The organism is Bacillus canaveralius (genome assembly GCF_002860125.1).
Lineage (GTDB): Bacteria > Bacillota > Bacilli > Bacillales > Cytobacillaceae > Bacillus_BJ > Bacillus_BJ canaveralius.
Genome location: NZ_PGVA01000008.1, coordinates 1 through 115,343 on the forward strand (window position 1 = coordinate 1; position 115,343 = coordinate 115,343).

Here is a 115,343-nt window from a genome sequence, read left to right on the forward strand (position 1 = left end):
GATTTTTATTCCATTTTTTCACCCTTGACTTTTTCATAGATTTTTTGTGCAACGCTAGTGAAATAAAATATATTATTACTAATATAAGAAGTTCTAAACGGTTTTGGCTTGCCAATTTTAAATGTTTCATCCAATCTTTAACAAACTGTTATAAACATAGTTTATCAGTTTTCTTTATTATATTATAAGATAACTCAATCTTCTCGCAGAAAAGTGAATACCAAAGCCTTACAAGTTAATAGATATTCTTTTGAACTAAACTGCCCTTCGTTATGTTGTTGCTATAACGTCATGAACTCTGGAGACGTAGCTCGTCATAGCGACATTTTTGTCAATATCTCAAAATTAGTGTGAATGTTCCAGACTCCAATTTTAATAGAAGAAGGAAAACTTAAATGGTTCCTGCTTCTGTTTTAAAATCATCTGCGAGACACACTCTACGACTTGCATAGTGATCACAGATAGTAATGATGTAATAGTGTTAACTGAACAGTTATTCTAAAAGGAATTTTACTATAAATTAACATTCATGAAAATGTCCACTTATTTCTTGTTCCTCAATCGCGCCCGTTTGCTGAATAGTATTAGTTCCTAAAAAAAATATATATGCACAAAAAAAGCCCGGTTAATTTAACTCGAGCAGGCATATTATGATAGATCTAAGGTAAGTGTTCTGCATCAAATTTATTTCTTAGTCAGCCAAGCACAGCACTCCACATGTGTGGAATGTATGTAGACATACAAGAGATGTTGGTGGGTTTTAATTATTTCAAGGTTCATCTCTTTTTTCGTATATTTGCTTAAACGTTATACAATAAACATTGCAATTACCGTCTAGCGACGCCACGCAAACATAGAATGATTCATTACTCGATAGACAGCACCCTTCGCTATAACAGTTCCCTTCATTGAAGTTAAGAGAGTAAACCAGCTTTTATGACGGAAAACCAAAAAAGTTAAACTGTATTCTGTTTTTTTGATGGAAAAGAAATCATCTTTTCCTATTTGATATGCAACGGGAAGATAGTGTTGCCACATTCCTCATATATGGATAATTAGAGTTGGCTACAAATGATCGCCGGTATCACAAGGAACTATTTTCCAGTCCATTAACCGTTTATTATTTCAGTATTCAACCGATATAATAAATGAATTCTATTAATTACAGGTAATGTTGACTTGTTATCTAATGCGACATTGCCCTTAAAGGAGTGATGATAAAAACAGAATGCATCATAACTTACTGATATCCCCGCAAAGTTATTTTTTTATTAGTACAATAGTAAAAAATTCTTAATCTTTCATTTGTTTTTATGCTAGACTAACAGTGTGTTAAATACAGGAACTTGAGATTTTATTTAAGAGTAAATTTTTATTATAGGGAGTTCATGATGCAAAGAAAAACTTTATTACTTCTTGGTATGCTACTGATGGGGTTTGTGTTTCTCTCGAAAGTAAGTATTGCCTATGCAGTCACAGGAAATTACAACGTAGATTCCAGTTATTATTTCATTCAATTTAATGGTGCACAGCAAGAGATTATCGTAAATGATAATATAGCATTGACATTAACCGGATGGACAGATGAATCGAAAACAACTGTTAATGGTACCATTCATACTGTTTCGACCAATATAACGGAAGATGTCACATTTGATGTGAACAATGAACTGAATGAATTAACTGTCACTACAAATGAAAGTATACATTATCGCATAGCGGTTTCTGACTCATTTAAAGCTGAAATAGTAGAGCCTCTTGAGTTAAATGACCGAATTACAGTAGTTGCAGAAAACGCAAATGGGACTTCCATTGAAAAAGTGGGAGCGATTGATGAATATGATACTGTGGTTGAAAATAAAGGATTAACTTACTATAAAACTGATGCAAATAATCAAAAAGTAGTGATTACTCAGGAAGAATACAATGCTTTAAATTCTGCTGTTTCCGGGGAAACGTCTTTTAGTGCACAGGCGGTAGCTCCTTCTGTTCGTTATGCTAGTCATGTAGAATACATAGGTTGGCAAAACGCTGTTTCTGATGGGGCAATGTCAGGTACACAAGGACAAGCAAAACAGTTGGAGGCAATGCAGATTTCCATTGAAAATGCTCCTTATTCCGGAGGAATTTCTTACAAGACCCATGTCCAAGATTATGGGTGGTTGACCAGTGCTTCTGATGGAGAAACGAGTGGGACTACTGGGCAAGCGAAGCAAGTGGAAGCGATTCAAGTGAACTTAACAGGAGAAATGGCAAACCATTACGATGTTTATTATCGCGTTCACTCGGCGTTTTATGGCTGGTTAGGCTGGGCAAAGAATGGTGCATCTGCGGGTACAGAGGGACTGGCTAAACAATCGGAAGCAATTGAGATTGTTTTAGTCGAAAAAGGCGGTGCAGCTCCTGGTTCAACAGATAAACCAATTATTACGGCCCCCTCTTTAGCTTATTCCACGCATGTTGAAACGTACGGTTGGCTGGATTTTGTAGCAAATGGAGCAACGGGTGGAACCGTAGGGCAAGCAAAACGTTTGGAAGCCATGAAGATTGATCTTCAAGATGCTCCTTATAGTGGAGATGTTATATATACAACGCATGTTCAAGAATATGGCTGGTTGACCAGTGTTTCTGATGGGGTAACAAGTGGTACAACTGGGGAAGGCAAGCAAGTCGAAGCGATTCAAGTGAACTTGACTGGAGAAATGGCGAACCATTACGATGTTTATTATCGCGTTCACTCGGAGCTTTATGGCTGGTTAGGCTGGGCAAAAAATGGTGCATCTGCAGGAACACAGGGACTGGCTAAACAATTGGAAGCAATTGAGATTGTTTTGGTCAAAAAAGGTCGAACAGCGCCTGGTTCAACAGACAAACCATTTATCACAGGTCCGTCTTTAGCTTATTCGACGCATGTTGAAACTTATGGTTGGCTGAATTTCGTAGCAAATGGAGCAACGGGCGGAACCGTAGGGCAAGGGAAACGTTTAGAAGCAATTAAGATTGATCTGCAAGATGCTCCTTACAGTGGAAATATTACGTATTCAACGCATGTTCAAGAATATGGCTGGATGGCTAGTGTTTCTGAAGGAGAAATGAGTGGTACAACTTGGCAAGGCAAGCGAGTTGAAGCGATTCAAGTGAACTTAACAGGAGAAATGGCAAACCACTACGATGTTTATTATCGTGTGCACTCACAAGATTTTGGTTGGTTAGGCTGGGCCAAAAATGGGATGAAAGCTGGTTCACAAGGGCTTGAAAAACAAGCAGAGGCTATTGAAATCAAGTTAGTTCGTAAAGGTCAAGGTGAACCAGTCAATGCAAACGTTGCATTCAAGCTACCATTGAAAGTATTTTTAGACCCGGGACATGGCGGTTCTGATCCTGGTGCAGTTGCTGGTGGTTATCGTGAATCGGACTTCAATTTGGCTGTTGCAAAAAAAGTTCAATCATTATTGGTACAACGTGGCTATACAGTTTATATGTCTCGTAATAACGATACTACCGTATCATTACTGGACCGTCCTCAAATGGCGAATAATTTAAATGCAGATATTTTCGTTAGTATTCATACTAACTCATCAGGAACAACGACTGTTAATGGTATTGAGTCTTACTACTATGAATATAATCCTAGTTACCCATCAAAAATCAATCAAGATATGCATAATAATCCAGAAAGAATTGCAAAGAGTGTGACACTTGCAAATATCATTAATGACAAAATGGTTGGCTATACAGGGGCCAATAATCGTGGAACTGATGGAGATACATTTGCAGTAATACGTGAAGCAGCCATGCCTGCAACTCTACTGGAGATGGGTTTTATTAGCAATTCGAGTGAACGTCAAAAATTAGCATCAGATTCATATCAAAATACATTAGCAAGAGCAATTGCTGACGGAATTGATCAGTATTTTCAAATTTATTAATCAGTCTGCTTGATAAAAAATGAACGAAGTTCATAAGTGACAAAGAATCAAATTTAGGACTAGAAATCAAAAGGAGATTTCTAGTCCTTTTTTTCATATTAATGACTCAAACTTCGTAGTGCAAAATGACAAACAAAGCCTTGATGCATTGGAAAGGCCGTCTATTCACCAAGGGTATGTTTGTTCAAAACCATAATATGAAGCGTGAATTGTTGGTAATTCTCAGCACTGATTGTACGTTTTCTGAACAAGAAGTTGTACGAATCTACGGTATACGTTGGGATATTAAGGTCTTCTTTAAGACGACTAAATCTCTATTACGCCTACAAAAAGAATTCCAAGGCATGTCATACGATTTGGTTATCAGCCAGACACCATTGTTTTTTCAAGATACATTGTCTTATCGGGGCAGCACCGATACAACACAGGCTCAACGTACATTATTAGGTATGACTCTTCCTTCAATTCCGTTAGCTTCTTAATGCAAAAATTAAAACATGGAACAATCTTTCCAATGAAAATCATAACGAGCAAATACAAATTATTCAAAGTAACTTTCTAAAATTTCAATAACTTGACGCTCTTACACCTGATTGATTACATCGCCTTTATAGAAAAAATTCAAATAAAAGCAGATGGTACAGCTAGAATCTTTTTATAAATTCTCGTTACCACCTGCTACTATTTAACGTGATTTTAGCAACACGCAGCATTCAACATGGCTTGAGTGTTGATTGCAGAACAAACTGTAGCATTGTTTACCGTTCTACTTTTTTCAATCCTCAAAGTCATCTTATTAAATCGTCTTGCTCTGTGGGGTAAATTCTAAAATAACCCTGCTTTTTTTAACAATGAAGTACCCCTCTATTAGTCTTCGAAAATACGATTCAAGAACTCCTTATTTTCTTCATATTCTTCTTTATTTAATAAGTTGTATTTTCTAACTTCTAAGTCAATGATATTGTCAAATTCAACATCTTGAAAATCATCCTTGTTAAATCCTAGCGTAGATACGATAAGCTGAGTATCCTGGTTGTTATTCTTAAAAATATAATTAAAGAGTGCCTTCTGTTTATCCTCATTAATTCCACATTATTCGGACTATCTAATACTAGCGGAAAACGAATCGCGTCTGGATTCAGTTCGAATTTTACCTTCAACAGATTAAAGTACCAAATAATGGTCGAAACAGGAATGTTGCTTCCCCTGGCAGAGAATGAACCGTTTATTTTTTTGACTTTGTCTAATGATAATTCTTTTAACGCAAATCGGTTCACAGATTCAATCATTATCACTTCACCGCATGTGGGGTCAGGCCCCAAAAAAGTTATTGACGAAATTGTTCATCAATTTTAAAATAGATTATGAAAATAGTTTTCATGGAAAGGGTGATAATTGATGAGTGTTTTCTTTGAGAAGGCGCAGCGGTTTGGTAAATCATTTATGCTGCCAATTGCTGTTTTGCCTGCTGCCGGTCTTTTACTTGGAATTGGCGGTGCGTTATCAAATCCGAACACTTTGAAAGCGTATCCATTTTTGGATGTTGGCTGGCTTCAGGCTATCTTTCAAATTATGAGTGCCGCCGGTTCGATTGTTTTTGCCAATCTGGCCATCTTGTTCGCAGTCGGTATTGCGGTTGGACTGGCAAAGTCTGATAAAGGTACCGCAGGGTTAGCGGCTGTATTGGGGTATCTGGTTATGAATGCTTCCACTGGCGCAATGCTTGTTATAACTGGTAAGCTTGTGACTGAAAATCCAGCTGCTGTCGGACAGGGAACTATTCTAGGTATTCAAACCCTTGAGACCGGGGTATTTGGTGGAGCTGTTGTCGGGATTTTAACTGCATTTCTTCATACCCGTTATAACAAGGCACAGCTTCCACAATTCCTTGGGTTTTTCGCTGGTTCCCGCTTTATTCCGATTATTACGTCATTCGCAGCTATCTTTCTTGGTGTATTGATGTTTATTATCTGGCCCCCTATTCAATCCGGAATTTTCAACATCGGCGGATTGGTTGAGCAAACGGGCTATATCGGAACGCTGATTTACGGATTTATTTTACGACTGCTCGGTCCATTCGGTCTTCATCATATCTTTTATATGCCGTTCTGGACAACAGGCCTTGGCGGTTCCTTAGTCGTGGATGGAACACTGGTAGAGGGCACGCAAAAAATCTTCTTTGCCCAACTCGGTGATCCGAATACAGAGCAATTTTTCATCGGAACTTCACGGTTTATGTCCGGCCGGTTTATTACGATGATGTTTGGCCTCATTGGGGCAGCACTAGCAATCTATCATACTGCAAAACCCGAAAATAAGAAAAAAGTCTTTGGATTAATGCTTTCAGCTGCGTTGACTTCTTTCTTAACCGGGATCACTGAACCGATCGAATTCTCGTTCTTGTTTATCGCGCCGATCCTGTATGTCATTCATGCCTTTTTTGATGGTCTCGCTTTTATGATGGCCCATATATTCGAAATCACAATCGGCCAAACATTTTCAGGCGGTTTTATCGATTTTATTTTATTCGGGATCTTACAGGGTAATGAAAAGACAAACTGGATTTACGTGCCTATGATTGGAGCTGTCTGGTTTGCACTTTATTATTTCACCTTCCGATTTGCGATCTTGAAGTTTAAGCTGCAAACCCCAGGCCGCGAGCAAGAAAACGATTCAAACCTGGGTTTAATTGATTCAAGCGAAAGAGCAGCAATGATCACCAGTGCCCTTGGTGGAAAAGAAAATATCAGTGATCTTGATTGTTGTGCGACAAGACTTCGTGTCACCGTCTTAGATCCTGCACTCGTTTCCGAGGAGACTTTGAAGCAAACAGGTGCGAGGGGAGTCATTGTGAAAGGAAACGGAGTTCAAGTGATTTACGGCCCCCATGTGACGATCATTAAAAATGAAATAGAGGAATTGATAGGAGCCTAACTCAATGCAGACAACTATATTACAACAAGTGAAAAACAACTTAATTGTGTCATGCCAGGCACTCCAAGACGAACCCCTGCACAGTTCGATGATTATGGGGAGAATGGCTTTAGCCGCACAACAAGGCGGTGCAGCAGGAATACGCTCCAATACAAAAGCTGACATCGAGGAAATTAAGAAAACGGTCAACTTACCGGTTATCGGGATCGTAAAACGGAACTATCCTGATAGTGAGGTTTTCATTACACCAACAATGCCGGAAATTGATGAGGTGGCTGCTTCCGGGAGCGAAATGGCTGCCCTCGATGCAACTAATAGATGGCGGCCAAATGGTGTAAAGCTTTCTGACTTAATAAAAGAGGTTAGGGAAAAGTATCCTCACCTTCTATTAATGGCGGATATTTCAACTGTAGATGAGGCGGTAACAGCAGAAGAATTTGGGTTCGACTGTGTGTCAACCACGTTAATCGGCTATACAAATGAAACAGAAGGCCAGAAAGTGTATGAGAACGATTTTGAAATATTGAAAAACATCGTGAAATCTGTGAAAATACCGGTTATCGCCGAAGGAAGCATTCTAACTCCTGAAATGGCAAAACGCTGCCTTGAAGTTGGCGCGCACTCAGTTGTTGTAGGCGGGGCAATTACAAGACCACAGCAAATCACCCGGAGATTTACCGAGTATATGAAAAAGAATTGACGAAGAAAACTCCCGGATTTTTTCGGGAGTTTTCTTATTGCCCTTCTTCTCGCATGGCATGAATAACGTTCAGCGTTTTGTCCCGTTTCGCGCGCAGATCTTCATCCTCAAGAAGCAGCAAAGAAATCACATCCAGCACATAAAGAATCGAAAGCTGGCTATTAATAAATTGATCATCATTTAAGATTTTTGTACTTGAAGTGAAAAGGACTTCTTCTGACAAATTCGTTAACGGGGTGTGATCATGATTTGTGATGCTGACAATTTTGCCCCCGTTCTGTCTGGCGATTCCGGCAGCTTTAATAATTTCTTCTGTATTTCCAGAGTTGGAGATGCAAATAACAAGATCTTTCTCACCTGCAAGGGAACTGCCCATCAACATCATATGAGGATCAATGACGGCGTCTACAATAAGACCCATCCTCATGAGACGGTATTTCAGTTCAAGCGCCGTCAATCCCGAACTTCCGATTCCAAAAACGAGGATTTTTTCGGCTTCTTTGATCATTTGTACAACAGTCGTGACTTGGTCTCTATCAATCAGAGATACAGTTGAATCGACTACCTGCTGATAAAAACTCTCAACCTTTCCAAAACTGTTCTTATGATCCTTAGCCCCTTCCAGCTCCCTGTTCAGCATCACTTTAAATTCCATAAAGCTGCTGCATTCAATCTTTTTACAAAAACGGGTAACCGTCGAAGTAGAGGAATTTGTCTTCACGGCTAAATCCTTAATATTAATATTTAAGATCGAACCTTTATTCTCCAAAACAAAATTTGCAATTTCCTTTTCTCTCACCGAAAATTGTGGGTAATTAATCTGGATTTGATCCAGCACATTGTATTTTCTCATTATTTGCCCCTCAGAATTTGGTTTCTACCGCTATTATCTCAAAACATTCGTTAAAGTTGAAATACTAGCTTCGCTGTAAACGGACACATTGAAAACTTAAATGATGAATATTGGCCAGCGTGTCAGTAAAGTTACTCAAGGCTCACTTCATTAAGGGGCAGATTCAAAAAAAAGAGGGCAATTTCCCCAATGAGAAATTGTCCCCTTTTTAACAGTCTAAATTATTTAAAACAATATTGTTTGAACCTGATTAGATTTTGCCTCAATTTCTACTAGATTCTCTCTTAAAATTAACGACTCCAAAGGCTTTTCATTTAAGTTTGCTTTGTAGGCCTGTTCCACGCTAGAGCCAAGTTCAAATGAAGCCAGCTTAGTGTTATCGGTTGGATTGTAAAAGCGGAGAACTAAGCGGTCATCCTTTTCTGCTTTTTTCAGAGTACTTAATACAACCTGCGGATTGGTTTCTTTCAGCAGGCTGAAACTTACTGGTGTTTTCACGATTGCTTGATTTAGTTTCATCGCATTGTATGGAATCTTATTATAAAGATGGATCGGTGTTAAATACTCTTTTGCCAATCGTCCCACGTTAACCTCTGAGTCCGCCCCTTTCTGGATGCTAATCGCAAAATCTAAAGTTAATTTGCCAAGCATTTGCGAATCAGGAGTAGGCAGCTTGATCCCAGAAGGACGACCAGGTCTGCGTAGCAATTCTTCTTTTCCGAGAACTCCGATACTTCTAAAAAGGGTTATGGCGATAGTATCATATTCTTCCCCTACAATTTCATATTCTCTCGTGCTGTTTGTTAAGATGTATACTCCATGCTGTTGATTTCTAAGGCCAGTAAAGCTGAGCATTGGATATATCGAATCCGGGCGCTCATCCCAATTCTCTTCTTCCCACACTTCCATCGCTTCATCATATACTTTACGTTTAATTATGCCGAATTGATTATCAGCAACAGAAAACGCTGAGGCTATTCCAGTCGGGATAAGCGCTCTTAAGCGGTGATCCCTGGCATGGTTGACAACTTCAAACTTTACTTCGATTATCGGCTTATGTTTAGGAACAGTTAATACAATGTGGACATCCACTGAACTATTTACTACTTTTTGCTTTCTGTGCTCTAAACTTTCAGGTACGGCCAAAGTATATTGGATATCTATGAATGAAGTGTATCGGTTCTCAGTTATCTCAATCGCGGCCTTTACGTGATCGTTATAGAGCAGCTGTTCATCTGCCAATGGAGAATAATCATATTCATCACCGTCATCTCCACCGTTCTCAAGCAAAAGTACTTGTTCAAACGTTTGATTAATTTTTTTATCATAGATATTAATCGAACCGTTCGAGTTAACAGTAATGTCAAAGAAATCCGTGCAAACACTGTCTGCTGAGCACAGTGTGGGTTCCTTCTTCCGGGTATCCTCGACAACAAAATATGTTTTATAACCTAAAGACGGGATGCTGTCCCTTAATTGCACCGTATATTTAATAAACGGATCGTAGTTTCCGTAGTGAACAATTTGCCGGTCAATTAAACCCGGATCGATGATTTCACTTTTTAAAACTTCAAACTCAATTTCCTCTTCTTCTTCGTTAAGTAGCTTGAATGAATGAAACTTTGAAATCACCGTTGCTGTCATCACTTCATCTCTAACGTAAGGAAGAAAGTTAAATGCTGTAAGGCGGTCGTAATTCCATTCTGTTCCTATTGAGTCTACAATTTTCCGTTTATAAAATTCTATTAATTGATCAACCTTTTCTTCAGCAAGGGTGAATCGGTTAAAAATTTCTTGATGGACCTTGTCAGAACAACAACAGCCAATACTGTCATGAGCGTGGTTTTTCATAATCTCTTTCCAGATGAGCTCAATTAAGCCATGGTGATATTCGAAACCGAGACTATAAGCTACGGATGCAAGCGGCTCTAAAATATTGGCCAATTTGTTTTCGATTCTTGCATTCGCAGCTTTAATATCCATTCTTGTAGAATAAATACTCCGATGAACACGCATGTATTTCCCGTCCAGAAACTCACCTTTCAAGGTAGGTAGATCACTACTTTTTTCAATTTCAGCAAAGACGTTCTCATACCTGCTTAAGAAAAACTCGCGATCAGGATATAACTTGCTAAGTTTTTCTATAATAGTAGAAATATTTTTTTGAATCGGCATTTGATCATGACCGTTCGGCAAGATAATATTTTCTGTTGTAGCACCTTGGTCCAAAATAGTAAAGTATTTGTCAATACGTTCCTGAAGCTTTTCTTCATCCTCAGGCAAGTATTTACCAATGGCATAGCCTAATGGAAATAACTGAACAAGCACCTTCGAACCATCATCAGCTTCCCAATAAAATTCTGTTTTATCTGTGCCGTGACGTTCTGAAGTACCCCGCCAAAATATAGAGTACTTGATATCAAAGCCTTTTAATATTTGTGGCATTTGAGAAGATTGTCCAAATGAATCCGGGAGATAGCCAATCTTCATATAACTTCCAAACTGTTCACTATCTTTAATACCATACAACAAATTACGAACAATCGACTCCCCGCCTACGATCATTTCATCTGTTTGCGTATACCAGGGGCCAATGATAAGTTTGCCCTCCTGCACAAGCTTTTTTACTCGTTCCTTGTTCTCAGGCTTAACTGCGAAGTAATCTTCTAAAATAGCTGTTTGTCCATCAAGAACATAGTAAGGGTAATCCGAATCGTTCTCCAATGTTTCCAAAATTTCTTCCATATTATTAACTAAAAGGATTCTTGATTCCTCAGTTGTAAAGTACCATTCTCTATCCCAGTGCATATGCGGGACAATATGAACCTTTTTCATGATGTCCTCCAATCTTTTAGGCGGCTGAGTGCTTCAAAATCCCACAAGCTGCTTATGCTGCAGCTTGTGTGGAATTTCTCTTGCCATTTTCTTTCTTCAGTTTGTTTTTTCGGGTGACAATTAGTAAAAACATTGATATCAATGCACCAAGAAGCGCTGCACCTAACCATATACCCGCTCCAATAATCACTGGTTTTCCTTGCAGCAATGCCAATGAGAATATTCCAGCACCGGGTACATTTAAGCCGATTTGAAAATATGACACAATCGCTCCGGTGATGGCTGAGCCGACGATTAATGAGAATATGACGCGAAGCGGATCTCTCATCGCAAATGGAATCGCTCCCTCAGTAATGCCTGCTAGAACCAATAGCCAAGTTTGCTTACCGACCTCAATTTCTTCTTTATCATAATATTTTCTTGCAACAATCGTTGCCCCTGTGATTGCAAATCCAGAAACCATCTTGACGGATGCAAAAGCTGCATATGGAACAAAGTTGCCGCTTGCCATTGCTCCAATACAGAATGTATAGGCCGCTTTGTTGACTGGCCCGCCAAGATCAAATGATACCATTGCGCCGAGAACCGCACCTAACAAAATCGCGTTTGTACCAGACATTCCCTCTAACCAGCTGAGCAAGCCCTGATTTAAAGATGCCAACGGTTTTCCCACCACAAACAGCATTATAGAGCCGACAACAAGCGTACCAACAACCGGATATAGCCAGAAGCTGATGAAACCAGCAAAAGTTCCTTTTGGCCTTATTCTCTGTTTCAAATATTTTAGAAAATAACCTGCTAGAATACCTCCAAGCATACCGCCCAAGAAGCCACTGCCGATTAAGTTAGCCGCAACCCCTGCTGCAAACCCGGGTCCTAAAGCAGGCTTATCGGCAATGGAATACGCCATATAGGCTGCAAGAATAGGCACCATTAACGTACCCAATAAGGTTCCACCCAGTTGTCTCAATAACCAGAGCCACGATCCTTCCGTATTGTAAACTTCCTGGAGACCAAAAGCCTGGGCAATCAATACAGCTGCAGCCAGAGTCATTCCACCGGCTACAATAACCGGAATGATGTAAGAAATACCTGTTAAAATAGAATCCTTAATTTCTGTTTTAAAGCTTTTTTTGTCATTGTCTTCAAACCCGGCATCTGTACCGGAATAATCTTTTTTAGGTACTCTCTCAGATTTCTCAATAGCCTGAGCCACTATTGCTTTTGCATTCTTAAGCGGGGTGGCAACTGATGTCTTAATTTTCGGAAGATGGCTATACCTCTCCTCATTTTTGACAGCAACATCAGTGGCAAAAATAACAACATCCGCTGTGCTCAACATACGCTGTGTATGACGATCCTCTATACCGTTTGCTCCCTGCTTTTCTACATAAATGTCGACGCCCAGCTCTTTTCCTGCCTTAACCAGCGCTTCAGCTGCCATGTAAGTATGCGCAATACCAGCCGGGCAAGCGGTGATAGCCAAAATGGTTTTGTTGATTTTCTTTACTGCCTCAGCTTTTTCTTCTATTCTTTGAACATCCAGATTTTCATATAGCTCAATATTTGTTGTTGAATTCAGCAACTGATTTTTATATTCCTCATCTGATAACCTTTTAACCAACTCTGATAATAACGATAAATGCGTTGAACCGCTTTCATTTTCTGGAATAGCCAACAAGATAATTAACTTTACTTGATTGTTGGGATCGATGCTTTCCCAAAGTCTTACAGGATCTTGAAGTGTTGCAACCGCAAAGGCAGGTTCTTTCACCGTTGTGGATTTACCATGGGGGATTGCCAGTCCGCCTTCAAAGCCGGTAGGAGACAACTGTTCCCTTTCCATGACAGAATGATAGAAATCTTCTTCCGAGTGTAATTTGCCTGCTTCATAAAGTTTTTTGACTAGGAACTTTATGGCTTCATCTTTTGACACGAATGATTGATGAATGCTAATTAATTCTGGTGATGTTAAACTTGCTAACTGCATCTGCTAAACCCCCTTATTTATTGATTTGTAAGATTAAATTTATCGTAGCATTAAAAAAAATAAGAAGAGATTTCTTCTTATTTTTACACGAGTTATATCCAGAAAAGCGCTTTCATGTGTATTTATACACACTACCCAGCTTCATTCCATATATATTCCGATAAAACTCTCAGCACAATCACCAGCGAAGTTTTGTCTGTCACATTATATCCATTTAAAACTTTTTTAGGTGCATGACAATATAAATTGATATCCGCCAACTTTTGCAGGGCATTTGCATTAAAATGTGTGAGCGATATAATCGTGATCAATCTGTCTTTCCCCAGCTCTGCCATCTTTAACACCTGATCAGTTTCACCGGACAAACTGATCAGAAAGAGAACATCCTTACTTTTAAGTTCTTCGATTCCATGCCTAATTTCGTGAGGATGAATGTAAAACTCAGTTTGCTTTCCAGTAACCTTTAAATTCTTCACTAACATTTCACAAAAAGGGACAGTATCACCTACCCCGTAAACAAGAATCTTTTTTGCGTCACGAAGTACTTTTGAAACCATTTCTATTTTATCCATATCGATTAACTGCAACGTCTTTTGTACGGTTGCATGAAGGTCCCCTTCAAGCTCACCATGTCCTTCAAGTTCTGTCTCCAGTTCATCTTTAAGGCTGTTTTTCAGTTGCGAGAAACCGTCATACCCCAGCTTTTTTGATAATCTCGTAATCGTATTGGGAACTGTATACAAAGATGCAGCAAGTGATTGTATGGATAAGCTAACGACAAGCCTTTTATTGCTCATAATATATTCAATGATTTGGTCATCTGTATCGTTCAGCTTATATTCATATTTGCGTGCCCGTTCTTCTAAAAACATTAACAAACACCCCTGCTTTTCTTTGCGTAACTTAAATTTATCTTATTATATCAATTCGTTTTCGGGAACCAAAACTACTAATAAGAAAAATCCTAACTCAATATTCATCCCTGGTCGGTACTCCTGAATCCTAAACTCAGATAAAGGTTGATGGCCCGATTGTTCGTTGTTTGGGTTTTTAAGTAAGCCTCTTTGTGGAATTTAGATAGCCGTTGCAGTATGACAGATAGCAATGGTTTGGCCAGTTTTTTCCCCTGGTATCCAGGGAGAATTGCAACCCAGTGAATCCGGCCCATTGCTATGTTATCTTTATCAAACCATGCTGATGCTGTTCCTATTACTTGGCCCTGTTCATTTTCGATGAAAAGTACCCGCTTTTTCACTTCCTCTAAATAAGGTTGATACTCCCAATTAAAGCGCTCGAGTGCTTTTTCTACACTTTCAAATTCATTTGCAGCAGTTAATATTTTTGCCCACTGCTCTAGGTCTACTAGTTCAAAGTTCCTAATGCTATAATTTATAGGGAGCGTGTAGGATGGAATAAAATTTAAATCATGCTTCATGATTAGGGATTTTCTTTCCATGTCATTACCTCTTTTTTTTATTACTATTGTACCATCCTATCCATTCGTCCTGATATTACACTTTTATATTAAAGCATGGATTCATAAAGGAATAAGAGGGATCACGATGAATAAAAGACAAGCCGAAATTTTAATCATTCTCTTGGAACATGAAAGAGAAGAATTTTCTGTACAAATGCTCGCGGATAAAGTCGAGTGTTCAGAAAAGACGATCCGCAATGATTTTAAAATAATTGACGATTGGTTGAAAAAAGAATCTAAAGTGATTTTAGTGAGAAAGCCCAATATTGGAGTCTATTTGGAAGGAAGCGAAGAAGATAAAAACGAGCTCCTTCAGAAGGTTAAGCTTGAAAAAGGCGAGGGGATTTCCGATAGTGTCCGGAAACTTACTATTGCTAAAATGCTTTTATTAAAAAATGATATTTTAACGATGCAAGAGTTGGCCAATGAATTTTTCATTAGTAAAACCGTTATACGAAGTGACCTGGAAGAAATCGATGAATGGCTCCGGAAGTACCATCTCCAGTTATTAATAAAGCCGAAGCATGGAATCAGAATTGTTGGCAATGAACGGGATCGCAGGATTGCCTTTGCACAAATCACGCAATTGTTAATGCATTCTACAGACGAAGAGAGAAAAGTCATCGAAAGTATTTTTTCACCTACTGATATTGGTATCGTCAAAAATGAACTAAAAAAGATCGAACGGCAATTGGGCTACTCATTTACCGATGAAGCGTTAGATAACTTAATTACACATATTCTCATTTCAATTAAACGAGTTAAACTTGGCAATAAAATTAACATCGGAGCAGAGGATGTATATAAAGTAAAGGACAAACCTGAATATGCAGCGGTTCAAAGATTATTAGGGGAACTGGAGAAAGTTATGGCTGTTAAACTGCCTCAAGAAGAAGTTGCCTATATGACATTAAGACTGTTAGGAACAAAAATATATTATAACTTTAAAATGGATACAGCTAAGCAAAATGAAGAACTTGCAAAATTCGACCCTGCCGTTGTTTCTTTTGCAAAGAAATTGATTCATACGGTTTCAGATGTTTCAGGGGAAGGCTTTGATTCAGATGAATATTTGCTCTTAGGTCTGGCCTCACATTTACAAACCGCTTTCTACCGTCTAAAGCATTCTTTTCCGGTCGCAAACCCAATGTTGAATGAGATTAAGAGAATGTATTTCAGCTTATTCGAGATCATTTATTATGTTTTGCCGACAATGGAAGAGGAATTAGAAATTTTTATTCCAGAGGATGAAGTTGCTTATATTGTCTTACACTTTCAGGCATCTTTAGAAAGAATGAAGAAAAGGAATGCTGAAAACCTAAAAGTTCTCCTTGTTTGTTCAATGGGGATTGGGATGTCACAGCTATTGCAAACAAAGCTCGAGCGTAAATTCCATTCCCTTGATATTGTCGGGGCAACCTCTGTTAATGAAGCGAAAAATGAGATTCAAACGAAAAATCCCGATTTTATTATCAGTACAGTTCCCTTTGAAGCGGCAGGTATTCCAACCATTAAAGTATCGCCTTTATTAATGCTTGAAGAAGAAAGAAAAATCGACGAATTTATTCATTCATATTCAAACGACAAAGATAAACTAAATTACCCTGCCATCCGACTTCGTTTGGATGAAGAGCTTATTTTTGTCAATCTCCCACCGAAAAGCCGTGCAGAAGTCATTGAACAATTGGCTGATTCCATGAAAGAGAAAGGCTTTACAGATGGCCAGTATAAAGAAAGTGTTTTGCTGCGCGAACAGCAATCGTCAACGGTAATTAATGGAGAAATGGCCATTCCCCATGGAAGCCCTGATTTTGTCCATGAAGCAAGGATTGCCGTCGCTGTATTTAACGAACCTATTCAATGGGGGAATAATCCCGTCTCAATCGTTTTTCTGTTAGCGATAAGCCATAAAGATAAAGGTTTATTAAAGGAATTATTCAAGGACATCTCCCGTTTAGCGGACGATCAACATGCGCTAACGAAGTTAAAACAACTTAAGACCATACCAGAAATTCTCGATTTCTTTTAATCCATATGAAACCCTTTTCATATAATTTTCTTTTGCCGGAAGTTACGGTAAAAGAAAAACTATATTTCGACAATTTTCGCATACAATCGAAAGTGTAACGAGATAAAGAAATATTTTTGGGGGGATTAAAAGATGAAACTATTAGCGATTACCTCTTGTCCTAATGGGATCGCCCATACGTATATGGCAGCAGAAAACATTCAGAATGCTGCTAAAAATTTGGGCGTCGAAATGAAGGTTGAGACACAAGGATCAATTGGAGTAGAAAATGAGCTTACTGCTGAAGAAATTGAAAAAGCGGATGGAATTATCATTGCTGCTGACAAAACAGTTGATAAAAGCCGCTTCGTAGGGAAAAAATTAATTGAAACGGGTGTACAGGAAGGCATTCATAATCCTGAAGCCCTTATTAAGCAATTTGAGACTGGCAATGTAGCAGTATATAAAGGTAATTTAAAGTCAGTCAGCGAAGTGAAAGAAGAACGAAAACAGAAGCAAAATCCTGTGTATCGCCACTTGATGAACGGTGTTTCCTATATGATTCCGTTTGTCGTCGTCGGCGGTTTACTCATTGCTCTGGCGTTAGCGATTGGCGGCCAGCCAACTGACACCGGCCTGCAAATTCCGGAAGACTCTATCTGGAACCAGATCTTAAATGTCGGCGCGGCAGGTTTTACGTTTATGGTTCCGATTTTAGCCGGTTTTATTGCAATGAGTATCGCTGACCGTCCTGGTCTTGCTCCTGGTATGATCGGCGGGTACATTGCAGCAAACGGCAGCTTTTATGATAGTGAAGCCGGGGCCGGTTTCCTTGGCGGTATTTTAGCCGGTTTCGCCGCAGGTTATATTGCTAAATGGATTAAAACGTGGAAAGTTCCAAAGGTGATCCAACCGATTATGCCAATCCTGGTCATTCCATTATTGGCTTCCCTGCTGGTCGCTTCGCTATTTATCTTTATTGTCGGTGCTCCAATTGCCGGTTTGATGGATGGACTAACTTCGTTCTTAAACGGAATGCAAGGTGCAAGCAGTATTGTGTTGGCATTAATTTTAGGAGCAATGATTGCTTTCGATATGGGTGGTCCTGTTAACAAAGTTGCCTTTCTATTCGGCGCCAGCATGATCGGTGCTGGAAATATTGAAATCATGGGTGCGATTGCGGCAGCGATCTGTATTCCTCCACTTGGAATGGGCCTTGCTACAATTTTAAATAAGAAGAAATATGAAAAAGCAGAACAAGAAGCTGGTAAAGCAGCTCTTGCGATGGGACTTGTCGGGATAACCGAAGGGGCGATTCCATTTGCAGCTAAAGATCCATTACGCGTTATTCCAAGTATCATGGTTGGATCAATGGTAGCCGCTGTGATTGCGATGATCGGGAATGTTGGAAACAATGTCCCGCATGGTGGACCAGTTGTCGCAGTACTTGGAGCCATTTCAAACCCGGTCATGTACTTTTTAGGAATTATCGTTGGTGTGATTGTGACAGCGTTAATGGTCAATATGCTTAAGAAAAATGTTTAACAGCTGGAAAGGATGAAAAAAATTGAAATTAACTGATCTAATGAATAAGGAACTTATAGATATTAGCTTAAGCGGAATCACACAGGATGACATTATCGATGAGTTAATTGATAAATTAGATCAAGCAAACGCCCTTCACTCTAAGAGTGACTTTAAACAAGCTATATTAACTCGTGAACAACAAGGCAGCACTGGAATCGGCTTCGAAATCGCAATTCCACACGGAAAGTCTAATGCGGTTAAAACTCCGCAGGTTACTTTTGGCATCAAACAGAACGGAGTCAACTGGAATAGTGCGGACGGCAAGGATGCGAAGCTGATCTTCATGATTGCCGTTCCTGAAGAAAGTGCCGGCAATGAGCATTTAAAAATATTGCAAATGCTAGCGAGAAAACTAATGAACGAACAGTTCAGAACTTCGCTAATTAATGCAAAATCTGTTGATGAAGCTTATGATTTGTTGGCGGAAATTCAATAGTGAAGGGGAGCTTTTGCTCTCCTTTTCTGTTTATCGTAGTATAATAATCTATGAGAAAGAAGTCTTGGGGAAAAGATTAATTAAGGAGTGAGACTTGCGTTGAGAGAGCCATTATTTTTTAAGCCAGTTTTTAAAGAAAGAATTTGGGGTGGAGAACAACTCACCTCTTTTGATTATGAAATTCCATCGAGTCAGACTGGTGAATGCTGGGCGTTCGCTGCCCATCCGCATGGACAAAGCATTGTTAAAAACGGTCCATTTAAAGGGTTAACATTAGGGGAGCTATGGGATAACCATCAAGAGCTTTTCGGAAATGTTGGCGGAGACCGCTTCCCGTTACTAACGAAGATATTGGATGCAAATGACGATCTTTCCGTTCAAGTCCACCCTAATGATGAATTTGCTCATAAGCACGAAAACGGCGAGCTCGGTAAAACAGAGTGCTGGTACATCATTGATTGTGAAGAAGGAGCCGAAATCATCTTTGGCCACCACGCGCAAACCAGACAAGAATTTGTCGAAATGATCGAGGAAAGAAAATGGGATAAGCTATTACGAAGAGTTCCCATTAAACCAGGTGAATTTTATTTTGTACCAAGCGGAACAATTCACGCAATCGGCAAAGGAACTCTCATACTGGAAACCCAGCAAAATTCGGATACAACCTACCGTGTCTATGACTATGACCGAAGAGATAACGATGGAAACTTAAGAGAACTTCATATCGAAAAATCGAATGAAGTAACCACCATTCCTTCCCATCAGCCCGACATCAAGCCGGTGAAAGCAACGGTTGATGATTTAAAAATAACTACCTTTATTGAAGGAGAATATTTTACAGTACATAAGTGGGCTTTGAACGGACATGCTTCACTTAAGCAAACGAAACCATTTCAGCTTGTTAGTGTTCTTTGCGGTGAGGGGACTTTAGAAGTGAATAACCAGCATGTTTCATTTAAGAAAGGTGACCATTTCATGCTGCCTTTTGATTTCGGGACTTTTACTTTAGTAGGAGAAGCGGAGTTTATTGCATCGCATCTATGATCCGCTCCCTAAAAACACTACCCCCACCAAACATGGAAGACTCTGTTTGATGGGGGTTTAGAAATTGGCGCAGTTTTAAAATATCGTGTTATACTTGCCCATCTTATGTATGTTTATTTTACTGACATTGATTCAACTATACTGTTTTCTCATAATAGTTCCTATACTCACCTTTAATAATTTGTTCCCACCATGAATTACTGTCAAGACACCGTTGAATGGTCTAAGCGATTCCAGTTTCAAAGGTATAAGGTATGCAGTTCGTTTCCAGCCTAACAATAACCATACGGTGTTTATTTATTGGACGACACCCATCATGTATAACTGTTGGCCAGGAAAATGGTCTGGTGTTTTTAGCGACCTAATATTTCCGAAAGTTGACGGTATTGCCTGTGTCCGGATATTGACGAGTATAGTATCCACGTAAATATCCGTGTATGACTCTATTTAAAAAATTATGGGAATGACTTTATTATCATTCCCATAGTTTTTCTTATTTTTCGGTAAAAATTTATGATTTTCCCCAAACAACCCTATTCACGTAATTTGTGTAAGACAATATAATTCTAAGTACTTTATCCGATACATTAGGCATACTATAATCTCCTACAGTTCTTAATGAATCCTTTTCTTGGGCCGCTAAAACCTCTAATCCTTGTAGTATTCTGTCTTTTTTGAGCCCAACCAGCATAACGGATGCCTCTTCCATTGCTTCTGGTCTTTCATGGGCTTGTCTTATATTTAGTGCTTTGAAACCAAGAATAGAAGATTCCTCACTAATCGTACCACTATCGCTAAGTACTGCTTGAGCTTTAACTTGAAGTTTTACATAATCATTAAACCCTAATGGTTTTAACGTTTTTACTAATTGATGAAATGTTATACTTTTAGCATCAAGCATTTTTCTAGTTCTTGGGTGTGTACTTACAATGACAGGCATATTATATTTTTCAGCTATTTCATTTAAGCTTTTAACTAAGTCCATAAAATTGGTTTCTGAATTAATATTTTCTTCCCTGTGAGCTGATACTACAAAGTACTTTCCTTCTTCAAGGTTTAATCTCTCTAATACATCTGATTTCTCAATATCATCTTTTCTTGTATTGAGCACTTCACACATAGGGCTTCCTGTTTTAATGATCCTATCTGCTGGGACTCCCTCTCTTAGGAGATATTCCCTTGCAATATCACTATATGTTAAATTAATATCAGCTGTATGATCGACAATTTTTCTATTCGTTTCTTCCGGTACTCTTTGATCAAAGCATCTATTACCTGCTTCCATATGAAAAATTGGAATATGTCTTCTTTTTGCAGCAATAGCAGTTAAGCAGCTATTCGTATCTCCCAAAACTAAAAACGCATCTGGTTTCACTTCAGCCAGAATAGGGTCGATTTTAACCAAGATATTCCCAATAGTTTCTACTGCTGTTCCAGTAGCTGCATCAAGAAAATAATCCGGTTTTTTTAAATTAAAGTCCTTAAAAAATACTTCATTTAGTTCATAATCATAATTTTGTCCCGTATGCACAAGTATATGCTCTATTGCTTTTGATTCTTCTAATTTATTAATAACAGCGGACAATCTTATTATTTCCGGTCTTGTACCTACGACAGTCATGACTTTTAATTTCTTCATTTTTATACCTCCACGAAGTAAGTGTCCGGCTTATCTAGATTAAAAGGTTCATTTGCCCACATTACTGTTACAAGATCACTTTCGCCCACATTTACTATTGAGTGTGTGTATCCAGTAGGGATATCTACAACCTGTAATTTTTCTCCACTTACTCTATATTCAATAATTACATCAGAATCTAACTTTCTAAACCGAATTAAACCTTCTCCACTCACAACTAAGAATTTTTCATTTTTAGTATGGTGCCAATGATTACCTTTTGTTATCCCTGGTTTTGATACATTTACAGAAACTTGTCCTCTTTCGGGTGTCCTGATAAATTCAGTAAACGATCCTCTGTGATCACAATTCATTTTAAGATCATAAGAAAACTTATCTTTAGGTAAAAAGCTTAAATACGTACTATAAAGCTTTTTAGTTAATGCATCTTCCATATTAGGAATGCTTAAATTGGTTCGGCTTTCTTTGAAACTTTGAATAAGATTAGCTAAATCTCCAAGCTTAATCGAATGAGTTACTGGTACAACGCAGTAGTTACCTTGAATTGTTGGTTCACCATGTAACGCTCTTAAAAACTCCTCCAAAACATCATCTATATAGCAAAGGTTAAGCTCCGCATCGGGGTTGTTTACTTGGATGTCTAAGCCTCTTGAAATGTTGTGACAAAATGTTGCCACCACCGAATTATAGTTAGGTTTGCTCCACTTACCAAATACGTTTGGAAGTCTATATACATAAACTTTTACGTCAGTTTCTTTGTAGTAACTAAAAAATAGATCTTCCCCTGCTTTTTTACTTTTCCCATAAGGATTATCCCCTTCTGCTTGAATAGAGGAGGTAATAAGGATGGGAGCTTTATTTTCATGTTTCTTTAGAAGTGCTAGCAATAGAGAAGTAAATCCATAGTTACCTTCCATAAATTCAGCTTCATTTTTTGGCCTGTTAACCCCAGCTAAATGAAATACAAAATCACATTCTTTTGTATATTTTTCAAGTACAGACTTGTTACTATCTCGCGTATATTCGAATATCTCTTTATATCCTTTATTATTTAGCTCTGCAATTAGATTTTTCCCAAGAAATCCTCTTGCACCTGTAACAAGTATTTTCATAAAAAACACCTCTTTAAATTCTTTCTCTTAACCAATTTATATTCTTTTTAATGATTTTTGCAGGGTTTCCAGCTAACACTACTCCCTCTTCATTAAAATGTTTTGTGACTATAGCACCTGTGCCTACAATAGAATTATCACAGACATAGGCTCCTTTTGTAATTATTACTTTATTACCAATCCACACGTGATTTCCTATTATTATATCCTTTGACTCATTAACCCTAATACCATTCCTTGTGATAATAGAATGGCTATCACCCGTTCTGAATACTATATCAGATGAGAACATACAATCATTTCCTATTATAATTCTCTTACCCTCAATACATGCTAAATGAGTATTTCCAAATATTGTTGTTTTATCACCTATTATTACTTCATTATTATCATCTTCAATATAAATTTCTGTATTTAGTAATGCTACTCTATTACCTACAATGACTTTATTATTATTTCCATTAATATATACTTTTACATTATTTAAAAAACACTTGTCACCTAGTCTTACAGTATTATTATCTCCAAAGATGTCAGTTGTTGTTTTCTTTAAGAAACTTGATTTAAAATATACTATATTATTTTCACCTTTTAACCTTGTTTTATTAAATCCTATAATATTATAAATTAAGGAACCTAACCTAATTAAACAGGGATATTTACCAACTAGTTTTTTACCAATTGCGAATATTTTCATAATGTTTTTTATCACTTCCAAGTAATATCATTCAAATGTACTTTTACCCTTTCACTTTATTAAAATGTAGCAATGGCAAAGTATACAAAATCAATAATTTTGATGCTAATTCTTAATTATTAATATATACGTTTTGTTTTTTCCAATTTGCAAGCGCGGTTTGTACATATTCTAATACTAATAATCTTTCCTTGATTTGTTCAATATTCAGAATTTGTGTGTTGTCCGAATTATATTCTTTTACATTAGTAAGCTTTTGGTCTCCTTCTGCGAAATACTTATCATAGTTAAGATCTCTTTGGTCAGCAGGAACTCTAAAGAAACCACCTAAGTCTTCAGCTACTACATATTCCTCTTTTGTAAGAAGGGTTTCGTACCGTTTTTCTCCGTGACGAGTACCAATCACTTTAATTCCATTATTAGCATTAAAAAGCTCCTTTACAGCTTGAGCAAGGTCACCAATAGTACTAGCCGGAGACTTTTGAACCATAATATCCCCTGCCTCAGCATTTTGGAACGCAAATATGACTAACTCAACAGCCTCTTCTAAACTCATAAGAAATCTAGTCATATTTGGGTCTGTTACTGTTAAAGGCTGCCCACTTTTAATCTGTTCAATAAACAATGGAATAACTGAACCACGAGAGGCCATTACATTACCATATCTTGTACCACAAATAAGAGTTCTATCTGGCGATACTGTTTTGGATTTTGCAACAAAAACCTTTTCCATCATAGCTTTCGAAATTCCCATCGCATTAATTGGATATGCAGCTTTATCGGTTGAAAGACATATTACTTTTTTTACGCAATATTCTATCGCCGCAGTTAGTACATTCTCTGTTCCAATTACATTTGTTTTTACAGCTTCCAGAGGAAAAAACTCACAAGATGGCACTTGCTTCAATGCTGCTGCATGGAAAATATAATCAACACCGTGCATGGCATTCTTAACACTAGACAAATCTCTTACATCACCAAGATAAAATTTAAGCTTATCGTTTTTAAATTGTTTTCTCATATCATCCTGTTTTTTTTCATCACGTGAAAAAATACGAATTTCTTTGATATCAGTACCCAAGAAACGTTCCATAACAGCATTACCAAACGAACCTGTACCGCCTGTAATCAATAATACTCTATCTTTAAACATTTTTAGATAACCCCTCTTCATATTTATTATTTGAACAAATTTTACGTACCGTATAATACACAGGGAATATTACAATTATTGCATAGCATAATGAACCTATATACGGAATTGACTCTATTCCTAAACAATAGCCAAATATAAATTTTAGTGTAGTAGAAAAAAGACTGTATATTAAAAAAACATAGATTTGTATCTTGACTTTTCCTGCTCCATTTAAGACCATAAAATATGGCGATATAAATGCAAGCAAAATTTGCATTAATAATAATCCAGCTAATAGTCTAAATGAGATATTAATATCATAACCCAACCAAATTTCAAATAATGTTGGACCAGATATTAACATTATAATTGAACTCATCATTGTTATACCCATACTTATTAACGACATTTTTCTTGTGGTTTTTGCAACCCAAAAATAATCTCCCCTTGCTAATGCTTCCCCATTAGCAGCCCATAGTGGACTACTAATGATGGTGCATGCAACATTGATTAATTGTGTAGCCCTAGACGCAATCGAGAATGTTGTCACACTCTCCAAATTAGCTATTCTAGCAACAATATAATTATCAATATTTAATCCAATAGTATTAAGAATAGATATTATAAAGAAACCTATACTTAACCTAAACATATAGACTGACTTTTGAAAGTCAAAGTGTTTTATTTTAGGTGTCAATTCAGGATGTCGTTTCAAATAATACTGAAATGTATTGAATATGGTTACTATGAGTGGAATAATGGACGAAACTAGAATCAATGTAATAACACCCATATCCAAAATAACCACAATATAAATTGAGATCACACTTAAAATATTTGCTATTATTTGCCAAACATAACTGATAAAGCCTTCTTGTAGGGCAGCTTGATTTCTTCTAATTAAACTTATTGGTATTCCAATTATTTTAGGTATAAAAATTGCTAATACAACCTGTCTAGAGAGCTCAGCAGTATTTTTTGATTGGGCATTAACCACTTCGCCCCAATTAACCATAGGAAAAGCAATAAAAAAAATTGCTAGAATCACCATAGCAATCGATAATAACATAACATATGAACTAGATACTAATACTCTAGCATTACTCAAAAAGTTCTTTTTTCCCATCAACCTGCTCAATTCAGTTTGTAAGCCATTCCCTAAACCTAAATCAGCAAAAGTGAATAATGCGAAAAAGGTAGTAACCGCCATCCATAATCCGTATATCTCACTTCCCATATAGTTTAGAGATACTCGAACAGTTATTAACGGAACAGCCATAGATAAAACTTGAGAAACTGCAGCAGCTAAAGAAGTCAATATAATCCGTTTTTCTCTTTCACTTGCTCTGCCTTGTTGGGTAGTTAAATCATTCCCCTTTTGAAAAATAGCTTTTACTTTTCTGTAGTAATTCTTCAATTTCATACCCGCTCCAGTAAAATTATCACCTAACCCAATGATATTTTTTATAATTTAAAACTGTGGTATCTTCAACATATCAATAATTTTTTTCGTTTGAACTATATTATTTTTATCCTTTAGCACAAAGTTTCTTGCTGATACCCCTTTTTGTTTAAGTTCATCATCAGGTTTGGTTAGAACTTCATAAACACTACTAATTATGTCTTCTACATCAAAGCCCTTCATGAGATATACATATTTCTTATATTCATCTGGCATCCCTGGCAACTCCGTGGTAATAACTGGCGTACCCGAAACCATATACTCCATGTTTTTTGAAGGAAATGAGTATTTTGTATATTCTTCATTAGTAGGTCTAGGATTAATTAAAATTGACGCTTCCAACTGTTTTTGTACCACAATAGTATTTTCTACATTTCCAAAGTATTTGATATTTCTGTGTTTTTTTATAACCTGTTTTAACTCTGATACATAATCACCAGTTCCATATAAATGTAACTCATACTTTTTCAACTTCGTACTAGTAAAAGCTTCTACTAAATTAGCTATGCCATATTTTTTGTGTAGAGCACCAGAATACAAACATATTTTACGTGTATCATTTTGGATAACTTCATTCTTTTTTTTCATGTTGTAGTCAACAAGTCCTTCAATAATACAATGTGGTTTCTTGTCTTTATTTAACCTATTGTTCATTTGTTCTGTTAAGAAAATATAATGAGTAGAATATTCAATTACTTTATTATAATTCTTTAGTTTAATCTTATTTTTTATTTTATTTATATCGCCTACGTCATTAAGTAAAAATTCTGGTAAATCAGTTACAATAGTTAAAATCTTATTACCTCTTCCATATTTTGATATAAGCCATGAAAATGGTTTTAAGAAATCAATAATTATGATACCTTCTGGGTAATCCCGTTTCCATCTAGTTAAAAATTTTTTGAGTGCAAAATGCATATAAATAAAGTTCAGATATTTTATTTTTAATGATGGTAAAAAAAAATATTTTATACCATTCTCATTAATAAATTCTTTCTTTACAAATAGCTTTTCTTTATCCCAACTAATATGGTTAAATGTTGATAACACAGAAATGTTGACACCATTCTGTTTAAAACCATCCACAAAAAGTTTGTTGAATTTTTGGGCTGGCTGAGAACTCAGTGTCTTACTTTCATTAATCAATCGTTTGAAATATGAACTGGGGTAACATGATATATATAAAATTTCCATAACTAAACCCACTCTCATTTTAAACTATCTATACCAGTTATTATCAAGAATATACGCTTTACTACATGGACCGTCTTTAATCCCATAATAATCCTTATTTACCAAGAGTTGTTGTGCCAATATTATTAATCTCTCTGCTGCTACTTTTGCATTCCATTGATCGTTTATTGTTTTATAAGCAGAGTTACCTAATTCTTCGATTTTGGTCGGATTATCAAATAAATATTTAACTTTTTTGTAAAGACTATTAATATCTCTATTTCGGAATATTAGACCATTTTCACCATCCTTCACCAAAAATGGTACAGAACCAATTCCGTGACTCGCGATAACCGCACACCCACTATTCATTGATTCATTTAGAACAGCTCCCCAACCTTCGTTGAAATCAGATGTGACTAAAAATATGTTGCTATTTTCCATATGTTCACGTACTTCCTTTGGGCTCATTGCACCTAACAACGTGATACAATCGTCCAAATTATACTGCTTAATTAGCTTCTTAATTAGGTATTCCTCTTCACCCGTTCCAATAATATCTAAATTAAAATTATATCCGTCTTTCTTTAATCGTACTGCTGTCTTAACAGCCATTTCAGGATGTTTCCATTTTAACATTCTACCAGCCCAGAGTATTTTAATTCGATCTTTCTTTTTTTTCTGCATCAACTCCTCAGTGTTATAACTGATGTGCTCGGTAAAGTACCCCCACTTATATACCTTATTTTTATAAGAACATATTTTGCTTAAATCTGAAGCAGTAAATGCACTGGAACACAACATATATGTCATACTCTTTTTACTTGGTAAGTAATATAATTTTAAAAAATTCCCCTTTAACATAATACTTAAAAAAGATTTAAAATTTTTAAACAATCGTTCTGAATATGCGAAGGTCAATTTATTATTTTTAAGACGTTTTTTGATTAGCTTATAGGGCGCAGACCCAATAATTACCAAATCGCTATCATCGATAAGTTTCTCAATATACTCATAGTTTTTATTATTATAGGAAATCAGAAATGGATAATCTTCTGACTTATATACTGTGTATCCCAGAGTGACTCTGTCATCGGGCATTATAGAAGTTGCAACAAAATAATAATCCACGTTTGGCATGTTATACATTTCTTCAGAAAAAGGTATCTGATGATGCGTTAAATAGTTTGATAAAAATATAACCTTCATATTTTTCTCCTTTCAAGAGCAGTATATTTTTTGCTCTATAAAACGTTAACGTGAATTAGAAGGAATCTAAATGATGTTCATAAAACACTATATTATAAAATTCCCACTACTTTTTTATCTGAATTTTTTTATTACGCATAATCCAAAGAAACAAGGTAACCATAAACATCATTGTTGTGGATCTTGCTGTAAATAATTGATTATTAGCCACCATATATAACCATTGTATATTTAGAATTGTGAATAATAAGACAGATTGCCATTTCCCCTCAAAAACAATTTCTCTCCAAGTTTTCCCATAAATATAAGCAGATACGGAAAGGATTAACACTGCGCCTATAAAGGTGTAATCAGATGCTAGCCATGGAAATGCCGTGTGCCATATAGACCATGCTGAGTAACCAGTAGCTGATTCCACCCGTTCGGGGTAGGTTAATCCATCAATTACGCTACTTTCTCCAATGATTCTTGTTACTACCACTGCTAAATTCGGAATACTAGCTAAACCGTATGTCCATACAAATGGTTGCTGTAAGGTTAAAGAAAGTCCATAAAACCCATGAGAAAAATAAAAAATTGCGAGTGATATCGCTAATCCAATGTCGAATGGAAGCCAATTGATCATCCAATGATCAAAATTAAGATGATAATGACTAGTAATATACAAGTTTCTAGAAAAGTTCATCATCGCAGCCCGTCCTAATAGTACGTTAACAAAAAAGGCAAGTATTATTATTCCTGCTATTATGAATGTAGTTTTTTTCGTAAAAGCGAATTTTTTATTTTCTCTAATAAATTTTATATACTTAACAGACAGTAATATTATAAATAAGTCCGCAATGTTTTTCTGTGTACCATTATAGAAAATATAATATAAGGATAAATTAAGATATAACCATATAATAAGGACTTTATTAATCATGTTTAATTTATTAAAATAAAGTGTCCCTAGAATTAATGCTGTATATATAAAAAATGAAAAATTCCCATATAATTGAAGAGCAAATACATTTTCAATATTAACATTACTTCTTCCTGCAGAGTACGCTTGTGCCATACTAGAAGCAATACTACTACTGTTTGGGAGTCCATATTTATTAAAACCGTATACCAACACATACAATGATATGGCCCATCCTACATAAATAGAGGTAATAATTAGTTTTGTTGGTATTGAGGGTTGTTCAGTAAATTTTTTTATTTTCTTCTGTTTCTTTTGAATTCCGACTCTATATGCAAAAGTACTACATAGAATAAATATCAAAATATACAAGATCATCCATGCATCATCACGATTACGATATTCCCATGGTCCTATTAGATATAATATTAAAGAACTAATAAAAAAAGATAAGAACATTTTCCATGGTCCAAATAGTTTACTATTGACTTTATTGACACTTTTCATTTTTTGTCTCCCAAATCACTCGGTTGATTCATTTTTACTTATCCTTTGTTTTTTACTAATTCAGTATAGATATTTAAATACTCACTGAGATTTTTTTCTTTGTTAAATAGTTTATTCACCCTCGAAATAGCATTTCTACTAAAATGTAACTTTCCGTGTGTCTTGACTAATTTAACTTTAGAGTATAAATCCTGAACGTCGAACGGTTTGGCAATATATCCGCTTGTTTCATCAATTCCAACTACTTCTGGGCAAGCTGTTGTATCATATACTATAGCTGGAGTACCACATGACAAAGCTTCAGCCGTTGTTAATCCAAAAGTTTCTTCTCTTGAAGGATTAATAAAAACATCTGCCGATTTATAAATCAATGCTAACTCACTTGCATTCTTTGTAGGGGGGATACTAATAATATTCTTGGGTAAATTTTTTACAGGCTTTTCTCCAAACAATTTATTCTCAAGCGTACTACCAACTAATACAATAATTTCATCCTCAGAAATAATCTTGGCGAGTTCAAGAAAATCAGAAATACCCTTTCTAGTTGTCCAAGCAGGTGCAACACCTAAGATCACAAATTTATTTTCTATATTATGCTTTATTTTAAATGTTTCATCTGTCTTATCTTCATTAAATACAGATCTATTAATCCAGTTGTAAATTACATTAGATGATATACCTTGTAAGAAAGATTCTTTTACTAACTCATTTAACCAATTTGATACTGTAACTATCCTCATGTTTTTTATGCTTGAGAATAATTTCCTTTTAGCTTCATATGATTCTTTTGAACGGTCAAATATTATGCTTCTAGGCCCTTTAGTTTTTAGAGGGCATGAAAAACAACCGGTTTTCCATTTTTCACAACCAATAGAATGAAAATGATTACAATGACCCGTAAATGGCCAACAATCATGAAATGTCCAAACAACTGGTATATTTTTTTTATGTAAATACTTAAATAGTATTTCAATATTTATATAATATCCATGAATGTTGTGTAAATGAACAATATCCGGATTTATTTCATCAATTATTTCCACAGCTCTTTTTGTTTCATTTTTAGAATAGAAACCATTTCTACCCAATAAATGATATTTGTATTTATGAGCTAAAAACCCAGTTTTAGAATTTATTTTAATAACATTCTCATTTAACTGCTCCTCACCAATGGACCTCCCGTACATTACATATCCTTCAATACCACTTTCTTTCTGTTTTTTTAGCAATTGTTCTACCAGTCGTCCGGTACTGCCATGTTCATAATAAGTATTTATTTGTAATACTTTCATTAACTTAGTTTGACTCCTTCTGTCATTAATGACAATGATATGTAATTACTAAGTTTGCAAAAAAACATTCACTTATTTGCCAATTAACAGTTATACATTTTTACTGATATTTATAGTTTCTATGAAATATCTAAAGTCATTTATATATAAGTGATAGTCAAAAATGTCTCCAGTTATGTTCCCTTTTATTTCATATATCTCATTTTTGCTTTTACTTAAGATCCTTTGCAGTGTTTTTCTAACATCTCCTTCAATCCAAAATCCATTTTCACCTTCAACTAAATATTCTTCTAAATCACTATTTCTTGTCGTAATTATCGGGGTTCCACAACTCACGCTCTCAACAAATTTTGTAGGAAACCCCGCTTTGGTCAATCTATTATTTTCCCTGATAAACACACTAAAATCTGCAATACCAACATATTTCAAACTACCTATATGAGATAATCGCCCTAAGAAAACTACTTTATTGTGAAGATCTCTAATTAATTCATTATGTTCTTTATAATAACCCAAATATTGCTCTTTTGTTATTCCAATTACGTAAAACACATAATTGGAGAACTCTTTCAATTGATATAAGCTCTCAATTAAAACATTAATTCTATCTTTATTTACTCCAGGACTACCTGCATAAACAAAACGTATAACATCATCGTCATTTTTAGTAACTGATAACTTCCACTTATCTTCTGATAAATCAACCAGTGGGGGTACTCTAATTAGGCTCGAATTATTTTTATAATATTGTTTTAAAAATTGACTTATGACAATAAGCCCGTCTAACTGTTTTTGTATTACTCTCATTCGTAAAAATGAATCAATTCCTTTAATCACTGAAAAGGCAATGTTAGTCCCTTTTACACTATACCACTCAGAACAGTCTGCAATTATCTTAATATTGTTTTTATTGCAATATCTCTTTATCTTCATTAATGCTACCGCTTGATAGTTATAACAAATTATTGCTTTCACATCAGAATATAGTTCAACTATTCTTAAAAATGATTGTATATCAGATAAGTATTTCACCCACTGATAATTTGATTGAGGATAAGGAACAAACCAACTATCAAAACCTTGTATATCCCTTTTTGTGTTAACAATATTACTATGGAATGTTAATTCTCTATCAATACTTATATAAACAACGTTATAATCAAGCTCTCTTAAAATTTTACCAATATTTAGTACTCTATGTGCAGCAGCATTTTTATCAGGAAGCTCAAATCCCCCTATATATATAATTGTGCCCTTTGCCATAAGTCAAAGATTCTCCTTATACCAATTAATCGCTAGCTCCATCCCTTTAGAAAAGGCATAGTCTGGATTATACCCGAGGAGTTCTTTCGCTTTACTGATGTCAGCATTACTATGTTTTATATCGCCTTTCCGCTCAGGTCCAAAAAACGGAATAATATTCTTTTCTAATGATTTACACAACTCATCGTAAATATCAATCAAATACTCTCTACCACCATATGCGATATTATACGCTTGTCCAGCAGCTTCATGAGAAGCTTTACAAGCTTTCAAATTTGCTTCAATTACATTTTCAATGTAAGTAAAGTCACGGCTCTGTTTACCATCACCATTAATAGTTGGCTGTTCATTATTTAATAATTGTTTAATAAATTTTGGAATAACCGCTGCATATGCTCCATTTGGATTTTGTCTTCTACCAAAGACATTGAAATAGCGAAGGCCATACGTATCAAGACTATATAATTTTGTATAAAGTTTCCCATATTCCTCATTTACCTTTTTGGTAAGAGAGTAAGGTGACAAAACGTTCCCCTCTCTCCCTTCTATTTTTGGAAGATTCGGCTCGTCACCATAAACCGATGAACTTGAAGCATATACAAACTTCTTTACTCCATTTTGCCTGGCTGCTTCCATCATATTTAAAGTGCCTTTTATATTAATCTCCTCATATATCAAAGGCATCTCCATACTTCTAGGAACGCTCCCCCATGCCGCTTGATTCAAAACATAATCAATACCTTCACAAGCGTTAATACATATGTCAAGATCACGAATATCTCCCTCAATAAACTCAAAATTGGGATTGTCTATAAACTCTTCCACATTTTCTTTTTTACCAGTTGAAAAGTTGTCAAGTCCTCTAACTTTGTAGCCCAATTTAAGTATTGCTTCTACTAAATTAGAACCAATAAAACCAGCTGATCCAGTAACTAAAAACTTACTTCCCTCTGGAAACTTTATATTTTCATATCCCATATTATAGCCTCCAATATAAAAAGCCTGCACTCTCAGCTTCATTTCGATTAAACATTCCTTTGATGTCCATTAATACACAATCATGCATATCAACATTCATCTGGAACTCCGATGTTGCAGCTACTTCTTTCATAACGTCTAACTTATATCCTGTTGTTCCAAACATCCTTTTAAGATCTTTCAAATGAATAGTTTTAAACTCATTGTGTGGGACTGCAATGATTACTGCATCTATTTCTTTTATTTCTTCTATTTCACAAAGATTAATTTCATATTCACGCCATAAATCCTCTTTATCCGCTACAGGATCAATAACCTTAACATCTATCCCATATTCTTCTAACTCTTTAATCACATCTACTACTTTTGTATTGCGAACATCGGGACAGTTCTCTTTGAATGTAACACCAAATATAGCTACTTTTGAACCATTTATTTGTTTGTTTGCCTTTATCATTTTCTTTACCGTACATTCAGCTACATACTTACCCATATCGTCATTTATTTTTCTTCCTGAAAGAATAATTTGAGAGTAATAACCCATTTGCTCTGCTTTGTATGTTAAATAGTATGGGTCAACCCCTATACAGTGACCACCTACAAGTCCAGGATAGAATTTAAGAAAGTTCCATTTTGTTCCTGCCGCTTCAAGTACTGCCTTTGTATCAATTCCCATTTTATTAAATATTATGGACAGCTCATTCATAAAGGCAATATTAATATCACGCTGAGAATTTTCAATAACCTTTGCAGCTTCAGCCACTTTAATACTTTCAGCTTTATAAACTCCAACCTCTACTACTAACTCGTACACCTTTGCTACGATATCTAGTGTCTCTTTGTCCATACCCGAAACTACTTTTATAATGGTTTCTAATCTATGTTCTTGGTCTCCAGGATTAATTCTTTCTGGAGAATATCCTACTTTAAAATCTTCACCACATTTTAATCCTGATTCCTTTTCAAGGATTGGAATACATATATCTTCTGTTACGCCTGGGTAAACAGTAGATTCATATACAACTATTGAGTCTTTTGTTAAATTTCTACCAAGAGTTCTGCTTGCAGATTCTACAGGCTTTAAATCTGGTGTACGATCTTCTTTTACTGGCGTAGGTACGGCTACAATATGAAACTTTGCTTCTCTAAGCTTAGTTTCATCTGATGTAAATTCAACAGTTGTATCTTTAATTACTTGGTTTCCAACTTCTTTTGTTGGGTCAATACCCTTTTTATAAAGCTCAACTTTTTCTTTATTTACATCAAAGCCAATTACTTTTGCTTTTTTTGCAAAAGCGACAGCAATTGGCATGCCAACGTAGCCAAGTCCTATTAATGATATTTTCTCTTCTCTAGTAACAAGCCTTTCGTATAAGTTCATATCGATACCACCCGCATCTAATTTAGTGCCATTATTTTTAAAATGGTTTTATTAACACGCTTCACATCATACTTTTCCTTTGCTACCTCTACACCTTCAGCACCCATGATTCGACTTGCATCTTGGTTAAGAACTAAATACTCCATTTTATTTATCAGGTCTTGTACATCTTTTACTTTTACCAGGAATCCGTTTTTCCCATCAGTGACTGTCTCTCTACAACCAGGTGCATCGCTAGTTATGATAGCCCGTCCCATTGCCATCGCTTCTAGCACTGTTTTAGGTGTACCTTCATGGTAAGATGGTAATACAAATGTGCTACATTGAGCTATGAAATCTCTAACATCACTTTGCTCTCCATAATACTCAATAATTCCACTTTCTATATATGGATGCAATTCTTCTGACTTTAAGGCAGAGGGATTAGTATCATAAGGTCCTACTAACAAACACCGAGCTTCTGGATGTCTCCTTTTAACTTCTCTACAGGCATCTAAATATTCCATTATCCCTTTATCTTTTATAAGCCTCCCGATAAAAAGAAAAGCTGGTGCTTCTGGAAGTGGTGTTGGTTTGAATTTCTCAAGATCAACTCCAGAACCATTAATAATAACGGTCTTTTCATCTTCTATTAAACCGTTTTGAATAAACTCATTTTTATCATCGTGATTTTGAAAGAGCACTTTCTTGCTGCATTTACAAGCAACCCAGTATTCCATTTTCATAATTGTCTTTACTATATTATTTTTTAATCCTTTACCTCTGAATATTGAGCCAAGTCCAGCAATTAAAGAATAAACTTCAGAAATACCGTTAATCTTTGCAGCTATACTCCCATAAACAACAGTTTTAGCTTGATATGCAAATATTTTGTCAGGCCTTTCCTTTTTCATAAAATTATAAAGAGACTTTAAAGTTTTCAGATCTTTTAATGGATTTATACCATTTCGTTCCACATGTAGCTGCCTATAATCGATATTATGTGCTTCGAACTTTCTTTTCCAGTGCGCTTCAGGCTCAGAACCTAAAGCAATGACCGTATGGCCCTTTTTAACAAAGTCTTTCATCATATCCATACGGAACCAAAACAATGATGACGTATGGCTTGACAGTACAGCTATCTTCATATCATTGCCCCTACTTATTTAGACGTATTTCTATTACTCTTTATGTACTCTTTCACTTCTAATTGAATACCTTTTTCAAACGTCATTGGATTATAACCAAAATCACTTGTCGCCTTATCGTGGGAATAATGTCTGTTTTCTCCCATCCTCTGAACTTTCTCTATATAATCGATCTTCCCTATAGTGAGAGCTTTAAGGATCTTAGCGATAAATACACCTAAACCTAATGGTACACTGATAAAGATTGTTTTTTTGTTAAGTTCTGTACTTATTATCGTGAAGGCATCTATCATTTTAATTGGCTTTTCGCCTGAAAGGTTATAATACTTACCCGCAGTTTCATCTCTGGACATCAATACATTAAAAAATGCCTTCCCTAGATCTCTTGCATTTACTGGTTGAATTAAACTGTTCCCTCCGTTAATAATAGGCATAAATCTAAGTTTATCTACCATTTTAATAAACTTACTCATATTCCTGTCACAGAGATCTCCGTATATCATAGTTGGCCTAAGTATGGTTATATTTGTGGGACACTTTGGATTATCAGTTAATTCAATGATTTTTTTTTCAATATTTTTATAGCCATCAGAAGCCTTCTTATATTGCGAGAAAATTGAGGTAGTATGCACAAGGATTGCTCTTTTTACCTCATTTTTTATAGCAGCCTGCACTATTAAAGGGGAATGATGAATATTATAGATGTGCATAACAGTCTCAACACCAACCATTACCCCATTGATAAAGCTTGGATCGTTTAAATCTCCAATAACTTTTTCTATATTTAAGCCGCAGTCATCTAAAATAGAAGTATCAGTAGTTTCTCTAACAATACAACGAATAGGGCCATCATATTTATTATTAATTAGCTCACGTAATAAATATCTCCCAGTATGCCCCGTAATCCCTGTTACTAATAGCATTTCAACACCCCAATTAGACTATTTACTTTCATAAGGATTCCCCACCTTTGAATTTGGCATTTTCTCTCTTAGCTCCCTTTCCACCTTCAACAACCCCATCACTCTTCACTACACTCACGATGGTCCCCAAAAAACACTTAAAATCCATCCAAAAACTAATCTTCTCAACATACTCTCCGTCCAACTTTGCCTTAATCTCAATAGGTAACTCGTCTCTACCATTCATCTGTGCCCATCCAGTCAGTCCAGGTGGAACTTCATTGGCACCATATTTATCCCGTTCAGTAATCAAATCATACTGATTCCATAATGCCGGCCGAGGGCCAATAATACTCATATGTCCAACAAAGATATTCCAAATTTGAGGGAGCTCATCAAGCGAAGTCTTTCTCAAGAACTTACCCATTTTTGTAATATACTGTTGTGGGTTCTCTAATAAATGAGTTGGAGTATCCTTAGGCGTATCAATTCGCATTGTTCTAAACTTCAAGATATTAAAATGACTTTTATGAATTCCAACCCTTTTTTGTTTGAACAGAACCGGACCTTTTGAATCAAGTTTAATAGCAACAATAACAATTAAGAAAATAGGCGATAATACAATAAGTCCTATTAAAGAAAGAATGATATCTATCAATCTTTTTATCTTCAGATACATACCTGTAACACTCCTTATAATGTTATTTAGTAAATTAGTACTTAATTGGTATCTTTAAATCTCCCCTTCCAACCAACTAGTAACCCACTAAATTCTTTATGAATTTACTCAATTAATCTCAATCACTAAGCTTTTTCTCTTCACTGCTCACCCATAACCGTGTTATTTCCTATTATATATACCATTCAATCAATCCATAGTTTCCTCTAAAACGGCTCAAACCCTTAGCCGTCAAGGCTTCTAGCACCCTATCTATATCCAATAGTCACTTCCCTCCGACCATTCAAACACGACGGTTAAAATCACATTATATCCAATGTAAAATTAATCGAATGAATGTAAAAACCTATAACCTATACACACAACATATTGCATATTAAAAAGACCAAACCCTTTTTCAAGCACTATCTATCTTGTATTCTCTTTTCCCTATTAACATTCAACCAGAATGGTTGACGTACTATTTGCATTAGCATTAGAGGTTTACTAACCAACTAATTGCAATATCATCATCCTTTATGCTAATGATTTTTCCACACAAAAAATCGATTTCAAGTCTTGGGCTGGAATATTACTATAAGACCGGAACTCCTTCATCTTCATATGGATCAGTATAGCCATCTTTAATATTATCGTCTCTAGAACGCAAACTGCAGTGAACCTCCCCATCACTTTAGTGATTTTGAGTTAGTCAGGGATAAAAATTGTCTAACAAAGAAACAACTAACTATTATTCAATTTTGCACAAAAAAACAGCCCCCACCCATATGGATAACCATTTTAATAATCATACATATGAATAGGAGCCAATAATTTTTTATTTAGCCTTCACTTTTTCCATAACTTCATCAAGATAGCTGAGCAATTCAGACCTCAATTCATCATTTTCCAACGCAAACTCAATTGTAGTCTTCACAAACCCAATCTTCTCCCCAACATCATACCGCTTTCCTTCGAAATCATAAGCAAATACTCGTTGTATCTGGTTCAATTTTTGAATGGCATCGGTCAATTGCACTTCTCCACCTGCCCCGGTTTCCTGTCGGTCTAAAAACATAAAGATCTCTGGCGTAAGGATATATCTTCCCATTATCGCCAGATTGGATGGAGCAGTTCCAGGTTTAGGTTTTTCAACAAAGTTCTTAACTTGATATGTGCGGCCATCTTGCGAAGCTGGATCAATGATGCCGTATCTATGTGTTTCTTCATCAAGCACCATCTGAACCCCAATTACAGAAGAACGAGTTCCATCATATATATTCATCAGTTGCTTCAAACATGGTGTTTCACTTTGAACGATATCGTCCCCTAGGAGAACAGCAAATGGTTCATCTCCGATAAAATGGCGTGCGCACCAGACTGCATGCCCCAACCCTTTAGGTTCTTTTTGACGGATATAATGAATATCTGCGAGGTTAGTAGCATATCGGACTTTATCTAATAATTCCAATTTCCCTTTTTCCATTAAGTTTTGTTCCAATTCTGGTGCAAGATCAAAATGATCTTCAATCGCTCTCTTACCTTTTCCGGTTACGATGATGATTTCTTCAATTCCTGATGCAATTGCCTCTTCGACTATAAACTGGATCGTTGGCTTGTCCACAATCGGCAGCATTTCTTTTGGCATTGCTTTAGTGGCAGGCAGAAAACGTGTACCTAAACCGGCGGCCGGGATAATTGCTTTTCGAACCTTTTTCAATTAGATATCCCCCTATCACTACTTAGCTACTAGATGAATATTGTTCTCTCTTCGATTCGCTAAATTTAATAAGAAATCTTTTATTTCCAAAGATGTAAAGTTTTCAAAAGATTTTAATAGAAAGTCCACTTCTGCTTCCTGTTCCAATACTGCCTTGCCGATAAATATTTTCGGGAAAACCGGTTCAGGAAAGACCTCGTTCTCATTTAGTAGTTCCTCAAACATCTTCTCTCCGGGCCGTATTCCTGAGAATTGAATCCCTATATCTTCGAATTTATAGCCAGACAGTTTAATTAAGTTTTTAGCCAAATCAACGATTTTCACAGGTTCCCCCATATCAAGAACAAAAATTTCCCCGCCCTTTGCCAGTGATCCTGCCTGGATAACCAGGCGTGAAGCTTCCGGAATCGTCATAAAGTATCGGGTCATTTCCGGATGGGTGACGGTTACCGGGCCTCCAGCCCTGATTTGTTTTGTAAACAATGGAATTACGCTGCCCCGACTTCCGAGTACATTGCCAAAACGGACGGCGACAAATTTTGTTTTACTTTCTTTATCTAACTGTTGGATGACCATTTCAGCAATTCTTTTTGTTGATCCCATTACGTTAGTTGGGTTAACGGCTTTATCGGAGGATATCAACACGAATGTTTCTACGCCAAACATATCCGCTGCTTCCGCAACATTTTTCGTACCAAATACATTGTTTTTGACGGCTTCTCTTGGATTGTATTCCATCAGCGGAACATGCTTATGGGCCGCTGCATGGTAAACGACATTTGGCTGGTGCTCTTCCATGACTTCAAACATTCTTTCCCGGTCCTGGACATCACCGATGATCGGGACTATTTCGATATTTACCGCATAATGCTGACGGAGTTCCATATCAATTTCATAAATGCTGTTTTCACCATGTCCGAGCAAAATGATTTTTTGCGGAGCGAAATTACAAATCTGCCGGCAAATCTCTGAACCGATGGAACCGCCTGCTCCTGTTACCAGCACTGTTTTTCCGCTGACGTATTCTGAAATGCTGTTAATATCCAATTCAACCTGCTCACGCCCTAATAAGTCTTCCACCTTGACGTCTCTGAACTGGTTTACTGACACTTTTCCAAGCATAATATCTTCAATCATTGGCATTGTCTGCGTTTTAGCGTTCGTTTTTAAACATTCTTCAGAAATCCGTTTTAACTCAGGTTTGCTTAATGAAGGAATAGCGATAACGATATTATCAATTTTCAATGCTTCAACAGTATGTGCAATGGTGGTTGAGTTGCCAACTACCGGGATCCCGAGGATCTGCAGCCGATATTTCTTTGGGTCATCATCAATAAATGCGACAGGCTGCAATTCAATATCACGATTATGGACAAGTTGTCGAGCGACTAAGGAACCTGCTGCACCCGCTCCAATTATTAATGTTCTCTTTTTTTGTTGCAAAGTTGTTATGTACCGGTCCCGAACTATTCTCCACGAAAAGCGCGAGCCTCCAATTAACAGGACATGGAGCATCAAGGCAATCGCCAGCGCCCGGACATAAACGTCCTGGAAAATCAGCAACTGGATAATCCCTGTCGAGAAGATTGAGAGGAATACCGCTTTAACAATCGAAATCAATTCTCCAACGCTCGCGTATTCCCATGCTTTGTTATAAAGCTTGTACATCGAAGCATAGAAATGGTGGAATGTCAGTAACGTCAACGATGTTATTAATAAGGTGGGCAACTTAAAAATCCCTAAATATGGATGGAGGATTAGATAACTGATATAAATAGCTGAGAAAACGATCAAAGAATCAAGCAGTGCTAAAATGGCTAACCTCTTCCGGTACGTCAACGAACAATCCCCTTTCATTTTATATTTTCCCGGTCTTGTTTAAGGGCGTATAAAAAAATAAATATCTAATGATAATCCACGTTGTAGCACGCGCACTATCATTAGATATTTAAATGTAAGCGCCTCAATAATTTCGCTTAGTAAATCAAAATTTTTGGGGCATTTAACCCCTCCTCACACCACACCATTGACGACTGACGTCTAAGGCAAAAGTCGCTCTCTTGCCCACGGCATGATCGAGTGCCTCCATCGGTATCGGTTAGGAGACATTACCAAGAAGGTCTCAAAGACCCCTTAAATATTATTGGATTTTCTCAGAAAACACCTAAAAATTTCTTCTTTTTAATCTTTTCCGGCACTTCTTTGTACACTGTTTGCCCTTCGACAAGAAGCTCTGCATTTTCTGTAAAATAGTAAACCATGTCAACGCCATACCTTTTTTCAATTTCATCCAATGCTTCAACCATTTTAAACGATCGGGTTGAAACGTTGTGGGCATCGGATGAAACAAAATGGGCCAGATTTGCGTCTATTACTTGCAGGGAGAATTTTTTAATATTCTTTCCAAAGTGACCGGCTACGCTTGCGGCGGTTACCTGTGTTAACGCGCCCTTTTTGACAAGCTGATAGAGAAGTTCGGGATGTTCGATGATTTCCTGGTTTCGTTCCGGATGGACAATGATCGGTACTAACCCCTTTAACTGTATATCAAATAATAATCGCTCCGCATATCGGGGAACATGTGCAGAGGGGAATTCAACGAATAAATAACGATTTCCGTTATTTATCGTTAAAATTTCTTCTTGTTCGTAATCTTCCAACATCTCACCGTAGATTCTTGTTTCTTGTCCCGGCAGGATCTGAACCGGGACGACTGCCTCTTCAAGTGCCTTATTTAATTCAGTCACTTTGGCTAATATATCTTTTTTCACGTTACTGTATTTGCCGTTCTGATGATGAGGGGTGGCAATGATGGTTCTAATTCCTTCCTGATATGCGAGCTTTGCCATCGCAATACTGTCGTCGATCGTTCTCGCACCATCGTCAATACCCGGAAGGATGTGGCAGTGGATGTCAATCATCGGTGTCTTTCCCCCTCTTTGTTTTGTAAAAACATTACCAATCTATCATACTACCATTCGGAAAAAGTTGTAAATAGCGAACGATGTCGATTCTTGCTTATTTTGTTCCATAGTAATAATAATAGGCAGAATCCTTGGCTTTTTTGTTGTTCAGGACTACCCCCATTAGCTTTCCTTTTGCATTGATCAGCAATTCCTTTGATTTCTGTGCATGATCGATTTCTGTTTTCCCGCTTGACACAACCAACAATGTTCCGTCGCATTTGTTGGCGAGAATTTGCGCGTCCGTAACCGCTAAAACAGGCGGTGTATCAAATAGGACCATATCAAATTGCTCATAGGCTTTTTCAAGCATTTCATCCATTGCGTTTGATCCGATCAGTTCAGCCGGGTTCGGCGGTACAGGGCCGCTCGGAAGAATAAACAGGTTTTTCTCGCCGGACTCTGCCGCTGCTTCCATTAAGCCGGTTTGTTTTGTCAGGACCGTTGTCAGGCCAAATGTATTGGTTAAGTTAAACGTATAATGCACAGTCGGTTTTCTCATATCGGCATCGATAAGAAGCACCTTTTTCCCCTGCTGGGCGAACACAACAGCCAGGTTGGCAATCGTTGTCGATTTACCTTCTCCCGGACCGGATGATGTGACCATTAGAGAGCGGATGTCTTTGTCTACCGTTGAAAACTGGATATTGGTGCGGATTGTCCGGTATTGCTCGGAAATCGGTGATTTTGGATCCAGCTTTGCGATTAATTTACGTTTATGCTCAAACATTTTTGCTTTTGTGATTTTAAGAGCCAATTGTTTCACCTCTCAGCTTTGCTTTTCGATCTGCACGGGAGCGGATATCTTCTTGTTCGTCTATTTTCGTAATCACACCTAATACCGGCAGCTCCAACAGCTTTTCGATGTCCTGTTCCGTTTTAATCGTGTTATCGAGATATTCCAATAGAAAGGCGAGTCCGACTCCTGCCATTAGCCCGACAACCATGGCAATCGCGATATTCAACAATGGATTTGGTTTTACAGGAGCCTGATTATCTGTGATAGCCGCGTTTGCTAAAATGCTGACATTATCGACATTCATAATGCTGACGATTTCTTTTTGAAATACTTCAGCTACTTTATTGGCAATTTCGGCAGCCTGGGATGCATCCTCATCTTGAACCGTTACATTGACAACCTGCGAATTTTGTTCACTTTGCACGGTGATTTTTTCATTCAACTGGCCGACTGAAATATCCAAGTCCAGTTCTTTCTTGACCAATTCAAGAATGGCAGGACTTTTAATAATCACGTTGTATGTATTGATTAATTGCAGGTTTGTTTGAACTTCACTTACGTTATAAAGTGCCTGCTCATCTTTATTTTGATTGACTAACAGCTGGGTTGAAGCCTGATAGATTGGGGTTAAGATAAAGTAACTGATGACCGCACTGACGGTAACGGCAACAATCGTGATTATCACGATTAAATTCAGTCGTTTCCTAAGGGTTTGAAATAATTCTCTTAAGCTGATCGTCTCTTCCATTTGTTCCTCCAAAAATTCTTGATAAATAATAGTAGTATTATATCATAATATGTTGTAAAATTTTGTGTTTGTTGGCATAATCTTATTAGTTTAAAATCAAATTATGCAATATCTTCTATTAAATAATATTTCGAACCTTTTTAATAGTTATTTTTTGTGCATGGGAAATATTTCCGAAAAATAATGTTGACGTAGATTATAAATTTTTGGGGGTCACTCGTCTGATGAAGGCTATTTTTACTACTATACTGGCAATTTGCTGTGCCATTATTTTAATAATGGGACAAATTTATTGGAACGAAAAAACAACTGTTTCGGGGAATAATCAGGCGAGAGCTGTTCCGTCTCGGGTAGAAGAGACCGCTCCGCCTGTTACAAATAAAACGAAACGTTCTGACTCCGATTATTTAAACCTTGCCGGTAACTGGCCGGAATCAAGTCAGGAACGGTTTAAAACAACATTGGCTGAAAAGCAGCCTTTTAAAATCGTCTTCGCTGGTTCGGAAGCTCTGTCACTTGAAGATAATGGCTGGCCAATTTTGGTGAAGGAAAAAATCGAAGCTGCTTACGGGAAAACAGTTACTGTGTATTCGATTCAATACGGTTTGAACTCAATCGATTTTATCAATCAGGAAAGCCAGGCGGAAATCGTGGCTGAAAAGGCTGATATGGTTATTTTTGAACCATTCACTTTATTGGATAACGGTGTTGTTGAGCTCAGTCAATCGCTGCAGAATATCAGCACCATCATAGCTGACATTCAAGCTGCAAACGAACACACGGTGATTGTTTTACAGCCACCGCATCCTCTCTATGCAGCCCGTTATTATCCCGTCCAGGTCGAGGAACTGAAAAAGTATGCTGCACAAAACGGGATCACGTATCTGGACCATTGGACGGCCTGGCCTGACCAGCAAAACGAGGAGCTCAAAAGGTATTTGTCGGAGGACCAGAGCAGGCCTAATGAAAAGGGTCATGAGGTTTGGGCTGGATTTATTGAGGACTTTTTAATCAAAAACTAGTAGCGCAATAGTACTAATCATTGCCACTAGAACCATAATTTAATAAACTAACTTTAGGGAGGAGATAACTATGAGAACAAGAGCCCGAAAAAGGGAAACCTTACTTATTGATGATATTAAATACGCGCTAACAACTGTTTTGCTTCATGTTACCTTCTATTCCTTGATCATTTTTATCCTGATATTTTTTATGGAATGGCTCGGTTAAATACACAGCATGTGTACTCGTTCGGAGATAATAATACATAAAAAACTAAATCCCCTCACGTAGACGTATGGTCTGTTTTAAGGGGATTTTTCAATGCTGAAAATCACATACATTTTCTCGCTATATGACATCGTTCATATTACTTCATACAACTCCAACGGCAGGGCGTCCGGGTCGCGGAAAAAGGTAAATTTCTTTCCTGTTAGTTCATCCACTCGTATCGGTTCTGTATCAACTCCATGCTGTTTAAGATATTCAACATTTTCTTCAATGTTAGACACAGAAAAGGCAAGATGACGCAATCCGCATGCTTCGGGTCCAGTTGGACGTTTGACTGGGTTTGGAAAAGAAAATAATTCGATCTGCCCTGTTTCGCCAATGCGCAGATCCAGTTTATAGGAATCACGTTCTGCTCGATACGTCTCCTCGATCACTTTGCAGCCCAATATATTTATGTAGAAATGCTTTGATTTTTGATAGTCAGAACAAATAATTGCGATATGATGAATATGATTGATTTTCAAGTCCGAACACTCCTTTTATCCATTTTATTTATCAATATGCCCCTCGCTTGTATGGTTTGATTTTATCATTGCTATAACATGGATTAAATACTAAGTTCGATGATCGCTTACCGAAATCACTAAAAAAAGTTAACTCCCTTCCAAACTAAGTCAACTCGAAAGATATTAAAATTTTGTATAACATGTTCTCCCGTAAGCCATACTAAAGATTATGATTAATCAAGTAGGGAGGGATCTTCGGATATGAAGTGGATTGTTAGGAATGGATTGTTACTCTATATCATTCTGATCTTTTTAACAGGGCTGTTCCTGGCCATTTTCGAAGAGAAGATTAATCTATCTTCATCGATATGGACGATTCTTCTCTTGTCCTATTTTTTGCTGCTTAGCATTTATATTGGTGTTGGACAACGAAATGCGAAGCGTACGAACGATAAAGCTCATGAAACGGAAAAAACCCCTTTCGAGTGATGAAAGGGGCTTTTTCGTTAACACGACATTATTATTGCCTGCTGCTTTGGAAAACATTTTTCACGCGGCTGACTACTGGCTTTGATCCGCCTTTATTTTCCACGCCTTCTACCATCATGGCGATTAGTAAATTCGGATTTTCAACATTGTATGCGACAAACCAGCCGTTTTCCGTTCCTTTTTCGCCCTGTTTTTCTTTTAGTTCAGCTGTTCCGGTTTTTCCGGCAAGCGGATAACCGTCGATCCGGGCAGAGTGCGCTGTACCGCTCGGGTCTTCGACCACTTTTCTTAACGAATTATTGATTTGCGCTAGTACCGACTCATCAACCAGGTTTTCTTTCAAAGGCTGCGCTGTTTGCTCGTCTGCAAGCAAAATCGGTCTAATCATCGTCCCGTTATTCACAAAAGGTGTATACGAAGAGGCTAAATGGACGATGTTCATTTCGATATGTCCTTGTCCGTAGCCTGAGTCAGCGAGACGGACTTCGTTATCAAGCTCGCCGATTTTAGAGTTTTCCAATGGGAATGCATAGCCAAACTCCTCTTCAAAGCCAAAACTGTTTAATCCTGCTGTTAACTTTTCTGCTCCGAGCGCCAAGGCAGCCTGGGCAAAATAAATATTATCCGAGAGGAGCAAGGCGCGATCCAAGTTAACCGGACCGTTCGGGTCGGTTACTCTCGTAATCTTGTAGCTTCCCCATGAGTTGTCTTTTTGCCATTGCAGCCCATCGACTTCCATCTGCTGCTCAGGTGTAATCGCACCTTCTTTTAAGCCGATTGCGGCCGTGATCGGCTTGATGACAGATCCCGGTGCATATGTTTGCTTAAAACGGGTCGTCAATGGCTTCTGCGGGTTTTCTTCAATAGACTTCCAATATTGTCCCGTTGCGCCTAAAGAAATCGTGTTCGGATCAAATGCAGGGCTGCTGACAAGCGCCAATGTTTCTCCGGTTACCGGGTTCATTGCTGTACCGGTGCCTGCTTCGCCGGCGAGCTCATTGAACATCGTGCTTTGCAAACCGATATCGATCGTCAGCTTGACGTTTTCGCCATTGGCGACTTCTTTTTCGGCCAGCAGCACTTCAGAGCCGTCTTCTTTCTTAATATAGATTTTTGAACCGTTCTGTCCCTTCAATCTTTCCTCGAGAACCTGCTCCATTCCTCGTTTGCCGATCACATCATTGCTCGAATATCCTTTACTCGCTAATTCCTTGAGCTCCTCGGCAGTTACCGGCCCTACGTAACCGACCAACTGTGCAGCCGCGTCCTTGTAAGGATAGACACGGGCTGGAACATCTTTTTTGAGTACTGATGGAATTTCCATCAACTGTGCAAGCAATTCTTGATTCTCCACGGGTATTTTCTTGATAGGCACAAAGTAATCCGGCTGGACCCACTCGGCATTCAAAGCCTTGTCAATCTGGGCGGCTTCGATTCCAAGCAAGCCCGCCACTCTGGAAATAATATCTTCGCGGTTTCCTTCCATTTGCGCAGGCACGATACCGATTTCAAGGGCGGTCCCGTTGACCGCAAGCCCATTATCATTTCGGTCGACAATCTCGCCTCTTACCGACGGAACCGATGAGAGTCCAATTTTATCCCCCGCTCCAAGCTCAGGAAAAATAAACGTCGTATCCCAATCGACAAACCAGTTCTCTTTCTCATTCTGGGTCTCCTGTTTCAACGGAGCCTGGTGCTTAAAGGAAATAGGGCCTGCCAAACTGTTCATTTTTGCCGAGAATGAAAATTTAGTTTCTTCCCCTTCTGCTTTTTCTTCAGGAGGGTCAAATTTGATCTTTAAATCTGATATTTCGAGATCAGTATAGACTTTTTGATAGCGCTCGACATACTCTTTCTTTGTTACCGCTTCTTTCGCATCAGCGGTTAAATAATCGTACATGTCTTCAAATTTTTGCTCATTCCACAGTTCAACATACTTGCTGAACCGATCCTCCGGAGTCGGGTCGTTATTGCAGCCGGCCAGTAACGCCGCAAGGGCAATTACGAAAAAATAAATAGATTTCCTCAAGGTTCTCCCCCTCTGTCTGAAATTCCCATTCTATCTTTCTATTTTAAAAAACATTCGACAAAATCTCAAATCAAAAAGGCCGGCTGAAGTTTCAACCAACCCCTTAATTATATTCAAACATAAATTAAACATGAATAAAAGTCCGTAGAATGATCCCCAATTAAGCCCCTTTGTCATTTTTTCCGTAAAGATAGCGGGACCAAAAATAATTAACCGCTTCTTCAAGAACGACCATAAACAAAAAAACACCGATCGCCGAATATAGCCAAATCATCATGTTCATTTCTCCTCACTGGACTTTTTCCCTTCTCTTAATTAGACGGAAAAGCGAGATTTGGAGTTTCAAATATTTGTCAACCTTTTTCGACAAAAAAAGGGATTATCCACAAGCTGGTTGGCAGGATAATCCTTTTCTACTTTTGCACTGAGTAACGCGACTTAAGATAGTTTATAGAAGGTTCTTGATCCACAAAGCATTTTTGAACGCCGATCAATTCGAGAAACTGATAGATTTTTTCCATCGAAACCGTTTTATACTCTTCTGTAACCGACAGCCGATCAAGCCGTGCGACAGTTTCTTTTACTTGCTCGCTTTGATTTTTATCAACTTCATATCTTGTGCTGAATCCTTCTGTGGTTGTATAAATGACAGCCTCGCCAATTTTGTGGTGTTCTTGCTTAAAATGAAATGAGAAAATGATCGCACACTCGTCTTCTTTAAATGTGGGGAAGACATTCATTTCGATATCTTTCAATTTATACACCTCTTTTGGGAAAAGGATTTATTTTACTTTAACAGAAGTGAAAAAATCATGTTTTTCAGTTATATAGCGTTTTTTTCGCTGATTATCGGTGTTACCGGCTTCTATTCCACTGTTTTCAGCTATTTATATAATTATAAGCATATTTTTCCTATGTAAATGTTAGTAACCTATAAATTTGTATAAAAAGGCCGCCTTGTTTCCAAAGCGGCAAAAGGAGATTAAAAGGTATTGTTCGTAAAACAGATAAAACATACTGGGTGAATAAGATTAGAAAGCTGCAGCAGAAATTCTTAGTAAACTGTTGGAAGCTCGTGATACACTGTTGGAAGTTCGTTAGTTCCAACACTGGATCCAACAAAGCCAGCGCCAAATACGATGGTCATTACAGCTAAAAACACGATGAATCGTTTTTTCATGACAAGCCCTCCTTCAAAATCATTTGATTTTTTGCTAAGCTTGAGGTAGTAACAATTGCTTACAAGCCTATTAAAACATAATTAGAAATTTGATTGATTCTGGATTAGGAGCGTTTATAGCCGATTTTTTTGTAGTTTTCTGCTGTTTCCTTTCCTTTTTCTAAAATAATATAACTCTAGGCATATTTTCGGGATGTGGAATAATGGATTTTTTAGCGATTGGTGAAAAAATTAAAGAATTACGGAAGCTTATGGGGTTGTCACAAACAGAATTAGCAAAGGGTATTTGTACCCAGGCGCAAATCAGCAAAATCGAAAAAGGGGATGTATTCCCGTTCGCCTCGACCCTGTACTTAATCTCACAGCGGCTTGGCGTTGATGTAAACTACTTTTTCAATATCGGCACTACACCGAGGCTCGATTATGTTCAAGAGGTGACCCGCCTGTTAAACAAAGCTCGCCGCAATATCGACTATCAGGGAATCAAGGAGATTATTAATTCTGAAGAAAATAATCCGTTATTTTCGCAAAACCGGAAAAACCAGCAGCTGTTATTATGGCATAAAGGAATTTGTGAATATGAATTAAACAAAAACCTGACAAAAGCGTTTATTCTTCTTGATGAAGCGATTTTGCTGACCCATGAAAAGGTCTGGAAGGAACGGGAAATCGAAATCGAAATTTGCAAAGGCAATATCTACTTCGAAGAAAAAGAATTGGATGCTGCGTTGGACGTCTACCTTCCAGCAAAAGAACATTTAGAACTGCTTCCCCATGTACAGGACGAAACGATCAAAAGCAGGGTTCTATATAACACAGCGCGTACGTTCACAAGGCTGCAGCACTACAAAGCTTCAAACGATGCCTGCAAAGAAGCAATCGACTGGTGTTTGGAACGGGACAATCTGTACTTGCTCGGGGAATTCCATTACCATATTGGTTACAATTATGAGCTGCAAGGCGATTTTTCATTGGCAAAAACCTATATGGAAAAGGCATTGATTATCTTTGAACTGCAAAAGGTTGATAAGTACATCCATTTTATAAAGAGCAAAATAAAAAAATGGTGACTGAATCAGGTCACCATTTTTTTAGATTTTTCTAGAAAAAATGAGTTGCAAGTCCAATTCGAGTTCTTGAAGTATTTGATCAACCGTTATGTCCTTTTCGTTCAAACCTTTTTCGTACGCTTTTTTGATAATCTCAGAAAAGCAGTCTTGGTCCTGTTTGCTATCAATCATTAGTCTATCTTCCTTTGCATTTTTTTAAATCTTGCTGAAAAGTTTGTCAATTATTGCATTTATTAGACGAAACATGTGATAAAATAGTTGCAATAATAGAAAAAAAGGAGTGAATATCAAAGATTATGAAAAAGAAACTGGCTTCACTGGCTACTGTTGCTGTACTAACCACTGGCTTCTCGGCTACTGTTTCCGCCAATACATACACGGTTCAAAAAGGGGATACCCTTTCCGCGATTGCGAAAAAAAAGAATACAAGTGTCGCCGAACTTAAGCAGATTAATAGCTTGCAGTCAGATTTAATATTGATCAACCAACAGTTAAAAATTTCACAAACCGCCAACGTCCCCGGACAAAGTGTACAGCCCCCTGTTTTACAAACAGCACAAACGTATACGGTTGTGAAGGGCGACACATTGATTAAAATTGCGAACCAGCACGGCATCAGTCTGGCTGAGCTTTCCTCATGGAATAACCTTAAAGACCATCTCATCTACCCAGACCAAAAACTGCTTGTTTCCAGCCCATTGAACACAGGCCCGGCTGTCGTTTCGACGCCGCCACAGGTGTCTGCTCCTCCTGTACAAGCTGAGCCTGCAAACGTAATGGAATACGTTATAAAACCGGGTGATACTTTAGGACATATCGGCAGAAGCTTTGGCGTTTCGGTTCAGCAGCTAAAAACCTGGAATAATCTTTCCTCAGACCTTATTTATGTCGGCCAAAAGTTAAAGATAACTGCAACAGCTGCTGCTCCAGTGGTTGCTCCCAATCTGCCGCCGGTTGTCGTACAGCCTTCAAATCCCGTTAGTGAGGTTTCAGGCTTATTAAATACAGCTAAAAGCTTGCTCGGAACCCCGTATCAGTGGGCAGGTTCCGCACCGGGAGGATTTGATTGCAGCGGTTTTATTTTTTATGTTTTTAAGCAATCAGGCAAACAAATCTCCCGCTTATCGTCAGAAGGATATTACAACCGCTCTTATTATGTAAACGAACCGCAACCAGGTGATCTCGTATTCTTTGAAAATACATATAAAGCAGGAATCTCGCATATGGGAATTTATCTCGGAAACAACGAGTTCATCCATGCCAACTCATCGCAGGGCGTCTCAATCTCGAACCTTAATAATAGCTATTACCAAAGCCATTTTGATGGCTTTAAGAGATTCTATTAATTTTTTAGCTGCACCTGCCGACTAGTTGGCGGGTGTCTTTTTTACTACGGACTGCTTATTGCTAGATGTTGACCGCGAAGCTCGAATTTTACGGATGGATGCTACATAGTCAGTCTTTCTTCGATCATAAATATGGTTTTCACTCGTAAATTTCGTTTTTCGTTCGTAAATTTGGGTTTCCGCTCGTAAATCCGGTTTTTCGCACGTAAATTTGATTTTTCGCTCGTAAATCTGGTGTTCCGCTCGTAAATCCGATTTCGCGACTATAAATATTGAGTGCTCAACTATAATCTATCTGCCTTTGTTATCTGAAATTATATAATCGAATTTGCTGTTCTCTTAATACACACAATGAGGAACATTTTTTGCGCACTATCTTTATTACCACTCATTTCACAATCGTAAACCTGCTCTTACAAAAAAATCCCTCTCTGATAAAAGGGATCAAATCCTGCTCACATTTGCAAAAATCCTGTAATAACATATTTGATATAATCCTTTTTATTTAATTGTTTGAACGCTTTTTGGCTCCATTTTCCTGTTTCCACCGGGGTATAGAAAGGAGCTTTGTTACGCAGCTTGGAAGTTGATTCGAGCACGATGAATTCGCCCTGTTTCACTCCTTTGATAATTTCTTTCGTGCCGTTTACTTCCAATCCTGGCTGGACAGCTCGCCTGCTTAATTTGCCGTTCTCGGCCATTACATAGACACTGCCTTTTCTTTTGATGCTTGCCGCCGGGACGGTGAGCGCATCTTTTGCTTCCTTCGTTATTAAGGTGACATCAACATTGGAGCCATGCACCAGGCCTTTAAAGTTTTCTTCAAGATGAATTTGAAACGGATAGCTGCTGGCTTGGCCATTTTCGGGATTGTCTGAAGCAAAGCCGGCGATCTTCTCGACAGTGCCTTCACGTTTCCCACTCACAATCGGAGAGGTGACAGACGCCTTCATTCCTTCTGACAGCTTCAAAAACTTGTCTTCAGGCAACATACCCTCTACTTTTTGCTGGTTCGATATGATCGTTACAATTGGATTGCCCAAATCATGGCGCACACTCTTTACCCAGCCATCCAGCTCACTGTTGACGGTCATCTCTGTTAAGCCTTCCTCAAGCGCCGTTATGATTTCCTCATACTTGACGATTTCAGCTTCAAGCTCCGCAATTCTAAGCTCTTTATTGAGAATTTCTTGCTGGATTGAATAGTTTATCACTTCGTTCGAGCTGTTGCCGGACCCGTATGAATCGGCGGAATCAAAGTCATCGGATGTGTCATCGAACGAGTCGGTTGAGTCATCGAATGAACTGGATGAATCATAAGAGTCGTAGGAAGAAGTATCAGACTGGAGAGACTCCAGCTCCATGATATGGTCATCGAGGCGGGAGATCTCCTCTTCTGCACGGGTAATTTCCGCCTCGAGATTACTAATCTCATTCTCCGTATTACTCGAAGAATATTCGATTAACGGTGTGCCCGATTCGACTGCATCGCCTTCTTCTACTAAAATATCGCTCAAATCTCCGCGTTCTTTATTAAAATAAACATGAAATTCCTCAAACGGGGCGACCTTGCCGGTAGCTTTCATTGTTTCACTCAAGTTTTGTTGTTTCACGGTTGTCCACTTTTCGACGCGCGCCGCCCTGGTAATTTCACTTTCGCTTTTAAAAATTAAATAGAGATTGGCTGAAAGGAACAAGATTAAGCCGGCAATCAGTGAGGTTTTTTTCCAGTTTATTCTCCACTTCAAGATTCTCCCCTCCTTACAAAACCTTTTCAAATTCTATGTATGCAATAAGAGCTGAAAATAACCAGGCTGCGAGATTGATAGAGATGATCATTAATAGAAGGATTTTTGAATTTTTATCGGATAATAATTTAACAGCTTTATATTGAAGGGCCATGCTCCATATCTTGAAAACTGTTATCGAGGCCAGAAAATAAACAAAAAACGGATGGATCGAAAGATATTGCGCGATAACTCCCAATGAAAAAGGCGAGGAAAATTGATCGAGACCAAATGTAATTTGGAAAGGAATCAATATTAATTTTTCAACTAACAAAATAAGCAGGACGAACATTTGGACAACAATCAGCTTTTTATATTCGGTATCGGTGAGTGTCCAAAAAAACAAGGAAGGGACAAATAAAACCAAAGCTGCATAAAATAGGCCCCAAATGATCTGACCGACAGCAAAGAGTGCCTTATGCGCTTCGAATTCGCTAATCGGCAGCTGTGTTATTTCTTTCGATAAAATTTCCGTTCCTATGCCTGTATATGTACTGATCCCGAAAATCAACATGCTTGCCAGCACTAATAGAACTGCACGGTTCCACAATCCCGTGACCCGCTCCGCCTCAGTCAATTGGTAGAAAAATCGGGCTGGATCCCGCAAGCCTTTGGTAAGCTTATTTTGAAAAAACATGACAGGTCCTCCAAATAGGTATTCTGCTATCATTTTAACCTAAAAGCTAAATAATGGTAAATGTAAATGGTCTCATATCTCTCAATTAATTCCACTTAAAATGGAGAATTTAGGAGTGGATTATTTATTAATTCTTTTATAAATCAGCTTATATCATTGAAATTAGTTTTTCTCCTATATTAAAACTTTCAATTGAACGAATTTCATATAGCATTCTTTAAGTGAAAAACGAACAGTTACTTAAAATTAAGCGTTCGTTTCCTACGGCATACTCCTGATATCTAGACAACTTCATTCGTTTTTCGGTTTAGCTTGTTATATTGTGTAATTGACTTAATTGTTAGTTCTTTGTTTCGTTATTCGCTCTTCCGCTCCTAAACCCCTGCTTTTTTAGGTATAATAAAAGAATATGACTTTTTGGACTGCAACAACGGGAGGTTCTTTTCATGACTGTAGTTCCTGATTACTATATAGAGCTGCTCCAGTTTGGAGCGGCAAAAATGAACGATTTGCTGATCGCCGGGGATGAAAGAGACGACAAGCTCGTCCAAAAAGGGTTTATGCTTTACCGGCAAGGACTGGTTTCTAAACTGAAGATGGACCAGGAGATTGCTCATGCCTCTGTTCAGGATGTAACGCCGGCTCGGGTCAACCTCGACCTGAGCTTTCCGGAGCTGAGTGAATGCTCTTGCCCCGGTGAAGGGATTTGCCGCCATCAGCTCGCAGTTTTTTTCCAGGCCTATTCCCATGTCGGGAGTGTCGCCGAATGGATTGAAGAGTGGCGCCAGCCAGTGAAGGATAAGAAGGCTGCGGCAACTTGGGGCATGCAGCGGGCCAAGGATTTATTAAAATCAACCGGCAGCTTAAAACCTGATTATGATAAGTGGGTCAACGCTTTTACGGAAAGCTTTAATTCGATTATGACGGGAAACGGCGAACCGAAGCCTTATGTATTTAAAGAGCTTTTTGAAGTTTATGTGAGGCGGCTCAGAGCCGGTGCCCCGGTTGAAGCAGAATGGCGGACCCTTTATGAACTTGTTGGAGCCTTGCATGCTTTTAGCAATGTATCAAGGATTAGTAAAGATTTTGGCCATACAGAAGAAATGATTAACCGCTATTACAGACATGTCTCCCATTTCTTAATAGAAGAAATTGAGGATGCGGTCAATAAATTGTCGATTCATTCTTTGCCGTTTGCATTTGATGCTTTTGTGTCGAGGCTAAAAGACGACTCGATCCTGCTCCTCGAAGATGAAAATGAATCCGCCTTTTGGTATGAAGGGATTTATTTATATCGGTTCCTGTGGACAAATTTTTTCAAGCGCGGCGGTTGGCGCGACCAGGAAACGGCCAAGCTTGAGAAGCTTAGCAAAATAAACGGTTCGATTTCATTGAGTATCGGGCTTGCTCATCAATATGTGCTTACAAGTAAAGATGAAGCTGCTCTCGACATTTTGAATTCTCTTGGCATGGAAGCAGCCCCTTATTACCTTGTTTGGCTCGAAATGCTCACCGGCCAAAAAGCGTGGAAAAGGATGGTTCCTTATACCGAACTTTTTATCCAATACTTAAGGGAATATGTCCGATCGCTAAGGGAGTATCGTGTCAGCCGCGAATTTACTGAACTATCGCTTCGTGCAATTATGCGATTTTGCACAGAGAACGGGCGCACGGATCTTTATGAACGGGCCCTGTTGTATACTCTGCCATACAGTTATATGGAATATGAACAATTCTTATTTGAACACGGCCTTTATGAAAAATGGGGTGAGCTCATCTCTTATATCGGCTTCGACATCGGCTTGGTTTCAAATGAGCGTATAAAGCCGATCCAGAAGGAGAGCCCGTCGGTCCTCCTTCCCCTTTACCATCAATCGATTCAAAAGAATATTGATATGAAAAGCAGGGGCAATTACCAGGAGGCGGTCCGCTATTTGAAAAAACTGCGGACGATTTATAAAAAAATCGGCCTGGTCAGCGAGTGGGAAGAATTTATGGAAGAGTTGCTCTTCAGGACTAAACGGCTGCGCGCCTTTCATGAAGAATGTAAAAGGAGTAAACTGATCCATGCTTAAAACGAGGTATTTAAAAATAAATGTTCAGACTATCAATGACAACCGTTATTTAATAACTGCTGAGGATGAAGCGGAGGAGCTGCTCGACCCGGGCAAATGGAAGAGCCTCTTGTTCCACCGCCATGAAGAAAGCTATTTCGGAACCGTTCTTGATATAGAAAGGCATCAAGGCATTTTGGGTATTGCCGTGAACGGTTGGCAGCTGGCAACCTTGTTTGCAAAAGAACAATTCAACCGGTTAATCGAGTGGGACTGGAATGAAACGGCTGAACTTTGCATTGCGGCTGCCCCCGCCGTTCATGAGGCGATCGTCGAAAAGGACTGGATCCCCGATTTTGCTGCATGGGAACAGGAGAGCTTTCAGTGGGCGCTACCCGAGCGTGTTTACAAAGAATTTGATCCGTCCTTCTGGGAGCATTCAGAGCCGGTTCCTGTCCGCCCGTTCATTCATGAGTGGTTTGCCCGCTCCCTTGATGCGTATCTGAGCCGGAACCGGGGTATGAAAGAGCTTTTCGAAAAAAAATTGGAGATTTTGAAAAGCAACCAGATCGATGCCAGGCAGCTTGCCGAGTTTTTTGATGAAGATAGATGGGCGGAGTGGATCGGGATTAAAAAAGATACGGCGCCATTCACAATCGGACTGCGGCTGCAAGAGCCTGAGGAAGTGGATGATGAATGGAGTTTGGGTGCTTTTCTTCGCGATAAAAATAATCCGGACACGATTGTTGACGTCGATGACCGTTCAGCCTATCCGCACAAATGGAAGCTTCACGCAGAAAAAATTGATCGTGAACTCGAGCGGTTCGCCCTGCTTGTTCCGTCATTAAATAAACGTGATCGCTTCCGAAACACCTTAAGCGAAGAAGAAGCCTGGTTTTTCCTGACGGAAACAAGTGAGCTCCTGCTCGCTCTTAGCGTTGAAATTTTGCTTCCAGCCTGGTGGCACGCAATGCAGGCCGCCAATTTAAAAATAAAAGCTCGTTTAAAAGGGACAGGAAGCCATCGCCCTTCATTTGTCGGATTGTCTGCGATGCTTGACTATGACTGGCGCTTTTCGATGAATGGTGTTGACCTTTCCGAGGAGGAATTCAGCAAGCTTGTTGCCGAAAAGAGACGGCTTGTCTATATTCGCGGCCGCTGGATCAAGCTTGATCCGCAGTTCATCCGCCAGATCCAGGACTTAATGAAAAAGGCGGAAAAAGAAGGCCTTCACGTCCGTGACCTGTTGGAGCAGCAGCTTGCAACGGATGAGGATGAAGCAGGGACAGATCTTGAGAATCCAAAAGCGTTTGCCCGCATTCAAATTGAACTGAACCGGCAATGGAAACAAATGATCAAACAGCTTTCGGAAATAAAAGAGATTCCTGCTGAACCGGTCCCTGAGGCTTTCAACGGGGAACTGCGCCCTTACCAGGTGCTTGGGATGAGCTGGCTCCTCTTTTTGCGAAAATACGGATTTGGGGCGGTTCTCGCCGATGACATGGGGCTCGGAAAAACAGTCCAGCTGATTTCCTATTTGTTAACCGTAAAAGCTCAGGAAAACTCCGGGGCTGCATTGATCGTCTGTCCTACCTCCGTGCTCGGCAACTGGCAAAAAGAGCTTGAGAAGTTCTCGCCCGGCCTCAATGTGTACCTTCACTATGGTCCAAACCGTTTAAAGGGTGACGCATTCAAGGAAAAAGCAGCTGAGGCTGACGTCATGCTGACATCGTATGGGCTTATCAATCTCGATCTTGAGGATTTTGAATCGTTATCGTGGAGTTCGATTTCGATTGATGAAGCACAAAACATTAAAAACGCCCAGACGAAGCAATCGCGGGCCGTCCGCAAGCTAAAGGGGCTCCACCATATTGCGTTAACGGGGACACCGATGGAAAACCGCCTGTCCGAGCTGTGGTCGATCTTTGATTTTACAAACCATGGCTATCTCGGCAACCTTGGCCAATTCCAAAAGCGCTTTGTCATCCCGATCGAAAAGGACGACAAGCAGGAGAAGGTTAAAGAATTACAAAGGATGATCAGGCCATTTTTATTGCGGCGAACAAAAAAGGATGAAGAGGTTGCCCTTAATTTGCCGGATAAACTCGAGCAAAAGGAATATTGCCCGCTCACAGCGGAACAGGCATCTTTGTATGAGCAGCTCATCCGCGATACCTTTGCCGAGATCGAACAGCTATCGGGCCTTGCACGAAAAGGTTTAATCCTGCAAATGCTCAGCCGCTTAAAGCAGCTTTGCAATCACCCGGCCCTCTATTTAAAAGAACAGAAGCCGCAACTGCTGCTTGAACGCTCCGTGAAGCTAGAGAAACTGGCTGAGCTCGTCGAAGCTGTTCTTGAACAGAAGGAAAGCTGTTTAATTTTTACCCAATATATTGAGATGGGTGAAATAATCCGTACACTGTTGGAGAAAAAATATAACTTGAAGATTCCGTTTCTAAATGGGAGCGTTCCGAAGAACCAGCGGGACGACATGATCCAGCGTTTTCAAGAGCACGAATTCCCCGTCTTCCTGTTGTCCTTGAAGGCAGGAGGAACCGGCCTGAATTTGACGGCCGCCAACCACGTGATCCATTACGATCGCTGGTGGAATCCGGCCGTTGAAAACCAGGCAACCGACCGTGCCTACCGGATCGGACAAAAGCGTTTCGTCCACGTCCACAAACTGATCAGCACCGGAACGCTTGAAGAAAAAATCGATGCCATGCTCGAAAAAAAGCAGACGCTCAACGACCAGGTGATCCAAAGCGAAAGCTGGATTACCGAGATGTCCACTGATGACCTCCGCGAGCTCGTGCATCTGACGTAAAGATGGATTGCAATTAGACTAGTAGTGTCAGCGGGAACATAAAAAAGGGTTACTGAGGCTTCTAATTGAAGCAGAAATGGCTAAATTCGGCCTAAAAGTCGATTCCAAAACGATATTGCACATGTAGCGGTCCTATCTGCAGCAAAAATCTTTACTGCAGTTCTGTAGCCGAGAGATGATTTAAGCGAAAAATAGCGTCATTTAAGCGAAACCCGCTTCGATTCAAGCGAAAAGTCCGCTGATTCAAGCGTTAAAATCATGATTTAAGCGAAAACAAGGTTTATTTAAGCGAAACGGTAAAATGCAATACCTAACTGGTACAGGTGGTACATTGAAATGGACCATCGAAAAAGTTATAAATTCCTGCAACGCGACAAAAAACGGCTGCCAAGACGTGACCTGGCAGCCGTTTTTGTTATTTTTTATCGCTTACGCAGTCTTCGTTCCGGTGTTTTTTCCGTTTACCAACGCTTTGGAGCTCTTTCTCCTTTTTTCAGCTTATACAGTTCAACTTTTTTAACCGTTTTATTGCCGGCCAGATCGACTGCTTCAAATTCAAAAACGTTTTCACCTTCGACGAGCTCAAGCTCTATATTCCTGAACGTTTTTTCGAAGCTGCGCATCTCGTATGGTTCTTTAAACTCCTGGTAGAAAATTTCGCTTCCATTCAAGGAGAAGCGGATTTCATCAAAGTTATCCTTAACGGTTACATCGACTTTCGGATTTCTTTCATTATACTTAATAAACCTGTTTGACGGCACTCCTTTTACGGTAACGCCCGGTGCTGTCGCATCTACGAGGACAGAACGCTTAAAGACCGTTGTATTGTTGGCATTGTCAATTGCCTTCACTTCAAAGGTTTGGAAGCCATCCTTTAAATTAAGCGTAGTATTAAAATCGTATTGTTTTTTAGCTTCATTGTACGTTACTTCAACAGGCTGCCCGGCAATAGTGAATTCCTTTAAGCCTGACTGTTCAACAATGCGTCCCGTGAAGTTGATGTTGTTTGTATTATAGATGGCTAATGCAGCCGGATTCTCAAGGTATACCTCTGGATTGGTCTTGTCACTGCTTTCACCGGCAACCGTCACTGTTGCAGCATTTTGGTTACCGGCATTATCAACTGCAACGACCGTTAAGACTGTTCCTGGCTCTACAGTTTCAGGAATTGCAAACTTCGTTGTATCAGCGCTTAGCGGCTCTGTTAAAATTGATTTTTCACCGGCAAGGATATCCAAATACGAAACTCCTGCTCCGCCTTGATTGTCTGCCGCTTCGATCGCTACAGCTGTGTTGCCGTCAGTTAATTCGGCTTTCACGCTTGGCTTTGCCGTATCGATTTTGACAGGAATTTTCACACTTTGCCATTCTGCATTTGCAAAATCGACGACTGAGCGGATTTCATAGAAATACTGGCCGTCTTTCGCAAGGCGGTTATTAATTTTTCCGTCCCAGGCCCGGTTCGCATCAAGCGTATAATTGGCACCGCGGCCGCCATCATAGTAATGCTTGGTGATGCTTCGCTCAGTCCGCAATGTTCTTAGTGTCTTGCCTTTTTCATCGACGATTGCAAACTTAACTTCATTCGCGTTTCTTAGGAACGAAAGAACCGGAATGATTTGTTCCTGTGCATTATCACCGTTTGGTGAAATGGCAATCGTGTCAGAGCGGAATTTGTCTGTGACCGGATCATAACCAAGGTAGTTATAGTTTGTACCACTTTTAGTTACGGCCCCGCTCATTCCGTAGAATGACTTTTCATCATATTTCATGCCATCGAGAACAGGAGCTTTGTCCCAGTCTCCTTTAAAGCCTACATAAGGCACAGTTAGCTCTGCATTTGTGTCTGTCGGATCCGTTAATGTCACGTATCCTTCGACAAAGTATCCGTTCGGGAATACTTCATTTATCGCAACCGGTGTGTCCCAATTGCCGGTTTTTGATGGATCAACCACTTTTGCGTTGCTGACGTCGACTTGGACTTTGAAAGTCACTGATTTGTTTGCCGGCACAGTTATGACCGCATTGTCTGCCCCGTTTACTTTAACAGAGGCATCCAGTATCTTTTGTGCTTCAAGTGCATTCGGACTCCAGCCCAATTCACCGTAAGCGGCAAAGTCCGTTTGCAGATTGGCTGCCACATTATAATCGACAGCGCTGTCGTTGTAGTTTTGTGCTTTTAGCGTGAATTCGAATTGATCGCCCACCTCTTTTAGGGCAACCTTCGCTTCATTTGTCTTTGCCTCCGTTACAATAACAGGAGTTTGCAAGGCAGAATGGAGCTGCATAATTCCAGCACCTTGGCGGCGTGGGGAGTATGGAAGTTCCCAGCCGAACGCAGCGTTGACAGTTCCCTGATCGGTGACTTGCTGTGCTGTATTCATCATTAGATTTTTGGCGACATTGACGCGGTCAAATCCGGTTACGCCGAATTCATTGTCTACTCTTTCAAGAACTAACGCAGCACCCCCGGAAACATGTGGAGCAGCCATTGACGTTCCACTCATCATTCCGTACTGGTTGTTTTCCAAAGTAGAGTAAATTTGCCCACCTGGAGCCGTAATTTCCGGTTTGAAATCAAGGTTTGGCGTTAAGCCCCATGATGTGAAATCACTCATTTTTCCGGCAGCAGGATTGGTTGCTTTTGTTTTTTCGCCGGTAAAGGAAACCGTTACGGCTTCACCAGCGGCAATCGCAGCCTGGAGCTTATCGCCATCATTTTTCAGCATAAATAGCTGCGGAATTTTTATGGCAGCATCTGTGGCCATGCTGACATAGCCATCGGCATTATTGTAAATAATCACACCTAATGCTCCGCCATTTTGCGCGTTAATTGCTTTTTCCACAAATGTAATGCTGCCCCGCTTAATCAGCGCGTACTTTCCGGCAACATTGGCCGCAGCCACTTCTTCCGGTGTTCCAAGACCGGCATAGGCAAGTTCAAACGTCTTTTGTGGTACATCGTTTGGATGGACACTGCTTGCTGATAGGAAAGCAGCTTTTCCAGTCTCGTTTCCAAATGCATAAGTGGCTGCATCCAAATCCATAAATTGATTTTCTATCGATGCAACCTGTAAGGAATCATAGGAAACCCCTGGTGATCCGGATACACCGATATCAGGATTTTCGGTGAACGGATTTGCGAATCCATTTCCAAAGTGAGCGGAGTTTCCTGCTGAAATCGACATTAAGATTCCGTTGTCAACCGCGCGCTTAATCGCTTTCTGCTCCGCATCCTCAGGTCTGACAAAACCTGCTGTTGAACCAAGGCTCATGTTAAGAACGTCAGCGCCTAAAACGATCGCATCATCGATTGCTTTAACGTAAATGTCGCCCCAGGTGGATGGCATATTCGGGTCATTGCCGAATACCTTTAACGCGAGCAGCTGTGCTTCCGGCGCAACCCCTTTAATGCCGCCATTTTTCTCGTCACCGTTTGCACCAACCGTACCACCTACGTGCATACCGTGCATCGATGCACCAGGAGCAATATCCTGGATGACGTGGTTTTGATCCATATAGTTATAGCCGTATGGAACTTTTTCCGTATAATATCTTCCAATGAGGCCATTTTCATTTTTGAACTTATTGACTTCCTCACTTGTTAGATCCTGTTCAGTAGTGTCAGAAAGAACCATGTCTTTATGGGATGGATCAAGACCGGTATCAATGACGCCGACCACCATGCCTTCCCCTTTAAATCCGTAGTCTCTCCAAGCATCCTGAGCCTGGACAAGTTCTTTGCTGTAAAGCATTTCCGGCTTTTCTTGCGGGCGTGTATACTCATGAACGATATGTACTTCCGATACTTCCGGCATTTCTCTGACCGTTTCGATATCCCCGTACATGACATCCGCACTAAATCCATTTACAATCGTCGTAAAACTTTCATGCTCAACGAGTTTTACTTTCGATTGTTTGGCGCGGTCTTTCACTTTTTTATGTTCGGATAATTTTTCAGCTTTCAATTGCTTTTTTGTTGCTTGCGCAAGTTCTTTTACACGTTTCCCTTGCTTTTGTGCGTAGAGAACGGTCGGCTCGGTTTTCATTTCTACGATAACCCTGACGATGTCTGTGCTCTTGTACTGCTTTTCAAGTTCTTCACTCTTAATTTGCTGAACCGTTCTCTTGTTTTCCTCTCCTTTTGTGCTCTTTGCCTTCTCAGGAACAGCTGCCCCTGAAGCCGCACTAGAAAAAGCGAGAAGTAGAATCAAAAAGACCGGTAAAATCCGCTTGACCTTCATGCTTTACCCCCTTCACAATTTTCAGAATTTTAGAGATAAATAAAAGGTAACATATCCTTTTTTTTGAAGTTAGGTACAAAAGTAACGTTTATAGATTGCTAGATATAGGTAAAAACAACCATTTTGTGAGAATAGAAGATAGATTTGAGATGTGGGGAACTCTGAATCTTGGTTGGTGATTATATTTGTGGGTTGCGCTGACATTGTATATTCAGCGCAGATTGTTTGGATCGGTTCGTTTCGCGGATATATCGGGTGTTTCGCGGATATATTATGTTTTTCGCGGATATATCATGTGTTTTCGCGGATATATCATGTGTTTTCGCGGATATATCATGTGTTTTCGCGGATATATCATGTGTTTTCGCGGATATATCGGCTGTTTTCGCGGATATAATTTTTCTAGTGAATACACTATTTAATTTTCACAGATATCAAGGTTCCTGTGTGGATCATTTTGTTGTGTTTGTCGTGATTTAGGCTTGTACAAGAGATATTGCGGTCTCAGCACGAGTAGATAGTAACTGTTACCGCAAATTTCTATGACTTTTCAAGCAAAATCAGCTTCTTTTTTGCAAAAAAGAAATTTAATTTGATTAACTAGTGGTAGTAATGGTAGAAATTATATAATGTAATCTATACAAAGTTTTAAATGACAAAGGGGATTAATATGACAAACACACCGAATAGCAAACCTTGTTCTGAATCAAGGGTATTCCAGACAAACAGAGTGATGCCTCCAGATACGAATAACCATCAAACATTATTTGGCGGCAAGTTGATGGCTTCTATAGATGTAGTCGCGTCTATTTCGGCCGCTAAACATTGCAGATCAGAATGTGTAACAGCTTCGATGGATTCTGTTGATTTCTTGCATCCAATTCGGCCAACCGATGCGGTCCATTTGGAATCGTTCGTTACTTATACAGGCAGCAGTTCCATGGAAATTTTCGTGAAAGTAATCGCTGAACACTTGATCAACGGGGAATCAATTGTCGCAGCTACCAGCTTTCTCACATTTGTTTCTTTAGATGAAAAAGGGAAACCAAAACGAGTGCCACAGGTATATCCCGAGACCGAAGAAGAAAAATACTTGTTCAATTCCGCGGAAGACCGGATGAAACAGAGGAAAGCACGAAGGAAATTAAGCGTTTATCTTGCTGAGCAGATTGAGAAGTATTAAGTTTTAGTACAAGGTTGATTTGCAAAAACTAATAAGCCGGAACATTGCGATAGCTAATTGAAACAAATTTTATTTAAAAATTAGTTCTAAAGTTTCGTTTACTGTTTCCGAGTTTAAGTCTCTTATATCAAGGATTATCCTAGCTACCAATTTATGTATGATTTATTCTTATAATATACATTAATACATAGTGCAAGACACTATGCATTATTTTCTCTTTAAACTTATAATATACAAATAATTTTGAAATTTAAACAGAGCTTGTTATTTTTAAAAATATAAAGCAAGTCGTGAAGTTTTCATATCTAATCTTTAAAACAAAAAAATCCGGCAAAAAGCACCGGATCTAAAAAAGAGGCAGTATTTCGAAGAGTTGTATTGGTTCTTTATTTTGAAGGTTTTTGGAAAGGAAGTTAGGAGAAAAAAATTAGAAGAGATTTTTGTGGTTACTGAGATGTGGTTATTCTTTTTCGAGTCTTGCTATTTCGGGGTAACTTTACTTTTTCTGCTTTGAAAATAAAAGTGTAGACGCTGGGAATTCGGTTTGTTCTTTGCTGATTCCGTTACATACATTTCCAGTTGGTTTACGCGTTTCGCCAGATCATCGACTCGTCCGTTTGTTTTCCGAGCATTGTGATTAAGCTTTCAAGCAGCTTTTCCAGTCTGTCAGCAGATTCTCCTGAATTACACAAACGGCAAAGCCTCCTTTTCATCGTGGCTTATCGGGTCATCAGCGGGCTTTGCGCTCAGGAACCGGACATTTTCAGCAACCACTTCTGTGACATACACTTTTTTGCCTTCCTGATTTTCATAATTTCTCGTTTGGATTCTTCCTGTTATTCCGACAACAGATCCTCTGCGGCAATATTGGGCTGTATTTTCTGCAACCTTTTTCCAGAGCGTACAGGCAACAAAATCTGCACCAATTTCGCCCTGTTGATTGCGATAGTTGCGGTTTACAGCTAATATGACGTTGGTAACCGGGGTGCCCTCGGGTGTATACCGAAGCTCCGGGTCTTTCGTCAACCTGCCAACGAGGGTAACTTGATTAATCATGGCTCATCTCCTTCCTAAGTGGTAGTTCTATAGTAGCAGGTTGCTTTTGTTAAAGTAAAAAGGGGAAAATCCGATTTTTAATTAAAAAAAGATGCGAAAACTCGGTTTTCTATAGGGGAAAAGAAATTTTCCGCAGAAGGTTTTCCTTCGTTATGGAAAAACTGTGGTTTCGACAATTATTTTTCGACACGGGATGCAAATTCGCATTCAAACGATCGTATGTTATAATTTTGGCAAAAGATAACGGGAGGAAAAAATGAAAACTTTTAAATTAATCTCGTTGCAGATCGTTGATGGAACTGACTTAATCGATGTTGAATTGGATGACGGCTTGATTATTAATAAGGAAGATGAAAAAAATACATGGCTGCTCGAGGCTTATACAGATAAATCATACTACGAGTTCTTCCAAAAGCTTGCTGATGAAAATAAAGAACTGCTTGTCCAGGTCGTGATTACCAAAAAGGAAAATGAACCGGTTGCCTTTGAAACGACTGTCCATTCCGTCAGACAGCTAGAAACCAAGATGAGTGTCCTTCTCCAGGGAACATTAAAAAGAACAAAAAAAGACTATGCCGAATTGCTGCTTGGCACTCTTTTACAGAGTGGGCTCGCTGGTGATGAGCTATTGCACGAGTTTAAGGAAAAAATGCAGAACAGGCCAAAAATTCCTGCTTCCAAAAAGCTATAAGATGATGGTGATGCGGTAGCAGGTAGGACATTTTAGAAACTTTGTGCGCGAAACGGGCCATTAATTAAGCGAAACCCCGAAACTGCGTCAATCTAAAAAGGACAGGCCGGCGTGCCTGTCCGCGTTGCTATTCGTTTTCGTCGTCGTTCAGGCCGTCTTCTGTTAAGATGCCCTCATCTTCGACTTCGACGTCGCCATTGTTATCGTCCAATACACCGTTATCGCCATTGTCCCCACCGTTGTTATCGTCTATTAAACCGTTGTCATCTCCGTTATTGCCACCATTTCCATCGTTGTTGTTATCTTTGCCTCCGTTGTTGCCGTTGTTGCCGTTGTTGCCGTTGTTGCCGTTGTTGCCGTTGTTGCCGCCATTGTCATTATCACCGGCTGGATCCTCCACATTTACATCATCTTCTGGAGGCGGCTCTTGGTCATCTCCACATCCGGCAAGAAACATCGCGGATAACAGTGAACCCCCGATTAATAGTAAAAGCTTTTTCTTCATCAGTAAAAGCCCCTTTCCTATGGTAATTGTTCATTTTGACCGCGTATACTGGTCTCAACTTATATTGCCCAAAATGCGTAGATACTTGCATCGGAAAGGTGAAATTTTACCTTGAAACAGCTGTAATGTGGAAGCCTTTTAAAAAGCTTGCTTTGAAATCATCAGGCCATACTGTTCATATTGGCATTACATGATTTGAAAAAACATCGGTTTAAACATTAGTTGCTTTCGTTGTTATTCTGTTTTATCCCCGAGTGCAAACATTATTTCTGTTTCGCAAACGAGCTCGCCGTCGACCGTTGCTATTCCTTTTCCTTTGCCAATCGGGCCGCGCACGCGCGTCATTTCGACTTCTAAACGGAGCTGGTCACCGGGTTTGACTTGCCTTTTAAAGCGGCAGTTATCAATGCCTGTAAAAAAAGCGAGTCGGCCGCGGTTCTCCTCTTTTTTCAACATTGCAACCGCACCGACCTGGGCAAGTGCTTCAACAATTAACACGCCTGGCATTACTGGATAGTCTGGAAAATGTCCGTTAAAAAATTCTTCGTTAGCTGAAACATTTTTAATGCCGATCGCCTTCTGGCCTTCTTCAATTTCCAAAATTTTATCTACCAATAAAAATGGATAGCGATGTGGAATAATCTCTTTGATCTCGGTAATATTAAGCATAATTATGACCTCCTCATAATATTAGGTATTATTTCTTTATTGTACTAAAAAAGGGCATAAAAAGGGAAGGGTTTGATCCCTTCCACTTAATTTTATTCACCATTGATTAAATCGGCGATGTGGGTCCAAGTCGATTCTTTAAAGACATCGGTTGCTTTACCGTTGCCGATCACGCCATAGCCAATCATAGCGCCAGCCACTAGGCATACAAAGATAAGTAAGATTACAACTATAACCCGAAGCCAGATCGGAATAAGCCGGGTGCGAACGCGTTCGTTTGTGTTCCGTGCTTTTTCCTGCTGCTTTTTTTTATCCTTTTTTACTTGCTCGCGATTCTGAGCTGGTTCCTGGTTATTTTTATTTAAAGACATTTGAAAATTCCCCTTTAGCGAATTCCATTCACGAGTCCCATCATTTGATCTGCCATTGTAATCGCTCTGGAATGGAATTGGTAAGAACGCTGCACATTAATTAGATCAGTCATTTCTTTTGACATCTCAACATTCGATTGTTCAAGCGCTCCTTGCTTAATGCTGATCTCGTTGCGCAAAGGGCCGTTTAATTCGGTAAAGATTTCTTCTTCCGCCACACCAAGCTGACCCATGTTTTCAGGCAGTCCTAAAAGATTGCCGCCCTTTTGCTCAAGAAACTGTGGTTTGTTGGCAAGGATAACGCCAAGGTTAAAGGCTTGTGTCGTGCCATTCGCCATCGCTACGGTTAATTGGCCATTTTCGTTAATGGCAAAATTATTCGGCTCGCCGTTTATATAAATCGGGTTATTGTTTTCATCTAATACGGCATGGCCGTCACCGGTGACCAGCATTAATTCATTATCAGCGATCGGTGTTAAATGAAACGAACCATCCCTTGTAAAACGAACCGCTGCTCCATCTTCATTCTGGACAAGGACTCGAAAGAATTGCCCTTCTTTTGTAAAAGCTGCATCCAACGGTCTGTCTGTCGTTTTAATACTTCCCTGCCTAAGGATCATTTGCGTCTGCCCTAATTTGGCACCGACTCCCTGCCTAACCCCGTTAGGCGTCAGACGGCCGATTTCCAAGTTGCCATACGGCTGGTTTTGAAATTCCTGAAAAAGCAAGTCTGTAAAACTCGCCTCACGTCTTTTAAAGCCGGTTGTATCGACATTGGCCATGTTTTGGCTGATCATATCCATCTGCTTTTGCAGTTGACCTAAAGTGTTGGTTGCGGTAATCATCGTTCTGTTCATCTATTGGTCCCCCTCGGGCGGGCTTTACTGGTTTCTATAAAGTGTCGTTGCTGAATATGTTTTGCGGTTTTATCGTTTTCTAAGCTGCGATTAACCAACTCTGCCAACTTCATTGGCGGCTTTTTCCATGCTCTTGTCATATGCCTGCAAAACCTTTTGATTCGCTTCAAAAGCGCGGTACGCGGTCAGCATATCGGTCATCGTTCTCGACACATCAACGTTCGAGCCTTCTACAAAGCCCTGCTGGAGCGTGAATTGCACACCTGCCGCGCCAAAAGCAGCAGCTAGCGGGGCGCCATCTTCTGTCCGGTACAGTCCGTCCCCTTCTTTGATCAGACGCTGCGGGTTGTCAGCAAAAGCGATACCCAGTCGTGCTGTTTCGCCGTTCTCCCCGGTTAACTGCCCGTCTTCACTGATCGTAAAGCGGTCGCTTGAAAGCTGGATCGGATTGCCGGCATCATTTAAAATGTACATGCCGCTTGCTGAAGTCAAAAATCCCTGCCCGTCGACCGTGAAGTTGCCGTTACGTGAATAGCGAATGTCACCGCCAGGTTCGCGGACTGTGAAAAAGACTGTGCCCGGTAAGCCATTCTCTGCGCTTGCCGGAATATTTATGTCGACAAGTGCGACATCGGTATTTATGTTAGTTTCGCGCAAATCGCCTTGAATGAATTTTGGCATTGCCTCCTGCATATAAACACCGGTATTGATAGATCCCACCATCTGGTTAAAAGGCAGACGCAAATTGTTTTCTGTCGGGATCGACTGCTGCTCAAAGCGCTGCAGCAGCATTTCCGGAAAGGCCCTCATTGCCGACTGGTCGGCTTTAAAGCCTGGCGTATTGGCATTCGACATATTATTCGTTAACATTTCGGTTCGCCTTTGCTGGGACAGCATCCCGGAAGCAACCGTGTAAAATCCTCTAAACATTTATCCACCTCGCCATTATGTACAGCTTGCCATAGACACAACATATATAATAAAAACTTAAGCTCGCTTCAAGCGGGCTTGTCCAAATTTTTTGCACTTACTTTCTATTATAGAAAAATTTTTGCAAAGATACATTAAAAATTTGCAGAAAATAGTCAAAAGATGAAAAAAATATTCTTTTTTTAAGTTTAAAGTCGAGGCAAGGGGGTAAATAACAAAAAATCTGCCGTCCGAAAAGCAGGCAATTTCCTTTTTCCGGCTTGGCAGATTATTTGATTGCTTATCCTAGCCTACGTTTCGGAAGACGATCGATATTATCGAGCATAATGCCGGTTCCAACGGCGACGCAGTCCATCGGGTTTTCAGCAACAAGTACCGGCACCCTCAATTCTTCTGCGAGCAGAAGGTCGAATCCGTGCAGCATGGCGCCGCCACCTGTTAAAATGACACCGCGGTCAATAATATCTGCCGATAATTCCGGTGGTGTTTGCTCGAGAACTGTTTTGGCAGCCTGGACAATGACCGAAACGGATTCACGCAATGCCTGTTCAATTTCACTTGAACGCACGGTGATCGTCCTTGGCAGACCGGATACCATGTCACGGCCACGAATATCAAGCTCTTCATTGCGTGAACCAGGAAAAACGGTTCCGATTTTGATTTTTATATCTTCGGAAGTGCGTTCACCAATCAATAATTTATATTCTCTTTTGATATAGTTCAAAATTTCGGCATCAAATTTATCCCCGGCCATTTTAATCGAGGATGATGTAACGATGTCACCCATTGATAGGACAGCAATATCGGTTGTGCCGCCACCGATGTCGACGACCATATTACCGCTCGGCTGGAAAATATCCATGCCTGCACCGATTGCAGCCACCTTTGGCTCTTCTTCTAAATAGATTTTCTTGCCGCCGCTTTTTTCAGCCGCTTCCTTAATCGCTTTTTGCTCAACACTCGTGATGTTCGTCGGGCAGCAAATTAAAATTCGTGGCTTTGATAAAAAACCCTTTACGTTCAGCTTGTTTATGAAATGCTTTAGCATTGCTTCTGTTACATCGAAGTCAGCGATAACTCCATCCTTTAATGGACGGATCGCGACGATATTTCCTGGCGTACGGCCAACCATTCGTCTAGCTTCTTCTCCTACAGCAAGAACTCTATTTGTATTTTTATCAATTGCAACTACAGACGGTTCATTAAGTACAATCCCCCGCCCTTTCACATGTATCAGCACATTAGCCGTTCCTAAATCAATCCCAATATCCCTGGCAAACATTATCTTTTTTCCTCCTTGAACGATCGCCCGGCCATAAATGCATACCTTTGCCATAAACCGACTTTACGAATGCTTTTGTTCGCTTCTAAAATCGTTTATCCAGGTAACGCTATACAGCCGCCTCCGCTTATCTTTGTCCAGCATCGGCTCCCAAGGACTCGTGTGTGTTAAAACGGTTTCTTACAATTTTATCTTAGAAACCGGCTTTTTGATGAGCGCTGCTAAAACTTCATGCTCTTGATCAATATTACATCTTAGCAAGCGTCTTTTTGTCCTTTTCGCTTCCGCTTTCACGAAATCATATTCTATCCTAATTGTATATATTATCACAAAAAGGTAGAAATAAGTAACTTTTTGTCATAATTCGCGGAAAATATGCGGAAATAATTTTATGGAGGAAGGTTCTACGTTTGCTGGACGGGCTCCTCTTCTTTTTTGTATTTCATTTTTGTTGCTTCTCCGCCGCGTAAATGGCGAATCGATTTATGATAATCTAAAATTTCTTTCACTTCAGCTGCAAGTTCAGGGTTAATTTCAGGAAGCCTCTCTGTTAAATCTTTATGGACTGTACTTTTGGATACGCCAAACTCCTTCGCAATTACGCGAACCGTTTTTTTCGTCTCCACGATATACTTTCCAATCTTGATAGTTCTCTCTTTGATGTAATCGTGCACACCACTCGCCCTCCCTAGGTTGGATGTGAGAAGTGTGAAATGAGACTCGCTCTTCGCTTCGTGAGATAGTGCTGCTCCGCACAGGAATCTTATGTCCCTGGACAATGCTGCCGAAAGTCGCTGCTTTCTTTTTTGCTAAGTATAATCATATCTCCAAGTAAATTCCCGCTGCTTTCAAACGACTCCTCACCTCAAACACTCTCTTTTAAGGTTTGTAACATTTTATTAGCTTGGATAAGGGATTATGCACGAAAAAGTCAATAGGGACAAGGAGTGGAAGAAGTTTTTTGGAAATTGGACAACAGCAGTCTATGCAGACAGCTTTTTAGCAGCTAAATTTTCAGAAACGAAGATTTTATTCGTATTTATGCACATATGAGTAAAAAAAGTCCCTCGGAATTACAGTGAAGGTTAGATCATAAAAAGACGGGGAGAAAATTATTTCCCGAGAAATTTGTCGAAGCTATCGGGATCCATTTTTATATTTTCTATATAAAAGAACAGCCCCGTGTTGCATACAAAGCAACCGGGGCTTGTCTATGGGCTTTATCTTCTTAGTCGAGTGCCTCAATAATTAGTACGATTGATGTTAGCAGGTCTTGATCTGACCAGCTTGCGATGTTCTTCTTTGAATTTAAAGCAAGCTCGTGTGAAGCCGGCACGTGAATAAAGCCTGCTGGAATGTTCAGGCCTAAGCCATTTAGCTCGTGAAGGACCGAATACATCGTGTTATTGCATAGATACGTTCCAGCTGTATTTGAGATTTGTGCCGGATATCCTGCTTCGGTTAAAACGTTGACAAACTTTCTGATTGGGAGGGTACTGAAATAACCGTCCGCTCCACCTTCAACAACAGGGCTGTCTTGCAGTGAATTCCCTTTATTGTCTTGAGCGCCATCGCGGCAATTGATCGCGATCCGTTCCGGGGTAATCGCTGTTCTGCCTGCGGCCAACCCAAGGGAAATGACCGCATCCGGCTTCACAGTCTGCAGTGCATCGATAATTTTTGCTGATGTGGTCGCATAATCGACGGGCAGCAGTAAGCCTGTTATCTGGTATTGTCCAATCTGTTTTCCATCCAGTTCTTTGACGATTTTTTCGGTTGGGTTGATTGGAAATTCAAGAAATGGTTCAAATCCGGTTAGTAATAATGTTTTCATTTTTTTCTCTCCCTTTACCAGCTTGCAATCGAGCCGTCTGTACGTGGTTCTGTGCCTCCGGATAATACGCCTGTGTCCGGATCACGAAGAATGATCTGCCCCCGGCCAAAACCGCCGGAATCGTGGGCGACCTTGATGTCATGCCCTTTTCTCGCCAGCTGCTGGACAAGATAGTTCGGGAAGGTGTGTTCAACTTCAACCTTCTTCCCTTCAATCCATTGCCATCTTGGCGCGTCGAGTGCTGCCTGCGGGTTTAAACCAAAATCGATCAGATTCATCGCAACTTGGACATGTCCCTGCGGCTGCATATAGCCTCCCATTACGCCGAATGGTCCAACAGCCTGATTGTCTTTTGTGATGAAACCAGGAATAATCGTATGATATGTTTTCTTGCCCGGGGCAAGTGCATTCTCATGAGAAGGGTCAAGCGAAAAGTCATGGCCGCGGTTCTGCATCGAAATTCCGGTGTTTGGTATCACGATCCCCGATCCAAAGCCCATGTAGTTGCTTTGAATAAATGAGACCATATTCCCTTCTCCGTCCGCTGTTGCCAGATAAACGGTACCGCCCTTTGGCAGTGTCCCCGGCTCTGGCAGCTGGGCCGTCGGCTTTATCGCGTTGCGGCATTTTTCCCCATACTCCGCAGATAATAAATCCTCTATTTTCGCCTTCATCGTTTGTGGGTCAGTGATGTAGGCTTTTCCGTCCGTAAATGCTTGTTTCATCGCCTCCAGCTGCAAATGGACAGCTTCTGCATCTTCACGGCTAACAAACTCGAAGCCCTTTAAAATATTTAGGGCCATTAAGGCGACAAGGCCCTGTCCGTTCGGCGGAATTTCCCAAATATCAAAGCCGCGGTAGTTTACAGATACCGGTTCGACCCACTCAGCCTTAAAGGCTTGCAGGTCCTCCTTGGACAGGAATCCACCGGCGTTTTTTGATGCATCAGCAATTTTTTCGGCGAGACTGCCGCGATAAAAGCTTGCCGCTCTTGTTTCGGCTATTTCCGCCAATGTATCGGCATGGCCATCCGACTTCCACATTTCACCGATTTTTGGCGCCTGGCCTTGTGGTGCAAAAACGCGAAACCACTCGTCAAACTCTTTCCCTTTCAAACGGGTTTTATAGGCGGTAAAAGCTCTCTCCCAGTACTTGCCTAGAATCGGTGTGAGCGGGTAACCATTGCGGGCATAAACGATTGCCGGCTTTAATACTTCCGTAAGCGGCAGGCGTCCAAACCGTTCAGACAGCTCGGCCCAGGCAGATGGGGCACCGGGTACGGTAACCGGGGTCCAGCCGGTAATCGGCATCGATTCGTGTCCCAATCCCTTCACTTTTTCAATCGAAATGCTTTGCGGAGCCGGACCGCTCCCGTTCAACCCGAAAAGCTTATCCTTCACCCAAACGAGGGCAAATGCATCGCCGCCGATCCCGTTCGAAGTTGGTTCAACTACCGTTAAGCAGGCAGCCGTGGCAATCGCAGCATCGATGGCATTTCCGCCCTTTTTTAAAATATCCAGGCCTGCCTGTGCTGCAAGCGGCTGTGAAGTTGCCACCATGCCGTTACGGGAAATGGCAGCCATTCTTTGCGATGAATACGGATATGTAAGGTATGACAAAACTTTTCCCCCTTTACAATAAAACTTCGTCTATCGAAATATTATAGCAGACTCGTCAATGTTATGTCGAAAGATTTAGACAAATACATTATGGTCAAGCGACTATGCGTTTAAGAATCTACTCTTCCTGTTCCCAATGCGAGAATTGCTGCCTCCGTCAGGATTTCTGCTCCTTTTACCATCGCTTCCCTTCTGAATGTCATGTCGGGATGATGGAGTCCGGGCACCAGTCCGCAGCCTAAGCCAAGCATTGTTGCTTTCAGATGCGGGCGCTTGATCGTATAAAAATGAAAATCATCCCCACCTGTAGTGATAATTGGTGGCAAGCATCGCTCTTCTGATAAAGAATTTATAATCGCATTGTTCATAATGCTTACAGCTTCATCGTTTTTGATTGCTGCCGGGAGCGTCGCCGGGATTGAAAAAGAGACTTTGACATCATAAAAGCTTTCAACTGCTTTAAAGGCCTTCTCCAATTTGTTCTGGAGGTGGTCCATCGCCTCGTTCGTTTGCGCACGCAGGTCAAGGCTGAATTCTGCATTGCCGGGGATAATATTGGAACTTTCTCCTCCGGAGATAAATTTAGTCATTTTGATCGAGGCCGGGGTCAGCGGATTGACGTATATGTTTTTAAGCATGTGCACGAGCGCAGCACCTGCCTCAATTGCATTAGCTCCAAGATGCGGCCTCGCACCATGCATATCTTCGCCTGAAATGCTCGCGCTGATAAAACGGGCGGCCCCATGGATCAGGAACGGGGCGGCATATCCGTCACCCATTTCATTTTCCGGGCGCAAATGGACGCCAAACAAAAAATCGACATCATCAACGGCACCGAGCTCGACCATTTTTAATGCACCGGTGCCTTTTTCCTCAGCCGGTTGAAAAATGAAGCGAATTGTCCCTTCCCATTCAGCTGACCGCTCCTTTAAGATTTGGATTGCGCCAAGCACGATCGTCATATGCGCATCATGTCCGCACGAATGGTTAGGCTGGAAGTCTCCATTCACTTCCTGCGAAAGCGCATCAATATCTGCCCTGATCGCGACAATCGGCTTGCCGTTACCGATCTCGGCGATCAGTCCGGTGCTGTCGGGAAATGTGGTTACCCGGCATCCGAGCTTTTCCGTTTCTTGTTTCAGGAAACCCGTTGTCTTAACTTCTTCCCAGCTTATTTCAGGGTTACTGTGCAAATGTTCAAACGTTTTTAGCATATATGTCTGGATGGAAGTATTCGTCATCGTTCTCAACCCTTCTGCGTTTTGAATGTGTGAAAGTTTTTGCTGGGTTTTCTAGCCCGGTTATCTCGCTGATCGATCCGGTAGTAAAAATGAAAGAGCAGCTGCCGGTTTTCAGAGTTTCCTTATTGATGCGGGGTTTCGCAGCAATTATTGTTTATTGCGCAGGAGAATGCAGGGGAAGTTCGCCCCGATAATGGGAGGTTTTTCGATTGAAAAGCTTTTAGGGGTAACATTACTAGTTCAAGTTAACTACTCTGGATTGTCTTTCATTTTAATTTTTCCGACTATTCCATTTTAGCTATTTGTTGATATTTTCACAATATTTTCGGGTCAGAATTATCTTTGTGGCAGTGTGATAAGGGGTGTGGCGAGCTTGGTTTCCAACTGCTTTCATCCGATTGCACAGAAAAAAACCCGCTAAAGAGCGGGCTCGATCAATTTTATGCATCAGATGATTTAGAAGATTGTTCTTTATTCTGATCATCTTGTTTTTCTTTATCTTCAGTTGGTTTGTCAGATTTGCCTTCGTCACTCTTTGTGCTGTCGCCTTCATCCTGGCCGGACTGGCTGTCTTCAGCACCAGTCTCTTCTTCCTGAGAGCCTGTGTCGTCAGAAGGTTTGCTGTCTTTAGCCGGTTCGCCTTCTTCTGCAGCTCCACTGTCATCGGCAGCACTTTTTTCTTCAGAAGCTTTGCTGTCTTCAGCAGATGTTTCTTCTTGCAGTGTGCTCAATGGTTTATTAAAATAATCAAGTGGATTTACAGGTTCATTTTGCTTGCGGATTTCGAAGTGCACATGGACTCCGGCATCCTTGTTGAACAAGCTTTGTCCAGCCTTGGCAAGAGCTTGTCCTTGTTCGACCTTGTCGCCAACCTCAATGCCTATGTCTGTTATTGACTGATACTGTGTGGCAATTTCATCATCATGTTCGATTACGATGACGTTTCCCAATAAGGAATCTTTTTCGACTTTTGTAACTGTCCCGCTAAGCGCAGCGACAACCTCAAATGTCTCGCCATTTTCCATTGCAATATCAATACCCGTGTTCGGATGATACGTATTGTCGTAGAATACTAATGCGGCTTCCTGATCTTCCGCATCTCCTTCGTAATCATAAAATTGTTTTTGGATTACAACTGAGTCAGGATCCGTCACCGGCATTACAAAGTTCTCCATCGAGCGGTTCACTTCTACTGCAGGCTCATCACTGGCGCTTCTGCCTGGTACGTCGGAGGCACTGTAATCATATTTGTCAGTGTCTGCATTGTTGCTTTGTTGATACCAGAGAACCGCGGTTAGGATAATTGCTGCACTTGCAATATAAATGGCTGGAAATACCCAACGCTTTTTAAAAAAGCGCTTCAAACTGGAACCTTGAGAAGATCGTTTCTTTTCTTCCTCTCTCATTTTCATCACCTCAGCAACCAGTTTGAACAGATAAGGAAAAATATATACGTTTCTATAAATATTTTTTTCTGCTTATTTTTCGACAAAAATTTAAATCTATGCATTTATTTTCAAAATTTTTATAAGGAGTTTTTGCCATGATGATTGTAAAGTGGACGATACGGCTTCTGCCGCTCGCTTATATGGCGTTGATTTGGATTCTTTCGAGTTTGCCGGATAATGCCGTCGTTGAACTTCCTTCCTCTTCGATTGACCGCTTCCTGAAGGAATCGCTTCATTTAATAGAATTTGGCATATTGCATGTACTGCTTGCAGTGGCTTATATAACGACAGGGAAGTTTTCAGCCAGGACAAATCTTATTTGCGCGCTCATCGCAGCGTCTTATGGATTGCTCGATGAAATTCACCAGTATTTCGTCCCATACCGTTCGGCGACTTTGATTGATTTTGTAAAAGACGTAATTGGTGTGATCACCGCCTGGTGGATCATAAGAGCAGCTTATTTTCATAAGCGTTTTCCTGTCATAGCTGCTGTATTACAAAAATTAAAACAAATTTAAAAGCACCGAAGCGCGAGGCTTCGGTGTTATTTTTGTGCAGTTATTTTTGTCAAAAGTGAATCTGATTGAGTTATTTCCACGCCCTGATAATAATGCTCGACAATTTCCTGATAGGTTTTTCCGTCAGATGCCATTCCGTTGGCGCCATACTGGCTCATTCCTACCCCGTGTCCAAATCCTTTTGTCGTGATAACGACATTTTCTCCTTTTAACACCCAGCTAAAATCGGATGACTTAAGCTGAAGTTTTTCCCGAATTTCTTTACCGGTCAGTACTTTTTCGCCAATCCTTACTTTTCCAACTCGTTTCCCTGCTGTTCTTTCGGTGATCGTTTTCCCGAAGTTGGCGGGATCAGTAATCTTTACGCCCAGCGTCGATTCAAACTGTGCCACAGGGATCGATTTCTGGTCAGTAAATTTAGGGGATTCTTTGTCCCATGGACTTTCAACGCTTCTTAAATAAGGATATGCATTTTTCCAATAGTCCTCCGAGTTTTCGGTGAACCCGTTACTCGTTGAAAAAAAAGTTGGTGTGATCGGTGAACCTTCATATGTTAAAATCTGGCCGGCCGTTTCCTGAACTGCGGCTGTGACTTTTTTCAGTTTCCAGTCATAGTCTTTGTCCCAAATTTTCTTCAAGTCCTGATCATTTTTGTATACTTGGTGCAGTTCCGTGTCCGTAACATCAGCGCCTTCGGGTACTCCGTCTGTCTCACCGCTGATCATTTGGCTGACAATATAAGTTCTTGCTGTTAAGGCCTGCGCCTTCAACGCCTCTTTTTCAAACTGTGCCGGCATTTCTGCAGCTACAACGCCAATCAAATATTTTTCAAGAGGTATTTTTTCAATTTGTTTTGCAGCAGTTCTGTAAACGGCTACCTTGACTGCCGGCTCAGCCGCCTTTTCACCGTGAGTTGCTTGTGGTCGTAGATTCTTCTCTTCTCCAAGCTTTCCGGCTGCGTTTTCCTCTGCAAATGGGAGGACAAGCATTGTTGGAACCATTAAGGTGATCACGAATAGAATGACTGCTAGTACAATGAATGGTTTGATCTTTATCATGATTAAGCCCCCATACGAAATGTAAACGGGATAGTCGCTGATTCCCGTCTCCATTCATAATATGGAGGAGCTTAACCAAATATGTCAGAAAAATAATTGGATACGGTTTCTTCAGCGTAAATTCCTACTCGGTGATAAATTTACGTGTATGTAGATATATCTTGATAAGTTCATGAGTGAATGGCTGCTTCATAGTGGGAGTCGGTTTCACTAGTTTGAATGTTCCTGATCTTAGAACGGGGTATTGGAGTTTTTTTCGCGGATCTCAAAATTTATGAGCGTAAATTGAAATTTACGAGCGGTATTTCTCCAGATAATGAAGGACAAAAATAGTTAAGTAAGCCAGGGAAATGTCCTTCATCCAGGCTATGAAGGACAAGATGAGCTATGTGAGCCAGGGAAATGTCCTTCGATTTACGAGCGAAACTACATCATGACCACGACCGCTCATTTACGAGCGCAATACACATCGGAAAGTTTCGCAACTGGATTATGCGCGCACGCCGCAAAACAATGAAGAAGCCGGGAGATAGTTCCCGGCTTCGTGTATTATGCGTTCATATCAGAAATGATTTTTTCTTCAAGCACAGTCGTTTCGTCTGCGTCGCGGACTCTTTCGATGTCGGCTCCGAGCGACGCTAATTTATCATGGAAGTTGACATAGCCGCGGTCAAGATGCTTCAGTTCTGTGACACGGGTCATTCCATCTGCTACAAGTCCTGTCAGGATCAAAGCGGCAGCTGCGCGAAGATCGGTTGCGGCAACTTCTGCTCCTTGCAGATCGGATGGTCCGTTCACGATCACGGAACGGCCTTCTATTTTAATTTCAGCGTTCATTCTTCTAAATTCTTCAACGTGCATAAAGCGATTTTCAAAAACGGTTTCAGTAATCACGCTTGTTCCTTTTGCTCTGAGCAGTAAAGACATCATTTGTGACTGCATGTCAGTTGGAAAGCCCGGGTGCGGCATTGTCTTAATATCGACAGCCTTTAATTTTTCAGGCCCGATGACGCGTACGCCGTCTGCTTCTTCACGAATTGTGACGCCCATTTCTGCCATCTTTGCAATTAATGAAGCTATATGCTCAGGAACAGCACCTTTAACAAGGACATTGCCACCTGTGATCGCTGCTGCAACCATAAATGTTCCTGCTTCTATTCGGTCAGGAATAATATTGTGCTCAGCTCCAAAAAGTACATCCACACCTTCAATGCGAATCGTCCCGGTACCGGCACCTCTTACTTTTGCACCCATCTTGTTTAGGAAGTTTGCCAGGTCAACAATCTCCGGCTCTTTCGCCACGTTCTCGATCACTGTTGTACCCTCAGCAAGTGTTGCTGCCATCATGATATTTTCCGTAGCGCCGACACTTGGGAAATCGAGATATATTTTTGCTCCATGCAAGCGGCCTCCGGCTGCTTCAGCTTCAATGAAACCATTCCCTACTTTTACTACCGCACCCATTGCTTCAAAACCTTTGAGGTGCTGGTCTATCGGGCGGGAGCCAATCGCACAACCGCCTGGCAATGCTACACGCGCACGGCCATTTCGTGCTAAAAGTGATCCCATCACCAATACTGAAGCGCGCATTTTGCGAACATATTCGAAAGGCGCTTCCACCTTTAAGTCACCAGATGCATTAACAACAACTTCGTTATTTTCAAACTCCACTTCGGCGTTCAAATAGCGCAACACTTCATTGATGGTATATACATCGGAGAGAGTCGGCACATCACGAATTATGCTTTTTCCATCACTTGCTAATAGTGTTGCAGCGATTACAGGCAATACGGCGTTTTTTGCTCCTTCTACCTTTACGGTGCCGTTAAGCCTTCTTCCGCCGCGGACGATGATTTTTTCCAAAAGTATTCCCCTCCGCGTCCAATTTCTCTATATTAATATTCAATCGTGATGATGGGTGTGCCAACTACGATGCTAGTCTTTCCACCCAATCCTTGATTGCGTAAAGCCAACTGAAAGTTCATCTTTTCAGATTTGCCTTTAAGCTCAGCGGCAAATAGCGGCGAGTATGCCGACATTGAAATAAATGAATCTTCCTGAAGAGCTTCAATTTCTTTTCCATTTAAGACTTCGAGTAACATGTTTACATATTCAGGCAAAGCCGTTTTAAGCTTATCATTGAATTCGCCTTTGATACAAGAGAAAATTGTGGCTTTTCCTCGAAAAATGTCAGAAATTCGCTCGGCTATACCAAATTTGAGAAAATTTTCCGATATTTCACTCCATTGTTTTCCATTCACCTCGTAGATGAGATATGCATGGAATTCCTCGTTAGCAGACGTGATCAGAAGCCGAATCTTTTCTTGATATGTCGGACCTGAGCTGACAGCAGAAACCTCACGATGTTTTTTGCCGTCAAAATTCGACCATTTCCATGAGGAAAACTCCTGTTGCAAAGCATCTATGTGTTGCTCTACATCATCGGCGGTTTGAAAAGTTTCCATTTTTTCTCTTGCATGTAAAGACCATTCATTGATGATAATATTCTCGTCATGCAATATTTTTGCTAACGTTAATAGGTCTTGTTGTCCATTCGCTTCAGTCGTTCTATTCCCAAATTGAAAGATGATAAAACCAATTATGCCAATAAATGATAAAACTATAGAAAATTTCTTCATTTCGATACTCCTCCCCTTAGTACCATTGTTACCATGGAGGAGCTCATCATACTTGGGAATTCTCGTCACTTTTAGACAAATAGAAGATGCGTGCGCTCAATAAATCACAATGCAGTTGCCATTTGCGACAAACCGGTCTTTTTATGTAAGGACTTAAAAAACACCCTTAAAAAACAACAACAAAAAGTATTGTACTTAAAAACTTCCGTTTTGGGAACATGTATGAAGACCTAATTTTTTCCCATAAAAATAAATTGGAAAAAGAGCGGGAGCTGTTGGGACCATAACAGGTAGTCGAGAAAGAAATTGCTAACAGTCGATCCGAGTGCAATCGATAAAAGAATATAGAGCGTTCTGGCCTGGATTACATGGTTTCCACGGAGAATCTTATCAATATTGATAGCCTGAAGTGCCCACCATGCCAGAGCAATAAAAATAAGGTGTGCCAAAATACTAATTACTGCCTGTTCTCCAAATCCTGTCATTATGATCACGACCTCCTAATTTTTACTGTTGACCATTTTATCATTTCTTTTAAGAGCAAGAAAGAGGCGTTGCCCTATCATTTGACGGAAAACCATTGTGAAAGGTTTCATTTTTTACAGCGTCAGCTGCATAATAAAAGAAGGAGACATATTGCCCCCTTCTATTTTCTACCCCTGTATGCTGCCTTGTCCGTAAAATTCATGCTGTTTTTCCCCTAAAAACTGCCTTGATTTTATTATTGTAAATAATCAAGCAAGTTAAAATTTCCAGAGTGGAAAAAGTCAATTGCGATGTTTGGCATCAGACCAAACAGGACGGTCGCAAAAGCACAAACAAGCACAACGGCTGAAACACCAGCCGGAATTCTAATCTTTTCATCACTTGCTGAAGGCCTGAAAAACATTTGTGTCATTATGCCAAAATAATAAATGTATGAAACAACTGTTGCTGCAATCATGAGCGATGCCAGCACATAATGGCCCGGGTTTGGTGCCAGTGCACCGATGAAAATATTTAACTTTCCGATAAAACCAGCAGTTCCGGGAATGCCGGCTAACGAGAGAATAAAAATGCCCATCACTACAGCCAGAAACGGTGCGCGGCGGTAAAGGCCGGCAAACCCGCTGATATCTTCAGTGCCGGCTTTTTCCGTCAGTAACTGGACGACCGCGAAGGCACCAAGATTCATGAACAGATAAGCTAGCAGATAAAACCACAAAGCATCGAATATAAAGGTAAATGTGGTCACAGCAACAAGCAGGTAACCGGCATGTGCGATGCTGGAATAGGCCAGCATCCTTTTTATATTCCGCTGCCTTAGTGCGACAACATTTCCGATCACCATCGTTGCTCCTGCCAGAAACGCCATATAATCCTGCACTTTCAGCAATAAAGGGAGCGAGCCTGCCCCATCGGAAGAGATGCTCGCAAAAATCGTCAACAGCACGCGGACTAGCAAGACAAATCCTGCCGTCTTCGAGACAACGCTCAAGAAAGCCGTAACGGGTGTCGGTGCCCCTTCATAAACATCCGGTGCCCACATATGGAACGGAGCTGTTGCGAGCTTAAAGGATAACCCGACAAAGATCATAAAGAAGGCTAATCCAAGCAGATATATATATTGGGACTCAAGACTGGTTGTCAAAAAACTGCCCATTTCTATCAAATTGGTTGTCCCTGTTAAACCATATACATAGCTCATCCCAAACAATGTGATTCCGGTTGAGATTCCGCCGTTGATCACATACTTCATCGCTGCTTCATTGGATCGCAAATTCGTTTTTCGCATTCCCGCTAAAATGTAGGAGGAAATCGATAACAATTCAAGGCCAACGAACAGCGTAATCAGGTCACCGCTTGACGTCATCATCATCGCGCCGAGCAGGCCTGCCAGAAACAGATAGAAAAACTCTCCCCTGTACTCCTTCATTCCTTCTTTCGGCTCATAGCTGAGCGCCAGCAGCATGACCAAAGCAGCGCCACCTAAAAGCAGCAGCTTGAAAAGCTTCGAAAATGAATCAAGCCTGAAAGTATCATAAAGAATCGAGCCAACCGGATCGTCGATTAAGCCGACGAGGAAGGCAATTGCAGCTACTATCCCGGCAAACCCGACCCAGCCTAAAACTTTCCGGTCGATTTTCTTTGGCATAAAAAGGTCGAGAAGTGACAGCAAGACCGTTAAACCGAGGATGATGAATTCCGGTGCCATGATTCCCCATTCAAACGATAATAAAGTTTTGAGTTCCATCCTTCATCAGCCTCCTATCCCCAGCATGATCGTCTCTATTGTTGTCTCCAGTGCCCCGCCGAGAACAGCCGGGTACACTCCAATTAAAATGATTAAACCGATCAGCGTTAAGACTGGCACCATTTCAACCGTTCGCAAATCGGGAACTCCGGCAAACTCCCGGTGTGCTTTTCCAAATGTGATCGAAAGAACAGCCCTTAATAGATAAACAGCTGTCATGATGATCCCGATTGTCCCGACCGCCGCTAAAATTGGATTTGTTTCAAACAGGCCGAGAAATGCCATGAACTCACTTATGAAGCCGGACATTCCCGGCAGGCCGAGCGAAGCCATTGCCCCGGCCATTAAAAAGCCTGCCGTGAGCGGCATTCCCTTTGCAAGCCCGCCAAGGTTGTCAAGATGGGAGGTTTGCAGACGCTCATAAAAAATACTGACAAGGAAGAACAGCAATGCGGAGATTAATCCATGGGAGACAACCTGGAAAATCGCTCCCTGAACGCCTGCCTCATTAGCTGCCCCCAATCCAATTAAGACGATCCCCATATGCGAAATGGAGGAGTAAGCAAGCACCATTTTGAAATCCTTTTGAATTAAGGCCAGGAACGCCCCGTACAGCAGGTTAATGACACCAAGGACCGCCAACACCGGAGCAAGCTGCAAAAACTGTTCTGGAAAAATCCCCATCCCAAAACGGATCAGACCGAATGCACCAATCTTTAATAATATCCCGGAGTGCAGCATTACAATTGAGGGCGGCGCCTCAACGTGCACCTTCAGCATCCAGCTGTGCAAAGGAAAAATCGGCAGCTTGACGCCAAAAGCGACAATAAGCGAAATCAGCAAGCCGAATTTCAGCGGCTCAGACAAAAGTGACTGTGGTCCGTCCGCATCTAATAGCTGTGAGAGCAGATCAATATTGGCTGTACCCGTTTTTGCAAACAGAACCATAATGACGATCAGCAGGACAGCCGACCCCAACCCGTTATAGACCAGGAAGCTGAATGCCGCTTTTTCTTTTTCAAAATAACCCCACTTCCCAATTAAAAAGAACATTGGGATTAACGTAATCTCAAAAAAGATAAAGAACAAAACCAGGTTTTCAGCGGCAAATACACCGAGCATTCCCGTTTGCAAAAGCAAAAACAGCATGAAATAGCCTTTCCATTCTTTCTTAATATGAATGGAGGCAATCGCTGCCAGTGTTGACAGTATGGCAGTTAACACAATCATGATTAAGGAAAAACCGTCTACACCGAGCTCGTAAAAGATTGCATACAAATACTCGTCCGGCAGGTTTGCAAATTTGATCCATGGAAGCTCAACCGAAAAACGGTCCAAATCTGCCCCGCCCCGGTATTGGAAATAAGCAACCAAAGCGAGGATAAGCGCAGGCAGTGTTGCGATAAAGCCGATCGTCTTAATCATCTTTTCCTTTGCTTTTGGCAGAAAGGCGAGCACAAGAATACCAAGCAAGGGGGAGAATACTAATGCGGTTAAAAGATAGCTGCTGTTCATCCGAAATACCCCCCTGTTAAAGCAAAGATGACCACCAGCAAGGCGAGACCGAAAAAGGCAACTGTTCCGTACGTTTGCACCTGGCCATCCTGAAGTTTTGCTCCCAGTTTTCCTAAAGCCTGGACGAACGTGGTGATTCCCTTGATAATTCCCTCGACTAAAAACTCTTCAATGTAACGGAGAAAGTAGCTTATGCTCTTGGCGCCATTCACAAAGGCGAGCTGGTAAAACTCATCAATATAATATTTGTTGTAGAGGATGTTATAGGCCATTGGCATCCGGCTGCTAAACACATCCCTTGAAAGCGAGCCTTTGCCATAAATAAGCCAGGCGAGCAGGATTCCCAGCAAAGAAACAACGGTCGCCACGATCATGATCCAGGCCGGGCCTTCAATGTGGCCGTGGCCAAGTGCTTCATTTCCCTTCGTCAGCCAATCACCCAAAAAGGTTCCAAACCAAGGGGTATTGAAATAGCCGGCCACAACCGCGAGTACACCTAAAACGATCATCGGAAAAGTCATCACCGCAGGCGATTCATGGACTTTTCCCATATCGGAACGCGCTTCTCCGCTAAATACCATAAAAAAGAGCCGGAACATATAGAAAGCTGTAAAAAACGCTGCTGCCACGGCAAGCCAGAACAATCCAGTATTCCCGTGGGCCCATGCCGCAATTAAAATCTCGTCCTTGCTGAAAAATCCGGAAAATAACGGTACACCACTTATTGCAAGAGTCCCGATTAGAAATAACGGTCCGGTCAGGCGCAGCTTTTTCCATAAGCCGCCCATTTGTTCAATGTCCTGCGTATGGACAGCATGGATCACGCTTCCAGCCGCAAGGAAGAGCAAGGCTTTAAAAAAGGCGTGGGTCATTAAGTGAAAAACACCGGCAACATACCCGGCAGATCCTAATGCCAGCATCATGTAACCAAGCTGGCTGACCGTGGAATAGGCGAGCACCCTTTTAATATCCTTTTGGACAAGGCCGATGCTTGCCGCAAAAATCGCTGTGAATGCTCCAATTACCGCCACCGTCATTAACGCCGTTTCACTCGCTGTAAAAAGCGGAAAGAGCGCGGCTACTAAGTAGACACCGGCCGCAACCATTGTCGCTGCGTGAATAAGGGCGGAAACAGGAGTCGGCCCTTCCATCGCGTCCGGGAGCCATGTATGAAGCGGGAATTGACCCGATTTTCCGACTGCCCCGATAAAGACGAGAATCGCAGTCAGCGTAATCATTCCTTCGGAAATAATTCCTTCGTCAACCGCCCTGAAAATTTCATCATACTCAAAGCTGCCAACCTGCCAGAATAACAGGATCATCCCGATAAAGAGGCCGACATCGCCGACTCGTGTCATAACAAACGCTTTTTTAGCGGCGTGCCTGGCTTCATCTTTATAAAAGTAAAACCCGATTAACAGGAAGGAACCGACACCAACAAGCTCCCAGAAAATATAAGTTTGTAAAAGGTTCGGTGATAAAACAAGGCCAAGCATTGCAAATGTAAATAATCCTAAATAAGCGTAAAAAACTGAAAGCCGCTCATCACCATGCATATAACCTTTTGAATATGTATGTACTATTAAACTGACGAGCGATACAATAATCAGCATCAATGCATTTAATTGATTGACTTCAATCCCCGCTGTTAGTTGAACATCTCCTATCGTGAGCCAGACGGCTTCTGTCTTATATGTCGGTGATGTAAAACGTTCAAACAATACCAACAGAGAATAGACAAAAGAAGCTAAAGTCAGCAAAATCCCTACATATGCACTTGCTTCTTTGAGCCGTTTGCCAAATAGAAGAAGGATTACAAACGATAAAAGCGGGAAAAGCGGTATGATCCAAGCACTCTCCATCTCTATCACAATCCCCTTTTTTAGAACGCGCAGGTGCCACGCAAGGCTGCCTGGTCCAGTTCAGCGCGTTTGATTGGACCCGCATTGTACGGGTCTAACAGACGAAACCTCCAATCAGAAGGATGGCGTCTTTAGATTCCTAAAAAAATTTCGGAACCTTTTCTCTCTTTCAATCCGTGCGTGTCGCTATTACAAATGTCAATGTTTTAAAATATTCATTTCATCCGAGTTAACTGTCTTACGATTACGATATAATGCGATTAATATCGCAAGGCCGACAGCAGCTTCAGCCGCCGCAACCGTAATTCCGAACAAAGCAAAGATTTGCCCGTCAATGGATGGCGCCACCCCGTATTTGCTGAAAGCCACCAGGTTGATATTGACCGCATTCAGCATTAGCTCAATCGAAATCAGGATAATGACTGTATTGCGCTTTGTTAAAGCTCCATACAAGCCGATGCAGAATAAAATTAAGGCAAGGGCCAGGTAAGCTGCAACAGGAACATGACTCATTCCTTCCCCTCCTCCTTCAGATCATCTTTTCTGGCGAGAACAATCGCGCCAACCAACGCAACGAGCAGAACGACGGAAGTCAGTTCAAACGGAATAATAAATTTAGAATACAACGCAATCCCGATCTGTTCCGTATTGTTTTCGTGGAGCGTGTTTTCTGCCGCAGGAAGCTCAAGATTGTAGATTCCAATATAGACGGCAAATGCGAAGCCGAGAACAGCTGCCAGTAAAAGCAGCTTGCGCCATTTCCCCGTTTTTGCTTCACTCGTGTCATTATGGCGCGTCAGCATAATCCCGAATAGCATAATAATCGTAACGGCACCTGAATAAATCAAGATTTGGACAACGGCCAGAAATTCAGCAGACAGCAGAATATAAATGCCGGCGATACTGATAAATGTAAAAACGAGCGCAATGACCATATGAACGACTTTGGAAAGGTTTAATAAAAGCACGCCGCCGATCACCGCCACGATCGCAAGACACATAAACGCAATTAATTCGCCTGATAACGTCATGCTTTATTCACCTGCCGTTTGTTTTCATCGTTCTCATCCAGCCATTCAAGGTTTTTGAAAAGCTCATCACGGCTGTACTCCGCCAACTCAAAATTATTGGTCATGATAATTGCCTCAGTCGGGCAGACCTCGGTGCACAGATCACACAAAATACAAATTTCAAAGTTGATATCATATGTGTCAATGATCTTCCCTTTTTTCGCAGGGTCAGGATGTTTTTTACCCGTGAGCTGGATACAATCGGTTGGACAGATGGCAGCGCACTGGTTACAAACGATGCACTTTTCCGGATAAAATTTTTGAATCCCGCGAAACCGGTCAGGGAGCGGAATCGGCTCATTTGGATAATCATAGGTCACTTTACTGCGCGTCATATTTTTCAGGGTATATTTTAAACCTTTCGCTAATCCAAGCATGTTTTCACCCCTTGCGGTTAAAATAGGCTATTTTAGAACAAGTTGAACACTTCTTTAATGATCGCCGTCAAGAAAATATTGGCGAGAGCAATCGGCAGCAGCACCTTCCAGCCGAACTCCATTAATTGGTCGGCACGAATACGCGGAAAGGTTACGCGGAACCAAACTAATATAAAAACGACAAGGCTGAATTTCAATGCAAACCAGACAGCTCCTGGAATAAAATCAAGGAATGGCAGCGGCAGCCATCCACCCAGAAACAGCACTGTTGTCAATGACGCCATCGCAAAGAAATACACGTATTCGGCAAGCATATAAAACGCCCAGCGGAATCCGGAATATTCGACATGGAAACCGGCAACCAGCTCTGATTCTGCCTCGGGTAAATCGAACGGTGCCCTGTTTAATTCAGCAACAGACGCAATCAAAAAGATAATAAACGCAATCGGCTGCCATATAATGAACCAGCCATGTTCCGCCTGTGTGGCAACAATATCATTTAAGTTTAAGCTGCCTGATAACAAAATGATTCCGAGTACTGACATGACAAGCGGGATCTCATAGGAGATCATCTGTGCAGCAGCACGCATTCCGCCGAGCAGGGCATACTTGTTATTGGAAGCCCATCCCCCGGTTACGATCCCGATCGTCGTTAAGCCTGAAATCGCAATATAATAGAGGAGGCCAACACCTAGATCAGCAAATTGGAGCCGGTCGGTAAACGGAATCGTCGCCAGCACCATAAACGCCGGTGCAAAGGCAATGACAGGAGCCAAAATAAACAATGGCCGATCAGCAAGCTTTGGAATCGTATCCTCTTTAAGAAGCAGCTTTAAAACATCGGCCACTGTCTGGAGCAGCCCCCAGCGGCCGCCGACCTGGTTTGGGCCATGGCGCAGCTGCATAAACCCCATTACCTTCCGCTCCGCAAGAATCGCATATGTAACGAAGCCTAAAACAACAAACAGTAAAGCGGTTGCGAGTAAAAAGAATATCCCAAAATTGGCCAGGCCAGGGGTTGAATATAATAGATCCTCTACCATTAGCCGTCCACCTCCCCGAGAACAATATCAATTGCTCCTAATATCGCAATCAAGTTTGCGATATTTTCACCTTCTAACAATTTAGGGAGAATTTGCAGGTTATAAAAAGACGGTCTTCTGAATTTTAATCGGTAAGGCTCTTTTTTACCGTCACTGGCAATATAGCAGCCGATCTCACCACGCGGTGATTCAATCCGCACAAAAGCTTCCCCTTTTGGCACCTTGACAATCTTCGGCACCTTCGCGATGATTTCTCCCTCATGTGGAAATTGTTCAACCGCCTGCTCAAGAATTTTTAATGACTCTTCAAGTTCGGCTAACCGGACTTGGTAGCGAGCCCACGCGTCTCCACCCTTCTGGACAGGAACATCAAAATTAAAGCGGTCATAAATAGAGTATGGTTCATCCTTGCGCAAATCCCATTTCACACCCGTACAACGCAAGTTTGCCCCGCTTAAGGAATAATTTAAGGCATCTTCCTTCGTGTAAGTTCCGACACCTTTTACACGGTTCAAGAAAATTTCATTCCCGGTTACAAGCTGGTGATAGCCTTTGAGCTGTTCACGCATGTATGGGATGAACTCGCCGACCTTTTCGATCCAGCCTTCAGGTGCATCCCATTTCACCCCTCCGACACGCATATAATTAAAGGTCAATCGGGCACCAGATAATTCATTTAACATGTTAATGATCATTTCGCGCTCGCGGAATGCATAGAGAAACGGGCTGACGGCGCCGATATCCAATAAAAATGTTCCCCACCAGACCAAGTGGCTTGCCACTCTTCCCAGTTCCATTGCGATCACGCGCAAGTACTCGGCACGTTCAGGTATTTCCAGGTCCATCATCGTCTCGACAGCATGGCAAAGGACATAGTTGTTCGTCATTGCCGACAGATAATCCAATCGGTCCGTATAGGGGATGATTTGTGTGTATTGAAGGTCCTCAGCCAGCTTTTCGGTACCTCGGTGCAGATAGCCGATTACCGGCTTCGCTTCAGTAATGATTTCACCGTCAATTTTTATGACAAGCCGAAAAACACCGTGTGTACTTGGATGCTGAGGTCCTACATTAAGCAGCATTTCTTCTGTGCGTATCATGAGTTATACCTCCACATCATACGGTTCGTAATCTTTTCTAAGCGGATGGCCGACCCAATCATCACCAAGCATGATCCGATGCAGATTCGGGTGGCCAATAAATTGAATCCCCAGTAGATCATACGCTTCACACTCAGGCCAGTTCGCCCCGGCCCAAAGTGGTTGCAGCGATTGAATAGCCGGTGTGTCACGATCAATTTTCACCTTCAATGCAACTGACTGGCGATTTTTGTATGAGTATAGATGAGCATACACTTCCATATGTGTTTCAAAATCTGTGCCATGCAGTTCTGATAAGTAATCGAAGCCAAGCTGTTCATTGTATTTTAAAAATTCAGCTACTCTAAAATATGTATCTTTATTGGCGACAAGAGTTGGCACATCTTTTGAAAGTTTATTTATATAGTATTCTTCTAAAACACCATTTCCAAGATGTTCTTCAATCACCTTCACGTATTTATCAAGGAACGGCTGGTTTTGAGATGGTGCCGATTCGACGGCTTGTTCCAATTCGCTTCCGCCATTGCCAGATGCTGTGGCTTTCGCTTTGGCTGCTGCTGCCGCTTTTGCCTTTGCGGCCGCAATCGCTTTGGCTTTTTCATCATCACCTGTTGCAGTGCCAGCCTGTTTGGCCTGTGCGGCCGCCTTTGCTTTCGCTGCCGCAGCGGCTTTCGCCTTGGCTGCTGCGATGGCTTTCGCCTTGGCTGCTGCGATGGCTTTCGCCTTATCGTCACTGGCCGCGTCGCTTTCGCCCCCGGCGTGTTCCATTGCTTTCTTTTTTGCTGCGGCTGCCGCTTTCGCCTTGGCCACGGCGGCCGCTTTACGCTTCGCCAGGTCATCTCCCTCATCCCCGGAAGCCGTTGCTGTCGATTTCCCCTCCGGTGCTGGTGTTGTTAACTGTTGTGCTTGCGAAGCTGTCTTGGTTTCTTCTGCTTGCTGCTTCGCTTTCATTTTCGCTAAAGCGGCGGCTTTAGCCTTTGCTGCAGCTGCTGCCTTGCGCTTCTCAAGGTCCATATCTTCATCTTGAGGTACTGCAGATGGTTGCTCTTCTGGCGCTGGTGCTGACGGTTTTGGTGAAGAAACCTGTGTTTCAGGCTTCACAGCGGCCGCTTTCCTTTCAGCTAACCGTTGCCTGGCAAGCTCTTTCGCTTTTTCTGCCGCTTCTTTCTTTAATTGTTCAAGATCTTTTTCCCCGCTCATCGACTAGATCACCTTCTTCCCGGTTTTCGCCTCGTAACGGATTTTTTCTCTTAATTTATTAATTCCGTAAATGAGTGCAGCAGGATTCGGCGGACAGCCGGGTATGTAAACATCAACAGGCACAATTTGGTCAACCCCTTTTACAACCGCGTACGATCTTACGTAAGGTCCTCCGGCAGTGGCGCAGGATCCCATTGCAATTACCCATTTTGGTTCAGGCATTTGATCATACAAGCGGCGGACAATCGGGGCCATTTTCTTCGTGACGGTTCCGGATACGATCATCACATCTGACTGGCGCGGCGAGGTGCGAAAAAAGGACCCGAAACGATCCAGGTCATAATGAGAAGAACCTACTCCCATCATTTCAATCGCGCAACAGGCCAATCCAAACGTCATCGGCCACAACGAATTACTCCGTGCCCATGCTTTAATCTGTTCCAGCGTCGATAAAAAAACATTCCGCTTTAGCTCTTCCATTTCCTCTGGTGTAATGTTGTCCAATTTTAAATCCATTTCAGCACCTTCTTCTTCCATGCGTACACAAGGCCAATAACGAGCATAAACACAAAAATCAGCATCTCAATCAAAGCAAAAATACCAAGCTTTTCATAAGCTACTGCCCAAGGATAAAGAAAAACCGTCTCGACATCAAAAATCACAAACATCAAACCAAAAATATAATAGCGGACATTGAACTGCACCCTTGAGTCGTGGAATGGCTCAATACCGCTCTCATATGTGGTATACTTCGTGTCCATCGGCTTAAAAGGCCGCAAAAACCTTCCAAAGGTAATCGCCACGACCGGCAACAGCACGCCGAGACAGAGAAACACGAAAACAATTAAATAATTATTCTGATACAAGTTCAAAAGCTCCATGCCTTCCCCCCTAACGCCAAAAATATTCACAACATTTAAACTTGTAACCGATACCATTATAGCACTCTTCCAAATACGTGTCGACAAGGCTCTACCTATATATTGGAATTTCTCCCGCCCTGTAAAACATGCCTTCGCATCGATTCAGCGACAGCCGAAAAATCCCGCTAAAAATACATACTACATCAAAAATCGACTTACTCTCATACTCCATTAAAAATGAAAAAATCAAGCATGTCAGTGAGATTTTTAACACAATTTCTTCTTTTATGAACTTTTGTGTGAAACTTAAAGCTTGCCTTATATATATTTATGAAAGATTGCAGGGCAGGATTCATAAAAATAAACGAAGTTAAAATTTTGAACCCCAATATGGTGTTTCGCTTAAATAATTTTTCGGGTTTCCGTGACTGCAGTTTGGCGTGTAGAAGAGGATTTATTTTTAGGAAAATTATAAGAGGTTCATGAAAAATCAAAAAAGTGCCCCAAAAAGAATTCTTTTGGGGCACTACTTTGATTTTTATATTTTTCTTTCCGCAACAGATATACGGTTAATTGCACGCTGGAGAGCAAGCTCGGCACGTCTAAAGTCTACATCTTCCCGCTTTTGAGAATGCAGACGTTCTTCGGCGCGTTGCTTCGCTCTGACAGCACGATCGATGTCAATCTCTGAGGATGATTCAGCAGACTGGGCAAGGATCGTTACCTGGTCAGGGCGCACTTCGAGAAAACCGCCGCTCACTGCCACGAAATCCGTTTTGCCGCTGTTTTTTAATCGAACAGCACCAATTTGCAACGGTGCAACCATAGGAATGTGGCCGGGCAGAATACCGAGCTCACCGCTTTGAGCCTTTGTACTTACCATTTCCACATCTGATTCATACACCGGTCCATCGGGAGTAACAACACTGACTTTAATCGTCTTCATTTTTTACCCTCCTGGTCCGTGATTAGACCTCTACACCCATACTTTTTGCATTCTCGATAACGTCTTCAATTTTACCGACGAGTCGGAATGCATCTTCTGGAAGATGGTCATATTTACCTTCAAGGATTTCCTTGAAGCCTTTTACTGTTTCTTTTACAGGTACGTATGAACCTGGCTGTCCAGTAAACTGTTCAGCAACGTGGAAGTTTTGTGATAAGAAGAACTGGATACGGCGGGCACGGTGTACGATAAGCTTATCTTCGTCAGAAAGCTCATCCATACCAAGGATCGCAATGATATCCTGTAATTCTTTATAACGCTGTAATGTTTGCTGCACCTGGCGCGCTACTGAATAATGCTCTTCACCAACCGTTTCCGGTGTTAAGGCACGGGAAGTTGAAGCAAGCGGATCCACCGCTGGGTAAATACCCATTTCAGAAAGCTTACGCTCAAGGTTTGTTGTTGCATCTAAGTGGGCAAAAGTTGTTGCCGGAGCCGGATCCGTATAGTCATCGGCTGGAACATAAATTGCCTGGATGGAGGTAACAGACCCTACGTTAGTAGATGTGATCCGTTCCTGCAATCTACCCATTTCGGTAGCAAGTGTTGGCTGGTAACCAACGGCAGAAGGCATACGGCCAAGCAGCGCGGAAACCTCAGAACCTGCTTGCGTAAAACGGAAGATATTGTCCATAAAGAACAGAACGTCCTGTCCCTGGTCATCACGGAAATACTCAGCCATTGTTAAACCTGTTAAGGCAACACGCATACGTGCACCAGGCGGTTCATTCATCTGGCCGAATACCATCGCTGTTTTCTTGATAACGCCTGAATCAGTCATCTCATGATAAAGGTCGTTACCTTCACGTGTACGCTCACCTACACCGGCGAATACAGAAATACCGCCGTGTTCTTGAGCGATGTTATTGATTAATTCCTGGATTAAAACGGTTTTACCTACACCGGCTCCGCCAAATAGACCAATTTTTCCACCTTTAATATATGGAGCAAGAAGGTCTACTACTTTAATTCCAGTTTCAAGAATTTCAACCTCTGTGGAAAGTTGTTCAAATTTAGGTGCTTCTCTGTGGATTGAATCACGGCGAACACCTTCAGGAAGTTCCTCGTCCAAATCAATCGATTCACCCAATACGTTAAATACACGTCCCAGTGTTACGTCTCCTACAGGAACGGAGATAGCCGCACCAGTATCCAATACCTCTACACCGCGTGTTAAGCCATCAGTAGAAGCCATGGCAATAGCACGAACTGTATCATCACCTAAGTGAAGGGCTACTTCAAGGGTTAAGTTGATGTCAACTTCGGATTCGCTGCGCGCTGCATTGACAACTTTTAAAGCATTATAAATCTCTGGAAGCTGACCGCTTTCGAACTTTACGTCAACAACCGGACCCATAACTTGAAGAACGCGTCCTTTGTTCATCTATTTCCCTCCTATCGTTCTCTATCGACAATTTTAAAGCTGATTTCAGAAGTCGATGCTGTTTCTATTATTTATCGTCAACCAAGCTTGGGCAAAATAGAGCACCCACCTGCAAAACGGCTATTCTAATGCTGCCGCACCGCCGACGATTTCGGTAATTTCTTGCGTGATTGCTGCCTGGCGTGCACGGTTGTAGCTGAGGCTGAGTGAGCTAATCAGCTCATTGGCGTTATCTGTCGCACTCTTCATCGCTGTCATCCTTGCGGCATGTTCACTTGCTTTGCTGTCTAAAAGCGCCCCGTAAATCAAGCTTTCAGCGTACTGGGGCAGCAGTACTTCCAAAATATCTTCAGCGGATGGTTCAAACTCATAGGATGTAAGCTTTGCAGAAGTTGAAATATCGGAAAGCGGGAGAAGTTTCTTCTCTGTTACATCCTGTTGAATCGCGCTGACATAATGGCTGTAATACAAATATAATTCATCAAATGTTTCATCCGCAAACATGCCGACTGTTTTGCTTGTAATGTCGTTAATGTCTGCAAAAGACGGCTGATCTGCCACCCCGACAATGTCGAGGATTACATTCATCCCGCGCTTCTTAAAAAAGTCGCGGCCGACTCTGCCGATCGCAATGATCGCATATTCATCATCGGATTGATGGCGATTTTTAACCGTTTGGAATACATGGCGTAAAATGTTGCTGTTATAAGCTCCGGCAAGTCCGCGATCAGAGGTAATCACAATGTATCCTGTCTTTTTCACCGGACGGGACGTCAGCATTGGATGTGAAGCATCATTGCTTCCCAGCGCTATTGATGCGGTCACTTCCTGGATTTTTTCCATATAGGGAACAAATGCCTTTGCATTCATTTCCGCACGGTTCATTTTCGCCGCAGATACCATTTGCATGGCTTTTGTAATTTGGCTCGTTTTCTTCGTTGAAGTAATCCGAGATTTTATATCGCGTAATGATGCCACAGGTTCTCACCACCCTTTATCAAAGAATGTCCGACTAAAGCGTTTGAATCTTAAGCGTATGAGTTTGTTAAAAAGGTCAGGTGAAAATTGCCTTGGCAGCTTTTTTCACCCTTTAACATTCTCGTTATTCGGATACTGCGAATGTTTTTTTGAAGTCGTTGATCGCAGCGGCCATATCGTCATCAGCTGGAAGTTCTTTTGTTGTTGCGATATGGTCTAACAAATCTTTGCGGTTGTGGTCTAACCATGAATGGAATTCAGATTCGAAACGACGAATATCCTGAACAGGAATATCGTCCAAGAAGCCGCGTGTAAGAGCATAAAGAATCGCTACTTGCTTTTCAACTTTTAACGGCTTGTTAAGATCCTGTTTTAAAACCTCAACTGTGCGGGCACCGCGATTTAATTTTGCTTGTGTTGCTTTATCAAGATCGGAACCGAACTGGGCAAATGCTTCCAGTTCACGGTATGAGGCAAGGTCAAGACGCAGTGTACCGGCAACCTTTTTCATTGCCTTGATTTGCGCTGATCCACCTACACGTGATACAGAAAGACCGGCATTGATCGCCGGGCGTACACCCGAGAAGAACAGGTCAGACTGAAGGAAAATTTGTCCGTCGGTAATAGAGATAACGTTTGTTGGAATATAGGCAGAAACGTCTCCTGCCTGTGTTTCGATAAATGGCAGTGCTGTGATCGAACCGGCACCTTTTGCGTCGCTCAATTTGGCAGCGCGCTCCAGCAAGCGGGAGTGCAAGTAGAATACATCCCCCGGATAAGCTTCACGGCCTGGCGGACGGCGTAATAGCAATGAAAGCTCACGGTATGCTGCCGCTTGCTTTGTTAAGTCGTCATAAACCACCAATACGTGCTTGCCATTGTTCATAAATTCTTCGGCCATTGAAACACCTGCGTACGGAGCCAGGAATAACAATGGAGCCGGCTGTGACGCGGAAGCAGTCACAACGATTGTGTAATCGAGGGCACCTTGCTTGCGCAAAGTTTCAACAGCATTACGTACAGTCGATTCTTTTTGTCCGATTGCCACGTAAATACAAATCATATCCTGGTCTTTTTGGTTCAGGATTGTATCGATTGCAACAGATGTTTTACCTGTCTGACGGTCACCGATAATAAGCTCACGCTGTCCGCGGCCAATTGGCACGAGGGCATCGATCGCTTTAATTCCAGTTTGCAGCGGCTCATGTACGGATTTACGATCCATAACACCAGGTGCTCCTGACTCGATCGGACGTGTTTTAGTTGTGTTAATCGGACCCATTCCATCCACTGGCTGCCCGAGCGGATTCACGACGCGGCCGATTAATTCTTCACCTACCGGAACCTCCATGATGCGGCCCGTACGGCGAACCTCGTCACCTTCACGAATTTCTGTATATGGTCCTAGAATAATGATACCGACGTTGTTTTCTTCAAGGTTTTGTGCCATACCCATAACGCCGTTTGAAAATTCAACAAGCTCTCCAGCCATGACATTGTCGAGGCCATGAGCACGAGCGATACCGTCACCAATTTGGATAACCGTACCAACATCACTCACATGAATTTCCGTCTGATAGTTTTCGATTTGCTTTTTTATCAGCGCACTGATTTCTTCAGCATTGATGCTCATGAGTTTCACCCCTATCTACGAATCTTAGCCTAACAATTGACGTTCCAAACGCTCCAGCTTGCCTTTCAAGCTGCCATCGAAAATTCGATTTCCGATTCGAAGCTTGATGCCGCCAAGCAGGTTGGAATCAACAATATTTTCAATTTGCAATGATTTTTTCCCGACTTTTTCTGCAAATGAAGAAGAGATCGCTTCCCGTTCCTCCTCTGTTAAAGGGCGGACGGAATAAACCTTTGCTTCGGCAACTCCTCTTTCGTCATAAGCAAGTCCGATAAAATAATTCGCCACGTCAGCGACATGATCTTCGCGGTGGCGGTCAATCAATATCATAAGTGTATTTAAAACGTACGTATTTGCAGTAGAAAATGTTTCTTTTATAATCTCTTTCTTCTTTTCAACAGGAAGTTTTGGAGATTTTAATACCGAATTTAAGTCCTGGTTATTGCTGAAAACTTCTTTGACTACACGAAGCTCTTGTTCCATTTGGTCAAGGAGCTGTTGTTCTTTTGCAAGCTGGAAAAGAGCCAACGCGTAACGTTTTGCTACAGTTGAGTTGCTCATCGCTCTTCTCCTGCCTCTTGAATGTATTCGTTAATCAGCTTTTCCTGGTCTTCAGCACTTAATTCTTTTTCAATTACTTTGGAAGCAATTAGAACAGATAAGGAAGCCACTTGCTGACGAATAGCTGCAACAGCCTTTTCTTTTTGCTGCTCAATTTCAATCTTTGCTGCTTCTTTAATGCGTTCAGCTTCTGTACGCGCTAGTGAAATAATCTCTTCACGCTGAACATCGCCTTGCTTTTTTGCGCTTTCAATAAGCCCTTGTGCATCTGTACGAGCTTCTTTCAACAGGCTGCGCTGTTCTTCAAGCAGCTTGTTTGATTCTGCACGGCTTTGTTCCGCCGCTTCAATTTCGTTTGCAATATGCTCTTCACGCTGCTGCATAATGCCCATCAGCGGACCCCATGCAAATTTCTTAAGCAATGCTAACAATATAATAAACATCAATAACTGGAACACAATGTCCCCAAGGTTAAGACCGCCGTGAGCAGCCGCACCTAATACAAAACCGCTTGTTAACACCCTCGATTCACTCCCTTCAAGAGTCGTTCAGTTAAGAAAAAACAAGTGCCTAAATTGTATATAAATCTGTTCATTTCCAGAGATCTTGGACATAAAGGAATGGCGAAGGCTCCATTAAATGATCTTCGCCATTTTGAACTTTATTGTTAACGGATCATTATCCGCCGATTACCATGAACGCAATAACTACCGCGATGATAGGAATCGCCTCAACTAACGCAACCCCGATAAACATAGTAGTTTGAAGCATACCACGAGCTTCCGGTTGACGTGCGATACCTTCTACTGTACGAGATACGATAAGACCATTACCAATACCAGCACCCAGTGCTGCCAAACCGATTGCTATTGCTGCTGCTAAAAGACCCATTCTAATGTTCCTCCTTTAAATGTATCGAAAAATAATAGTTTTAAATGTTTTGTCCAGAAAAAGGACAGGGTTTATATTAATGGTCATGGCTCACTTTGTGAGACATATAAACCATTGTTAACATTGTGAAAATAAATGCCTGGATCCCACCGACAAAAATCGAGAATCCTTGCCATGCGAGCGTTGGAATAACAGCGGCTAAATGCCCGCCGACTCCGGTTGCAAGGCTGCCTGCCAATAAGCCGAGCAGAATTTCCCCGGCAAAAATGTTTCCGTAAAGACGGAGACCAAGCGTCAGAGTATTTGCAAACTCTTCAATAATTTTTAGCGGGAATAAAAAAGGCATAGGCCTTAAAAATTCACGGCCATACTCCCTGGCACCCTTCATCTTAATTCCATAATAGTGTGTTAAGCCCACTACCATTACCGCCAACGTTAGTGTTATGACCGGGTCGGCAGTTGGCGATTTCCACCATAATACACCGTCGATGACGACCGAGAATGGCAGACCCACCATATTTGAAACAAAGATATACATAAGCAACGTGATTCCAAGAACATGGAACCGCCCGCCCGTTTTCCAATCCATCGTACTATTAATAATGTTTTTAACAAAATCCATAACCCATTCCATGAAGTTTTGTATACCGGTGGGCGTCATGGCAAGAGTACGAGTGGAAAGCACAGCGATGATAAACACAATCAAACTCGCAACAGTAATCATTAACACGTTGGCCAAGTTGAAGGTTAGTCCCATAAGTTCATATAATGGAGCTTCGTGATGCAACAGTATTCACCTCTTTTCCCGCTTTTTACGTAAATGATAAGAATGAAGAAAAAAATCTATCATAATGACAAAATAGGATGTCATTAATCCCACAACTACACTGATAAGGTGGAAGTGCTCCGGATATCTCAGTGCTATTAATACGGCAAACGCCGCAGATGCAAGCCGGGAAAAAGAGCCGAGTGAGACTACTTTTTTTCCTTCTGAAATCGCATCGCCAAATTTCCGCACTTTTCTTGCCATCAGCCAGAGATTATATAGGCTCAAGCTTGTACCGAAAGCCAATCCAAGAAAAATAGATTGATAAGAAGTAAATCCCCAACCGAGAATATAGACAGCCATTAAATAAAATATGTATTTACGCTGTCTGGAAAACATTTCATTTATTTCCGGCATGGTTGTTTATTCTCCTGAAAAGAAGTGGCGGACCAGGCTAAGCATGGCATAAATTCCCGCTGCCAACCCCAAAAGCAATCCGATAATTAAAAAAAGCGGTTCAGTGCCATACATCCGATCAAGCCATCTTCCCCCGAAGATGCCAATCAATGTGGAGCCCGCTAATTGAGATAGAATGGCAGATGTTAATGCCATTGCTTTAAAAGGGTGGCGGTTGTTTTGGTTCATATAAACGCATCCTCGCATTAAGAGAATGGTGATGGGCGGGGGGCGATTTTGTTACATTTCGCATTGTGCAGAAGTGGAAAAAAAGAGTGCACAATGAAGACTGAAAACCTTGTCATTTATACCCTTTGTAAGCATACAATAGGGTTATGTCAATGTCAATTAATTTGGAGTGAAAAAGTTCACATATAAAAAGACTAAAATCTGGTATGTTCACACATTTTTCGAAATTTTTTCTCGAAATAATATTGATTTTTTTAGTCACTTCTGCTTAGATTGTGGGGTTCTTTTTTTCCAATTTGAATATAGGCTTCAATCATATCTTCCTTTCCGGCTTTTTTGGCGAAAATCTTCAGTAAATACGATCCATCGCCAGGCAACCGCCCAGCTTCCACTTTTTTTTGAATTAATCCCTTTTTAACGTTCCGTTCCCAATCAAGAAATCCCAAAAAACGAAAATTATCCGCAGCAAAGATGGCAATTCCGAATTCTTCAGCCCCGCCGGGCAAGTACACTTCGTAACGATATGACTGGCTATCATCCCCGATGACAAAATCAAAGCCCATAATTCTCGGGTAAGCTGGTTCTTCAAGAACATATAAATATGGAATCCTGATTTCTTTGGAACCCTCTCGCAATATAAGTTCCCCGTCCTGGATCTTTTCTTTTAGTTGTGATGGTTCGACACGCATTGCGATCTCAACTTTTTTCTGTTCGTTCGGAAGCAGCGTAAAGGAAAGCGGAATCTCCCAATGAATGCCAGCGGTTTTTTTCGGAACCGAAAAAGAGTATTTTTTTACAGCGCTGCCAGTATTTTTAATGACTAAGGACGCGTGGTGGCGATGCAAGTGTTCAGCAAGCTGAAACTTTCCGAATTGCATCGTTCCCGGCATGACAAGTGTTTCGGTGCTTATCGCCTCAACCGCCTGAATCCTTCCTGCTCCCTGCTCATAAGTTCGATATGCTTCGCCTTTCTGGTTATGGAGTTTTTTTGCCGTATTTATTAATGAAGCTTTGATCTGTTCGGGAGTCCAGTTTGGATGAGCCTGCTTTATGAGCGCACAGACGCCGGCCACATGGGGTGCCGCCATGCTTGTTCCCTGCAAAGATAGATATCCTCCCGGAACCGTACTGTTGATCGCCACCCCGGGCGCGACGATATCCGGTTTAATTTCCCATGACTCGGTAACAGGTCCCCGCGAGCTGAATTCAGCAAGCAAATCTTTTTCTTCTATTAATATAATTCGTGAAAAAATCTCTTTGTTCTCGAGTTGTTTTTTCAGCTTGAGTCCAGTTTTTTTTGAAACAGAACCGACTGGAATTGAAACATTTTCTTCAAGGTTTCCAATAAAATGGCCATCTGTATTGTTATAAATAATGACAGCAGCCGCACCCGCGTTTTTGGCATTTCGTGCTTTTTCGGTAAATGTCAGCTTACCCCTTTTAAGGAGTACTATTTTTCCTGCGACATTTTGTAAATCCTTTTCCTCACCGAGGCCGGCAAACGCCATTTGCAGGGAACGGTCCAGCTTCCATACATCTGCTCCTTGCATCGGTTCCATCCTGATTTTCTTAGCTGATCCTTCAAGCAATAAATACGGAATCTTCATCGGCGGAGTTGATGCCCCGACAGAAATGGCTTTCGATGCTGTACCTGGTGAACCGACCGTCCATATCCCGGGACCGGAATTACCTGAAGAGGTGACAGCTATAATGCCATTTTCAACCGCTTTGTTTAAAGCGAGGCTGATCGGGAGGTCCGGTCCGTTCACATTGTTGCCGAGTGATAGGTTCAATATATCAACACGATCTTTTATTGCTTGCTCGATCGCGGCGATGATTTGCTCTGTCGTGCCTCCTCCCCCAGGTCCAAGCGCACGGTAGGCGACGATCCCTGCTCCTGGTGCCACTCCTTTAAACTTTCCATTCGCCGCAATCACACCTGCAACGTGAGTGCCGTGCAGCGTGCGTTGGCGCGGGTCGCCTTTCGATTCCATTGGATCATGATCACCATCGATAAGATCGCTCCCGCCGCGATAATTTCTTCGCAAATCCGGGTGGGTATAATCCACTCCCGTATCAATTACGCCAACGGTAACTCCTTTCCCCGTTAACCGTGCATTGTCAGGACCGAACAGCCCGCGCACTGCGTCGCCGCCGATCATTTTAATATTTTCTTCCGTATTGACGGTGTACGCCTGGACTGGAGAAATCAGCGAAACGGCTTGTTGTTTAGCCAACTTCTCAAGGGTTTCGGTATCACCTTTTACGGAAAACCCATTGAATGTATGTTTAAAAATATGGCGAAGCTCCAAGCCTTGAAATTTAGCTAACAGCCCCTTGATATCGATATGTGATTCTGTGTCTTTGAGGATGGCGATCGCTATGTTTATTTGCCCGGGATCGCCTTTTGGAATAGGGGGGTGCTCAAGTGTTTTTGACTGACCGGCAGCAGAACCGGCTAGCAGCCACATGAAAGTGATTATGGAGGCAATTTTCCTGATCATCATTGACCCGCTCCTTTTTCAATAGAGTTTTCCGGGGGTGGTCGAATTATGCAGGGTTTAGATTTGATGAAAGATAAAATTCAGTTTAACAAAGTGTACATTGTGTACACTTTGAACATAATATGTTAATATAGGAGGTGAAAGGAGAGATGCTCTTGCAAGGAACACTTAATGCTACTGATGTGCGAAGACACTGGAGCCAATTTAACGATGATATCGTAAGAGAAGGTCCTCGTTTTGTTAAACGAAATCGTGATGAGTGGGTGGCAGTTAGTTCAGAACATCTCAAAGCAGCTTTTTCCGCATTTACTTTTGAAGCCGAACTATTATATGAAGACGATGGTTCTGTTACAGCAACTATTAAAGGATTCGATTTAGTAGAGAATGGCGAGACTGCAGACGAAGCAATTGATTTATTAACAGAAGAATTAGTCGAATATGCAAATGAGTATCAAGATAATTTTAAATCCTATTTTCAAGCTCCCAATAGACACGATCACTTCCCTTATATTATGAATGTTTTAGTCCAAGATAATATTGAAGGAGTTAAGTCCCTGATCCGATGCCCAGTTGGAGAGAAATAGAACGTTTTTGCCGGAGAGACGGCTGGAAAGAGTATAAACAAAAGTGTCATCATATTTATTTTATGAAGCAAATGGATGATGGCACTTTAAAGCGGACTAGACTTTCAAGAGGTACGGGAGAAGCGAGAGGACATTTGTGGAAAGAAATTTTAAAGAAGCAACTTCAAGTTACAGAAGAATATTTTAATGATAAAAAATAGCTTTCTAATCCAGGATTTTTGTAGGTTATTATTAGGCTGGCCCAATGCTCCAGGCCAGCCTTTTGTTTGCTATTCGGGTTTATAATCAGCAGGCCGCTCTGTTGTTTGCTTAAAATAATAGCGGATCGCGTCACAGATTCGCGCTGAAGCATTTCCGTCACCATACGGGTTGATCGCTTTAGCCATTTTTTCATAGGCGGAAGGATCGGTTAACAGTTCAGTTGCCATCTGATAAATCGGTTCTTCTTCAATGCCGGCAAGTTTAAGCGTTCCAGCTTCGATTCCTTCCGGGCGCTCGGTTGTATCGCGCAATACGAGGACCGGGACTCCGAGCGAGGGAGCCTCCTCCTGCACTCCCCCTGAATCGGTCAAGATTAAGTGGGCTCTTGACGCGAAATTATGAAAATCGATGACGTCGAGAGGCTCGATTAAGTGGATGCGCGGATCATTGCCAAGAATTTCAGCAGCAGTGTCGCGAACGGCAGGATTCAGATGGACCGGATAGACAACCTGAACGTCTGCCTGCTCCTCGACAAGCCGCTTAATCGCCCTGAACATATTTCGCATTGGTTCGCCAAGGTTTTCGCGGCGATGGGCGGTCAAAAGGATTAACCGGTCTTTGCCAAGCTTGTCGAGAACCTCATGATGATATTCCTCTTTCACCGTTGTTTCCAAGGCATCGATCGCCGTATTTCCCGTCACAAAAATGTTCTGACCCGGCTTGTTTTCCTGGAGCAGGTTTTCGGCTGATTTGGCAGTAGGAGCAAAATGGAGATCGGCCATCACTCCTGTCAGCTGGCGGTTCATTTCTTCAGGAAAAGGCGAGTATTTATTCCAGGTTCTGAGGCCGGCTTCAACATGTCCGACAACAATTTGATTATAGAACGCGGCAAGGCTGGCAACAAACGTCGTTGTTGTATCGCCGTGCACGAGGACAATGTCCGGCTTAACTTCCTTCATCACTTTATCAAGGCCTTCCAATCCTCTTGTTGTTACGTCAATAAGGGTTTGGCGGTCTTTCATAATATTCAGGTCATAGTCCGGTTTAATCGCGAATATATTTAGCACTTGATCAAGCATTTCGCGGTGCTGGGCTGTAACGGTCACAATCGATTCAAACTGCCCAGGCCGCTTTTTCAGTTCAAGAACAAGCGGCGCCATTTTGATTGCTTCGGGTCTTGTACCGAAAATCGTCATTACTTTTATGGGACGGTTCATTTTTTACACCTCTTTAGATTACTTCGTTCCGAATAGACGGTCGCCGGCATCGCCTAAGCCCGGGACAATATAGCCATGGTCGTTAAGCTTTTCATCGAGGGCGGCAATATAGATATCGACGTCCGGGTGCGCTTGCTTCACCGCTTCGACCCCTTCTGGAGCAGCGATTAAACACATGAACTTAATATTTTTCGCACCGCGCTTTTTGAGAGAGTTGATTGCTTCAATAGCAGATCCGCCCGTCGCAAGCATCGGATCAACGACGATAAAATCTCTTTCTTCGACATCACTCGGAAGCTTCACATAATACTCGACCGGCATTAATGTTTCCGGGTCGCGGTAGAGGCCAATATGGCCGACCTTTGCAGCGGGGATTAATTTTAAAATCCCGTCGACCATGCCGATTCCGGCCCGCAGGATCGGAATGAGCCCAAGTTTTTTACCGGCTAATACTTTTGATTTTGTCCTATTGACCGGTGTCTCGATTTCGATGTCCTCCAAAGGCAGGTCACGGGTGATTTCAAATGCCATCAATGTGGCAACCTCGTCGACAAGTTCACGGAATTCCTTTGTGCCTGTTCCCTTGTCACGAATGTATGTAAGCTTATGCTGAATGAGTGGGTGATCAAAAACATATACCTTTGCCATAACAATCTCCCCTTTTCTTCTCAATTTTAAATTTTATGTTTCACTGTATGTAAAAAGCCGTCTACACACTTCGTCTAATTTTACAGAAAAAACGCCCGTTGAGCAACTCGGGCCGCAAACTGTAAAAGAAACGTCATAATTGGATTTATGACCGCCTGAAAAAAATAGCCCGGCTCTGCTTTAAACGCAGAACCGGGCTTTCTTTTTTTAATATAGTTGAAATTTTCCTGTTAAATTAAGGACGCGTTGCTTTGCTTCCTCAAGCTTTTCAGCGTCTTCATGATTCTTTAGAGTGAATGCAATAAGCGAGCCTATTTCATCCATTTCAGCTGTGCCAAATCCTCGCGATGTAACCGCTGCTGTGCCGATCCGGATTCCGCTTGTAACAAACGGGCTTTCCGGGTCAAACGGAATTGTATTTTTATTAACGGTAATTCCGACTTCGTCAAGAACTTTCTCAGCAACCTTCCCGGTTATCGCGAGTGAACGCAAATCCAAAAGCAGCAAATGATTATCGGTCCCGCCTGAGACGAGGTCGAGCCCTTCGCTTTGCAGTTTTTCCGCTAACCGCTTCGCGTTTTCAACAATATTTTTTGCGTACTCTTGGAAGCTGCCTTGTAGTGCTTCACCGAATGCGACTGCCTTTGCTGCAATAACATGCATAAGCGGCCCGCCTTGAATCCCCGGGAAAATTGATTTGTCAATTTTCTTAGCGAACTCTTCCTTGCATAAAATCATGCCACCGCGCGGACCGCGCAGCGTCTTGTGTGTCGTAGTGGTCACGAAATCAGCGTACGGAACGGGATTTGAATGCAATCCAGTCGCAACGAGCCCGGCGATATGGGCCATATCTACCATCAGGTACGCACCGACTTCATCAGCAATCTCCCGGAATCGTTTAAAATCTATTTCACGGGGATAGGCGCTTGCACCGGCGACAATCAATTTTGGTTTATGTTCGCGAGCTTTAGCAAGCACATCATCATAATTAATGCGTTGGTTTTTTTCATCAACACCGTATTCGACAAAGTTATATTGGACGCCACTGAAATTAACTGGACTTCCATGTGTTAAATGGCCTCCGTGGGACAGATTCATCCCCAATACCGTATCACCGTGTTCCAAAATCGTAAAATAAACGGCCATATTCGCTTGTGCGCCTGAGTGCGGCTGGACGTTTACATGTTCAGCACCGAAAATTTGCTTTGCTCGGTCGCGGGCCAAATTTTCGACCACGTCTACATGCTCACAGCCGCCATAGTAACGGCGTCCAGGGTAACCCTCTGCGTATTTGTTCGTCAACACAGATCCTTGTGCTTCCATTACTGCCTCACTGACGAAATTTTCTGATGCGATTAATTCAATCTTTGTCCGCTGCCGTCCCAGTTCGTCCTGTATTGCTTGAAAAACCTGCTCATCCTGTTGTGCCAAATGCTTCATCTTCATCCTCCTTTGATCAACCGCACTGTTAAATAATAATATGTACTGAAAACATGACTTGTTTGAAAATTCTTTTATATTTTAACATGCTTTCTGCTTGAAAAGATAGATAAGGTGTAAGGAAATCAGCCAATTTTCGATTATTTACCGGGAAATTTTTAACGTAACCGTTTCCAATGTCCTTAAGCATTTGAAAAAACAAACCTATCGAAAAAAGCCTTTGCAGGCGGCAAAGGCTTTACGCTTAACGGCAGGATTGTGTATCCCGATTTGTTTCATATACGGCCCGCGATCCACCGATTAACTTAGGACGGGTTTTCGCAAGGGTGACATGGGCGCCGCCCACCTGTTTTAAAGAAACCCGGACAGGCACAGCAACCGGCTTTAAATGCATGCCGATGAAAGTATCGCCAATATCAATTCCCGCGTCGGATTTAATGTGTTCGACAATGACAGGATCAGTAAAGTGGCTAAAAGCATAAGTTGCCATTGCCCCGCCTGCGGAACGGACGGGAATAACCGCTACTTCTTCCAGACCTTTTTGTTCTGCGGTGGATCGCTCGACAACAAGCGCCCTGTTTAAATGTTCACAGCATTGAAAAGCAAGCTGGACACCGGTTTGTTCCTGAAACAGCTTTATCTGGCGGAAGATCATCGCAGCTGTTTCTTCTGTTCCAGCTGTTCCGATCCGGCTGCCCGCCACTTCGCTCGTGCTGCAGCCGACAACAAGCAGATTCTTTTCCGAAAGCGATGCCTGCTCTTTAAACTCTGACAGGATTTGATTTAAGTCTTTTTCCCATTTCTCTATCGCCATAAAAGCCCACCCTTTTTAAGCTTTTATTATATTAGAACCCAGCTAAGATCCACAAAGTACCGGCTATTTGCTTTCATATTCGTTAATTTTTCCGATCCGGTTTGCATGGCGGCCTCCCGCAAATTCTGCCGTCAGCCATGTCTTAGCAATTTCACGAGCCAGACCAGGTCCAATTACCCGTTCGCCCATCGCAAGAATGTTGCTGTCATTATGTTCCCTGGTCATCTTTGCACTGAAAACATCGTGCACAAGGGCACAGCGTATGCCTTTCACTTTGTTGGCAGCGATGCTCATGCCAATGCCGGTTCCGCAAATTAAAATGCCCCTGTCAAATTGTCCGTTGGCTACTTTTTCAGCGACAGGGAGTGCGTAATCGGGATAATCAACAGATGTGCTGCACTCGCACCCAAAGTCTTCGTATTCAATTCCGAGTTCATCCATTAAGCTCTTTATTTCTTCACGAATATTTATTCCGCCATGATCTGATGCAATCGCAACCTTCATTTAAATCCCCCATATAAAAGCTGTCGTTTCCTTTATTTTGACATAACGATGAAAATTAATAAAGAAAACCCTCTCTGGTTTAAACAATTTGCCCGGTGTAGTGAAATTAAGGCCCCCGACTATAAGTCGAAGGGAGCCTTTCTCGCAAAATTATAATTTAAAACGGGTGATTGTGCTTTTCAGTTGTTCTGCTTGGGCTTTAAGCTGAGCCGCGCTGCTTTCTACGTTGGCAATAACCATTGCCTGCTGCTGGGTAGATGTGGCTACTTCCTGGGCAGCCGCGGAAGTTTCCTCGGCAATTGCTGCCACCTCCTGAGACTGGGTGGAAGTATGCTGAATACCTTCCATTTGCCTGTCGACAAGAGTGGTAATCGCCGCAACCGCTTCCGCCATTTCATTGACGGTTCCGGCCATTTCTTCGATGACCTCTTTCGTTTTTGTTCCTTTTTTCGCTTCTTCATTGGCCGTTTTGACCTGGCCGGAAATTTGTTCGACGACATTTTGAACTTCTTTTTGAATATCTTTAATCAATTCAGAAATCCCTTGAACTGCCTTCCCACTTTCATCTGCGAGCTTCCTGACTTCTTCGGCAACGACAGCAAAGCCTTTGCCGTGCTCACCTGCACGAGCTGCTTCAATAGACGCATTCAAGGCAAGTAAATTGGTCTGTGCGGCAATATCGCCGACAAGCTGGATGATCTGTTCGACCTTTGCTGCATTTTCCTCAAGGCGTTTAACAGTATGTAAGGAATGCTGGTTTTCTTTAGAAAGCTTTTCAATTCCTGCTATTAAGGAATGAATGACTTCTTTCGATTCGCGTAAATCGTTGACCATTTCCTGCGAAACCATTCCAGATACTTTGGCCTTTTCCTGCACCTCTTCCGCAATTTTGATCACATCTTCTACAGACTCAGCTGTGGACTGAATCGAAACGGCTGAGTTATCAGCACCCGCCGAGATCTCGCGGATTGTCCGGGAAATCGCTTCGGCTTGTAATGACGCTGCTGATGACTCCTTTGAAATAGCAAGGACCTTTGCATTCGTGTCCTGGAAATTTCCATCGATGTTCTGCACCATATCTCTTAAGCTGAACAGCATGTGGTTAAAAGCAATTCCAAGTGAGCGGATTTCATCATCGGAATTGGAGACTTCAGCGTCTTCCTTTATATCACCATGGGCCGCTTTAATCGCGATTTTTTCTAGCCTTTGCAACGGTTTAATGATAAAGCCTGCCGCGATAAATGCAAGGATTCCTGACCAAATAATTCCTAAGGACAAGGTGATAGCACTAAAGCTCATCTCGCCGATTGCGATCATCTCGTTAATATAAGGGTACAAAAAGTAAATAAATACTGCACTGGTCGTATATGTTATAAACGCCAGAGCTGTCGTAAACAGGACAAGCTTCTTCCTTAATCCAAATTTGTAGCGCTTTTTCTCCTCCATCAGTTTCTCCTCCGAACATTGTTAAATGTTTTTTAAACGTGTCATGATTTTGTCGATTACTTCGTGAATTTCTTGATAGGTTTGCCGGTAAAGGTGAACCGGTCCGCCATAAGGATCAGCAATATCTCGACCTGCATCATTTCCTGCAAACTCATATAATGTAAACGTTTTATCTGCCGCGTATGGAAACTGGCTGATAACAGACGCTTTGTGCGCAGCGGTCATCGTTAAAATATATGTAGCCCAATCGATTTCTGCTTTTGTTAAAAGCGTAGAGCGATGCTCATGGAAAATATTATTTTCTTCGAGAACCTTGTTCGCATTGGGTGATGCCGCACTGCCCACACCCGCAAACACACCCGCGGATCGTACCTCAATTCCGGGAATGGATTTGCTTTTTAAGATTGCTTCAGCCATTGGGCTCCGGCACGTATTCCCCGTACAAACAAATAAAATGCGTGTCATCGATGATTGCCTCCTTTATTTACATTATAAGCCATTATTACCTATTACAATAGACTTGCTTTAAAAAAAGAGAACAGACACCTTTAAAGGTGCCCGTTCGACGATTATGTATCCTTAAAATGAGAAGAGAAGCTTGATGCCAAATGCGAGAAGTATGCTCCCACCAAGTGCTTCGCTGTATGCCCCCAGCAAACCCCGGACTTTCCTGCCGAGATATAGGCCGAGCCACGCCAGCACGGTGGCAGCTGCACCAAAACAGATTAACACTAATGCTGTTTTCGCTCCGTAAATGCCAAGCGTTAACCCGACTGAAAAGCTATCAAGGCTGACGCTTAATGCAAAAATGAGCATTCCGAGGCCTACGGGGGTGATCATGCTGCTTTCTTCGTCCTTAAAAACAGCCAGAATCATTTGCACGCCAAGAATAACAAGAAGCATTCCACCAATATAGCCGGCGATTGCACCAAATTTTTCTGATAAAAATCTGCCTGCAATCATTCCGAGCATAGGCATCCACAAATGGAATATACCGATTGTGAATCCTATTTTAAAGATCTGCCTGAGACGAAGCTTGTACATTCCCATTCCAAGGCCGACCGAAAAAGCGTCCATTCCTAGTGCAAATGCCACGACGATTAGTGTAAAAACTTCTCCAGTTACCACCATTTTTGTTCACCCCTTGGACTTGCTATTTCATCATATGCACGTCCAAAGGGATTTAGAAGCTGGTTATTAAACCGCTCATTCAATAGAAAAAAGCGCACTCTTCCCAGAATGCGTCCCTGTCTGCCAGACTATTCTTCCTTGATCAACCGCTGGCCTGCCGCTTTCATCAGGCGGTTCATGACAGCCTCACCAACGCCAATCCGCGGGAAAACTTCTGAAAAAATGACATCAAGATCCTTGGCGTTAAACTCCCTTAACGTATCATACAAAGAGCTGGCAACCGTTTCCGGCTTGTCCCGGCTCCCGCAGCCAAGCACGGCATCGGCTTGAAAAAAAGCGACGTTTTCTTCAGTGGTTAACACGCCTGCCTTCAATCCCAGTTTCCTTTTCTCATTAATGAGCTCTTGCAAAAAGTCACGGCTTCCTTCTACTAAATAGAGAGGAGCATTTGGTGCATAATGCTGATACTTCATGCCTGGTGATTTTGGTGCTATTTCTTGATCTGCCAGAGCCGGATCCAATTGGACTTTACCAACAACCGCCTCAATCTGCTCAACCGTAGCTCCGCCCGGCCTTAAAATAACCGGGACCGGCCCGGTGCAATCAATAACAGTCGATTCAACACCGACCCCTGTTGCTCCGCCGTCAATAATGCCGCTTATTCTCCCGTACAAATCATCATGGACGTGCTGCGCCGAAGTCGGGCTTGGTTTGCCGGACTGGTTTGCGCTCGGTGCTGCAATCGGCAACCCTGTTTTTTTAATTAAGGCAAGAGCTACCGGGTGATCCGGCATTCTGACCGCAACTGTTGACAGGCCGGCTGTTGCTTTAGCGGATAACTGTCCCGCTTTTTTATTGAAGACAATGGTCAATGGTCCCGGCCAGAAATGATCCATTAACATCCCGGCTTTTTCAGGAACTCCATCCACAAAACTGTCGAGTTGCTCTTTTTTTGCAATGTGGATAATTAACGGATTATCCGCCGGCCTGCCTTTCGCTTCGAAAATCTTTGCCACAGCAGTGTCACTATCGGCATTTCCGCCCAACCCATATACTGTTTCAGTAGGAAAAGCGACTACTTCATTTTCTTTTAACAAAGCGGCGGCTTCAGAAATCTGTGGATAATCTTCTAAGTTAGTCACAAACTTATCCACTGACCAAAATTTTGTATCCATGTTCATCCACCTTTTATGTCAACTCAAAATACTCTCTATTTACCGGTGTTTTTACTTCAGAATCTAGTAATTGCTACCTTTGAAAGTATAAAAGAAGATGGAGGGGAACACAAGTTTTATCCACAAAATGTGTATAAACATTGTGATTTTGTGGATAAAACTGTGGATATATCCACATTACTTACATGGATAACGTTAAAAATCGGGAATTATCCACATCCAGAATGAATTTCACGTGTTTGAGCTGACGGATAGACATCGGCAAGTCCTCACTCTCAATTGCGGTAAAACCAAGCATATTAAAAAAAAGCAAACTGCCCTGTTTATTTGTTGCCAAGTATAACTCTTTCAACTGCTTATCCCGCGCTAAGATGAGCATTTGTTCAAACAACATCAAAATTATCTTTTCTGCCATTCCTTCGCTGATCACAAGGGAACGCAGCAGTCCCGCTTCACCTGCAGGCTCAATACCGACCGTCGCTTTTAAGTTACCGTGCACGTCTTCAACCAGCAAAAAATAATCAATTGCAGCCGCCACTCCCTCCGTGCCAAGTTTAGCATCTTCGAGAAATGTTAATAACCTTGCCAAATCCTGTTCATTTGCACAACGTACGATTGTGTCCATCAATCCACCTCATTTTTCCTATTCTATTACTATGAATATGAAAGAATATAAAAAAGTAGACCCGGTGAACAGAAAGTCTATTTTTTTGAAATAAAGTTTATTATATACACTAGGTAATCTCCCTTACGAGCCCTATCTTTCGTTGCTTTTCCGTGTTCCCGGCCCTGCTGATAAAATGCCTTTTGATGATTTGCAGTTATATTTGCGCCGCACATTTTACAAAATTTCATTCAAAAAGCTTCGCCCAAAGCTCCTTTACAAAGAACTTAACCTCAACTGGCTCTTCATCTTTTGCCGTATATACGGGCGCTTTTTGACCATCGTTCACGACCTCGACTGCTTCCTTAACCGGTTGCAGTGTTTCTTCACTGTCCTTTACCGTCTGCTCTTCTTCACTTACGGCAACACCGTTTGAAAAGTCAAGAAAACATAGGGGCGGAAATAATACGCACCACCAGTTCGCCCCTTTTCCTTCGCCCAGTGAAATGAGGATCGCTTCATACTCTCCAGCCGGGTAAAGAAATTGTCCGTACAGTTTAGTCGGAAATTGGACTCGGCCAAATTCAGCTTTTACCGTTTGCGACGATTGTTCCCGCGCGACAACTTCTTCGGCGATTTTTTGAATCTCCGGAAGCCTGGATTGAATTAAGCTTCTTGCCTCTTCAATTGACGTAAGGTCCGCAACCCATTCAGAAATCTCTGCATTTACCGCATCGCGGACAAGCCTTTTTAATGCTTGGTCCTGCTCTGTATCACTGTTTGCAAGAATTCGCAGCCGGATCGCTTCATTTGGAATCACGACTGCGTCGCTCGCGGCCGCTTCATTTTTCGGTATATATAAGTTCAAGAGCGTGCCTATTGATAGAATCACAATATAAGCCCACGCCAATGTTTTCGTTCTCATCGCCAACACCGTCCCTTCACTACCCCCATTGTGGACAAAATGTTAGAATCTTAAACTAGTAATTGCAGAAATCGTGGTAGCTTTTATTCGTCATCATTCAGCGAGCACGATAATCGTGGATTTTGATTAAAAACAGTGCGATTGTTGCACCCGGGGAGGTGTTTATCTGCGAAAAGGAGCTGTTTACCCGCGACTGGCTGGGTTCCATCTATGAGCGGTTCTTGGTTTATCCGCGGAAAAGTACTGTTTATCCGCGAAAAAGTACCGTTTATCCGCGAAAAAGTATGGTTTATCCGCGGAAACGTATGGTTATCCGCGAAAAGTCCCGTTTATCCGCGAAAAGTCCCGTTTATCCGCGAAGTGACCCTACTGTCTAAAACATTGTAAAAAGACCCTTAGCCAAAAGGCTAAGGGTCTTCTGCATCAGCTGATATAAGCAAATACAATGCGGTCTTTTCTATTTATGTCATAAACGACATCAACGTCAGCATCAGGGAAAGTCTTTTTTAACAATGCCGCAACATCATCGCTCTGGCCGGCGCCGATTTCAAAGCCGATAAGCGCTTTGTCTTTTACAACGAGTGGCAATTCGGCCATAAATCTTCGGTAAATATCCAGTCCATCATCACCTGCAAAAAGGGCAAGATGAGGCTCGTGATCTTTAACGACTTCCGACATTCCATCGATATCCCGAAGAGGAATATAAGGAGGGTTTGAGAGGATGACATCAAATTTCTGCCCTGCTTCGATAAATGGTTTCAGTAAGTCTCCGTGGATGAACTGCAGATCCGCCCCAAGATTTCTTGCATTGTTTTTGGCGACATTGAGGGCGGCAACCGATATATCCGAAGCTGTTACGTTTAGTGCAGGCAGCTCGAGTTTGATTGTGATCGCGATTGCCCCTGTCCCCGTCCCGGCATCGACAACCTCCAAAACGTCTTCCTGGTTAAAAAGGCTGCCTATTCTCTTTATCGCTTCAAAAACGAGCTCTTCTGTTTCCGGACGCGGAATGAGCACATGCTCATTTACTTGAAAAGTTCGGCCATAAAACTCTTCGCTTCCAATAATATATTGTACTGGCATGCCCTTGACATGTAGAGCTATTCCTTCTTGAAAGGACTGCATTGTTTCATCGGGCAGGCCGGCATGGAAGCTCGCGAACAGAGCGGCCCTGTCCATGCCTGTATAATGGCGAAGCAGCAGCTCAGCCGCGTGCTGCTCCCGGCCATTTTTCATTAAAAAAGAAGAAGCCCAGTTCAGGGCTTCGTATATTTTTGCCATCTTACAGCTCTCCTGCACTTTCAAGCTTTTTGGATTGGTCTTCTAAAACCAATGCATCAATGATGTCGTCGAGCTTGCCTTCTAGAATCTGGTCAAGCTTTTGAATCGTTAAGCCGATGCGATGGTCAGTTACCCGGTTTTGCGGGAAATTGTAAGTCCGGATCCGTTCTGAACGATCACCGGTGCCCACAGCCGATTTACGCACCTGGTCATATTCGGCCTGGGCTTCCTGCTGAAATTTATCATATACACGGGCACGCAATACTTTCATCGCCTTGTCCTTGTTTTTATGCTGGGATTTCTCATCCTGGCAGGAAACGACGATACCTGTTGGAATGTGGGTTAAACGAACGGCAGACATCGTCGTGTTTACGCTCTGTCCGCCCGCGCCGCTTGATGCAAATGCATCAAAACGGATATCTTTATCGTGGATTTCAACTTCAACGTCTTCTGCTTCCGGCAGGCAAGCAACCGTAGCTGTTGAAGTATGGATCCGTCCGCCGGATTCCGTTTCGGGCACACGCTGGACACGATGGGCACCGTTTTCAAATTTTAGCTTTGAAAAGGCCCCTTTTCCGTTGATCATGAAAATAATTTCTTTGAATCCGCCCAGACCGGTCGGATTTGCATCAATGATTTCCGTCTTCCAGCCTTGGATTTCGGCAAAACGGCTGTACATTCGGTAAAGGTTCCCGGCAAATAACGCGGCTTCGTCCCCGCCTGCTGCACCGCGAATCTCGAAGATCACGTTTTTGTCGTCATTCGGGTCCTTCGGAACTAACAATAATTTTAAACGAGCTTCTAGATTCTCCATTTGTTGCTCAAGCTCTGACAATTCTTCCTTGACCATTTCGCGCATTTCAGGGTCGAGCTTGTCATCAAGCATTGCCTTTGCATCCTGGAGTTGCTCGCGTACCTGTTTATACTCGCGATACGTATCAACCGTATCTTGAATATCGGATTGTTCTTTTGAATAATCTCTTAATTTATTTGTATCATTAACAATTGAAGGATCACTTAAAAGCTCATTAAGCTTTTCATAG

At 41.3% G+C, this 115,343-nt stretch carries 101 protein-coding genes and 2 pseudogenes (1 of these 103 running past the window's edge); 19 read left to right on the forward strand and 84 right to left on the reverse strand.

Annotation, left to right across the window (positions count from 1 at the left end):
- Positions 1 to 1,388: 1,388 nt before the first annotated feature.
- From CU635_RS04460 to CU635_RS04475, 4 genes and pseudogenes are all read left to right on the forward strand, one after another.
- Entirely contained in the window at positions 1,389 to 3,929 is a 2,541-nt protein-coding gene (locus CU635_RS04460; RefSeq protein WP_101575981.1) for an N-acetylmuramoyl-L-alanine amidase, read from the forward strand.
- 170 nt (positions 3,930 to 4,099) lie between these two features.
- Positions 4,100 to 4,356, forward strand: a pseudogene (locus CU635_RS04465) (IS4 family transposase); the annotation flags it as partial.
- Between the two features lie 971 nt (positions 4,357 to 5,327).
- Complete coding sequence (gene ptsG / locus CU635_RS04470) at positions 5,328 to 6,863, forward strand: glucose-specific PTS transporter subunit IIBC (protein WP_101575982.1); 1,536 nt, start codon at positions 5,328 to 5,330, stop codon at positions 6,861 to 6,863.
- Positions 6,864 to 6,879: 16 nt separating this feature from the next.
- On the forward strand, positions 6,880 to 7,563 hold the full coding sequence (locus CU635_RS04475) for an N-acetylmannosamine-6-phosphate 2-epimerase (protein WP_101576075.1): 684 nt from the start codon (positions 6,880 to 6,882) through the stop codon (positions 7,561 to 7,563).
- Between the two features lie 34 nt (positions 7,564 to 7,597).
- On the opposite strand, the gene CU635_RS04480 is transcribed toward CU635_RS04475, so the two are convergent.
- The 5 genes from CU635_RS04480 to CU635_RS04500 form a co-directional block, all read right to left on the reverse strand.
- Positions 7,598 to 8,416: a MurR/RpiR family transcriptional regulator gene (locus tag CU635_RS04480; RefSeq protein ID WP_101575983.1), complete on the reverse strand. Its 819-nt coding sequence runs from the start codon at positions 8,414 to 8,416 to the stop codon at positions 7,598 to 7,600.
- Between the two features lie 225 nt (positions 8,417 to 8,641).
- Positions 8,642 to 11,251, reverse strand: a complete 2,610-nt coding sequence (mngB, locus tag CU635_RS04485) for a mannosylglycerate hydrolase (RefSeq protein ID WP_101575984.1) — start codon at positions 11,249 to 11,251, stop codon at positions 8,642 to 8,644.
- A gap of 52 nt (positions 11,252 to 11,303) precedes the next feature.
- The gene (gene mngA / locus CU635_RS04490) at positions 11,304 to 13,241 is read right to left on the reverse strand and encodes a PTS 2-O-a-mannosyl-D-glycerate transporter subunit IIABC (RefSeq protein WP_101575985.1); all 1,938 of its coding nucleotides are present in this window, start codon (positions 13,239 to 13,241) and stop codon (positions 11,304 to 11,306) included.
- A 131-nt stretch (positions 13,242 to 13,372) separates the two neighbouring features.
- A complete protein-coding gene (locus CU635_RS04495) occupies positions 13,373 to 14,113 on the reverse strand; it encodes a MurR/RpiR family transcriptional regulator (RefSeq protein ID WP_101575986.1) in 741 nt (246 codons plus the stop codon).
- 104 nt (positions 14,114 to 14,217) lie between these two features.
- Complete coding sequence (locus tag CU635_RS04500) at positions 14,218 to 14,697, reverse strand: GNAT family N-acetyltransferase (protein WP_101575987.1); 480 nt, start codon at positions 14,695 to 14,697, stop codon at positions 14,218 to 14,220.
- A gap of 106 nt (positions 14,698 to 14,803) precedes the next feature.
- On the opposite strand from CU635_RS04500, the gene CU635_RS04505 reads away from it, so the two are divergent.
- From CU635_RS04505 to manA, 3 genes and pseudogenes are all read left to right on the forward strand, one after another.
- Complete coding sequence (locus CU635_RS04505) at positions 14,804 to 16,747, forward strand: BglG family transcription antiterminator (protein WP_180956463.1); 1,944 nt, start codon at positions 14,804 to 14,806, stop codon at positions 16,745 to 16,747.
- Positions 16,748 to 16,879: 132 nt separating this feature from the next.
- Positions 16,880 to 18,749 (forward strand): annotated as a pseudogene (locus CU635_RS04510) (fructose-specific PTS transporter subunit EIIC).
- A 99-nt stretch (positions 18,750 to 18,848) separates the two neighbouring features.
- The gene (manA, locus tag CU635_RS04520; RefSeq protein ID WP_101575991.1) at positions 18,849 to 19,793 is read left to right on the forward strand and encodes a mannose-6-phosphate isomerase, class I; all 945 of its coding nucleotides are present in this window, start codon (positions 18,849 to 18,851) and stop codon (positions 19,791 to 19,793) included.
- Between the two features lie 511 nt (positions 19,794 to 20,304).
- On the opposite strand, the gene wecB (CU635_RS04530) is transcribed toward manA, so the two are convergent.
- The 20 genes from wecB (CU635_RS04530) to CU635_RS04625 all read right to left on the reverse strand — a co-directional run bounded on the left by wecB (CU635_RS04530) (position 20,305) and on the right by CU635_RS04625 (position 43,399).
- Positions 20,305 to 21,432, reverse strand: coding sequence for a non-hydrolyzing UDP-N-acetylglucosamine 2-epimerase (wecB, locus tag CU635_RS04530; protein WP_101575992.1), 1,128 nt, complete (start codon positions 21,430 to 21,432; stop codon positions 20,305 to 20,307).
- A 2-nt stretch (positions 21,433 to 21,434) separates the two neighbouring features.
- Entirely contained in the window at positions 21,435 to 22,544 is a 1,110-nt protein-coding gene (locus CU635_RS04535; protein WP_101575993.1) for a capsular polysaccharide biosynthesis protein CapF, read from the reverse strand.
- A gap of 13 nt (positions 22,545 to 22,557) precedes the next feature.
- The gene (locus CU635_RS04540) at positions 22,558 to 23,262 is read right to left on the reverse strand and encodes an acyltransferase (RefSeq protein WP_125928297.1); all 705 of its coding nucleotides are present in this window, start codon (positions 23,260 to 23,262) and stop codon (positions 22,558 to 22,560) included.
- Positions 23,263 to 23,353: 91 nt separating this feature from the next.
- Positions 23,354 to 24,394, reverse strand: a complete 1,041-nt coding sequence (locus CU635_RS04545) for a polysaccharide biosynthesis protein (RefSeq protein WP_101575995.1) — start codon at positions 24,392 to 24,394, stop codon at positions 23,354 to 23,356.
- Positions 24,387 to 25,793 carry a lipopolysaccharide biosynthesis protein gene (locus CU635_RS04550; RefSeq protein WP_180956462.1) on the reverse strand — a complete coding sequence of 469 codons (1,407 nt, stop codon included), beginning with the start codon at positions 25,791 to 25,793 and terminating at the stop codon, positions 24,387 to 24,389. The genes CU635_RS04545 and CU635_RS04550 overlap by 8 nt, the downstream gene beginning before the upstream one ends.
- Positions 25,794 to 25,847: 54 nt before the next feature.
- The gene (locus tag CU635_RS04555; protein ID WP_180956461.1) at positions 25,848 to 27,032 is read right to left on the reverse strand and encodes a glycosyltransferase; all 1,185 of its coding nucleotides are present in this window, start codon (positions 27,030 to 27,032) and stop codon (positions 25,848 to 25,850) included.
- 24 nt (positions 27,033 to 27,056) lie between these two features.
- A complete protein-coding gene (locus CU635_RS04560; protein WP_101575998.1) occupies positions 27,057 to 28,220 on the reverse strand; it encodes a glycosyltransferase in 1,164 nt (387 codons plus the stop codon).
- Between the two features lie 106 nt (positions 28,221 to 28,326).
- Positions 28,327 to 29,628, reverse strand: a complete 1,302-nt coding sequence (locus tag CU635_RS04565; protein ID WP_101575999.1) for a hypothetical protein — start codon at positions 29,626 to 29,628, stop codon at positions 28,327 to 28,329.
- 38 nt (positions 29,629 to 29,666) lie between these two features.
- The gene (locus tag CU635_RS04570; RefSeq protein ID WP_101576000.1) at positions 29,667 to 30,920 is read right to left on the reverse strand and encodes a glycosyltransferase; all 1,254 of its coding nucleotides are present in this window, start codon (positions 30,918 to 30,920) and stop codon (positions 29,667 to 29,669) included.
- Between the two features lie 90 nt (positions 30,921 to 31,010).
- Complete coding sequence (locus CU635_RS04575; protein ID WP_101576001.1) at positions 31,011 to 32,183, reverse strand: glycosyltransferase; 1,173 nt, start codon at positions 32,181 to 32,183, stop codon at positions 31,011 to 31,013.
- A gap of 3 nt (positions 32,184 to 32,186) precedes the next feature.
- The gene (locus tag CU635_RS04580; protein ID WP_101576002.1) at positions 32,187 to 33,161 is read right to left on the reverse strand and encodes an SDR family oxidoreductase; all 975 of its coding nucleotides are present in this window, start codon (positions 33,159 to 33,161) and stop codon (positions 32,187 to 32,189) included.
- A gap of 1 nt (position 33,162) precedes the next feature.
- Positions 33,163 to 34,542 (reverse strand): nucleotide sugar dehydrogenase, encoded by a 1,380-nt coding sequence (locus CU635_RS04585; protein WP_101576003.1) that lies wholly within the window; start codon positions 34,540 to 34,542, stop codon positions 33,163 to 33,165.
- Positions 34,543 to 34,559: 17 nt separating this feature from the next.
- A complete protein-coding gene (locus CU635_RS04590; protein ID WP_101576004.1) occupies positions 34,560 to 35,669 on the reverse strand; it encodes a glycosyltransferase family 4 protein in 1,110 nt (369 codons plus the stop codon).
- A 14-nt stretch (positions 35,670 to 35,683) separates the two neighbouring features.
- Complete coding sequence (locus tag CU635_RS04595) at positions 35,684 to 36,592, reverse strand: SDR family oxidoreductase (RefSeq protein WP_101576005.1); 909 nt, start codon at positions 36,590 to 36,592, stop codon at positions 35,684 to 35,686.
- A 28-nt stretch (positions 36,593 to 36,620) separates the two neighbouring features.
- Positions 36,621 to 37,250, reverse strand: a complete 630-nt coding sequence (locus tag CU635_RS04600) for a sugar transferase (RefSeq protein ID WP_101576006.1) — start codon at positions 37,248 to 37,250, stop codon at positions 36,621 to 36,623.
- 817 nt (positions 37,251 to 38,067) lie between these two features.
- The gene (galU, locus tag CU635_RS04605) at positions 38,068 to 38,949 is read right to left on the reverse strand and encodes a UTP--glucose-1-phosphate uridylyltransferase GalU (protein WP_101576007.1); all 882 of its coding nucleotides are present in this window, start codon (positions 38,947 to 38,949) and stop codon (positions 38,068 to 38,070) included.
- Positions 38,950 to 38,967: 18 nt separating this feature from the next.
- Positions 38,968 to 40,788: a polysaccharide biosynthesis protein gene (locus CU635_RS04610; RefSeq protein ID WP_101576008.1), complete on the reverse strand. Its 1,821-nt coding sequence runs from the start codon at positions 40,786 to 40,788 to the stop codon at positions 38,968 to 38,970.
- 314 nt (positions 40,789 to 41,102) lie between these two features.
- Positions 41,103 to 41,870 carry a tyrosine-protein phosphatase gene (locus CU635_RS04615; RefSeq protein WP_101576009.1) on the reverse strand — a complete coding sequence of 256 codons (768 nt, stop codon included), beginning with the start codon at positions 41,868 to 41,870 and terminating at the stop codon, positions 41,103 to 41,105.
- Positions 41,871 to 41,967: 97 nt separating this feature from the next.
- On the reverse strand, positions 41,968 to 42,642 hold the full coding sequence (locus CU635_RS04620) for a CpsD/CapB family tyrosine-protein kinase (RefSeq protein WP_101576076.1): 675 nt from the start codon (positions 42,640 to 42,642) through the stop codon (positions 41,968 to 41,970).
- Between the two features lie 16 nt (positions 42,643 to 42,658).
- The gene (locus tag CU635_RS04625) at positions 42,659 to 43,399 is read right to left on the reverse strand and encodes a YveK family protein (protein ID WP_101576010.1); all 741 of its coding nucleotides are present in this window, start codon (positions 43,397 to 43,399) and stop codon (positions 42,659 to 42,661) included.
- A gap of 224 nt (positions 43,400 to 43,623) precedes the next feature.
- Between CU635_RS04625 and CU635_RS04630 the strand changes: the two genes are divergently transcribed.
- The gene (locus tag CU635_RS04630) at positions 43,624 to 44,421 is read left to right on the forward strand and encodes an SGNH/GDSL hydrolase family protein (RefSeq protein WP_101576011.1); all 798 of its coding nucleotides are present in this window, start codon (positions 43,624 to 43,626) and stop codon (positions 44,419 to 44,421) included.
- Positions 44,422 to 44,491: 70 nt separating this feature from the next.
- Positions 44,492 to 44,629: a hypothetical protein gene (locus tag CU635_RS23230; protein ID WP_180955606.1), complete on the forward strand. Its 138-nt coding sequence runs from the start codon at positions 44,492 to 44,494 to the stop codon at positions 44,627 to 44,629.
- 134 nt (positions 44,630 to 44,763) lie between these two features.
- Here the strand turns inward: CU635_RS23230 and gloA2 are convergent, their stop codons facing one another.
- Complete coding sequence (gloA2, locus tag CU635_RS04635) at positions 44,764 to 45,153, reverse strand: SMU1112c/YaeR family gloxylase I-like metalloprotein (RefSeq protein ID WP_101576012.1); 390 nt, start codon at positions 45,151 to 45,153, stop codon at positions 44,764 to 44,766.
- 243 nt (positions 45,154 to 45,396) lie between these two features.
- Between gloA2 and CU635_RS04640 the strand changes: the two genes are divergently transcribed.
- Positions 45,397 to 45,624: a hypothetical protein gene (locus tag CU635_RS04640; RefSeq protein WP_101576013.1), complete on the forward strand. Its 228-nt coding sequence runs from the start codon at positions 45,397 to 45,399 to the stop codon at positions 45,622 to 45,624.
- 31 nt (positions 45,625 to 45,655) lie between these two features.
- Here CU635_RS04640 and CU635_RS04645 read toward each other — a convergent pair whose 3' ends face one another.
- The 3 genes from CU635_RS04645 to CU635_RS24055 all read right to left on the reverse strand — a co-directional run bounded on the left by CU635_RS04645 (position 45,656) and on the right by CU635_RS24055 (position 48,833).
- Entirely contained in the window at positions 45,656 to 47,653 is a 1,998-nt protein-coding gene (locus CU635_RS04645; RefSeq protein ID WP_101576014.1) for a penicillin-binding transpeptidase domain-containing protein, read from the reverse strand.
- Between the two features lie 413 nt (positions 47,654 to 48,066).
- Positions 48,067 to 48,408, reverse strand: coding sequence for a hypothetical protein (locus CU635_RS04650; RefSeq protein ID WP_101576015.1), 342 nt, complete (start codon positions 48,406 to 48,408; stop codon positions 48,067 to 48,069).
- A gap of 299 nt (positions 48,409 to 48,707) precedes the next feature.
- Entirely contained in the window at positions 48,708 to 48,833 is a 126-nt protein-coding gene (locus CU635_RS24055; RefSeq protein ID WP_257985628.1) for a hypothetical protein, read from the reverse strand.
- Between the two features lie 203 nt (positions 48,834 to 49,036).
- Between CU635_RS24055 and CU635_RS04655 the strand changes: the two genes are divergently transcribed.
- On the forward strand, positions 49,037 to 49,903 hold the full coding sequence (locus CU635_RS04655; protein ID WP_101576016.1) for a helix-turn-helix domain-containing protein: 867 nt from the start codon (positions 49,037 to 49,039) through the stop codon (positions 49,901 to 49,903).
- Positions 49,904 to 49,924: 21 nt separating this feature from the next.
- Here CU635_RS04655 and CU635_RS23235 read toward each other — a convergent pair whose 3' ends face one another.
- Positions 49,925 to 50,074, reverse strand: a complete 150-nt coding sequence (locus tag CU635_RS23235; protein ID WP_180955607.1) for a YwzD family small protein — start codon at positions 50,072 to 50,074, stop codon at positions 49,925 to 49,927.
- Between the two features lie 125 nt (positions 50,075 to 50,199).
- Between CU635_RS23235 and CU635_RS04660 the strand changes: the two genes are divergently transcribed.
- The gene (locus tag CU635_RS04660) at positions 50,200 to 51,249 is read left to right on the forward strand and encodes a C40 family peptidase (RefSeq protein WP_101576017.1); all 1,050 of its coding nucleotides are present in this window, start codon (positions 50,200 to 50,202) and stop codon (positions 51,247 to 51,249) included.
- Between the two features lie 455 nt (positions 51,250 to 51,704).
- On the opposite strand, the gene CU635_RS04665 is transcribed toward CU635_RS04660, so the two are convergent.
- Together CU635_RS04665 and CU635_RS04670 are read right to left on the reverse strand one after the other, a co-directional pair.
- Positions 51,705 to 52,997 (reverse strand): efflux RND transporter periplasmic adaptor subunit, encoded by a 1,293-nt coding sequence (locus CU635_RS04665; protein WP_101576018.1) that lies wholly within the window; start codon positions 52,995 to 52,997, stop codon positions 51,705 to 51,707.
- Between the two features lie 13 nt (positions 52,998 to 53,010).
- On the reverse strand, positions 53,011 to 53,673 hold the full coding sequence (locus CU635_RS04670; RefSeq protein WP_101576019.1) for a hypothetical protein: 663 nt from the start codon (positions 53,671 to 53,673) through the stop codon (positions 53,011 to 53,013).
- Between the two features lie 446 nt (positions 53,674 to 54,119).
- On the opposite strand from CU635_RS04670, the gene CU635_RS04675 reads away from it, so the two are divergent.
- Both CU635_RS04675 and CU635_RS04680 read left to right on the forward strand, forming a co-directional pair.
- Positions 54,120 to 55,748 (forward strand): SWIM zinc finger family protein, encoded by a 1,629-nt coding sequence (locus CU635_RS04675; protein ID WP_101576020.1) that lies wholly within the window; start codon positions 54,120 to 54,122, stop codon positions 55,746 to 55,748.
- Positions 55,741 to 58,554 (forward strand): DEAD/DEAH box helicase, encoded by a 2,814-nt coding sequence (locus CU635_RS04680; RefSeq protein ID WP_101576021.1) that lies wholly within the window; start codon positions 55,741 to 55,743, stop codon positions 58,552 to 58,554. Before CU635_RS04675 ends, CU635_RS04680 begins: the two co-directional genes overlap by 8 nt.
- A 461-nt stretch (positions 58,555 to 59,015) precedes the next feature.
- Here CU635_RS04680 and CU635_RS04685 read toward each other — a convergent pair whose 3' ends face one another.
- Positions 59,016 to 62,798, reverse strand: coding sequence for a S8 family serine peptidase (locus tag CU635_RS04685; protein WP_101576022.1), 3,783 nt, complete (start codon positions 62,796 to 62,798; stop codon positions 59,016 to 59,018).
- A 670-nt stretch (positions 62,799 to 63,468) separates the two neighbouring features.
- On the opposite strand from CU635_RS04685, the gene CU635_RS04690 reads away from it, so the two are divergent.
- Positions 63,469 to 63,981, forward strand: coding sequence for an acyl-CoA thioesterase (locus CU635_RS04690; protein WP_101576023.1), 513 nt, complete (start codon positions 63,469 to 63,471; stop codon positions 63,979 to 63,981).
- 684 nt (positions 63,982 to 64,665) lie between these two features.
- On the opposite strand, the gene ssb is transcribed toward CU635_RS04690, so the two are convergent.
- The gene (ssb, locus tag CU635_RS04695) at positions 64,666 to 65,037 is read right to left on the reverse strand and encodes a single-stranded DNA-binding protein (protein WP_101576024.1); all 372 of its coding nucleotides are present in this window, start codon (positions 65,035 to 65,037) and stop codon (positions 64,666 to 64,668) included.
- A gap of 256 nt (positions 65,038 to 65,293) precedes the next feature.
- Here ssb and CU635_RS04700 point away from each other — a divergent pair, with 256 nt between their 5' ends.
- Entirely contained in the window at positions 65,294 to 65,728 is a 435-nt protein-coding gene (locus CU635_RS04700; protein ID WP_101576025.1) for a YwpF-like family protein, read from the forward strand.
- A 127-nt stretch (positions 65,729 to 65,855) separates the two neighbouring features.
- Here CU635_RS04700 and CU635_RS04705 read toward each other — a convergent pair whose 3' ends face one another.
- From CU635_RS04705 to spoIIQ, 11 genes are all read right to left on the reverse strand, one after another.
- Complete coding sequence (locus tag CU635_RS04705) at positions 65,856 to 66,233, reverse strand: hypothetical protein (RefSeq protein ID WP_101576026.1); 378 nt, start codon at positions 66,231 to 66,233, stop codon at positions 65,856 to 65,858.
- A 234-nt stretch (positions 66,234 to 66,467) separates the two neighbouring features.
- The gene (gene fabZ / locus CU635_RS04710) at positions 66,468 to 66,902 is read right to left on the reverse strand and encodes a 3-hydroxyacyl-ACP dehydratase FabZ (protein WP_101576027.1); all 435 of its coding nucleotides are present in this window, start codon (positions 66,900 to 66,902) and stop codon (positions 66,468 to 66,470) included.
- 92 nt (positions 66,903 to 66,994) lie between these two features.
- Positions 66,995 to 67,273 carry a DNA-directed RNA polymerase subunit beta gene (locus CU635_RS04715; protein WP_101576028.1) on the reverse strand — a complete coding sequence of 93 codons (279 nt, stop codon included), beginning with the start codon at positions 67,271 to 67,273 and terminating at the stop codon, positions 66,995 to 66,997.
- 14 nt (positions 67,274 to 67,287) lie between these two features.
- The gene (locus CU635_RS04720; protein WP_101576029.1) at positions 67,288 to 68,130 is read right to left on the reverse strand and encodes a flagellar hook-basal body protein; all 843 of its coding nucleotides are present in this window, start codon (positions 68,128 to 68,130) and stop codon (positions 67,288 to 67,290) included.
- Positions 68,131 to 68,220: 90 nt separating this feature from the next.
- Positions 68,221 to 69,060 (reverse strand): flagellar hook-basal body protein, encoded by an 840-nt coding sequence (locus CU635_RS04725; protein ID WP_101576030.1) that lies wholly within the window; start codon positions 69,058 to 69,060, stop codon positions 68,221 to 68,223.
- Between the two features lie 280 nt (positions 69,061 to 69,340).
- Complete coding sequence (mreB, locus tag CU635_RS04730) at positions 69,341 to 70,342, reverse strand: rod shape-determining protein (protein ID WP_101576031.1); 1,002 nt, start codon at positions 70,340 to 70,342, stop codon at positions 69,341 to 69,343.
- 404 nt (positions 70,343 to 70,746) lie between these two features.
- Positions 70,747 to 71,016 (reverse strand): sporulation transcriptional regulator SpoIIID, encoded by a 270-nt coding sequence (gene spoIIID / locus CU635_RS04735; protein WP_101576032.1) that lies wholly within the window; start codon positions 71,014 to 71,016, stop codon positions 70,747 to 70,749.
- A 554-nt stretch (positions 71,017 to 71,570) separates the two neighbouring features.
- Complete coding sequence (locus tag CU635_RS04740) at positions 71,571 to 72,176, reverse strand: pyroglutamyl-peptidase I (protein WP_101576033.1); 606 nt, start codon at positions 72,174 to 72,176, stop codon at positions 71,571 to 71,573.
- Between the two features lie 14 nt (positions 72,177 to 72,190).
- Entirely contained in the window at positions 72,191 to 73,795 is a 1,605-nt protein-coding gene (locus tag CU635_RS04745) for a gamma-glutamyltransferase family protein (protein ID WP_101576034.1), read from the reverse strand.
- A 110-nt stretch (positions 73,796 to 73,905) separates the two neighbouring features.
- Complete coding sequence (locus CU635_RS04750; protein WP_373270828.1) at positions 73,906 to 75,045, reverse strand: M20 peptidase aminoacylase family protein; 1,140 nt, start codon at positions 75,043 to 75,045, stop codon at positions 73,906 to 73,908.
- A 431-nt stretch (positions 75,046 to 75,476) separates the two neighbouring features.
- A complete protein-coding gene (gene spoIIQ / locus CU635_RS04755) occupies positions 75,477 to 76,442 on the reverse strand; it encodes a stage II sporulation protein SpoIIQ (RefSeq protein WP_101576036.1) in 966 nt (321 codons plus the stop codon).
- Positions 76,443 to 76,579: 137 nt separating this feature from the next.
- Between spoIIQ and CU635_RS04760 the strand changes: the two genes are divergently transcribed.
- Positions 76,580 to 77,002: a VanZ family protein gene (locus CU635_RS04760; RefSeq protein WP_101576037.1), complete on the forward strand. Its 423-nt coding sequence runs from the start codon at positions 76,580 to 76,582 to the stop codon at positions 77,000 to 77,002.
- 26 nt (positions 77,003 to 77,028) lie between these two features.
- Here CU635_RS04760 and spoIID read toward each other — a convergent pair whose 3' ends face one another.
- From spoIID to CU635_RS04895, 26 genes are all read right to left on the reverse strand, one after another.
- Positions 77,029 to 78,060 carry a stage II sporulation protein D gene (gene spoIID, locus CU635_RS04765; RefSeq protein WP_101576038.1) on the reverse strand — a complete coding sequence of 344 codons (1,032 nt, stop codon included), beginning with the start codon at positions 78,058 to 78,060 and terminating at the stop codon, positions 77,029 to 77,031.
- Between the two features lie 549 nt (positions 78,061 to 78,609).
- Positions 78,610 to 79,923 carry a UDP-N-acetylglucosamine 1-carboxyvinyltransferase gene (murA, locus tag CU635_RS04770; RefSeq protein WP_101576039.1) on the reverse strand — a complete coding sequence of 438 codons (1,314 nt, stop codon included), beginning with the start codon at positions 79,921 to 79,923 and terminating at the stop codon, positions 78,610 to 78,612.
- Between the two features lie 32 nt (positions 79,924 to 79,955).
- Positions 79,956 to 80,699, reverse strand: coding sequence for a YwmB family TATA-box binding protein (locus tag CU635_RS04775; protein WP_101576040.1), 744 nt, complete (start codon positions 80,697 to 80,699; stop codon positions 79,956 to 79,958).
- A gap of 230 nt (positions 80,700 to 80,929) precedes the next feature.
- Entirely contained in the window at positions 80,930 to 81,187 is a 258-nt protein-coding gene (locus CU635_RS04780; protein ID WP_101576077.1) for a DUF1146 family protein, read from the reverse strand.
- Positions 81,188 to 81,420: 233 nt separating this feature from the next.
- Complete coding sequence (gene nuoN / locus CU635_RS04785) at positions 81,421 to 82,932, reverse strand: NADH-quinone oxidoreductase subunit NuoN (protein ID WP_101576041.1); 1,512 nt, start codon at positions 82,930 to 82,932, stop codon at positions 81,421 to 81,423.
- Between the two features lie 6 nt (positions 82,933 to 82,938).
- The gene (locus tag CU635_RS04790; protein WP_101576042.1) at positions 82,939 to 84,447 is read right to left on the reverse strand and encodes a complex I subunit 4 family protein; all 1,509 of its coding nucleotides are present in this window, start codon (positions 84,445 to 84,447) and stop codon (positions 82,939 to 82,941) included.
- Positions 84,444 to 86,309, reverse strand: coding sequence for an NADH-quinone oxidoreductase subunit L (gene nuoL / locus CU635_RS04795; protein WP_101576043.1), 1,866 nt, complete (start codon positions 86,307 to 86,309; stop codon positions 84,444 to 84,446). The genes CU635_RS04790 and nuoL overlap by 4 nt, the downstream gene beginning before the upstream one ends.
- A 198-nt stretch (positions 86,310 to 86,507) precedes the next feature.
- The gene (gene nuoK / locus CU635_RS04800; protein ID WP_101576044.1) at positions 86,508 to 86,822 is read right to left on the reverse strand and encodes an NADH-quinone oxidoreductase subunit NuoK; all 315 of its coding nucleotides are present in this window, start codon (positions 86,820 to 86,822) and stop codon (positions 86,508 to 86,510) included.
- Positions 86,819 to 87,340: an NADH-quinone oxidoreductase subunit J gene (locus CU635_RS04805; RefSeq protein ID WP_101576045.1), complete on the reverse strand. Its 522-nt coding sequence runs from the start codon at positions 87,338 to 87,340 to the stop codon at positions 86,819 to 86,821. The genes nuoK and CU635_RS04805 overlap by 4 nt, the downstream gene beginning before the upstream one ends.
- On the reverse strand, positions 87,337 to 87,756 hold the full coding sequence (gene nuoI, locus CU635_RS04810; RefSeq protein ID WP_101576046.1) for an NADH-quinone oxidoreductase subunit NuoI: 420 nt from the start codon (positions 87,754 to 87,756) through the stop codon (positions 87,337 to 87,339). The genes CU635_RS04805 and nuoI overlap by 4 nt, the downstream gene beginning before the upstream one ends.
- A gap of 32 nt (positions 87,757 to 87,788) precedes the next feature.
- Entirely contained in the window at positions 87,789 to 88,799 is a 1,011-nt protein-coding gene (gene nuoH, locus CU635_RS04815; RefSeq protein WP_101576047.1) for an NADH-quinone oxidoreductase subunit NuoH, read from the reverse strand.
- The gene (locus CU635_RS04820) at positions 88,799 to 89,899 is read right to left on the reverse strand and encodes an NADH-quinone oxidoreductase subunit D (RefSeq protein ID WP_101576048.1); all 1,101 of its coding nucleotides are present in this window, start codon (positions 89,897 to 89,899) and stop codon (positions 88,799 to 88,801) included. The genes nuoH and CU635_RS04820 overlap by 1 nt, the downstream gene beginning before the upstream one ends.
- Positions 89,900 to 89,902: 3 nt before the next feature.
- Positions 89,903 to 91,099: an NADH-quinone oxidoreductase subunit C gene (locus CU635_RS04825; RefSeq protein WP_101576049.1), complete on the reverse strand. Its 1,197-nt coding sequence runs from the start codon at positions 91,097 to 91,099 to the stop codon at positions 89,903 to 89,905.
- A gap of 3 nt (positions 91,100 to 91,102) precedes the next feature.
- Positions 91,103 to 91,615, reverse strand: coding sequence for a NuoB/complex I 20 kDa subunit family protein (locus CU635_RS04830; RefSeq protein ID WP_125928316.1), 513 nt, complete (start codon positions 91,613 to 91,615; stop codon positions 91,103 to 91,105).
- On the reverse strand, positions 91,606 to 91,980 hold the full coding sequence (locus CU635_RS04835) for an NADH-quinone oxidoreductase subunit A (protein ID WP_101576078.1): 375 nt from the start codon (positions 91,978 to 91,980) through the stop codon (positions 91,606 to 91,608). The genes CU635_RS04830 and CU635_RS04835 overlap by 10 nt, the downstream gene beginning before the upstream one ends.
- 520 nt (positions 91,981 to 92,500) lie before the next feature.
- On the reverse strand, positions 92,501 to 92,908 hold the full coding sequence (locus CU635_RS04845; protein ID WP_101576052.1) for a F0F1 ATP synthase subunit epsilon: 408 nt from the start codon (positions 92,906 to 92,908) through the stop codon (positions 92,501 to 92,503).
- A 22-nt stretch (positions 92,909 to 92,930) separates the two neighbouring features.
- A complete protein-coding gene (gene atpD, locus CU635_RS04850) occupies positions 92,931 to 94,352 on the reverse strand; it encodes a F0F1 ATP synthase subunit beta (protein WP_101576053.1) in 1,422 nt (473 codons plus the stop codon).
- A 120-nt stretch (positions 94,353 to 94,472) separates the two neighbouring features.
- Positions 94,473 to 95,330, reverse strand: coding sequence for a F0F1 ATP synthase subunit gamma (locus tag CU635_RS04855; RefSeq protein ID WP_101576054.1), 858 nt, complete (start codon positions 95,328 to 95,330; stop codon positions 94,473 to 94,475).
- Between the two features lie 124 nt (positions 95,331 to 95,454).
- Positions 95,455 to 96,963: a F0F1 ATP synthase subunit alpha gene (gene atpA / locus CU635_RS04860; protein ID WP_101576055.1), complete on the reverse strand. Its 1,509-nt coding sequence runs from the start codon at positions 96,961 to 96,963 to the stop codon at positions 95,455 to 95,457.
- Between the two features lie 24 nt (positions 96,964 to 96,987).
- Positions 96,988 to 97,524, reverse strand: a complete 537-nt coding sequence (locus CU635_RS04865; RefSeq protein ID WP_101576056.1) for a F0F1 ATP synthase subunit delta — start codon at positions 97,522 to 97,524, stop codon at positions 96,988 to 96,990.
- Positions 97,521 to 98,045: a F0F1 ATP synthase subunit B gene (locus tag CU635_RS04870; RefSeq protein WP_101576057.1), complete on the reverse strand. Its 525-nt coding sequence runs from the start codon at positions 98,043 to 98,045 to the stop codon at positions 97,521 to 97,523. The genes CU635_RS04865 and CU635_RS04870 overlap by 4 nt, the downstream gene beginning before the upstream one ends.
- Before the next feature lie 157 nt (positions 98,046 to 98,202).
- Positions 98,203 to 98,415, reverse strand: coding sequence for a F0F1 ATP synthase subunit C (gene atpE / locus CU635_RS04875; RefSeq protein WP_023613579.1), 213 nt, complete (start codon positions 98,413 to 98,415; stop codon positions 98,203 to 98,205).
- Between the two features lie 76 nt (positions 98,416 to 98,491).
- The gene (atpB, locus tag CU635_RS04880; RefSeq protein ID WP_101576058.1) at positions 98,492 to 99,202 is read right to left on the reverse strand and encodes a F0F1 ATP synthase subunit A; all 711 of its coding nucleotides are present in this window, start codon (positions 99,200 to 99,202) and stop codon (positions 98,492 to 98,494) included.
- Between the two features lie 6 nt (positions 99,203 to 99,208).
- A complete protein-coding gene (locus tag CU635_RS04885) occupies positions 99,209 to 99,598 on the reverse strand; it encodes an ATP synthase subunit I (RefSeq protein WP_101576059.1) in 390 nt (129 codons plus the stop codon).
- 6 nt (positions 99,599 to 99,604) lie between these two features.
- Positions 99,605 to 99,826 carry an AtpZ/AtpI family protein gene (locus tag CU635_RS04890; RefSeq protein WP_101576060.1) on the reverse strand — a complete coding sequence of 74 codons (222 nt, stop codon included), beginning with the start codon at positions 99,824 to 99,826 and terminating at the stop codon, positions 99,605 to 99,607.
- Between the two features lie 254 nt (positions 99,827 to 100,080).
- On the reverse strand, positions 100,081 to 102,327 hold the full coding sequence (locus CU635_RS04895) for a S8 family serine peptidase (protein WP_373270829.1): 2,247 nt from the start codon (positions 102,325 to 102,327) through the stop codon (positions 100,081 to 100,083).
- 152 nt (positions 102,328 to 102,479) lie between these two features.
- On the opposite strand from CU635_RS04895, the gene CU635_RS04900 reads away from it, so the two are divergent.
- Positions 102,480 to 102,914: a hypothetical protein gene (locus CU635_RS04900; RefSeq protein WP_245917322.1), complete on the forward strand. Its 435-nt coding sequence runs from the start codon at positions 102,480 to 102,482 to the stop codon at positions 102,912 to 102,914.
- A gap of 269 nt (positions 102,915 to 103,183) precedes the next feature.
- Here CU635_RS04900 and wecB (CU635_RS04910) read toward each other — a convergent pair whose 3' ends face one another.
- The 11 genes from wecB (CU635_RS04910) to spoIIR all read right to left on the reverse strand — a co-directional run bounded on the left by wecB (CU635_RS04910) (position 103,184) and on the right by spoIIR (position 113,019).
- Entirely contained in the window at positions 103,184 to 104,332 is a 1,149-nt protein-coding gene (gene wecB, locus CU635_RS04910; RefSeq protein WP_101576062.1) for a non-hydrolyzing UDP-N-acetylglucosamine 2-epimerase, read from the reverse strand.
- An 18-nt stretch (positions 104,333 to 104,350) separates the two neighbouring features.
- Entirely contained in the window at positions 104,351 to 104,980 is a 630-nt protein-coding gene (gene upp, locus CU635_RS04915) for a uracil phosphoribosyltransferase (protein WP_101576063.1), read from the reverse strand.
- Between the two features lie 207 nt (positions 104,981 to 105,187).
- Positions 105,188 to 106,420 carry a serine hydroxymethyltransferase gene (gene glyA, locus CU635_RS04920; RefSeq protein ID WP_101576064.1) on the reverse strand — a complete coding sequence of 411 codons (1,233 nt, stop codon included), beginning with the start codon at positions 106,418 to 106,420 and terminating at the stop codon, positions 105,188 to 105,190.
- Between the two features lie 244 nt (positions 106,421 to 106,664).
- Positions 106,665 to 107,234, reverse strand: coding sequence for a TIGR01440 family protein (locus tag CU635_RS04925; protein ID WP_101576065.1), 570 nt, complete (start codon positions 107,232 to 107,234; stop codon positions 106,665 to 106,667).
- A 63-nt stretch (positions 107,235 to 107,297) separates the two neighbouring features.
- On the reverse strand, positions 107,298 to 107,738 hold the full coding sequence (gene rpiB / locus CU635_RS04930; RefSeq protein ID WP_101576066.1) for a ribose 5-phosphate isomerase B: 441 nt from the start codon (positions 107,736 to 107,738) through the stop codon (positions 107,298 to 107,300).
- A gap of 150 nt (positions 107,739 to 107,888) precedes the next feature.
- Entirely contained in the window at positions 107,889 to 109,184 is a 1,296-nt protein-coding gene (locus tag CU635_RS04935) for a methyl-accepting chemotaxis protein (RefSeq protein ID WP_101576067.1), read from the reverse strand.
- Positions 109,185 to 109,205: 21 nt separating this feature from the next.
- Positions 109,206 to 109,649, reverse strand: coding sequence for a low molecular weight protein arginine phosphatase (locus CU635_RS04940; protein ID WP_101576068.1), 444 nt, complete (start codon positions 109,647 to 109,649; stop codon positions 109,206 to 109,208).
- A gap of 114 nt (positions 109,650 to 109,763) precedes the next feature.
- Positions 109,764 to 110,315 (reverse strand): manganese efflux pump MntP, encoded by a 552-nt coding sequence (locus CU635_RS04945; protein WP_101576069.1) that lies wholly within the window; start codon positions 110,313 to 110,315, stop codon positions 109,764 to 109,766.
- 128 nt (positions 110,316 to 110,443) lie between these two features.
- Positions 110,444 to 111,490 (reverse strand): L-threonylcarbamoyladenylate synthase, encoded by a 1,047-nt coding sequence (locus CU635_RS04950; protein ID WP_101576070.1) that lies wholly within the window; start codon positions 111,488 to 111,490, stop codon positions 110,444 to 110,446.
- A 181-nt stretch (positions 111,491 to 111,671) separates the two neighbouring features.
- Positions 111,672 to 112,115: a GNAT family N-acetyltransferase gene (locus CU635_RS04955; RefSeq protein ID WP_101576071.1), complete on the reverse strand. Its 444-nt coding sequence runs from the start codon at positions 112,113 to 112,115 to the stop codon at positions 111,672 to 111,674.
- Positions 112,116 to 112,341: 226 nt separating this feature from the next.
- Complete coding sequence (gene spoIIR, locus CU635_RS04960; protein WP_101576081.1) at positions 112,342 to 113,019, reverse strand: stage II sporulation protein R; 678 nt, start codon at positions 113,017 to 113,019, stop codon at positions 112,342 to 112,344.
- Positions 113,020 to 113,229: 210 nt separating this feature from the next.
- Between spoIIR and CU635_RS23240 the strand changes: the two genes are divergently transcribed.
- Entirely contained in the window at positions 113,230 to 113,406 is a 177-nt protein-coding gene (locus CU635_RS23240) for a hypothetical protein (RefSeq protein ID WP_180956459.1), read from the forward strand.
- 36 nt (positions 113,407 to 113,442) lie between these two features.
- Here CU635_RS23240 and prmC read toward each other — a convergent pair whose 3' ends face one another.
- Together prmC and prfA are read right to left on the reverse strand one after the other, a co-directional pair.
- Complete coding sequence (prmC, locus tag CU635_RS04965) at positions 113,443 to 114,300, reverse strand: peptide chain release factor N(5)-glutamine methyltransferase (RefSeq protein ID WP_101576072.1); 858 nt, start codon at positions 114,298 to 114,300, stop codon at positions 113,443 to 113,445.
- Between the two features lies 1 nt (position 114,301).
- Positions 114,302 to 115,343, reverse strand: the 3' portion of a protein-coding gene (gene prfA / locus CU635_RS04970; RefSeq protein ID WP_101576073.1) for a peptide chain release factor 1. 32 nt of this gene lie beyond the right edge of the window; only the last 1,042 of its 1,074 coding nucleotides appear in the window; the start codon falls outside the window, past its right edge; the stop codon is at positions 114,302 to 114,304.

Excerpts from the sequence above, each read along its gene's own strand:
- CU635_RS04825 (WP_101576049.1), bottom strand. The coding sequence starts at position 91,099 with ATGAGCGGGGAAAAAGATCTTGAACAATTAAAGAAAGAAGCGGCAGAA.
- CU635_RS04845 (WP_101576052.1), bottom strand. The coding sequence starts at position 92,908 with ATGAAGACGATTAAAGTCAGTGTTGTTACTCCCGATGGACCGGTGTAT.
- CU635_RS04805 (WP_101576045.1), bottom strand. The coding sequence starts at position 87,340 with ATGACGTTATCAGGCGAATTAATTGCGTTTATGTGTCTTGCGATCGTG.
- CU635_RS04675 (WP_101576020.1), top strand. The coding sequence starts at position 54,120 with ATGACTGTAGTTCCTGATTACTATATAGAGCTGCTCCAGTTTGGAGCG.
- fabZ (WP_101576027.1), bottom strand. The coding sequence starts at position 66,902 with ATGCTTAATATTACCGAGATCAAAGAGATTATTCCACATCGCTATCCA.
- CU635_RS04500 (WP_101575987.1), bottom strand. The coding sequence starts at position 14,697 with ATGGAAAGAAAATCCCTAATCATGAAGCATGATTTAAATTTTATTCCA.
- rpiB (WP_101576066.1), bottom strand. The coding sequence starts at position 107,738 with ATGAAGGTTGCGATTGCATCAGATCATGGCGGAATAAATATTCGTGAA.
- CU635_RS04555 (WP_180956461.1), bottom strand. The coding sequence starts at position 27,032 with ATGGAAATTTTATATATATCATGTTACCCCAGTTCATATTTCAAACGA.
- CU635_RS04950 (WP_101576070.1), bottom strand. The coding sequence starts at position 111,490 with ATGGATACAAAATTTTGGTCAGTGGATAAGTTTGTGACTAACTTAGAA.
- CU635_RS04690 (WP_101576023.1), top strand. The coding sequence starts at position 63,469 with ATGACAAACACACCGAATAGCAAACCTTGTTCTGAATCAAGGGTATTC.
- CU635_RS04625 (WP_101576010.1), bottom strand. The coding sequence starts at position 43,399 with ATGGAAGAGACGATCAGCTTAAGAGAATTATTTCAAACCCTTAGGAAA.
- atpA (WP_101576055.1), bottom strand. The coding sequence starts at position 96,963 with ATGAGCATCAATGCTGAAGAAATCAGTGCGCTGATAAAAAAGCAAATC.
- mngB (WP_101575984.1), bottom strand. The coding sequence starts at position 11,251 with ATGAAAAAGGTTCATATTGTCCCGCATATGCACTGGGATAGAGAATGG.
- CU635_RS04495 (WP_101575986.1), bottom strand. The coding sequence starts at position 14,113 with ATGTTTTTAGAAGAACGGGCACGCAAATATGAATATAAGCTGAACGAT.
- atpD (WP_101576053.1), bottom strand. The coding sequence starts at position 94,352 with ATGAACAAAGGACGCGTTCTTCAAGTTATGGGTCCGGTTGTTGACGTA.
- CU635_RS04580 (WP_101576002.1), bottom strand. The coding sequence starts at position 33,161 with ATGGGATATGAAAATATAAAGTTTCCAGAGGGAAGTAAGTTTTTAGTT.
- nuoN (WP_101576041.1), bottom strand. The coding sequence starts at position 82,932 with ATGGAACTCAAAACTTTATTATCGTTTGAATGGGGAATCATGGCACCG.
- spoIID (WP_101576038.1), bottom strand. The coding sequence starts at position 78,060 with ATGATAAAGATCAAACCATTCATTGTACTAGCAGTCATTCTATTCGTG.
- ptsG (WP_101575982.1), top strand. The coding sequence starts at position 5,328 with ATGAGTGTTTTCTTTGAGAAGGCGCAGCGGTTTGGTAAATCATTTATG.
- CU635_RS04935 (WP_101576067.1), bottom strand. The coding sequence starts at position 109,184 with ATGGAGGAGAAAAAGCGCTACAAATTTGGATTAAGGAAGAAGCTTGTC.
- CU635_RS04775 (WP_101576040.1), bottom strand. The coding sequence starts at position 80,699 with ATGAAGAAATTTTCTATAGTTTTATCATTTATTGGCATAATTGGTTTT.
- glyA (WP_101576064.1), bottom strand. The coding sequence starts at position 106,420 with ATGAAGCATTTGGCACAACAGGATGAGCAGGTTTTTCAAGCAATACAG.
- spoIIQ (WP_101576036.1), bottom strand. The coding sequence starts at position 76,442 with ATGAGAGAGGAAGAAAAGAAACGATCTTCTCAAGGTTCCAGTTTGAAG.
- CU635_RS04615 (WP_101576009.1), bottom strand. The coding sequence starts at position 41,870 with ATGATTGACATCCACTGCCACATCCTTCCGGGTATTGACGATGGTGCG.
- spoIIR (WP_101576081.1), bottom strand. The coding sequence starts at position 113,019 with ATGAGAACGAAAACATTGGCGTGGGCTTATATTGTGATTCTATCAATA.
- CU635_RS04480 (WP_101575983.1), bottom strand. The coding sequence starts at position 8,416 with ATGAGAAAATACAATGTGCTGGATCAAATCCAGATTAATTACCCACAA.
- wecB (WP_101576062.1), bottom strand. The coding sequence starts at position 104,332 with ATGAACCGTCCCATAAAAGTAATGACGATTTTCGGTACAAGACCCGAA.
- CU635_RS04790 (WP_101576042.1), bottom strand. The coding sequence starts at position 84,447 with ATGAACAGCAGCTATCTTTTAACCGCATTAGTATTCTCCCCCTTGCTT.
- CU635_RS04945 (WP_101576069.1), bottom strand. The coding sequence starts at position 110,315 with ATGGTGGTAACTGGAGAAGTTTTTACACTAATCGTCGTGGCATTTGCA.
- CU635_RS04865 (WP_101576056.1), bottom strand. The coding sequence starts at position 97,524 with ATGAGCAACTCAACTGTAGCAAAACGTTACGCGTTGGCTCTTTTCCAG.
- CU635_RS04670 (WP_101576019.1), bottom strand. The coding sequence starts at position 53,673 with ATGTTTTTTCAAAATAAGCTTACCAAAGGCTTGCGGGATCCAGCCCGA.
- mreB (WP_101576031.1), bottom strand. The coding sequence starts at position 70,342 with ATGTTTGCCAGGGATATTGGGATTGATTTAGGAACGGCTAATGTGCTG.
- CU635_RS04545 (WP_101575995.1), bottom strand. The coding sequence starts at position 24,394 with ATGTTTAAAGATAGAGTATTATTGATTACAGGCGGTACAGGTTCGTTT.
- CU635_RS04460 (WP_101575981.1), top strand. The coding sequence starts at position 1,389 with ATGATGCAAAGAAAAACTTTATTACTTCTTGGTATGCTACTGATGGGG.
- CU635_RS04890 (WP_101576060.1), bottom strand. The coding sequence starts at position 99,826 with ATGAACCAAAACAACCGCCACCCTTTTAAAGCAATGGCATTAACATCT.
- CU635_RS04560 (WP_101575998.1), bottom strand. The coding sequence starts at position 28,220 with ATGAAGGTTATATTTTTATCAAACTATTTAACGCATCATCAGATACCT.
- prmC (WP_101576072.1), bottom strand. The coding sequence starts at position 114,300 with ATGGCAAAAATATACGAAGCCCTGAACTGGGCTTCTTCTTTTTTAATG.
- CU635_RS04505 (WP_180956463.1), top strand. The coding sequence starts at position 14,804 with ATGAATAAAAGACAAGCCGAAATTTTAATCATTCTCTTGGAACATGAA.
- CU635_RS24055 (WP_257985628.1), bottom strand. The coding sequence starts at position 48,833 with ATGAAAAAACGATTCATCGTGTTTTTAGCTGTAATGACCATCGTATTT.
- CU635_RS04760 (WP_101576037.1), top strand. The coding sequence starts at position 76,580 with ATGATGATTGTAAAGTGGACGATACGGCTTCTGCCGCTCGCTTATATG.
- nuoK (WP_101576044.1), bottom strand. The coding sequence starts at position 86,822 with ATGAGTCATGTTCCTGTTGCAGCTTACCTGGCCCTTGCCTTAATTTTA.
- CU635_RS04565 (WP_101575999.1), bottom strand. The coding sequence starts at position 29,628 with ATGAAAAGTGTCAATAAAGTCAATAGTAAACTATTTGGACCATGGAAA.
- CU635_RS04820 (WP_101576048.1), bottom strand. The coding sequence starts at position 89,899 with ATGATACGCACAGAAGAAATGCTGCTTAATGTAGGACCTCAGCATCCA.
- CU635_RS04835 (WP_101576078.1), bottom strand. The coding sequence starts at position 91,980 with ATGGAGCTTTTGAACTTGTATCAGAATAATTATTTAATTGTTTTCGTG.
- CU635_RS04660 (WP_101576017.1), top strand. The coding sequence starts at position 50,200 with ATGAAAAAGAAACTGGCTTCACTGGCTACTGTTGCTGTACTAACCACT.
- CU635_RS04955 (WP_101576071.1), bottom strand. The coding sequence starts at position 112,115 with ATGGACACAATCGTACGTTGTGCAAATGAACAGGATTTGGCAAGGTTA.
- CU635_RS04885 (WP_101576059.1), bottom strand. The coding sequence starts at position 99,598 with ATGCCGGAAATAAATGAAATGTTTTCCAGACAGCGTAAATACATATTT.
- CU635_RS04685 (WP_101576022.1), bottom strand. The coding sequence starts at position 62,798 with ATGAAGGTCAAGCGGATTTTACCGGTCTTTTTGATTCTACTTCTCGCT.
- CU635_RS04630 (WP_101576011.1), top strand. The coding sequence starts at position 43,624 with ATGAAGGCTATTTTTACTACTATACTGGCAATTTGCTGTGCCATTATT.
- CU635_RS04640 (WP_101576013.1), top strand. The coding sequence starts at position 45,397 with ATGAAGTGGATTGTTAGGAATGGATTGTTACTCTATATCATTCTGATC.
- CU635_RS23235 (WP_180955607.1), bottom strand. The coding sequence starts at position 50,074 with ATGATTGATAGCAAACAGGACCAAGACTGCTTTTCTGAGATTATCAAA.
- CU635_RS04720 (WP_101576029.1), bottom strand. The coding sequence starts at position 68,130 with ATGAACAGAACGATGATTACCGCAACCAACACTTTAGGTCAACTGCAA.
- nuoI (WP_101576046.1), bottom strand. The coding sequence starts at position 87,756 with ATGCTTGGATTAGCGAAAGGTTTAAAATATACCCTGAAAAATATGACG.
- nuoL (WP_101576043.1), bottom strand. The coding sequence starts at position 86,309 with ATGGAGAGTGCTTGGATCATACCGCTTTTCCCGCTTTTATCGTTTGTA.
- CU635_RS04655 (WP_101576016.1), top strand. The coding sequence starts at position 49,037 with ATGGATTTTTTAGCGATTGGTGAAAAAATTAAAGAATTACGGAAGCTT.
- CU635_RS04570 (WP_101576000.1), bottom strand. The coding sequence starts at position 30,920 with ATGAAAGTATTACAAATAAATACTTATTATGAACATGGCAGTACCGGA.
- CU635_RS04600 (WP_101576006.1), bottom strand. The coding sequence starts at position 37,250 with ATGTATCTGAAGATAAAAAGATTGATAGATATCATTCTTTCTTTAATA.
- atpE (WP_023613579.1), bottom strand. The coding sequence starts at position 98,415 with ATGGGTCTTTTAGCAGCAGCAATAGCAATCGGTTTGGCAGCACTGGGT.
- CU635_RS04535 (WP_101575993.1), bottom strand. The coding sequence starts at position 22,544 with ATGAAAATACTTGTTACAGGTGCAAGAGGATTTCTTGGGAAAAATCTA.
- CU635_RS04715 (WP_101576028.1), bottom strand. The coding sequence starts at position 67,273 with ATGTCTTTAAATAAAAATAACCAGGAACCAGCTCAGAATCGCGAGCAA.
- upp (WP_101576063.1), bottom strand. The coding sequence starts at position 104,980 with ATGGCAAAGGTATATGTTTTTGATCACCCACTCATTCAGCATAAGCTT.
- CU635_RS04585 (WP_101576003.1), bottom strand. The coding sequence starts at position 34,542 with ATGAACTTATACGAAAGGCTTGTTACTAGAGAAGAGAAAATATCATTA.
- CU635_RS04620 (WP_101576076.1), bottom strand. The coding sequence starts at position 42,642 with ATGTTTGAGCATAAACGTAAATTAATCGCAAAGCTGGATCCAAAATCA.
- CU635_RS04595 (WP_101576005.1), bottom strand. The coding sequence starts at position 36,592 with ATGCTATTAGTAACAGGGATTACGGGGCATACTGGGAGATATTTATTA.
- CU635_RS04900 (WP_245917322.1), top strand. The coding sequence starts at position 102,480 with ATGCTCTTGCAAGGAACACTTAATGCTACTGATGTGCGAAGACACTGG.
- CU635_RS04925 (WP_101576065.1), bottom strand. The coding sequence starts at position 107,234 with ATGGCGATAGAGAAATGGGAAAAAGACTTAAATCAAATCCTGTCAGAG.
- CU635_RS04705 (WP_101576026.1), bottom strand. The coding sequence starts at position 66,233 with ATGAAGAAAAAGCTTTTACTATTAATCGGGGGTTCACTGTTATCCGCG.
- CU635_RS04680 (WP_101576021.1), top strand. The coding sequence starts at position 55,741 with ATGCTTAAAACGAGGTATTTAAAAATAAATGTTCAGACTATCAATGAC.
- CU635_RS04830 (WP_125928316.1), bottom strand. The coding sequence starts at position 91,615 with ATGGATTTAAAATTGGACAACATTACACCAGAGGAAATGGAAGAGCTA.
- CU635_RS23230 (WP_180955606.1), top strand. The coding sequence starts at position 44,492 with ATGAGAACAAGAGCCCGAAAAAGGGAAACCTTACTTATTGATGATATT.
- CU635_RS04575 (WP_101576001.1), bottom strand. The coding sequence starts at position 32,183 with ATGGCAAAGGGCACAATTATATATATAGGGGGATTTGAGCTTCCTGAT.
- wecB (WP_101575992.1), bottom strand. The coding sequence starts at position 21,432 with ATGAAGAAATTAAAAGTCATGACTGTCGTAGGTACAAGACCGGAAATA.
- mngA (WP_101575985.1), bottom strand. The coding sequence starts at position 13,241 with ATGCAGTTAGCAAGTTTAACATCACCAGAATTAATTAGCATTCATCAA.
- nuoH (WP_101576047.1), bottom strand. The coding sequence starts at position 88,799 with ATGGTAGAGGATCTATTATATTCAACCCCTGGCCTGGCCAATTTTGGG.
- CU635_RS04590 (WP_101576004.1), bottom strand. The coding sequence starts at position 35,669 with ATGAAGATAGCTGTACTGTCAAGCCATACGTCATCATTGTTTTGGTTC.
- CU635_RS04740 (WP_101576033.1), bottom strand. The coding sequence starts at position 72,176 with ATGAAAACATTATTACTAACCGGATTTGAACCATTTCTTGAATTTCCA.
- CU635_RS04700 (WP_101576025.1), top strand. The coding sequence starts at position 65,294 with ATGAAAACTTTTAAATTAATCTCGTTGCAGATCGTTGATGGAACTGAC.
- CU635_RS04940 (WP_101576068.1), bottom strand. The coding sequence starts at position 109,649 with ATGACACGCATTTTATTTGTTTGTACGGGGAATACGTGCCGGAGCCCA.
- CU635_RS04725 (WP_101576030.1), bottom strand. The coding sequence starts at position 69,060 with ATGTTTAGAGGATTTTACACGGTTGCTTCCGGGATGCTGTCCCAGCAA.
- ssb (WP_101576024.1), bottom strand. The coding sequence starts at position 65,037 with ATGATTAATCAAGTTACCCTCGTTGGCAGGTTGACGAAAGACCCGGAG.
- CU635_RS23240 (WP_180956459.1), top strand. The coding sequence starts at position 113,230 with ATGAGCGGTTCTTGGTTTATCCGCGGAAAAGTACTGTTTATCCGCGAA.